This window comes from Spirosoma knui (assembly GCF_054780635.1).
Genome location: NZ_BAAGVY010000014.1, coordinates 1 through 115343 on the forward strand (window position 1 = coordinate 1; position 115343 = coordinate 115343).

105 protein-coding genes and 1 tRNA gene (1 of these 106 running past the window's edge) are annotated in these 115343 nt (G+C 51.4%); 67 read left to right on the plus strand and 39 right to left on the minus strand.

The annotated features are described in order from the left end of the window. The 10 genes from ACYVIY_RS23830 to ACYVIY_RS23875 form a co-directional block, all read left to right on the plus strand. On the plus strand, positions 1–513 hold a 513-nt coding region (locus ACYVIY_RS23830), incomplete at its 5' end, for a hypothetical protein (protein WP_460978979.1). A 93-nt stretch (positions 514–606) separates the two neighbouring features. Next, positions 607–909 carry a helix-turn-helix domain-containing protein gene (locus ACYVIY_RS23835; RefSeq protein WP_460978980.1) on the plus strand — a complete coding sequence of 101 codons (303 nt, stop codon included), beginning with the start codon at positions 607–609 and terminating at the stop codon, positions 907–909. Between the two features lie 78 nt (positions 910–987). Next, on the plus strand, positions 988–2490 hold the full coding sequence (locus ACYVIY_RS23840; RefSeq protein ID WP_460978981.1) for a DUF3987 domain-containing protein: 1503 nt from the start codon (positions 988–990) through the stop codon (positions 2488–2490). Between the two features lie 57 nt (positions 2491–2547). Beyond that, a complete protein-coding gene (locus ACYVIY_RS23845; RefSeq protein ID WP_460978983.1) occupies positions 2548–3786 on the plus strand; it encodes a DUF6371 domain-containing protein in 1239 nt (412 codons plus the stop codon). Between the two features lie 44 nt (positions 3787–3830). Beyond that, on the plus strand, positions 3831–4112 hold the full coding sequence (locus ACYVIY_RS23850) for a DUF5681 domain-containing protein (protein ID WP_460978984.1): 282 nt from the start codon (positions 3831–3833) through the stop codon (positions 4110–4112). After that, the gene (locus ACYVIY_RS23855; protein WP_460978985.1) at positions 4109–4651 is read left to right on the plus strand and encodes a terminase small subunit; all 543 of its coding nucleotides are present in this window, start codon (positions 4109–4111) and stop codon (positions 4649–4651) included. The genes ACYVIY_RS23850 and ACYVIY_RS23855 overlap by 4 nt, the downstream gene beginning before the upstream one ends. Before the next feature lie 138 nt (positions 4652–4789). Beyond that, the gene (locus ACYVIY_RS23860) at positions 4790–6694 is read left to right on the plus strand and encodes a site-specific DNA-methyltransferase (protein ID WP_460978986.1); all 1905 of its coding nucleotides are present in this window, start codon (positions 4790–4792) and stop codon (positions 6692–6694) included. 6 nt (positions 6695–6700) lie between these two features. Further along, complete coding sequence (locus tag ACYVIY_RS23865; RefSeq protein ID WP_460978987.1) at positions 6701–7804, plus strand: Fic family protein; 1104 nt, start codon at positions 6701–6703, stop codon at positions 7802–7804. A gap of 114 nt (positions 7805–7918) precedes the next feature. Next, positions 7919–10585 carry a restriction endonuclease gene (locus ACYVIY_RS23870; RefSeq protein WP_460978989.1) on the plus strand — a complete coding sequence of 889 codons (2667 nt, stop codon included), beginning with the start codon at positions 7919–7921 and terminating at the stop codon, positions 10583–10585. Positions 10586–10650: 65 nt separating this feature from the next. Further along, positions 10651–11247, plus strand: coding sequence for a hypothetical protein (locus ACYVIY_RS23875; RefSeq protein WP_460978990.1), 597 nt, complete (start codon positions 10651–10653; stop codon positions 11245–11247). A 91-nt stretch (positions 11248–11338) separates the two neighbouring features. On the opposite strand, the gene ACYVIY_RS23880 is transcribed toward ACYVIY_RS23875, so the two are convergent. Further along, positions 11339–11412: transfer RNA gene (locus ACYVIY_RS23880), tRNA-Ile, on the minus strand. A gap of 141 nt (positions 11413–11553) precedes the next feature. Here ACYVIY_RS23880 and ACYVIY_RS23885 point away from each other — a divergent pair. From ACYVIY_RS23885 to ACYVIY_RS23905, 5 genes are all read left to right on the plus strand, one after another. Next, positions 11554–12834 (plus strand): HD domain-containing protein, encoded by a 1281-nt coding sequence (locus ACYVIY_RS23885; RefSeq protein WP_460978991.1) that lies wholly within the window; start codon positions 11554–11556, stop codon positions 12832–12834. Between the two features lie 155 nt (positions 12835–12989). Next, on the plus strand, positions 12990–14021 hold the full coding sequence (gene lpxD / locus ACYVIY_RS23890; protein WP_460978993.1) for a UDP-3-O-(3-hydroxymyristoyl)glucosamine N-acyltransferase: 1032 nt from the start codon (positions 12990–12992) through the stop codon (positions 14019–14021). Between the two features lie 61 nt (positions 14022–14082). Then, complete coding sequence (locus ACYVIY_RS23895; RefSeq protein ID WP_460978995.1) at positions 14083–15477, plus strand: bifunctional UDP-3-O-[3-hydroxymyristoyl] N-acetylglucosamine deacetylase/3-hydroxyacyl-ACP dehydratase; 1395 nt, start codon at positions 14083–14085, stop codon at positions 15475–15477. A gap of 92 nt (positions 15478–15569) precedes the next feature. Further along, on the plus strand, positions 15570–16364 hold the full coding sequence (lpxA, locus tag ACYVIY_RS23900) for an acyl-ACP--UDP-N-acetylglucosamine O-acyltransferase (protein WP_460978996.1): 795 nt from the start codon (positions 15570–15572) through the stop codon (positions 16362–16364). 96 nt (positions 16365–16460) lie between these two features. After that, complete coding sequence (locus ACYVIY_RS23905) at positions 16461–17078, plus strand: ABC transporter ATP-binding protein (protein WP_460978997.1); 618 nt, start codon at positions 16461–16463, stop codon at positions 17076–17078. Positions 17079–17169: 91 nt separating this feature from the next. Here ACYVIY_RS23905 and ACYVIY_RS23910 read toward each other — a convergent pair whose 3' ends face one another. The 5 genes from ACYVIY_RS23910 to ACYVIY_RS23930 all read right to left on the minus strand — a co-directional run bounded on the left by ACYVIY_RS23910 (position 17170) and on the right by ACYVIY_RS23930 (position 23964). Continuing rightward, a complete protein-coding gene (locus tag ACYVIY_RS23910; protein WP_460978998.1) occupies positions 17170–17856 on the minus strand; it encodes a class I SAM-dependent methyltransferase in 687 nt (228 codons plus the stop codon). A 132-nt stretch (positions 17857–17988) separates the two neighbouring features. Continuing rightward, on the minus strand, positions 17989–19698 hold the full coding sequence (locus tag ACYVIY_RS23915; RefSeq protein WP_460979000.1) for a CehA/McbA family metallohydrolase: 1710 nt from the start codon (positions 19696–19698) through the stop codon (positions 17989–17991). Positions 19699–19719: 21 nt separating this feature from the next. Then, entirely contained in the window at positions 19720–20502 is a 783-nt protein-coding gene (locus ACYVIY_RS23920) for an alpha/beta hydrolase family protein (protein WP_460979002.1), read from the minus strand. A gap of 181 nt (positions 20503–20683) precedes the next feature. Then, a complete protein-coding gene (locus tag ACYVIY_RS23925) occupies positions 20684–23185 on the minus strand; it encodes an ABC transporter permease (protein WP_460979147.1) in 2502 nt (833 codons plus the stop codon). A gap of 74 nt (positions 23186–23259) precedes the next feature. Beyond that, positions 23260–23964, minus strand: a complete 705-nt coding sequence (locus tag ACYVIY_RS23930; RefSeq protein ID WP_460979003.1) for an ABC transporter ATP-binding protein — start codon at positions 23962–23964, stop codon at positions 23260–23262. Positions 23965–24129: 165 nt separating this feature from the next. On the opposite strand from ACYVIY_RS23930, the gene ACYVIY_RS23935 reads away from it, so the two are divergent. Next, positions 24130–24864, plus strand: a complete 735-nt coding sequence (locus ACYVIY_RS23935; protein ID WP_460979005.1) for an arylesterase — start codon at positions 24130–24132, stop codon at positions 24862–24864. 96 nt (positions 24865–24960) lie between these two features. Here ACYVIY_RS23935 and tamL read toward each other — a convergent pair whose 3' ends face one another. Further along, entirely contained in the window at positions 24961–27378 is a 2418-nt protein-coding gene (tamL, locus tag ACYVIY_RS23940; protein WP_460979006.1) for a translocation and assembly module lipoprotein TamL, read from the minus strand. Between the two features lie 4 nt (positions 27379–27382). Next, positions 27383–32449 (minus strand): translocation/assembly module TamB domain-containing protein, encoded by a 5067-nt coding sequence (locus ACYVIY_RS23945; RefSeq protein WP_460979007.1) that lies wholly within the window; start codon positions 32447–32449, stop codon positions 27383–27385. 540 nt (positions 32450–32989) lie between these two features. On the opposite strand from ACYVIY_RS23945, the gene ACYVIY_RS23950 reads away from it, so the two are divergent. From ACYVIY_RS23950 to ACYVIY_RS24090, 29 genes are all read left to right on the plus strand, one after another. Further along, on the plus strand, positions 32990–34468 hold the full coding sequence (locus tag ACYVIY_RS23950) for a Kelch repeat-containing protein (protein ID WP_460979009.1): 1479 nt from the start codon (positions 32990–32992) through the stop codon (positions 34466–34468). A gap of 28 nt (positions 34469–34496) precedes the next feature. Then, the gene (locus ACYVIY_RS23955; RefSeq protein ID WP_460979010.1) at positions 34497–35273 is read left to right on the plus strand and encodes a hypothetical protein; all 777 of its coding nucleotides are present in this window, start codon (positions 34497–34499) and stop codon (positions 35271–35273) included. Between the two features lie 25 nt (positions 35274–35298). Continuing rightward, positions 35299–36444, plus strand: coding sequence for a caspase family protein (locus ACYVIY_RS23960; RefSeq protein ID WP_460979011.1), 1146 nt, complete (start codon positions 35299–35301; stop codon positions 36442–36444). A 45-nt stretch (positions 36445–36489) separates the two neighbouring features. Beyond that, a complete protein-coding gene (locus ACYVIY_RS23965) occupies positions 36490–36963 on the plus strand; it encodes a hypothetical protein (protein ID WP_460979012.1) in 474 nt (157 codons plus the stop codon). Positions 36964–37127: 164 nt separating this feature from the next. Then, the gene (locus ACYVIY_RS23970) at positions 37128–39638 is read left to right on the plus strand and encodes an ATP-dependent Clp protease ATP-binding subunit (protein ID WP_460979013.1); all 2511 of its coding nucleotides are present in this window, start codon (positions 37128–37130) and stop codon (positions 39636–39638) included. A gap of 131 nt (positions 39639–39769) precedes the next feature. Then, positions 39770–40267 carry a hypothetical protein gene (locus tag ACYVIY_RS23975; RefSeq protein WP_460979014.1) on the plus strand — a complete coding sequence of 166 codons (498 nt, stop codon included), beginning with the start codon at positions 39770–39772 and terminating at the stop codon, positions 40265–40267. Between the two features lie 106 nt (positions 40268–40373). Next, positions 40374–40826, plus strand: coding sequence for a hypothetical protein (locus tag ACYVIY_RS23980; protein ID WP_460979015.1), 453 nt, complete (start codon positions 40374–40376; stop codon positions 40824–40826). Positions 40827–40844: 18 nt separating this feature from the next. Then, a complete protein-coding gene (locus ACYVIY_RS23985) occupies positions 40845–42215 on the plus strand; it encodes a type VI secretion system contractile sheath protein TssC (RefSeq protein WP_460979016.1) in 1371 nt (456 codons plus the stop codon). Between the two features lie 81 nt (positions 42216–42296). Next, positions 42297–42692 carry a type VI secretion system tube protein TssD gene (gene tssD / locus ACYVIY_RS23990; RefSeq protein WP_460979017.1) on the plus strand — a complete coding sequence of 132 codons (396 nt, stop codon included), beginning with the start codon at positions 42297–42299 and terminating at the stop codon, positions 42690–42692. Between the two features lie 113 nt (positions 42693–42805). Further along, positions 42806–43468 (plus strand): hypothetical protein, encoded by a 663-nt coding sequence (locus ACYVIY_RS23995; protein ID WP_460979018.1) that lies wholly within the window; start codon positions 42806–42808, stop codon positions 43466–43468. Between the two features lie 44 nt (positions 43469–43512). Beyond that, positions 43513–45351 carry a type VI secretion system Vgr family protein gene (locus tag ACYVIY_RS24000; protein WP_460979020.1) on the plus strand — a complete coding sequence of 613 codons (1839 nt, stop codon included), beginning with the start codon at positions 43513–43515 and terminating at the stop codon, positions 45349–45351. A 13-nt stretch (positions 45352–45364) separates the two neighbouring features. Further along, positions 45365–46318, plus strand: coding sequence for a PAAR domain-containing protein (locus ACYVIY_RS24005; RefSeq protein ID WP_460979021.1), 954 nt, complete (start codon positions 45365–45367; stop codon positions 46316–46318). 83 nt (positions 46319–46401) lie between these two features. After that, entirely contained in the window at positions 46402–46947 is a 546-nt protein-coding gene (locus ACYVIY_RS24010; RefSeq protein WP_460979022.1) for a hypothetical protein, read from the plus strand. A 65-nt stretch (positions 46948–47012) separates the two neighbouring features. Next, on the plus strand, positions 47013–47144 hold the full coding sequence (locus ACYVIY_RS24015; protein ID WP_460979023.1) for a hypothetical protein: 132 nt from the start codon (positions 47013–47015) through the stop codon (positions 47142–47144). 3 nt (positions 47145–47147) lie between these two features. Then, positions 47148–47582 carry a GPW/gp25 family protein gene (locus ACYVIY_RS24020; RefSeq protein ID WP_460979024.1) on the plus strand — a complete coding sequence of 145 codons (435 nt, stop codon included), beginning with the start codon at positions 47148–47150 and terminating at the stop codon, positions 47580–47582. Positions 47583–47641: 59 nt separating this feature from the next. Further along, positions 47642–48106 (plus strand): hypothetical protein, encoded by a 465-nt coding sequence (locus ACYVIY_RS24025; protein ID WP_460979025.1) that lies wholly within the window; start codon positions 47642–47644, stop codon positions 48104–48106. 65 nt (positions 48107–48171) lie between these two features. Further along, positions 48172–49989, plus strand: a complete 1818-nt coding sequence (locus ACYVIY_RS24030; protein ID WP_460979026.1) for a hypothetical protein — start codon at positions 48172–48174, stop codon at positions 49987–49989. Further along, positions 49986–50930, plus strand: coding sequence for a type VI secretion system baseplate subunit TssG (locus ACYVIY_RS24035; RefSeq protein ID WP_460979027.1), 945 nt, complete (start codon positions 49986–49988; stop codon positions 50928–50930). Before ACYVIY_RS24030 ends, ACYVIY_RS24035 begins: the two co-directional genes overlap by 4 nt. A gap of 85 nt (positions 50931–51015) precedes the next feature. Beyond that, positions 51016–51864 carry a TssN family type VI secretion system protein gene (locus ACYVIY_RS24040; RefSeq protein ID WP_460979028.1) on the plus strand — a complete coding sequence of 283 codons (849 nt, stop codon included), beginning with the start codon at positions 51016–51018 and terminating at the stop codon, positions 51862–51864. A gap of 100 nt (positions 51865–51964) precedes the next feature. Beyond that, complete coding sequence (locus ACYVIY_RS24045) at positions 51965–53107, plus strand: hypothetical protein (RefSeq protein WP_460979030.1); 1143 nt, start codon at positions 51965–51967, stop codon at positions 53105–53107. Positions 53108–53146: 39 nt separating this feature from the next. Then, the gene (locus ACYVIY_RS24050; RefSeq protein WP_460979031.1) at positions 53147–53647 is read left to right on the plus strand and encodes a hypothetical protein; all 501 of its coding nucleotides are present in this window, start codon (positions 53147–53149) and stop codon (positions 53645–53647) included. Positions 53648–53666: 19 nt separating this feature from the next. Continuing rightward, a complete protein-coding gene (locus ACYVIY_RS24055) occupies positions 53667–54644 on the plus strand; it encodes a hypothetical protein (RefSeq protein ID WP_460979032.1) in 978 nt (325 codons plus the stop codon). 137 nt (positions 54645–54781) lie between these two features. Continuing rightward, positions 54782–56311 (plus strand): C1 family peptidase, encoded by a 1530-nt coding sequence (locus ACYVIY_RS24060; protein WP_460979034.1) that lies wholly within the window; start codon positions 54782–54784, stop codon positions 56309–56311. A gap of 266 nt (positions 56312–56577) precedes the next feature. Beyond that, complete coding sequence (locus ACYVIY_RS24065) at positions 56578–57390, plus strand: TerC family protein (RefSeq protein WP_460979035.1); 813 nt, start codon at positions 56578–56580, stop codon at positions 57388–57390. 90 nt (positions 57391–57480) lie between these two features. Then, positions 57481–58992: an NADH-quinone oxidoreductase subunit N gene (locus ACYVIY_RS24070; protein ID WP_460979037.1), complete on the plus strand. Its 1512-nt coding sequence runs from the start codon at positions 57481–57483 to the stop codon at positions 58990–58992. Positions 58993–59143: 151 nt separating this feature from the next. Further along, positions 59144–60139 (plus strand): bifunctional heptose 7-phosphate kinase/heptose 1-phosphate adenyltransferase, encoded by a 996-nt coding sequence (locus ACYVIY_RS24075; RefSeq protein ID WP_460979039.1) that lies wholly within the window; start codon positions 59144–59146, stop codon positions 60137–60139. Positions 60140–60499: 360 nt separating this feature from the next. Next, positions 60500–61108: a hypothetical protein gene (locus tag ACYVIY_RS24080; RefSeq protein ID WP_460979040.1), complete on the plus strand. Its 609-nt coding sequence runs from the start codon at positions 60500–60502 to the stop codon at positions 61106–61108. Between the two features lie 37 nt (positions 61109–61145). Beyond that, positions 61146–61409 (plus strand): hypothetical protein, encoded by a 264-nt coding sequence (locus ACYVIY_RS24085; RefSeq protein WP_460979041.1) that lies wholly within the window; start codon positions 61146–61148, stop codon positions 61407–61409. A gap of 144 nt (positions 61410–61553) precedes the next feature. After that, positions 61554–62120: an outer membrane beta-barrel protein gene (locus ACYVIY_RS24090; RefSeq protein ID WP_460979042.1), complete on the plus strand. Its 567-nt coding sequence runs from the start codon at positions 61554–61556 to the stop codon at positions 62118–62120. A gap of 64 nt (positions 62121–62184) precedes the next feature. Here ACYVIY_RS24090 and hemE read toward each other — a convergent pair whose 3' ends face one another. Further along, positions 62185–63267 (minus strand): uroporphyrinogen decarboxylase, encoded by a 1083-nt coding sequence (gene hemE, locus ACYVIY_RS24095; protein ID WP_460979043.1) that lies wholly within the window; start codon positions 63265–63267, stop codon positions 62185–62187. 133 nt (positions 63268–63400) lie between these two features. Here hemE and ACYVIY_RS24100 point away from each other — a divergent pair, with 133 nt between their 5' ends. Continuing rightward, a complete protein-coding gene (locus ACYVIY_RS24100) occupies positions 63401–64480 on the plus strand; it encodes a glycosyltransferase family 4 protein (RefSeq protein WP_460979044.1) in 1080 nt (359 codons plus the stop codon). A 69-nt stretch (positions 64481–64549) separates the two neighbouring features. Here ACYVIY_RS24100 and ACYVIY_RS24105 read toward each other — a convergent pair whose 3' ends face one another. Beyond that, entirely contained in the window at positions 64550–65218 is a 669-nt protein-coding gene (locus tag ACYVIY_RS24105) for a hypothetical protein (protein ID WP_460979046.1), read from the minus strand. A gap of 2 nt (positions 65219–65220) precedes the next feature. Beyond that, positions 65221–65565: a PadR family transcriptional regulator gene (locus tag ACYVIY_RS24110; protein WP_460979048.1), complete on the minus strand. Its 345-nt coding sequence runs from the start codon at positions 65563–65565 to the stop codon at positions 65221–65223. Positions 65566–65714: 149 nt separating this feature from the next. On the opposite strand from ACYVIY_RS24110, the gene ACYVIY_RS24115 reads away from it, so the two are divergent. From ACYVIY_RS24115 to ACYVIY_RS24125, 3 genes are all read left to right on the plus strand, one after another. Further along, positions 65715–67547 carry an ABC transporter ATP-binding protein gene (locus tag ACYVIY_RS24115; RefSeq protein ID WP_460979050.1) on the plus strand — a complete coding sequence of 611 codons (1833 nt, stop codon included), beginning with the start codon at positions 65715–65717 and terminating at the stop codon, positions 67545–67547. A 273-nt stretch (positions 67548–67820) separates the two neighbouring features. Then, positions 67821–68582: a ferritin-like domain-containing protein gene (locus tag ACYVIY_RS24120; RefSeq protein WP_460979051.1), complete on the plus strand. Its 762-nt coding sequence runs from the start codon at positions 67821–67823 to the stop codon at positions 68580–68582. Positions 68583–68596: 14 nt separating this feature from the next. Further along, positions 68597–69373 (plus strand): ferritin-like domain-containing protein, encoded by a 777-nt coding sequence (locus ACYVIY_RS24125; protein WP_460979052.1) that lies wholly within the window; start codon positions 68597–68599, stop codon positions 69371–69373. 68 nt (positions 69374–69441) lie between these two features. On the opposite strand, the gene ACYVIY_RS24130 is transcribed toward ACYVIY_RS24125, so the two are convergent. From ACYVIY_RS24130 to ACYVIY_RS24140, 3 genes are all read right to left on the minus strand, one after another. After that, positions 69442–70089, minus strand: a complete 648-nt coding sequence (locus ACYVIY_RS24130; protein ID WP_460979054.1) for a DUF305 domain-containing protein — start codon at positions 70087–70089, stop codon at positions 69442–69444. A gap of 262 nt (positions 70090–70351) precedes the next feature. After that, the gene (gene murA, locus ACYVIY_RS24135) at positions 70352–71659 is read right to left on the minus strand and encodes a UDP-N-acetylglucosamine 1-carboxyvinyltransferase (protein WP_460979056.1); all 1308 of its coding nucleotides are present in this window, start codon (positions 71657–71659) and stop codon (positions 70352–70354) included. A gap of 110 nt (positions 71660–71769) precedes the next feature. Beyond that, positions 71770–72570: a DUF4290 domain-containing protein gene (locus ACYVIY_RS24140; protein WP_460979057.1), complete on the minus strand. Its 801-nt coding sequence runs from the start codon at positions 72568–72570 to the stop codon at positions 71770–71772. 229 nt (positions 72571–72799) lie between these two features. Here ACYVIY_RS24140 and ACYVIY_RS24145 point away from each other — a divergent pair, with 229 nt between their 5' ends. Beyond that, positions 72800–74206 (plus strand): MATE family efflux transporter, encoded by a 1407-nt coding sequence (locus ACYVIY_RS24145; RefSeq protein WP_460979059.1) that lies wholly within the window; start codon positions 72800–72802, stop codon positions 74204–74206. A 4-nt stretch (positions 74207–74210) separates the two neighbouring features. Here the strand turns inward: ACYVIY_RS24145 and ACYVIY_RS24150 are convergent, their stop codons facing one another. From ACYVIY_RS24150 to ACYVIY_RS24160, 3 genes are all read right to left on the minus strand, one after another. Beyond that, the gene (locus ACYVIY_RS24150) at positions 74211–74450 is read right to left on the minus strand and encodes a hypothetical protein (RefSeq protein WP_460979060.1); all 240 of its coding nucleotides are present in this window, start codon (positions 74448–74450) and stop codon (positions 74211–74213) included. A 118-nt stretch (positions 74451–74568) separates the two neighbouring features. Then, positions 74569–76659 carry a carboxy terminal-processing peptidase gene (locus tag ACYVIY_RS24155; protein ID WP_460979061.1) on the minus strand — a complete coding sequence of 697 codons (2091 nt, stop codon included), beginning with the start codon at positions 76657–76659 and terminating at the stop codon, positions 74569–74571. 99 nt (positions 76660–76758) lie between these two features. Beyond that, positions 76759–77526 (minus strand): FKBP-type peptidyl-prolyl cis-trans isomerase, encoded by a 768-nt coding sequence (locus ACYVIY_RS24160; RefSeq protein WP_460979063.1) that lies wholly within the window; start codon positions 77524–77526, stop codon positions 76759–76761. Positions 77527–77876: 350 nt separating this feature from the next. Between ACYVIY_RS24160 and atpA the strand changes: the two genes are divergently transcribed. The 7 genes from atpA (at position 77877) to ACYVIY_RS24195 (ending at position 85036) form a co-directional block, all read left to right on the plus strand. Continuing rightward, on the plus strand, positions 77877–79451 hold the full coding sequence (atpA, locus tag ACYVIY_RS24165) for a F0F1 ATP synthase subunit alpha (protein ID WP_460979064.1): 1575 nt from the start codon (positions 77877–77879) through the stop codon (positions 79449–79451). 99 nt (positions 79452–79550) lie between these two features. Beyond that, positions 79551–80438 carry an ATP synthase F1 subunit gamma gene (gene atpG / locus ACYVIY_RS24170; protein ID WP_460979065.1) on the plus strand — a complete coding sequence of 296 codons (888 nt, stop codon included), beginning with the start codon at positions 79551–79553 and terminating at the stop codon, positions 80436–80438. Positions 80439–80675: 237 nt separating this feature from the next. Next, on the plus strand, positions 80676–81539 hold the full coding sequence (locus ACYVIY_RS24175) for an STAS domain-containing protein (protein ID WP_460979066.1): 864 nt from the start codon (positions 80676–80678) through the stop codon (positions 81537–81539). An 11-nt stretch (positions 81540–81550) separates the two neighbouring features. Then, positions 81551–81949: an STAS domain-containing protein gene (locus ACYVIY_RS24180; protein ID WP_460979068.1), complete on the plus strand. Its 399-nt coding sequence runs from the start codon at positions 81551–81553 to the stop codon at positions 81947–81949. Further along, the gene (locus ACYVIY_RS24185; RefSeq protein WP_460979070.1) at positions 81927–82355 is read left to right on the plus strand and encodes an anti-sigma regulatory factor; all 429 of its coding nucleotides are present in this window, start codon (positions 81927–81929) and stop codon (positions 82353–82355) included. Before ACYVIY_RS24180 ends, ACYVIY_RS24185 begins: the two co-directional genes overlap by 23 nt. Next, positions 82348–83361: an ATP-binding protein gene (locus tag ACYVIY_RS24190; RefSeq protein ID WP_460979071.1), complete on the plus strand. Its 1014-nt coding sequence runs from the start codon at positions 82348–82350 to the stop codon at positions 83359–83361. The genes ACYVIY_RS24185 and ACYVIY_RS24190 overlap by 8 nt, the downstream gene beginning before the upstream one ends. 4 nt (positions 83362–83365) lie before the next feature. Continuing rightward, on the plus strand, positions 83366–85036 hold the full coding sequence (locus ACYVIY_RS24195) for a sensor histidine kinase (protein ID WP_460979072.1): 1671 nt from the start codon (positions 83366–83368) through the stop codon (positions 85034–85036). A gap of 66 nt (positions 85037–85102) precedes the next feature. On the opposite strand, the gene ACYVIY_RS24200 is transcribed toward ACYVIY_RS24195, so the two are convergent. Further along, entirely contained in the window at positions 85103–86323 is a 1221-nt protein-coding gene (locus ACYVIY_RS24200) for a DUF4249 domain-containing protein (RefSeq protein WP_460979073.1), read from the minus strand. A 338-nt stretch (positions 86324–86661) separates the two neighbouring features. Between ACYVIY_RS24200 and ACYVIY_RS24205 the strand changes: the two genes are divergently transcribed. Together ACYVIY_RS24205 and ACYVIY_RS24210 are read left to right on the plus strand one after the other, a co-directional pair. Next, a complete protein-coding gene (locus ACYVIY_RS24205; protein ID WP_460979074.1) occupies positions 86662–87231 on the plus strand; it encodes a DUF4136 domain-containing protein in 570 nt (189 codons plus the stop codon). A 99-nt stretch (positions 87232–87330) separates the two neighbouring features. Then, complete coding sequence (locus ACYVIY_RS24210) at positions 87331–87627, plus strand: hypothetical protein (protein WP_460979075.1); 297 nt, start codon at positions 87331–87333, stop codon at positions 87625–87627. Between the two features lie 18 nt (positions 87628–87645). Here ACYVIY_RS24210 and ACYVIY_RS24215 read toward each other — a convergent pair whose 3' ends face one another. The 4 genes from ACYVIY_RS24215 to ACYVIY_RS24230 all read right to left on the minus strand — a co-directional run bounded on the left by ACYVIY_RS24215 (position 87646) and on the right by ACYVIY_RS24230 (position 91186). Further along, positions 87646–88560: a DUF6607 family protein gene (locus tag ACYVIY_RS24215; protein WP_460979077.1), complete on the minus strand. Its 915-nt coding sequence runs from the start codon at positions 88558–88560 to the stop codon at positions 87646–87648. 205 nt (positions 88561–88765) lie between these two features. Continuing rightward, positions 88766–89296 carry a ferritin gene (locus ACYVIY_RS24220; protein WP_460979078.1) on the minus strand — a complete coding sequence of 177 codons (531 nt, stop codon included), beginning with the start codon at positions 89294–89296 and terminating at the stop codon, positions 88766–88768. A 110-nt stretch (positions 89297–89406) separates the two neighbouring features. Beyond that, a complete protein-coding gene (locus tag ACYVIY_RS24225; RefSeq protein WP_460979080.1) occupies positions 89407–89760 on the minus strand; it encodes a hypothetical protein in 354 nt (117 codons plus the stop codon). A 79-nt stretch (positions 89761–89839) separates the two neighbouring features. Then, positions 89840–91186, minus strand: a complete 1347-nt coding sequence (locus ACYVIY_RS24230; protein ID WP_460979081.1) for a peptidoglycan DD-metalloendopeptidase family protein — start codon at positions 91184–91186, stop codon at positions 89840–89842. A gap of 194 nt (positions 91187–91380) precedes the next feature. On the opposite strand from ACYVIY_RS24230, the gene ACYVIY_RS24235 reads away from it, so the two are divergent. Next, positions 91381–92139 carry a ZIP family metal transporter gene (locus ACYVIY_RS24235; protein ID WP_460979082.1) on the plus strand — a complete coding sequence of 253 codons (759 nt, stop codon included), beginning with the start codon at positions 91381–91383 and terminating at the stop codon, positions 92137–92139. Positions 92140–92213: 74 nt separating this feature from the next. After that, entirely contained in the window at positions 92214–92756 is a 543-nt protein-coding gene (locus tag ACYVIY_RS24240; RefSeq protein WP_460979084.1) for a DUF2231 domain-containing protein, read from the plus strand. A gap of 78 nt (positions 92757–92834) precedes the next feature. Here ACYVIY_RS24240 and ACYVIY_RS24245 read toward each other — a convergent pair whose 3' ends face one another. Continuing rightward, on the minus strand, positions 92835–94298 hold the full coding sequence (locus ACYVIY_RS24245; RefSeq protein ID WP_460979085.1) for an APC family permease: 1464 nt from the start codon (positions 94296–94298) through the stop codon (positions 92835–92837). Between the two features lie 110 nt (positions 94299–94408). Beyond that, a complete protein-coding gene (locus ACYVIY_RS24250; protein WP_460979086.1) occupies positions 94409–96832 on the minus strand; it encodes a glycoside hydrolase family 20 protein in 2424 nt (807 codons plus the stop codon). A gap of 229 nt (positions 96833–97061) precedes the next feature. Between ACYVIY_RS24250 and ACYVIY_RS24255 the strand changes: the two genes are divergently transcribed. The 3 genes from ACYVIY_RS24255 to ACYVIY_RS24265 all read left to right on the plus strand — a co-directional run bounded on the left by ACYVIY_RS24255 (position 97062) and on the right by ACYVIY_RS24265 (position 99641). Further along, positions 97062–97679: a DUF6134 family protein gene (locus ACYVIY_RS24255; protein ID WP_460979087.1), complete on the plus strand. Its 618-nt coding sequence runs from the start codon at positions 97062–97064 to the stop codon at positions 97677–97679. 92 nt (positions 97680–97771) lie between these two features. Then, entirely contained in the window at positions 97772–99097 is a 1326-nt protein-coding gene (locus ACYVIY_RS24260; protein WP_460979088.1) for a lytic transglycosylase domain-containing protein, read from the plus strand. A 118-nt stretch (positions 99098–99215) separates the two neighbouring features. Then, positions 99216–99641 (plus strand): endonuclease domain-containing protein, encoded by a 426-nt coding sequence (locus ACYVIY_RS24265; protein WP_460979148.1) that lies wholly within the window; start codon positions 99216–99218, stop codon positions 99639–99641. Between the two features lie 108 nt (positions 99642–99749). Here ACYVIY_RS24265 and ACYVIY_RS24270 read toward each other — a convergent pair whose 3' ends face one another. From ACYVIY_RS24270 to ACYVIY_RS24285, 4 genes are all read right to left on the minus strand, one after another. Further along, the gene (locus ACYVIY_RS24270; protein WP_460979089.1) at positions 99750–100697 is read right to left on the minus strand and encodes a homoserine kinase; all 948 of its coding nucleotides are present in this window, start codon (positions 100695–100697) and stop codon (positions 99750–99752) included. Positions 100698–100839: 142 nt separating this feature from the next. After that, complete coding sequence (locus ACYVIY_RS24275; RefSeq protein ID WP_460979090.1) at positions 100840–104547, minus strand: type IIG restriction enzyme/methyltransferase; 3708 nt, start codon at positions 104545–104547, stop codon at positions 100840–100842. A 96-nt stretch (positions 104548–104643) separates the two neighbouring features. Beyond that, positions 104644–105123, minus strand: coding sequence for a hypothetical protein (locus ACYVIY_RS24280; RefSeq protein WP_460979091.1), 480 nt, complete (start codon positions 105121–105123; stop codon positions 104644–104646). Between the two features lie 204 nt (positions 105124–105327). Further along, the gene (locus tag ACYVIY_RS24285; RefSeq protein WP_460979092.1) at positions 105328–105894 is read right to left on the minus strand and encodes a hypothetical protein; all 567 of its coding nucleotides are present in this window, start codon (positions 105892–105894) and stop codon (positions 105328–105330) included. 97 nt (positions 105895–105991) lie between these two features. Between ACYVIY_RS24285 and ACYVIY_RS24290 the strand changes: the two genes are divergently transcribed. Continuing rightward, positions 105992–106852, plus strand: a complete 861-nt coding sequence (locus tag ACYVIY_RS24290) for an SDR family NAD(P)-dependent oxidoreductase (RefSeq protein WP_460979094.1) — start codon at positions 105992–105994, stop codon at positions 106850–106852. Positions 106853–106856: 4 nt separating this feature from the next. On the opposite strand, the gene ACYVIY_RS24295 is transcribed toward ACYVIY_RS24290, so the two are convergent. The 4 genes from ACYVIY_RS24295 to ACYVIY_RS24310 are packed head-to-tail and all read right to left on the minus strand — an operon-like array spanning position 106857 to position 109644. Continuing rightward, positions 106857–107675, minus strand: coding sequence for a sulfate/molybdate ABC transporter ATP-binding protein (locus tag ACYVIY_RS24295; RefSeq protein ID WP_460979095.1), 819 nt, complete (start codon positions 107673–107675; stop codon positions 106857–106859). Next, a complete protein-coding gene (modB, locus tag ACYVIY_RS24300) occupies positions 107672–108337 on the minus strand; it encodes a molybdate ABC transporter permease subunit (protein ID WP_460979149.1) in 666 nt (221 codons plus the stop codon). The genes ACYVIY_RS24295 and modB overlap by 4 nt, the downstream gene beginning before the upstream one ends. Positions 108338–108353: 16 nt before the next feature. Then, positions 108354–109097, minus strand: a complete 744-nt coding sequence (gene modA, locus ACYVIY_RS24305; protein WP_460979096.1) for a molybdate ABC transporter substrate-binding protein — start codon at positions 109095–109097, stop codon at positions 108354–108356. Positions 109098–109152: 55 nt separating this feature from the next. Continuing rightward, positions 109153–109644, minus strand: a complete 492-nt coding sequence (locus ACYVIY_RS24310; protein ID WP_460979097.1) for a molybdopterin-dependent oxidoreductase — start codon at positions 109642–109644, stop codon at positions 109153–109155. A gap of 263 nt (positions 109645–109907) precedes the next feature. Here ACYVIY_RS24310 and ACYVIY_RS24315 point away from each other — a divergent pair, with 263 nt between their 5' ends. After that, a complete protein-coding gene (locus ACYVIY_RS24315) occupies positions 109908–110759 on the plus strand; it encodes an MBL fold metallo-hydrolase (protein WP_460979098.1) in 852 nt (283 codons plus the stop codon). Positions 110760–110800: 41 nt separating this feature from the next. Continuing rightward, on the plus strand, positions 110801–112009 hold the full coding sequence (locus tag ACYVIY_RS24320; protein ID WP_460979099.1) for an FG-GAP repeat domain-containing protein: 1209 nt from the start codon (positions 110801–110803) through the stop codon (positions 112007–112009). 101 nt (positions 112010–112110) lie between these two features. On the opposite strand, the gene ACYVIY_RS24325 is transcribed toward ACYVIY_RS24320, so the two are convergent. From ACYVIY_RS24325 to ACYVIY_RS24355, 7 genes are all read right to left on the minus strand, one after another. Then, a complete protein-coding gene (locus ACYVIY_RS24325) occupies positions 112111–112461 on the minus strand; it encodes a hypothetical protein (protein ID WP_460979101.1) in 351 nt (116 codons plus the stop codon). A 1-nt stretch (position 112462) separates the two neighbouring features. Beyond that, positions 112463–112807: a hypothetical protein gene (locus ACYVIY_RS24330; protein ID WP_460979102.1), complete on the minus strand. Its 345-nt coding sequence runs from the start codon at positions 112805–112807 to the stop codon at positions 112463–112465. Positions 112808–112879: 72 nt separating this feature from the next. Continuing rightward, entirely contained in the window at positions 112880–113224 is a 345-nt protein-coding gene (locus tag ACYVIY_RS24335) for a hypothetical protein (protein WP_460979103.1), read from the minus strand. A gap of 46 nt (positions 113225–113270) precedes the next feature. Beyond that, positions 113271–113615 (minus strand): hypothetical protein, encoded by a 345-nt coding sequence (locus ACYVIY_RS24340; protein WP_460979105.1) that lies wholly within the window; start codon positions 113613–113615, stop codon positions 113271–113273. Between the two features lie 100 nt (positions 113616–113715). Next, positions 113716–114078, minus strand: a complete 363-nt coding sequence (locus tag ACYVIY_RS24345) for a hypothetical protein (RefSeq protein ID WP_460979106.1) — start codon at positions 114076–114078, stop codon at positions 113716–113718. 152 nt (positions 114079–114230) lie between these two features. Then, complete coding sequence (locus ACYVIY_RS24350; protein ID WP_460979107.1) at positions 114231–115001, minus strand: hypothetical protein; 771 nt, start codon at positions 114999–115001, stop codon at positions 114231–114233. Positions 115002–115046: 45 nt separating this feature from the next. Then, positions 115047–115343 carry the 3' portion of a hypothetical protein gene (locus ACYVIY_RS24355; protein ID WP_460979108.1) on the minus strand. The gene runs 75 nt beyond the window's last position, so 297 of the gene's 372 nt are visible here — the last part of the coding sequence; the start codon falls outside the window, past its right edge; the stop codon is at positions 115047–115049.

Consider the following 115343-nt stretch of genomic DNA (forward strand, 5'->3'; position numbering starts at 1 on the left):
TCAGTAAAGACTATGAATGTGGCGTTAGTTCCCACGAATCGTTTGTGTATTTATCTAATATCAACCGGATGCTCAAGCATTTTTAAACAGGTTCTAAATTATGTAGAAGAAGCTATTAATTCTATACAGATAAGAATGATTGACTTTACCCCTGTTGAATCTGAAACGAATGGAACTGACGGAAGCGGTATGCTCAGCAGGTTAAGTAACGCTCAGACGGTCTTACTCATTTACTATACTCTAAAAATCTTCGGACTTGAACCAAGAAGAGGCATGGACGTTACGCAAGCAGCTAAAGTAGCTCATTTGCTGACGGGCAAGGAATTTAACAAGATTAACAATTCTGACCTTTATCAGAAGTTTAAGCAGGTACCAAACTTTAAACATGACAAAAGTTTGATAGAGGACTTAGAAATAATCAAACCGTACTTCGTTCGAGCGCAACTTAACGAAGCGGTCAAAATGATTGATAATGAGATAGAAATAGCTAAATCAGAAAGGAATAAAAGGTAATAAGCAAAATATAGAGTACTCCATAACTCCCCCCCACGAGCCAAAACGAAGCAAACCTTTGTCTCAACGAAAACCCAATAAATCGTTGAGCAAATGGAGAACGTTGTTTTCACCCAACTATCAATTCCCGAAGTTCGGCAACTGTTCCGGCAAGAACTGGAGCACTTCTTTACGGACCGCCCGTCCGCCCCGCCAACCTCAGCCGTTAACGCGGAGAACTTATCTACCCGCCAGAAAACGGCCAAACAATTAAATATTAGTCTGCCTACGTTGGACGATTACACCCGACGCGGAATTATTCGCGGGTATCGGGTTGGTCGTCGTGTGCTATACCGCCCTGAAGATGTTGAAGCCGCTTTGACTGAGATTAACTCTATTAAGTACCAACGGGTCTGAACCCGACCGTACCTAAAACAAAACCGGGCTTGTCCCCACAAACCCGGCTTCTAAAAGAACCTCAAACAGAGCAACGCTATGACAAACGATGCTTCACAGCGCAAATATACGACGTTGAAACGTACGCCCAATGTTGGCCCCGTTTTCAACTTTGACGCGTGGACAGCCAGCCAGCCCGAAACGGTTATTCCCATTGAGGAATTACAACAGGAAGCCGACCCCACCCCGCCCGACAATTCGGACGGTTTGCAAAACGGTAGTTTCCAAACAGAAACCGAAACACCGGAAACCGAATTTTTCACCCAGGCTATTTTTAATAACCTACCTGACATCTTAAAAAATGGTTGTTCAATCCTTACTGACCGCATCGAGAAAGAAGTTTTCTTGGTGGGTGCATTGGGCGTTGTTAGTGGGCTGTTGCCCAACGTCCGAGGTTTCTATGATACCCGGTTTTATAGTACTAACTTATATTGCTATGTTTTAGCCCGGTACGGTTCCGGCAAAGGAGCCTTAAGCCTTTCTTACCTGTTGGGGGCTGTTGTACATCGACGAAAAAAAGAGCAATATGAGCAAGCATTAATTGAGTACAAAGCCGACCTTGCCCGGTATAAAAAAGACCTAAAAGCATTTCAGGCCGATAAGAAAGGTTTGATTGAAGAGCCAACCGAACCCGACCAACCGCCTTTAACACTGCTGTTTATTCCGGCTAACAATAGCCGAACCGGAGCCTTTGAATTGCTGAATAACAATGAGGGCCGGGGTATCATTTTTGAGACTGAGGGAGATACGTTGGCCGATTCCGTAAAGCAGGATTACGGCAATTACAGCGACGGTTTACGGAAGGCGTTTCACCATGAATCAATAGCCTATTACCGACGGACGGGCAAAGAACACTGTGAGATTGAAAACCCGGAAATGTCGGTTATCCTCAGCAGTACGTTCGACCAGCTACTAAACCTGATGCCAACTGCTGAGAACGGTTTGTTTAGTCGGTTCCTGTTCTACAACCTGACACCGAACCCGAATTTCAAAAACGTATTTGATTCGCGTAAGAGTGTTTACCCGGTTCACTTCGGGAAGATTGGCGAACAACTTGCCGAAACATACGACCATCTAATAAGTCTTGCTGAGCCGCTAACTATTCAACTAACGCCCGAACAGGAAGGCCGGTTTATTCAACTCTTTCAGCAATGGAAAGACGAAATACGTGAGTTTGTCAGTGAAGATTTAGACGGTTCCGTAAATCGGTTAGGTCTGATTGCTTTTCGGATTGCTATGCTGTTTACGACGCTCAGAGCCTTTGATACAGGGGGAGTTGCCGACGTGCTGACCTGTTCAGATTTGGATTTTGATAACGCCCTGCTCATTGTAAAAATGCTGAAACGCCATGTTTTACGGCTTTATGACCAGCTTCCCAAACCAAAGCAAAGCCAGGCTACTAATAAGTTTTTGGCAAAAGCAGAACAACTACAAAAGGCCCGGAAACTATTCAATGAGGGTAAAAACTATCCTGAAATAGCGGCTGAGGTTTTAGGCGATGCTAAGAAGAAAGGAACTATTTGGAAATGGCTAAACGCATAAGGTTAAGTTTCCCCGTTTCCGGTTTCCACTTGGAAACGGGGTCTTTTTAAGCAGATAATGAACCAGCACCGCTATACCCTGCAACCCTACAAAGGAATGAGCACCCGGTACACTTGCCCGGCTTGCGAGAAGCAAAAGCAACTGAGCCGGTATATGGATACTGAAACAGGCGAACTATTACCGGACCATGTAGGCCGCTGTAATCGGGAATCTGATTGCGGATACCACTACACACCCCGCCAATACTTTGAGGATAACAAAATTTGGCTGAATGATAAAACAGGTACGGGGGACCGAACGGTTTATCAGCCACCTAAACCCGCCCGCCCTGTTCTGCAACCGTCTTACATCCCGTTTGAGTTATTTCGGCAAAGTCTGAACCAGTACCACCAAAACGAATTTGTCAGCGGCTTATATAGCCTGTTCAATACCGAAATCACAAACGATTTGATTAGCCGGTTTTATATCGGTACGTCTAAACACTGGCCAGGGGCAGCTGTATTTTGGCAAGTTGATAAGAGCGGCCACATTCGGACGGGTAAGGTTATGCTGTATAACTCGCTAACGTTGAAACGGGTTAAACAGCCTTTCAATCATATTCATTGGGTGCATAGCATTCTGACCAAACAAGGCCAGTTGGCCGAATTTGAGTTAAGCCAATGTTTGTTTGGGTTGCACCAGTTGAGGAACCAGCCCAATAACCGTCCGATAGCCATTGTAGAAAGCGAAAAAACGGCTATTCTAGCAACGGCCTATTTACCAAACTATATTTGGTTGGCTTGCGGTAGTTTGAGCAACCTATCAACCGACAAGCTGCTACCCATAGCCGGACGATCTATCACGCTGTTTCCCGATCTGAACGGTTTTGAGAAATGGAGCCAAAAGGCCGAAGAACTACGGACCGTTATTGGTGAAAAAATTAAGGTGTCGGACATATTGGAAAAACGGGCTACTGAATATGACCGGCGAAAAGGCTATGATCTGGCCGATTACCTGATACGCAACCGTGACCCGATTGCGGGTTGGGCGTTGACTGATGCTGGCTACCCACTCTTCTGGGATTATCAACCCTTTACCATTGCAGTTGAGCCAACAGAAGATACCTCTTCAACGAAGATAGAAAGCATTGTGCAAGAGCCACCCTCTGCTAGGACACCCGTAACCCCTTTGCCTTTAAGCATGACCGAGCGGACTTTGCACCGAATGAATGAACGTAACCCGGTCTTGCAATACCTAATTAAACAGCTTGATTTAGTCAACCCTAAAACCGGCGAACCGTTCAGGCTGGCAGTTTAAATGCAGGTGAATAACAGGTGAAAAACAGGTTATTTCTCAAAATAATGCGAAACGATATTTATAAAGACGGCATAAAAACCCGTTTTCAGACAGGACAGAGCGGCAACCCCAAAGGAAGGCCCAAAGGAAGCCGGGGAAAGGCCAAACAAATACGGCAAATTTTAGGCGTGACAACCAAAACGGATAATCAACTAAATAAGGAGACAGCCACTTTGAGCCTTGAAGAACTCATAACGATTGCTCTGGTAGCTAAAGCACTGAAAGGAGATACAGCCGCTTATTGTGCCATTATGGATTCTGCTTACGGAAAAATACCACGCAAATGACACCCGCCAACCAAACCTTAACCGCCCGCCAACGCAAATTTGTTGAGGTGTTTTGTGATTGCCTGAACGCAACAAAAGCAGCCAGGGTAGCGGGTTACGCCCACACCAACGCCCGTATTATTGGCCGTCAGAACTTAACAAAACTTAACATTGCAGCTGCTATTGAAGAGCGATTAGCCCAAACGGTAATGACACCCCAAGAAGCCGCTTACCGGCTTAGTATTTTGGCAAGGGGTACGTTTGCCGATTTTTTGGTAGTTGACCCGCTAACTAAATCAGTTCGTATAGACCTCAGTACGCCCGACGCTCAGGAAAATTTACACGTGTTGAAAAAGGTAAAACAACGTCGAACCGTCCGGCACACCAAAGAAGGGTTGGTTGAAACATTTCATACGGAGATAGAACTTTACGACGTGTTAGACGCGCTTTGGAAAATTCTGCAACTGCATACCAAATACCAGCCCGCCATACATAACCAACCCCAACCGGCTACCGTTGTAGTTTATCAGTTGCCAGACGGTCAGAACATTACGTTTTAAGTAAGATTTACTAAGTTCATGCAAACCGGGTTGCTCATTCTATAAATAGGTAGAAGCGGCCCGGTTTCTGCCTTTCTTCTCTAAAGATTTAGGTCGTAACAGTGTAACTTGCGGCCCATTTTTGCCCAAAACCCATCTATGGACGGCCTTTCGCTCAACATTGCCCAGGACCGACTCAGCCAGCTACGGCAACTTTTACCTGAAGTGTTTCGAGAAGATCAGATTGACTTTGAAGCCCTAAAAACCATTTTGGGCGAACAGATTGCCCCCCCTACTCAGGAACGCTACGGCCTGACGTGGGCCGGTAAGTATGACGCTTACCGCGAAATTCAGAAACAGACAACCGCAACTCTTACACCCGACCGGGCCAACAGTATCAATTTCGATACGTCGGATAATATCTTTATTGAGGGCGAAAACCTGGAAGTCCTGCGCGTTCTGCAAAAGAGCTATTACGGTAAGGTGAAAATGATTTATATCGACCCGCCGTATAATACGGGTAATGATAGTTTTGTTTATCCTGACGATTATATTGAACGGCAGGATGCCTACCGGAAACGTTCTGGCATTACGAACGAAGCGGGCTTTTTGAACAAGCAGGACTTATGGAAAAAGAACACGAAGGAAAGCGGCCAGTTCCATAGCGTTTGGTTGTCAATGATATTTCCCAGACTATTTCTTGCCCGAAACTTGTTAAAAGATAACGGCGTAATATTTGTGTCGATTGATGACAATGAGAAAGATAATCTCAAAATCCTGTTGGATGAAGTCTTTGGACTTGAAAACTTTATCGCCTGTATTTGTTGGCAAAAACGCTATGCACCGTCGAACGATACCATCGACTTTTCCCCTACGCATGATTTTGTTTTAGTGTATGCCAAAAACCGAAAGACTAACGACTTAGGTAAGATATTACCAACCGTTAACCGACTCGAACGAAGCGACGAACAAAATAAAGCGTATAAGAATCCTGATGACGACGAACGAGGAGCTTGGAAGACGGGCGATTATACTTGCAATAAGACGGCCGAACAAAGGCCTAACCTTTATTATCCAGTAACTCAGCCATACACCAATGAAGAAATTTGGCCGAGCAAAACAGCTGTATGGCGATATAGCCGGGAAAAGCATGAACGGAACGTCAATGAAAACAGGGTTTGGTGGGGAGTCAATAAAGATAACAAGGTACCAGCCTACAAACGCTTTTTGAGTGAGGTGCCAAACATCATTGCTCAAACGTGGTGGACTTATCAGGAAGCCGGACACAATGACGAAGCAAAGAAAGAGTTTCAGAAGTTATTCCCCGAAGCCGAATCAGCTTTTGATACGCCTAAACCGACCAAACTAATTAAAAAGATTATTCAGCTTGGTTCGGAAGCTGAGGAAAACGATATTATTCTAGACTTTTTCGCCGGTTCGGCCAGCACTGCACAGGCCGTTATTGATCTAAATAAAGAAGACGGGGGCAATCGTACCTTTCTATGTATTCAACTGCCTGAACTGTTAGACTCGGGTAATGATGCCTATAAAATTGGGTACAAAACAATTGCTGACATAAGCCGGGCAAGAATCCGTAAAGTCATTGAGAAGCAAACCCAAAAACAGAACGGCCAATTACAATTTCAGGAATCTGAGCCGTTAGGGTTCCAGGCTTATAAACTAACCCAAACTCATTTTAAAGTATGGCGTTCAGACCTATCCAGCCCGGCTGATATTTTGGAACAGTTAGACATTTTCCAGTACCCCCTAACGGACGATTATCAGACCGAGGCCCTGTTTACTGAACTACTCTTAAAGGCCGGGTATTCGCTTACTGTTCCTGTTAAACGGGAAGATTTGGCCGGTGTTCCGGTGTACCGGGTTAACAACGGTACTACATACATGGCGTTAGACGGTGTTAGCCGTGAACTTATTGAAGCCTTAACCGCCCGGCAACCTCAGCGGCTCATTACGTTAGATAAACTATTCAACCAGGATAATGAACTACTGAGTAATACCCGCTTACAATTACGGGAAGCCGGTATTGAATTTGCTATAATCTGAAAACGTATGCCAACCGCTACTGTTCCTGACGAATTGCCCTTACCAGAATTGAACTGGGGCCGCTTTGTTACGCTCATCGGTAAGGCAAACGCTGCATTAGCCCGTTACGACGGGATTTTACAGAGCATACCCAATACCGATATTCTTCTTTCGCCCTTAACCACACAGGAAGCGGTTTTGTCGTCTCAGATTGAAGGGACACAGGCGACTTTAGAGGAGGTGCTACGCTATGATGCCGACCCTCATATAAAGGTTGACAACGTAGAAGATATTCGGGAAGTCGTCAATTATAGACGAACGCTTCAACACGCTAACAAACGGTTGACCGAGGACGATTTTCCGCTATCGTTACGGCTAATCCGTGAAATGCACAAGCTACTGTTGAGTAGCGTTCGGGGCCAACATCGAGACCCCGGCGAATTTCGACGTATTCAGAACTGGATTGGTAAGCCGGGGTCAACAATTAATACGGCCCGTTATGTGCCACCCGCGCCGGACGAGATGCAAAAAGCACTCAATAATTTTGAGTTGTATCTACATTTTAACGATTTGGACGCGCTTGTTCAGTTAGCTATTGTCCATGCTCAATTTGAGATAATACACCCTTTCTTAGATGGTAATGGGCGAATTGGTCGGCTACTGATTCCACTCTTTTTGTTTTACAAGGAAGTGCTATCAAGCCCGATGTTTTATATCAGTGCGTATTTTGAGAGTGATCGAAAAACATACTATGACCAGCTTTTAGCTATTACTGAACACAACGATTGGGGCGGATGGATTGAGTTCTTCTTGAACGCTTTGATTGTACAGTCTGAGAAGAACCGCGACAAGGCTAAAGCTATTTTGCAACTCTATGACACAATGAAGATCAAAGTTGTTGAGGTGACGCGCTCACAGTTTGCTATTCAAATTCTTGACTTTTTATTTAACCGGCCAATCTTTTCGAGTACGGATTTTTTAGAGCAAACAAATATACCAGAGACCAGCATCAGAAGGCTTCTGAAAGCGTTGACTGAAGCCGATGTTTTACGGATTCTGGAAGTAGGGTCTGGTCGTAGGTCAACGATATATTACTATGAAGATCTGTTAGCCATAACACGAATTAAATAGTCTACGTTGACCACCACCAAAAACGGACTACGTGTCTTGTCCGCCATTTTATTGAATATGTGGTGGACAAGATGTGTAGACAACCATCAACGGTTCCCTAAATTCAACGGCCAGATGAAATTACAGTTTGACAGCAATCAGCATTACCAGCAAACGGCTATTAACTCCGTTGTCAGTCTGTTTCAGGGCCAACCCTTGCACCAAAGCGACTTTGAAGTAACATTTTCCGACTTTGGGAGTGGCTTAGTCCTTACTCAGAACGGAGTAGCCAACAACCTGATTTTAACAGACGATCAATTACGAATCAACCTGAAAACGGTTCAGGACAGCAACCAACTGGCCAACGGAACCGACTGGCACGGGCGGAACTTCACGGTTGAAATGGAAACCGGAACCGGCAAAACCTACACCTACTTACGCACCATCTACGAACTTAATCAACGGTACGGATTCAAAAAGTTTGTTATTGTCGTTCCGAGTGTAGCCATACGAGAGGGAACGCTAAAAAACCTAACTATCACCCAACAGCATTTTCAAAACCTGTATAATAATCCGGCTTTGGATTACTCCGTATATGATAGCAAGAAACTCTCAGCACTACGGAGTTTTGCAACGGCCAACAGTCTGCAAATTCTGGTACTGAATATTGACAGCTTTACCCGTGACGATAACGTTATCAATCAGTTGAGGGAAACGGGCGTTCGGCCAATCGAATACGTTACCAGTACAAACCCAATTGTCATTATTGATGAACCGCAAAACATGGAAACAGCGGTTCGGGCAAAAGCGATAACCGATCTAAACCCGCTGAAAACCTTACGGTACTCAGCCACACACAAGAATTATTACAATCTGGTTTACCGGCTTTCGCCGGTAAAGGCTTATGAGTTGGGCTTAGTTAAACAGATTGAAATAGACGGCATACAGGCTGAGCGTGATTATAATGCGGCCTTTATTCAGTTGGAAAGCATACAGGCGGCAAAGCGTAACATTCGCGCCAAACTGACAATCTACGTTAACGAGGCTACGGGCGTTAAAACTAAAACCCTAACGGCTGAGGTAGGATCTGATTTGTTCGCCCTGTCCAATGGCCGGGCTATGTATCAAGACGGCTTTATTATTAACAGTATCAATGCCGCTGAGGACTGCTTAGAGTTTTCTAACGGGCTTGTTCTGAACGTTGGCCAGTCGCAGGGGGGGCTGAATGACGATGTACTGAAGTTCATGGTAAAGCGAACCATCGAACGACATTTCGAGAAGGAACGCCGGTTATCAAAGAAAGGAATCAAAGTACTCTCTCTGTTCTTCATTGACCGGGTAGCTAACTACCGGGGGTATGATGCCGGGGGCAATGTGCTACCCGGTAAGTTTGCCCAATGGTTTGAGGAACTCTATACGGAGATAGCCGCCCGCCCAATTAACCAGGGCATTATTCCGTTTAACGTAGCCGACATACATAACGGCTACTTTTCGACCGACAAAGGCCGGGCAAAGGATACCAACGGAGCCACCAAAGCCGACGATGAAACGTACAACCTGATAATGAAGGATAAGGAGCGGCTGTTAAGCAATGAGGAGCCGTTACGCTTTATCTTTTCGCATAGTGCCTTACGGGAAGGTTGGGATAATCCAAACGTATTTCAGATTTGCACCTTGAACGAAAGCCGGTCTGAACTCAAAAAGCGGCAGGAAATAGGCCGGGGTTTGCGGCTGTGCGTAGACAGTGAAGGCGTAAGGATTCAGGATAAGACGATTAACGTTTTAACCGTCATAGCAAACGAAACGTACCAGGACTTTGCTAATACTCTGCAAAAAGAAATTGAAGAGGATACGGGCGAATCGTTTAAAGGCAAGATCAGGGATGCCAACGAAAAAGCCCAAATCAAGTTCAGCAAACAATTGATACCGGACAACTACCCGGAATTTTTTGAGTTGTGGGATAAGATTAAAAACCGGACTCGTTACCGGGTATCTTACGACACCGCCGAACTAACCAAACGGGCAATTGAAGAGGTCCGCAAAATGCCGCCAACGGTAAAGCCGCAAATAGTTTCTGAAACGGCCTTGCTGGATATGGAAGAGGGTAGGGGGGTAACGGCTCAGTTAGTAGGCCGTCGGCAGAATAAGACCCGCCCAACGGCTCAGCCAATACCCGACGTTTACGCTTATATTCAAAGCAAAGTTGATTTAACTCGGCAAACCATTTTTGAGATACTAAAAGGCTCAGAGCGATTAGCAGAGATCACGAACAATCCTCAGCAATTCTTGGATAACGTGGTATCCTGTATTCAGCGAACGTTAAACCGACTAATGGTCAACGGCATTAAATATGAACGGATACAGGGGCAGGAATACGCTATGCAACTGTTTCAGGATGAAGAGATAGAAACGTACCTCAGCAACCTATTCAAAGTCAGCAAAGAGCAGAAAACACTATTCAACTATGTACCCATTGATAGCGACGTTGAAAGCAAATTTGCCCGTGAATGTGAAGCCGACGACAACGTAAAATTCTATTTCAAACTACCCAGGGGTTTTAAGATTCCAACACCCATAGGTAACTATGTTCCTGATTGGGCCGTGCTGTTTGAAGGTAGCCAGCGTATCTACTTCGTTGCCGAAACCAAATCAACATTGGACACCCAACTACTACGGGAAATTGAGAAACTCAAAATAGATTGCGGTAAGGCTCACTTTGCCGAATTTGAAAGCAACAGCGTTCGATTTTGGCACGTTGACAGTTTGAAAGGATTACTTGCAAAAGCCGACAATGAAGATTAAAACCCTGTCTTCTCTAAGAATTTAGGTTTATATTGTACAATAACTATCTGTGTACAATGGGGAGAATGCCGACCTTTCGAGACAATTACAACGACTTGTTAAAATTCAGCTTAGCAGATCTGAAACGACATGGTTATATGATCGGTTGGTGTTCAGCTGCTTTAACATGGTCCCGTAACGGTAACAAACGGGCAGCAATTAATATTGCTGTTAACCTCAGCAGCTTATGGCCAGGTAACTACGTTCAATTAGACTATAAGGTTGATAAACACCCAATGAGTTACCGGATTGGATTAGTACAAGTTCCGAGCAACTTAGGCAAGGGTCAAGTATGGTACTTTGTTTGCCCACTAACGGGCGAACGTTGCCGAACGCTTTACAAGGCTGGTAGGTATTTCGCTTCACGTAAAGCCCTCAAAGGAACGCTGTATGAAAGCCAGACCTACTCTAAGTATTACCGTTGGTTAGATAAGACGTTTGGTCCTGAACTCAAATTAGATGGTGTTTACGAAGAAGTTTATAAGCGATACGCCAAAAAACATTATCGCGGTAAGCCAACCCCGAAAATGAAGAAGGCGTTGAAGTTAGAACGGGCCTATGATGTGGTTAAAGGAAGGTCACCCAAAAGTTTTGAGGAGTACTTTCAGGACAACTTTAGATGAAGTTCTGATAGCCCGTCAACAAACCCGTCAACAGAAAAATTAAAAACCCTTGCAAGTTCCTAATTTGCAAGGGTTTATTTTGTTTTGTATGTGGGCCAGCCAGGACTCGAACCTGGGACTTACTGATTATGAGTCAGGCACTCTAACCAACTGAGTTACAAGCCCATCGCCGATTGATTGCTCAGTTTCAGCAACGCAAATTTACGAAAATATTTAGACCAAAATAGAGACGGAACAGGATTTTCGCTCCGAATTCTGGTTATTTCGTATGACGGCCAGTTGCAAACCTGTCTGGCAGCGCTTTACATGCCAACGCCCAACAAGAAAAAAATTCTGAATGATCCGGTCTACGGCTTCATTACGATTCCGTCGGATCTTTTATTTGATCTGGTCGAACATCCGTATTTCCAGCGGCTACGGCGCATTAAACAACTTGGCTTGTCGGAATACGTCTACCCGGGCGCTTTGCATACGCGGTTTCATCACGCACTGGGCGCTATGCACCTGATGGGCGAGGCTACCCACACGCTCCGGGGGAAAGGCCACTTTATTTCCGACGAGGAATGCGAAGCCGCTCAGGTGGCTATTCTGCTACATGACGTTGGACATGGTCCGTTTTCGCACGTATTAGAATGTTGCCTACTCGATAACGTCCCGCACGAAGCCATATCGTTGCTGCTGATGCACGAGTTAAATCAGCAGTTCGGCGGACGCCTAACGATGGCCATCCAGATGTTTGAAGGAACCTACGAACGGCCGTTTTTTCACCAGCTTATTTCGAGCCAGTTGGATATGGATCGCATGGATTACCTGAATCGGGACGGATACTATACCGGGGTGGCCGAGGGGGCGATTGGAGCTGAACGGATTATTAAAATGCTGGATCTGGTCGACGATCAACTGGTGGTGGAAGCCAAAGGGATCTTGAGCGTTGAAAATTTTCTGAACGCTCGTCGGCTGATGTACTGGCAAGTGTATCTGCACAAAACGTCGATCTGCTGTGAGTCGATGCTGGTCCAGATGTTACGTCGGGCGCGATTTCTGGTTCGTCAGGGCGACTCCCTGTTCAGCGAGTCGGCTTACTCGGCTCCTATTTACGCGCCGGATGCATTCATGCTGTTTCTGCGGGAAAGTGTTACGTTGGCCGATTTTCGGACGAACCGAACGTACCTGAACGCATTTACCCAACTGGACGATTACGACATCTGGTCGTGCATAAAGCAATGGGCCTTACACCCGGATGTGATCCTGTCCACGCTTTGCCGGATGCTTCTCGATCGCAACCTGTTCAAGATTATCTTATCGACCGAGCCGTTTGCGGCTGAACTGGTGGATGAACTGGAAGATCAGCTCCGCCGAATGGGCGTTTCAGACGAGAGTTTATCCTACTTTTTGGTGGAAGGCCAGGCTACGAACGCAGCGTATCTGCCGTCGCAGGAGCGAATAAATATCAAGCTAAAATCCGGTAAGGTCATTGACATTGCCGATGCGTCTGATTTGTCGAATATTCAGGTGCTAACCAATATTGTACGTCGCTATTACGTCTGTTGGGCAAAAGGGTTGGAATTTAACGCAGTGGTGCAGTAAGCAACGTATGAATAGCTCATTTCGAGCACACAGACCTCTTACCCTGCAGTTCGCTGAGTTCCGGGGCGAATTGCGGAAAAGTGCAATTTGTTAGCTACCTTAGCGGCCCAATCGCTCGCCATTATCGGGTGTTTTGCGACGGCCGTCATACGTATATGGAGTTTACAGTCAAGCAGATTGCCACACTGCTGGGGGGCGAGGTAGCCGGAAATGATACACTGGCAATCACTAAATTAGCCAAAATAGAGGAAGGGCAACCAGGCGATATTTCGTTTTTGTCGAACCTCAAATATGAACCGCATTTGTATACTACACAAGCGTCTGCGGTGATTGTCGACCGGTCGTTTCAGCCTAAAAAGCCGGTATCTTCTGCGTTAATCTTTGTTGAAAATTCCTACTCAGCCTTCACGCGTCTGCTCGAAGAGTACCATAAACAGCTGAACTTTTCGCGGGTAGGGGTTGAGCAGCCAGCTTACCTCGGCGATGGTAGCGAATGTGGCGAACAGGTGTATCGGGGTGCTTTTTCGTACGTTGGCCGGAATTGTAAGATCGGGCGTAACGTCAAAATCTACCCTCATGCCTATGTCGGTAATAACGTGCAGATCGGCGACAATACCATTATCCACGCGGGGGCCCGCCTTCTGGACAACTGCCTGATTGGTCAATATTGCGTCATTCATCCGAATGCAGTGATTGGCAGCGAAGGCTTTGGGTTTGCTCCGCAACCGGATGGGAGTTACAAGACCATTCCGCAGTTGGGCAACGTGATTCTGGAAGACTTCGTCAATGTTGGAGCCGGTACGACGATTGACTGCGCGACGATGGGGTCGACCATTATTCGGGAGGGCGCGAAACTAGATAACCTGATCCAGATCGCTCACAATGTTGAGATCGGAAAGAATACAGTAATTGCCGCACAGACGGGTATTTCGGGGTCCACAAAAATTGGTGAGAACTGCGTTATTGCCGGTCAGGTAGGTTTCGCCGGTCACCTGACCATTGCCAACGGAACTAAAGTTGGTGCCCAGTCGGGCGTCGGAAAAAATGTTACTGAAGAAGGCACAGCCATCAACAGTTCTCCGGCATTTGGCCTGAAAGAAAGTATGCGCTCATTAGCCGTGTTTCGGCGCTTGCCGGAGCTGGAACGGCGTGTTTTTGACCTTGAAAAGAAAAACGAGAAGAGTTAGGAACGGATAAGTTTGTATCGCTGTACGTAATGCATGCTTACCACTCGCTAACTTGTTTATTATGACTACGAAACAACAGACGATTCAGAAGGCTGTCTCCGTGTCGGGAGTGGGGTTGCACACGGGCGTCTCGGCAACCATGACGTTTCTGCCCGCACCAACGAATCACGGGTACAAGTTCCAACGTGTTGATTTGCCCGGTCAGCCGATTGTAGATGCTGATGTAGACAATGTCGTAGACCTGTCGCGGGGTACTACCATCGAGCAGAGCGGAGCACGTATTCACACCGTCGAGCATACGCTGGCGGCCCTGGTCGGCCTGCAGTTAGACAATGTTCTGATCCAGCTGGATGGTCCTGAGCCGCCCATTATGGATGGGTCGTCGATTCAGTTTATTGAGGCCCTACGCGACGCCGGTGTTGAAGAGCAGAACGCTACCCGCAACTATTTCGAGGTGAGTGAGTACGTTCATTATCGGAATCCTGAGAAAGACATCGAGCTGGCCGCTTTGCCGCTGAACGATTATCGGCTGACGGTGATGGTCGATTACAACTCGCGGGTGATTAGCAGCCAGCACGCTTACCTGAACGACATCACGCAGTTTCCGGAGCAGATCGCCAATTGCCGGACGTTCGTGTTTTTACACGAGCTGGAAGCGCTTTACAAGCAGAATCTGATCAAAGGGGGCGATCTGACCAACGCCATCGTGATTGTTGACCGGGAGGTTAACGACGGCGAACTGGATTATCTGGCGGATTTGCTGAATAAGCCGAAAGTAAGCGTAAACAAGCAGGAAGGCATCCTGAACAACATTCAGCTGCACTATCCTAACGAGATGGCTCGGCATAAACTGCTGGACATGGTTGGCGACCTAGCCCTGATCGGGCGACCCATCAAAGCCCAGATCCTGGCGGCCCGGCCGGGGCATGCGGCTAACGTAGCGTTTGCCAAAAAAATCAAGAAGCTCATTCAGAAGAACGCAGCTAATCAGGTTCCGCAGTACGATCCCAAGCAGCCGCCCGTACTCGACATCAACCAGATTGCCAATCTGCTGCCACACCGCTACCCGTTCCAGATGATCGACAAAATCATCGCCCTGGACGAGAACAGCGTAGTGGGCATCAAGAACGTAACGATGAACGAGCCATTCTTCCCGGGGCACTTTCCGGGGAACCCGGTTATGCCGGGGGTTATGCAGCTCGAAGCAATGGCGCAAACGGGTGGAATTCTGGTGCTGAGTACCGTTCCTGATCCGGAAAATTACTGGCCTTACCTGATCGGCATTGAGAACTGTCGGTTCCGACGCAACGTTTTGCCCGGAGATACCGTAATATTCCGGTGTGAGTTCACGTCGCCAATGAAGCGTGGCATCGTTAAGATGCAGGGCCGGGGATACGTCGGGAATCAGCTAGTGTGCGAAGCCGACATGATTGCCAGTCTGGTAAAAAAGAAATAGGCATTCCTTGACCTTCTGGTCATTTGGTTGGTCGGTGGTACCGCAATCGATGACGATCAGGACGACGAATGACCATCAATGACAAGAACGTAATGATTCAACCATTAGCCTATATTCACCCCGAAGCGAAAATTGCGCAGAACGTGGTGATTGAGCCATTTGCCATCATCCACAAAGACGTTGAGATTGCTGAAGGAACGTGGATTGGCTCACACGCAGTCATCAACGAGGGGGCTCGGATCGGGCGGAATGTTAAGATTTATCCAGGTGCCGTTATTTCATCAACTCCCCAGGATTTAAAATTTAAGGATGAATATACGCGGACGTTTATCGGTGATAACACCACCATCCGCGAGTATGCCACCATCAGCCGGGGTACCGAAGAGCACTGGAAAACGGAAATTGGCACCGACTGCCTCATCATGGCCTATGCCCACATTGCCCACGACTGCCGCATTGGTAATCACTGCATTATTACCAACAATGTGCAGATGGCGGGGCACGTTCACATGGGCGACTGGGCGATCATCGGTGGGTCAAGCTCGGTGCTTCAGTTTACCCGCATCGGTGCGCACGCCATGATTTCGGGTGGGTCGCTGGTTCGCAAGGACGTTCCACCTTATACGAAAGCCGCCCGTGAACCGCTTTCCTACACCGGTATCAACTCTATTGGTTTGCGTCGACGGGGATACGACAGCGATCGAATCAACCACATTCAGGAGATTTACCGCTATATCTATATGCGCGGGCTGAATAATGCCGATGCCCTCACGCAGATTGAACTGGAGCTACCGCCATCCGACGAACGCGATGAAATCGTGAATTTCATCCGGGCTTCCGAGCGGGGCATTATGCGGGGACCTTCCTCAAATGGAGAGCGCGATTAAACGTTACGTACCATACGCCCTGGTGGCCTGCATGAATAATGGATAATGGCGCCCGACCGAGGCCATTATCCATTATTCATTTTGTATGATTCAGTTATGAAACTAGTTGCCGAGCAATTGGGTAAGAAATACCGCAAAGAGTGGATTTTTCGGCGCGTGAACGTAACACTCACCGCCGGAACGAGCTACACCTTTGTCGGACCGAACGGGAGCGGTAAATCGACCTTACTACAATTGCTGGCCGGAAACCTGCCCGTTACCGAAGGAAGCCTTACGTATACACTGAATGGGCAACCCCTTGAGCCGGACGATTGGTTTCGGCAGATCAGTATGGCCGCTCCCTATCTCGAACTGGTCGAAGAGCTAACGCTGGATGAACTGCTGACGTTTCACCAGACATTCAAGCCGTTTAAAGCAGGGCTAACCTCACAGGCAGTTGCCGATCGATTATTACTAAGCCACGCCCGCCATAAGGAGATCAAGTATTTTTCGTCGGGTATGAAGCAGCGCGTTAAGCTTGGCCTGGCGTTCTTTTCCGATGTGCCGGTTGTTATCCTCGATGAGCCCACCTCCAACCTCGATCGGCAGGGAGCAGCCTGGTACCACGAGCAGGTTCGCCAGCTTACGCCCAATCAACTGCTGCTCATCGGCTCGAACGTACCGGACGAGTACGACTTCTGCCCCAATGTGATCGACGTTACGCAGTGGAAGTAATAAAATGGATGATGCCTGGCTTCAGCACCAGGCATCGGTAAATGTTCATTAATTGCTGTTGTTGGCTGTTTGCAGGAGGTGGTGCGCTCGGTTACGCGACTTCGGCCAGTTCGTTTTTGCCGATACGTACGGGTGAATCATACAGCTTCCGCATGATGAAACCGTGTTCGATCAGATACGACAGCTTGAACTTACGTACCATTCCATGATTCGGCAGGGTTGGGCTCTCGATATGATCAATGACATAGTTCGGAAAGTAACTGCTTACTTCTTCAGGCGTTATGCTGAACGGAGGAGAGTCCAGCGTTGGCGCGTATTCGAGTGTGTTCAAAAAGGTTAACGTACCGACCGGCGTTAAGCGTTCGAGCGTTTGCAGATACCGTAGACGCATCGGATAGGGTAAGGCTACTAGCGACGCCCGGTCATAAACAATATCGATGTGCCCAATATCTTCGGGCGTAAGCGCAAATAAATCGCAGCATAGAATGGTGATATTACCTGATACAAACCGGCGGCCCCGTTGGGTATAAGCTAACCCATTTTCTTCAAAAAATTGAATGACTGCTTTCTCAACAAATTCGACGCCAATAACCCGTTGCGCAAAATGGCTGAAATAAAGCATATCAATGGTTTTTCCACAGAGCGGAACCAGTACAGACTTACCTTCCAGCTCGAAAGGTGGTAAATGCTTGAGCACGTACGGGTGGATATCTTTGCGATGAAAACTGGTGTGATGGCCTTCTAACTCCCAGGAGTTAAACCAGAATGCTTTTTCCATGATAAAAAAGAGGATCGATTAAGAGTGTTTTGGTGGCGCAAAGTTCTCCTCTGTTTCAGCAAGGTTTTAACGCGGATTCACGGCTTTTTGAAAATGCGTAGTTCTGCGTACACAGTGCCGGAAAATCACGGGTTAACGTAACTTGGTTCGCAGCTCGTTAATAACCCGGCGGGTCTCCGCAATGCGGCTTTTGAGTCCTTCTTTGTAGCGCCAGGCCTGCTGTTCAACGTTGGTACCAGGTTGTTCGATAACCTGCTCAATCTCCCGAAGGTATTGTTCGCTGAGGTCTAGATAGTGGCTGGCGGTTTTGGGATTATAAAAACTGCCTCCGTCTACAGTAACATAAACAGGCGTAGTGTGAGCCGCTTGCGTAGGGCCTGCCGAACAGCGGGCGGCAATCCACCGACCCTGCTCAACCGACGGAAGCGTTAAACGTAGCGATAGATGATCAGCTGACTGATTAGCTTCTTTAGCCGTCACTCGGCCAATAACCTGCCCGTGACTCACCAGTTCAAGGGTATCGAGCGGCACCTGTTGAGCATTACCGTATGCATGCACGGTAATGTTGACCGCACTGCCCCGTTTCAGGTCGACTATATCGCCAGGTATGGCCTTGTTTACTTGTAAATCGAGTGCTGGACCGCTGGAAACAAACGTATGACCCGCCTGAATAGCCGAACGCCAGGCCGAGTAGCTAAATGCCTTATCAGTACCGATATAAGCGTAAAACCTGGCGTTGCCGATCTGCGCGGTCCGTTCGGGCGGACCGTGACCATGATCCTGCCCGCACCACGGAAAATCAGAGCCGGCTGTAGCGGTAAGCGGAAAACCCAGATCCAGGAAGTGATAATAATGTTCGGTGTGTAACGGATTGCCGTCGACGCAGAATTGAAGCAGCTCGAACGCATTAACTTTGCCCCGAAGCCCGTCGAGTGTCAGACCCCGGTAGCCATGAAACGTCTCGGCCTGGTGCGCGTAGCCAGTTAAACCACCCAACTGATGCACTTTGTCGAAGATCTCATCAAAGAAGTAATACCGATCCCGCTTGCGAACGCGCTCGGCCGCTCCCAGCGCAAAAACGTGTCCCAATTCCGATGTTCTGGGATCTTCCTGTCCGCTGGTGAGCAGGTAATCGTCCTCCTGGTAGGTACCCTTCTGGCCGTATGCGTACTGCGGGTAATACGTTTCCCAGAAGTCGCCCATACGTAATAAAGCACCAACGTGAACGTCTTCGGCCTTTAACCACGTCATGATGTACGGATTCTCGCGCGGTGATCGCCGGAGATGGATATGTCCATCGGTTGAATACCAGCCTTTGGCGGCCATGTCGATCCAGCGTTTCATTCGGTACGTTCTCTGGAGCGCTTTGCCAGCTGTAACAACCAGTGTATGTTGCTGCTTTAAATATTCGTTCCCCTTCGATAAGGCCAGTTGATACGTACCGGGCGGAAGCGAAAGCCGGAACTGTCCGGCAACGTAGAATGAGCTGTCGGGCTGAAATGCATATCCATCTTCGTGATCCCACAAGCCGTACATGACGGCCACAGCCTCAGCGGGTATGTGCTTAACCGGACGTCTATTTTGCGTGAGCCGAACCCGAACGGGCGTTGATTTAGCGTTTGCTTCGTCCAGTACCTTGATAGTCAGTTGCCCAGCTTTTTGTCCCAAGGCCGTTCGCGAACCGACCGCCGACAGGGTCAGACTAAAAAACACGACAATTATCAGACGATAAGCAGTGGTTAAAGGCGTTATCGGCTGTTGGGTTTTTACAGTAACCACCGTTCCGTATGTTGGAGCATCCCGCTCCACAAACTTACTAGTGTTAGCAGAAGGTGCAGTCATGTTAGCTAAGCAACTTGATCGCTACTTTTCCAGAAAGGCCAGTACATAGTCGTTAATCTCTTTCCGTTGCGCAGCGCTCGCGTGGTTGTCCATGTCGTTGTGGATCGTATCAGGAAGCTTAATGATGGTTATGCCATACTGCTTCTGTTCGTTGGTGGTTGGCAATACACCTTCATCGGCGGGCTGATCGCTGGAACGGAGAGAGAGTACTTTAGGGACTTTCGTTCTGGGTAACGCCATGCGCCGGTTGTCCAATGTAATGATTTTGTCGACCACATTGGGATACTTTTGCGGAAACAGAGCGGTCATATCTCCTCCGTTCGAGTGGCCTATCAACGTAATGTGCCTGAAATCTAAGTTGGGTTTCGACTTTTTCAATTCGTTGATCACAAACAGAATGTTGTCAGTTCCTCGGTCCCAAAACGGTCGTCTGACAACCTGTGGAATACCCGTAGAAGGCATTAAGCTATCGGTGGGTAGTTCATGCTGAACACTTGCCACAAAATACCCTTTCGACGCCAAATATTTGGTTAGATACGAATACGCTACGTAGTCACCACCTTTGTTTTGTCCGTACCCGTGGCTGAAAATGACGACGCGCTGATTTGCTAGTTTCTTGTCTGTTTTTGGCGAATAAAACGCGACCGGGATCTGCCGATTTCTCGCTTTATCAAACAGGGTCAGTGTATCGAACGCAATGTCGTAAGTTTCACTATTTACCAGATTAAACGTATTCTTTTTGCCTGATAAATAGCCTATCAAGAGGGCGATATAAAGTGCTGGAAGGTAAGTAATCTTGTTCATTAGATAGGAGGTACCTAGTATCCAATCTGATTAAAAGCCTCTTCGATATTGCTTGTCTTGACTAGTTTGGGCGTTCGTCAGAGGGTAATTTATGGCTTTATAAATCTACAAAAAAGCTGACGCACAGTACGCCGTGGCAGGCCGTGCGTCAGCAAATGCTAGTGTAACGAAAAACAAGTGCCTACCCCTCGCTACGTAATACATCGAGCGGTGGACGTACTAACACTTCGCGGCTGTTAAATACGCCGATTAGGATCGTAAGCGCTGTTACAACCGCCGAAATAACGACCAGCGGAACCAGATCAGGCCGGTAAGGTACTTCAAAGACGAACCTCGCTAATCCCCAGGTCCCGGCGATCGAGAGCAGAATGCCCGACAAGGCCGCGAGCAGACCGAGCAGACCGTACTCCAGTGCGGTGATCCGTAAAATCTGATTTCGACTGGCCCCCAGAGTACGTAACAGAACGCTTTCGCGCAGCCGCTGGTATTTGCTGATGATCACCGAGCTAGCGAGTACAAGCAAACCCGTCAGAATGCTGAATAAAGCCATAAACCGGATCACAAACGAGATCTGATCAAGAATCTCGTCGACCGTTTTCAAAATCAGGCCGAGGTCAATGGCTGATACGTTCGGGAAACGGCTGACTAACCCCCGTTGCAATACCGCCGAAGCCTGGTTGCTGGAGACTTTAGTCATCAATACGTGAAACTGCGGAGCCTGCTCCAGCACACCCGACGGAAAAACGACCAGGAAGTTGGTCTGCACGCGGTTCCAGTCAACTTCCCGAGTACCACCCACAATGACGGGTATGGGCGCACCCTGCACGTTGAAGTTCAATGTATCGCCCAGTTTCAAGTGCATTCGGTCGAGGAAGCCTTTCTCAATGGAGACGTAAATGTTGCCGTCGGCCTGATAAGGCGCTTTGCCCGAGGCTAGCTTCTCGGAAGAGATCAGCGAATCGCGGTACGTAATGCGGTACTCTCGCGTAAAGACCCAGTTCGGCACCTTCTGCGAGGTGTCTTTCCGGATTGTTTCGGAGGTGCGCCCATTGATGTCCGACAGTCGCATCGTCACAACCGGTACTTCCTGCAAAATCGGCAGCTTCTGTTGCTTTACCAATGAACGTACCCCGCCAAGCTGTTCATTCTGAATATCGAACAAGACCATGTTGGGCTGATTACCACTCGCCGACAGTTCGACCCGGCCGAGCAGTAATCCTTGCGTGAGGTATAACGTAGCAATCAGGAAAGCGCCGAGGCCAATGGACGTGACCAGAATGAGCGTCTGGTTGTTTGGCCGGTACAGGTTGGCCAGACTTTGCCGCCAGACGTAACTCCACGAAGCCGGGAAGAACCGACGGACCAGCCAGATAAGTCCCAGGCCCAGAGCGGTTAGAATACCGAACGCAAGCGCTAGCCCCCCTGTGAAGCCAAGCGCTAACTGCCAGCTTTGCGTTTGTATGTAGGAGAAGCCAACGATAAAGCCGATGACGAGCAGATAGACCAGCCACCGGTACGGGTCGCGGCCACTTAGGTCCGCTTCATACGAACTGCGAAGAGTACGTAGCGGTGATACGTTCCGTATGGCCAGTAAGGGCAGCAACGCGAACAGCACCGAAATTAGTAAGCCCGTACCAATACCACTTAAAATCGCCTGGCCTGACAAGTTTGTTTCGACCGCAACGGGTAAGAAATTGCCGAATATCTTAGGCAGCACCAGTTGCACCGCCGACCCGATCAGGGCACCGATCACCGCGCCAATCAACCCCATCAGGGCGGTCTGGATTAAGTAAATCAAAAGTGCCTGACGGCCGCTTGCGCCCAGCGTTCGCAGAATGGCTACCGAAGCCACTTTCTCTTTGACGTACAACTGCACGGCGCTGGCCACACCCACACAGCCGAGCAACAGGGCTACAAAAGCGACCAGACTCAAATATTTGGTCAGATCACCGAAGGAGCGGCCGGTCTGGCGCTTACGTTCGGCTACCGTGTCGTAGCTGACGCCGTCTTTGTCTAACCGACCGCTGATTGTTTTAACATACTTCTCTACGTCGGTACCGGGTGCGAACTGGTAATAATATTTATAGGCAACCCGGCTACCTCGTTGCAGAAGGCCCGTGCTCGATAAGTACTGGTTCGGAATAAATACCGTAGGGGCAACCGTTGCTGCAATGGCTGCCTGGCCGGGTGTTTTGGTCACGCGTCCCGCAATCAGGAAAGACAGATTCCCCACTCGAACCGAATCGCCGGGCTGGGCATTCAGTTGAACGAGCAAGGCATCGTCAACCAAAGCGACGCGACTGTTGGCTTGTCTGAAGGTATTGATTGCCGAGACAGGCTGTACTTCCCACGTACCGTAGTATGGAAACCGGCCTTCCAGCCCTTTCACCTGCGCCAGCCGGACACCCCCGTTCTTAGGAATGGAAACCAGCGACGCAAACGATACTTCATAGGCTTGGTCGCGGCCGATGGTTTTGAGCAACTGCTGTGTTTTTCGCGAGGGTAGACGATTCCAAGACAGGGTTAAATCAGCGCCGAGCAACTCACGGGCCTGATCGTCGATGCTTCGGGCGAGGTTGTCGCCAAAAGAGTTGATCGCAACCAGAGCCGCTATGCCCAGCACAATGGCGGACATAAACAACAGTAGTCGCTGGCGGCTCCGGCGACTGTCGCGCCAGGCCATTTTAAAAAGCCAACCGAAACCGGGGCGGTGCTGTAGTATAGATTGAAACTGTGGAGCGTCCATACAAGAAACGATTAAATTCTGGATGGAATTTCTACAGCGTCTGGCTTAGAATCGGAGATAACGGTGCCGCCTTTGATACGTATCACACGCTGTGTGCGAGAGGCTAACTCTAAATCGTGAGTAACCAGAACGAGCGTTGTGCCAGCTTCCCGGTTAAGCTCAAAGAGTAAGTCTACAACGGTTGCGCTGGTGTCAGCATCCAGGTTACCGGTGGGTTCATCGGCAAACAAAAGTTTAGGCCGATTCGCAAAGGCCCGGGCGAGCGAAACACGCTGCTGCTCTCCACCTGATAATTGGGTAGGGTAGTGGTGCCCGCGCTGACCTAAGCCAACCCGTTCCAGTAATCCCTGCGCTGTTTTCTGAGCCCCTTTTTCGCCACGTAATTCCAGCGGCACCATTACGTTTTCGAGAGCAGTCAGCGTGGGCAGCAACTGAAAATTCTGGAAGATAAAGCCGACAAACTGATTTCGGATGGCGGCCCGCTGGTCTTCATTGAGCGTATCTAACCGAATATCGTTCAGATATACGCTGCCAGAAGAGGCCCGGTCCAGACCAGCACATAAACCGAGCAGAGTGGTTTTACCACTGCCGGATGGGCCAACTATGGAAAACGTATCGCCGGGTTCGAGGGTGAAGTTAACACTATGTAAGACCGTCAGATCGCGGCCCCCACTTGAGTAGGTCTTGGTTAAATTTTCGACGCGCAAAATGCTCATGTTTCAAGGATGGTATGCGGTTTTCGGAGTACGGTCTGTTAATTCGCAGCCGCGTACTAAACAAATAAGCCGGTTTAAACTGTTAGGGTGAGACGTAACGAGATAAACCAGCCTAACTCGGCCTGTTAACACTCAGGTACTCTTAGCGTAACCGACACAAAAACAATGAAGTTCTCAACACTAACGCAAACGTCGTATTCCGTGATAAGCGGCCTCATGCTGCTCTTAACGGTCTGGGGCTGCGGCTCATCTGACTCAAAAACCGAATCGAAATCAACCACGACGGATAGCAAGGCATCGACAACCGAGTCTCGCTCGGCTGCAACGGGCAAGAAGCAGCTTGTTTTGTTTTATGGCAATAGTCTCACGGCGGGTTACGGCGTAGAACCGGCGCAGGCGTTTCCGGCATTAGTTGGCCAGAAAATTGATTCCGCCGGACTCCATTATCAGGTTGTGAATGCTGGGCTCAGTGGCGAAACAACGGCTGGAGGAAAGAGCCGTATTAGCTGGGTGATGCGGCAGCCGGTGGCTGTGTTTGTGCTTGAGCTGGGGGGTAACGATGGCTTACGGGGCCTACCCCTCAAGGCGACTCGCGAAAATCTGCAAGCCATTATGGACACAGTTCGTCGGAAAAGTCCGGAGGCTACGATTGTGCTAGCGGGTATGCAAATCCCGCCGAACCTCGGTACTACGTATACAAAGGAGTTTCGGGAGCTGTTCAAAGAGTTAGCTGACAAAAACAAAGCCGTATTTATTCCCTTTCTCCTGGAAGGAGTTGGCGGAATCCCGAAGCTGAACCAACCCGACGGGATTCACCCCACGCCAGCGGGTCATAAAATCGTGGCCAATACGGTCTGGAACGTGTTAAAGCCTGTATTAGAACAGCGACAGAGTCAGTAGAGGTTATTCTTAACGGTCATCTGTTGTCATCAGATAGTCATTAGTTATTGTAGTGATAAACCATTGACTGATGTAAAATGACTATTAATGACTAAGCTAGAACGGATAGCCGACGCCGATGTTGAAGACCAGGTTTTGTTTCCGCCATGCACTATCGCGGAGATTAATTTGATTGATCACCCATTCGCTGCCTTCCGTTTTATACGGTTTGCGCAAGGGCGTAGCTAAGTCGAGACGTATCAGGAAATAAGACAGGTCAATCCGAATACCGACACCGGTACCTATCGCGATTTGTTTGTAAAAATCAGGGGTAAATCGAGACGCACCGGCATCTGCCGAAAACTGAGCCGCGTCGTAATACGTCCATACGTTGCCCGCGTCTACGAACAGGGCTCCTTCGAGATACTTATTAAACTTCAGCCGTAGTTCGGTGTTCGCTTCGAGTCGGATGTCGCCCCCGCCTTCCTGGAACGGAGCAATATTACGTAGCGTATCCCGCGTGAACAGGCCAGGGCCGATCGCCCGGGGCCGGAAGGCACGGATGCTGTTACTTCCCCCGACGAAGTACTGCTTTGTGAACGGGATTTGAAATCCTCTGGAATTGCCATAGGGGATTCCTATTCCTCCAAACAAGCGATTAGCCCAGGTTAAATTTGAGGCTAAACGGCGATACAAACGACCATCTACATCAAAGCGGAGGTATTGTGCATACGGTACACCAAATATTCCCTTTCTCTCATCATTTATGAGAGGCTTTCTGAAGAGGAGACTGGCTACATTACCCGCAGCTTCAGCATTGAACGCTACCCGATAGGTTGTTGCCAGGTTAGCTCGGGGTGGCGAGTTAAAAACAAATGTGTATAACGTGCTTAGAATTAGTTGGTCGGATCTTAATATACTCTGATATTGCTGCTTAATTATATCTGGTACGGTGTCGTTTTCCAGAATTTCATAGAGACGGTCCCCTGCCGGTAACGGTACGTACACATAGTTCGCGTTGAAGGGCTGAAACGTATGCTCGATCTGCTGATTCTGCCGCCAGGAATACCCAAACGTCGTGTAAAACGAGTTGATGCGATAGAGTCCGCCACGTATGATGGTCTGGTAGCCAGCCGTTACGTTCGTTTTAGGCAAAGCCTGGCGTCGGTCGTATTTAAAGCTTACCGGACTAACCAGTCGGGGGAAGCTTAAGGTCGCATCAAGGCCAAATCGGTAGTTCGTGGCCCGCTCCTCACGCCCTCCACCAACCTGAAATTCAATACCCGCATTAGCGTTCAGTGTCAGCAGTTCAGCCCTATGTAACGCGTTTCGGTTCCGCCAGCTCAATATGGCCTGCGTACCACTGAAGTTGTTGGACCGGGACGTACCATCAAGCTCCAGACGCATCGACTTTTCTGGGTAAGGCGTCAGGTAGTAGTGAACGTCCAGTACCGCAGAATCACCTTCCGCGTCGGGGTCAAATCGGTTGCGAACAAATTTGAAGGCTCCCACATTAGTCAGTCGCGACAAGGTTAAATCCTGCTGGCGGCTGCTGTACCGGGCACCTGGTCTTAACGTCACTACGTCCCGGAACAGTTTTGGGTCAAACTGTCGGGTCGAATCCACGATTCGGAATCGTTCGCTGGATTGATACGCCCGACGACGGTTGGTGTCGGCCTGCGCCGTTGACAGGTTGTAATTCGGATAAATAAATACGTTCCGGATTGAATAGGGCACGCCAGCCGCATTCGGCATATCAGGTTTAATGGCAAAGTAAAGCCTCGTGCGGTGCGCGGCCGAATCATTATCGGCTAACGCAATCAGGTAATCGGGAATAAAATAGTAAAAGCCCCGCTGTTTTATGAATTGGCCAATCCGTTCGCGCTCCAGCTTGATGTTATCCAGGCTATACGGTTGATCCTTTTTAATCACGGTTCGCCGGGCCGATGCCGAAAGCGCTTTCAGGAGCGCACTTAGTTCAGGTATGGTGTCTTTCTGAAAAGCGACCGAGTCAATGTAAAAGCGTGGCCTCAGGTCTACCTCATAGACGCCCCGCGCTTTGTAGCCTTCTTCCTTGATCGATCCCGTCACCTGCGAACCGAAATACCCCTGATTTTGTAAGGTAGCTTCCCAAATCGGTATATTGGAGGAAATGGCTTTGGCGCTTGCCAGCACGGGTTCCTGACCAAATTTCCGCCGGAACCAGGCCCGAAAGCCTTTCGGTTTTTTGGGTTCTCCAAACAAGTAATAGAGGCCGACCTTTATGGGGTAGCCAAATAGCTGCGAGTTGGGTTTAGGACGGGCCAATTCCAACAGTTGCGTCTGTACCGCTGACTTGTCACCTGAGGAGATCGTGGAATCGGCCTGAACAATAACGTCGGTACCCATATACAGCCGTTCGTTGGCGGGCAGGTGCTTGGCAATGTTACAGGCGTTTAATGATAGTAAGGCACCGAAACAAAGCCAGCGAAAGCCAGACTTCACCAACCGATCAACCGGGTACGCAGCAATAACTTTATAAAGACGAACAAGCATACAATTAATTAGATGTGGGACCGGGCGATCGGCGGAATATATCCGCCAGGGTATCGTAGTCGACAGTGATCACGAACCCAATACCCGTTTCAATAATGTAACCGTCGAGAATAGCCTGGTAGTCGTTACGTCGGTACGCCCGCAATACGTATCGGCCATCCCGGGTAACGTTGTAGTTGGCGGACAGGTTATCGAATACCTGATTGTTGGCCGTAGCAGCCCCGGCCGCATTTTCCAGCACAAAGTTTTTGCCGACCGAAACCGTGACCCGCCCCGCCAGGAAGCTGCGCGATAGCCCAACGTTCAGGTCGGTTCTGGCCCCGTTGGTAGCTCCGCCCGTGTTCGCGCTTCCCGCCTGCGAAAGCAGGTTGAAATCGACGTCGAAGCCTTTGAGCACGCCCGAGGCCAGCCGCCCCAACTGATCGGAAATCAACTTGCTGACACTGCTTCGGGCGATGTTTTCAGCCTGCGTGTTCAATCCGCCACTGTTGTTATTACCCGAGAAGAAATCCGAGGTGTTCTCGGGCAGGAACCGGTTCAGAATCAACAGCGCAAATACCTGCTTATTGATCTGCGATTCGTCCTGCCGCAGGTTTTTTAGCTTATTCTCGATGGTTGTCGCGAAGGAATTGGAGGAACTGATGCCGTTTTCCTCGGATTCCGGAAGCCGAATGTCAAAGTTTAATTTCGGCGCGGCCAGGTTATTGCCAATCGATAAGGCGACCTCAAACGGTAATTTACGTTGCGCCTGTGCCGCGTCAACGGTGGTCGACTCGCTGCCAATCAGATCAGCTGGCGGAACCGATACTTTGTAGACGGCCGTAATGTCGATGTTCGCTTTGAGCGGATCACCCGTAAACTGGATATAGCCACCTTTCTGAATCTCAAACTGGCGTTTTAACACCTGATACGTCAGCGAGTATTCCCCTTCCGTTACGTCGTAGCGGCCCAGAATGGTTACCTGACCGGCGGCATTAACCCCCACCGTCAACTGCGCATTTCCCCGGGCGCGTAGATAGTCGCCGTTGAGTTCATCGACCACAATGGTTAACTCCGACTGCTCATCGGCTTCAAGATCGAGCGAGATCGTGGAGTTGGTAAGTTGTTCGAAGGCCAGTCGCGGGGCCAGACTGTCGCGCTTGGGCCGGTATAGATACTTGGCCAGCGCGAGCGAATCGCCGTGTTTAACGAACGTGACCACGCCATCGCCCGTGTCAGCGGCCAGCGACTCATCGGGCAACACAATGGAGATCTTGCTGTCGTCTTCGAGCTTGACTTTTCCGTTTATCGACGCGTTGGAACCCGTGCCTTTGATCCGCAGATCGGCACTGACCGCGGCCTGACCGTAGGCATAGTCGTTGTCTTTACGAGCCGCGTTGAGGACCTGAAAATTATCGGCCTTGACACGCAGGTTATACGTTGCATCCGGCAGATTCTTCAGCACCACCGTACCATCCGTAGTGAGTGTGCGGCCGAGGGTATCCCGAACATTGAAGTCGTTTAACGTAATGGTTTGACCACCGAACGCCAGTTTCTCGTTATCGATTCGGTACGTAGCGTTCAGCTGTTTAATATTGAATGCTACAGAGTCAAACGCGACGCTGCCGTCGAGTTGAGGGTTATCGAGCGCTCCGGCTACACTGAACTCGCCAGTGAGTTTGCCTTTCGCCTGCCGTAGTTCACCAAAGCTGAATGCCTCAATCGTTCGGGCATCAAGGCGTTTGAGGTTAATCGCGAGGTCGAGGGCCTGTTTAACGTTCTCGGGATTGTAATAACCCGTAACCGTGGCATCGTTATAAGTTCCGGCCAGGGCCGTGTTGACTTCAATACGACCGTCGGAATTATTGCGGAACCGGGCCGTAAGGTTGCCAATGGGTTTTTGCATGACCTGTAGACTGTCGACATAGATCGAGCCCGTGAAGGCCAGTTGACTGTCTTCTGTGATGTAGTCACGCACAATGATTGTTCCGTTGAGTTCGCCACTGGCCAGTGTAGTATCCTGGTTAGCGAGCCGGGCCAGGTTCGCCAGTTCAATCGCGCGCGTTGTCACCCGGATGGGGGCATTGCCATACGGTTCTGTACTGCTCACTTCCAACGTCTGGTCGCCCTGCTCAATACGGATATTGCTCACCAGAACGCCGTCTTTACCGTATTGCGCAAACCCGCTGGTATCGGTATCCCAGCGCTGGTAATTGGTCAGTAAACCATTTCGGGCGAACTTGAATCGGTAATTGTCCTGGTCGACGATAAGCGTACCGGCAAGCCCATGAAGGTCCCGGTTGATGGAGTCTTTATTGGTAATGGCAAATCGAAACTGATTATTGGCGGCTGTGCCCACTAGATCGGTCTGGCGGATGGTAATGCCATCGTACAGGACGCCGTCGATACGTCCATTTACGAGCAGTTCATTGCCAATGCCACGCAGGGTCATGCGAGTACCCTGGATGGTCGTCGTATCGTAGACAATAACCCCAGTACGTAACGTGGCCGAAAGGGTAGTATCGCGGGTATTATCTAAGTAAGCGTTCAGCCGAACGGTATCCAAACGGGTCAGCTCGGGGACAAAGGCCTGGAATAACGGATTCTGATACGCCTTCATACCGATGGTGAAGGCATACGGGGGCGGAATCTTTTTATACGTTAAAGCAGGTAAGGCAATGTATTTGCTGATTTCTCCCGCCAGAATGTCGTACAACTGCGTGTATTCAAACTGCCCGTCCAGGTTTAACCGGGCACCGGGCAATTGGGCAACCACGGTTTTGCTGGTCCCGTTGGCGCCGAGTCGGGCGTAAAGCGAATCGACCGGATAGCTTTTACCCTGCAACGTAACGACTGCATCACCCGCGGAGATCGTGCCGACCGGTTTAGTTGGGTCCGTAGAGGCCATGTTGAGCACAATACGTCCTTTAAGCGACAGCGGGTCGTTGTACAGCTTCAGGGGTTGTAAGTTCAGTTCGTTGATGACGGTCTCGCCTTCCACGGTCGGAAACTCACCTTTAAGCCCCGCTCGTATGTCCAGTGCCACGTTCGCGTTCGGATCGCGCAAAGCTCCTTTTAAATTTAAATTGCCATTTGACAGTGTGCCCTCGGCATCAAGGTTCTGGTACCGATAGCCACTTAATTCGGCCGACTGCACAGCCAGATCGAAGCGGGTGGTTAACGTATTGACGTCTATTCCACGGCCATCTACCGTAGCTCGGCCCGTAACCTTACCAACCGTACCGGTTTGTTTAAGCCACTTACCCGCGTCAAAATTGTTCAGGTTCAGCGTACCCTTATAAGTCTGATTTTTTCCACTCACGAACCCGGCCAGGCGACCGTCGAAACCGGCCGTACCCCATTCGGTATTAAGATTGGCGTCAAGCGTCAGGTTATCCAGGGCACCCCGTAGCTGGCCCGAGAGCCGGAGCGAAGGAGGTAAGGCAATCGAGGATGGAATTGACCCTTTGGGCGCTAACTGGTTAATATCGGCTAGTCGGGTAGTGGCTTCCTGGATATCGATGTTCACACCGAGCCGGTTGGGATCAGTAACGTTTGTCAGTCGGCCCTTCGCCCGAATACGCGTTCCCGATAGCATGTCTAACTCCAGCCGGGGCAGGTTCAACGCAGCCAACGTACCGGTTGCCTGCGCGTTAGCCCGGAATACGACCCGCCGGTTTCCGGCAAACGGAGGTGTGTCGGCCAGGAACGGCGCTAGTTGCAGTACGTCTTCGGCCGACAAACTACTCTGGCGTAGATTCACCTGGACACTTACCCGATTCGCAAAGCGCGGATTGCTTAACTGACCCAGTGAATCGTAACGTAACACAAGCTGATCGCGAATCAGCGAGGTTGGCGTTTGAATGTACAGTCGTTTCAGGCTGGTTGTTTTGTCGGTGTATACTAAGTCGCCGTTCAGACTTTGCAGCACGAACCCGCTGGTGGCCCGGAATCGACCATCTCGCAACTGACCACTAACCTGCTGGCCACGTTTGCCCAAGTCGGCATAACTTAAGAATCGGCCGTTAATGCCTAGATTCTGTAGATCCAGGTGACTGTAGTCAAGTCCTTTCTTTTGCCGGGGCGCTGTTTCATCGTCGAAGCGGATGCGGTTATTGGCGAACCGAACGTTGGTAAGTTTGGCCTGCCAGCCCGGTGCGCTGGCGTCGGCCGTTGATGGGGTAGCTGCCGACTGGCTCGTCGCTTTTTTGGTTGGCTTAGTCAGAATGGCCGCAATGTCGGCATTGGTCAGATTCAGAGAGCGTAAGCCGATTTTGGCCCCGTCGAGATAGAAATAATCAGACTCCATCGTCAGTTGCCCAATGGAGCCCTGAGTCCTGAAGTCGGCCGTTTCGACCTGTACATTCCATTTGGCCCGGTTGATCTGCCATTTTCCTAACCCGATATCGAGCGAGTCGCCGGGCTTGCTGGGGGGGCTGGGCGGTGTGGGCAATCCTTCGTACAGCCGCGTGTTTACGTTCAGACCATCAACGCTCACATCCGACAAATGATAGATTGATTTATAAACGTCGGTCTGATTAAAGTTGGTCCGCAGGCTATCGACATACGCATTTACGTCGGCTCCCACTACGTCATCGCGGTACTTAATGCGAACATCTTTCAGCGTAATGCCCGTTAGGTTGATGGCCATTGGCGTGGATACCGTATCGGCTGGTTCAGGAGCCGTACCGGTGTCGAACGCATTCAAAATGTACTGAAAGTTGAAGGCGGTGTCGGGAAGCGTGCGGCTCACGTTCACCCGAACCCGCTCTAATTCGATCTGATTGATGGCGACTTTATTATTGAGCAGCCCCCACATATCCAGGTCAACGCGCATCCGGCCCCCCTCAAGCAGCGTATCGCCTTTGGGGGTTTTAAAGAAAACATCATCCAGTTCAATCCAGTCGGGAATCGAATACCGGATGCGGCCAATCCGAAACGGCGACTGAAGTTTCTGGGCCAGATAGCTATTCACCTGCTTCGTCACAAACTGCTGTCCCCAGGGCGTCGTGACAACAAGTACCACGAACCCCACCAGCAGAAGCACGAGGGCAAGCAAACCAAGTAAAACACGAACAATAGACTTCGACACAGTAGTTGAATGGGTTTGCCAGCCTGACTAGGGCTGGTTTACTATTGCTGGTCAGCAACGATACCTCTCTCCATAACGAGTACCGGGGGAAATATGTTACTAGCTGGCTCTAAAGCTCTTTACTGCACCCTCCGTGCCCGACCTGTTCCGGAAGGCTGTCAGCATACTCATATGGGCATATTGTGCTGCCAGAAGCCAGCCATCGTCGTAAAAACGCTCGCCGTCTGTTTCCCGCATTACCAAAGCTGCGACTAATCCGTCGAAACCAATTAGGCACCGGAGCCAGCGCAATCTGTTCCTACTGGCCTTCGAACCTGCAAAACACCAACTAGAATGACGTTTACCAGACCGAATCGCCCCGCTGTTTCAGTAACCTGCGCCATTTGCTCATATCTATTGACCGAACGCTCAAAGCATTCGCGAACGAAGTCGTTTTCTCCGTTCATTTAGGTTCTTACTTTTTGAAACGTAAAAAGCTAAATATGAACGATTTAGAATTTATGCTGAATTGTTTCTCTCTGTCTTAGCATGTAAGTTGTTATGCGTACCACACTCTATACGTTCATCAGCATCATTCTGTTGCTTACCGCCTGTTCTAAATGGAACGTAACGGAAAAAGAGATCAAACCGAGCGATCCTAACCCGGTTGATCCCAAGCCCGTTACCAGCGTTGGCGCAGTCACCTTGCTTAACCTGAAACCAACGGCGCTAGGGCATCTGACCGCTACCATCAGTTTTAAAGTGGAAACGCCACCGGCTGTCAGCGAATACGGGGTTATCCTAACGCCCGATCCAGGCCAGATCGGCGCCATTCAGGCCGGAACAGCCGCTCCCCTCCGGCGGGCAGTGACGGCTGCGCTGACGGGCGATGGTACGGTTAACTTTGAAGCGAAAGACCTCATTGAAAACTCACCTTACTACGCCGTTGCCTACGCAAAAGACGCAGCGGGAAAAACCGCATTCAGCAAGGATTTTGTCAGCTTCCGCACAAAATTTGGTCCGAAAAACAACAACTGGCGGCAACTCGCCAACCTGCCGACCCAGCGGGCCTACGCCTTTAACCCCTTATTCGCCATCAACGGTAAGGTATACGTCGGCGGGGCGGCCCAACCCGCCAGCGCTGAAGGGTACTACTATTTTAAGCAGTTGTATGAATATGACCCGGAAACCAACCTCTGGGCGCAGAAGAAAGATTTCCCCGGTACGGGACGCTCGGAACCAACCGTTGCGGTGCTGAACGGCAAAGCCTATATCCTGTTCGGCGCGGCCGTTGGACGGGGCAGCTATACGGCCGATGCCTGGGAATACGATCCGGCGAATGATGCGTGGCGGCAATTGGCTAACCCACCGGTAACCCGCGCTGGTGGACAGGGGGAATACAACAAACAGGCCGGTGCCTTATCGTTCGTATACGACAACCGGGTGTTCACGATGTTTGGCCGGGGAACGTATAATAACGACGTTAACCAGACCAACATTTACAACGCGGTGTATGCGCTCAACCCCGCCAGCAATACCTGGGAGGTTTCCTTTCCGCTCAACGACAAAGGGTACGACAACAGCGTTATCTACGGAGCTGCGCGATCGGGTCCTTTTTCGTTCCAGTACGACAAATGGGTGTATTTCGGGGGGGGCTTAGCCGCCAAATATTACAATGCCGTGGGGTCGAATCTGCCCTACAGTCGCTATTTCAACAGCCGCCAGATCTGGGGATATAACGTAGAGACACGCGAACTGAAACAGATTGCATTGCTGCCCACCAATTTCGGCGATTGCTCGGGCGATAACGACACCGGTGGTCGCATGCAGGGCTTCGCGTTTGTGGTCGGCTCCAAAGCGTATATCACCGACTGCAGCAGTCAGGTATGGGTCATGGACCTCGCCAGTGGCAATTTCACCCCGCAACTCTCTTCCGCGCTACGTCACCCATCCCCGACAACCGGTATTGGAATCGGCGTTGGCAGCAAAGCCTTCTTCGGACTCCGAAACGCCGACTGGTGGGAGTTCACCCCAAACTGATTTTTTCAACGCTTACCCTTACGTAGTCATGTCTCTCAAACGCTGTCTCTTAGCCTTATTAGTTCTCGCGGGTTCACTGCTTAGCCAGTTGAGCTGGGCACAAACGTCGGCCAGCAATGTCCGGCTGCGTACCGACCCGACGGTTCGGAAAGTGATCATTGAATACGAGTTGCCCCAGGTGCTGCCCGACGACTCTCTCTACATTGAACTCGAAACCGCATCGGGACGTATCATTCGGCCCGTGAGCGTAAACGGCGACGTAGGTGCGGGCATCAAAGCCGGTAAGAATAAACTGGTTGCCTGGGACGTAGTGCGCGATAACGTTCGGTTAAACGAAGACGTAAAAGTGCTGCTACGGGTAGCCCGGATGGTATCGGTTGCCGATCCTGCCAAGGTCGCCAAAAAGCCGGTGACGGAACCCGTTACCCGGCCTGTGGCTGATCGGGTGGCTGAACCTGGTACCGTTGTTCGCCAAAAATCGATAGTGCCCATTATTGGCTGGGTAGCGACCGGTGGACTGGCTGGCTACGCGACGGTAATCGCATTAGGGCTGAACAAAGACGCTGACGAGTACAACAGCAAGCCGTTTGCCGATAATGCCGCCGAGAAGGCACGCTTCGACGAGCTGAAAGCGAAGATCGACAAGAACAAGACCACGTTCACCATTGTCGCCGGAGCAGCCGCCGTGGTGGCTATTGCCAACGTCGTGTACATGGTCGTTGGTAAGCCAAAGCCAGCCCGAACGTCTTTATTAATTCAGTCGGGTGGTCAGGTTACCAGCATCGGTCTCAGCCATAAATTTTAATAGCATCACAGTTCTCGTTTTACTTATGAAAACGCTACTACTTTTCACCGGTTGTTGTCTGCTAACGAGCGTAGCACTGGCACAACCGAAACCGATCGCCACGTTTCAGAGCCCATCCACGCGCCTGAACACCATGCCCTTGTTTACCACGTCCACGCCAGTAGGCTCCTCCGTCGCGTCGCGGATCGACTGGACCAGTAACCTGGGTGCCGACCAGACCGTATCGGCGGCTACGTTTATGGCGAAAGCCTGCGTTACGTCGGCTAAGCCCGTGGCGCGGTATACTTTATTTCTGAACGATAAACTACAGCCCAGCGCCCGCGACCTGAAGGTCGAGCGCGATACCGATTGCCAGCAGCCATTCAGCCAGTCGGTTCAGTTGACCGAAGGCGAGAATAAAATTAAACTGGTTGCGTACCTGACGGGTGGGGGCGAGGTGACATCTTCGCTGGAGGTTACGTATCGGAAACCCGCCGTAGCCGAGATGGAAAAACGGCTCGCGCTCGTTATCGGAAACTCCTCGTATCCCGCCAACAGCCGGTTAACCAACCCCGTCAACGACGCCCAGGATATGGCAGCTACCCTGCGTGAACTCGGCTTCGAGGTGATGCTCTATACGGACCTCGACAAAAAGAAACTGCGTAAGGCCGTCGATGACTTTGGCTATAAACTGAAAGACTATCAGGTTGGGCTCTTCTTTTACGCCGGGCATGGTGTGGCCGTGGGCGATCATAACTACCTCGTTCCAATTGATGCGAAGCCCGAAACGGCCGGCGACATTGAATTTGATTGCGAACCCGCTGATCGCGTGCTGGCCAAGATGGACGATGCCCGTACCCGCACCAATATTATTGTGCTGGATGCCTGCCGCAACAATCCGTTCGAACGCAGTCTGGTACGCGGAGGCAACGACGGGGGACTAACCAGCATGAACGCGCCCAACGGCTCATACATTGCCTACGCGACCTCGCCTAGTAAAACCGCGGCCGACGGAAATGGGCGTAATGGTCTGTACACATCCGCCTTATTAAAGCATTTGAAGGTTCCCAACATCCCGATTGAGGACGTATTCAAACGGGTGGGCCGGGAAGTAACGGAGCAAACGGGTGGCCGTCAACGCCCCTGGGTCTCCTCGTCGCTGACGAATGACTTTTACTTCCGGAAAAAGTAAACAGGTCGTACGATCAATACGTGTCTTAACCCTAATCGACTTGAGATGAAAGCTATTGTATGTATTCTGCTGCTGCTAAGTGGCGCACTGGCCGGGTGTTCGAAATGGAATGTCGAACCTAAAAGCTTTAAAAACCCTGGCCCCGACGTGTTTTCGTCGGGGCAGATTACCATCGCCGAAAATGGATTCTGGGATTTTGATGCGGGAAAGACCATCGCGTCGGCGGGGGATGTGAAGTGGAACGTAACGGAATCCAACAACCTGCTGTTCATCCCCAGCTCGGGCACCAAATACGCTTTAACCACTGTGCTCGATCCATCCGCCATTTCGTTTCAGGAGCTAACCGTACTTACCTATTCGACCCGGCAATTCGAGATTGGATTGCCAGCGCGCAACCCGAACGCCAATGGCAGCATTGCCTACGTAACGAACGAAGGTCGAAACGGCGTTTTTCACGTCGACAGCTACAGCTTTACGGGTCGTTCGATCACGGTAACCTGGATTACCTACAGCAGATAAAGCATGAAGGTACTCAGGTTGATATATGTAAATTAATTCATTAATCAGCAATGGGTTGAGTCCGTTTGCTCGGCGAATTTGCCATTCGCTCAAAGAGACTTTGCCTACGGTGAATAAACTGCTACGTTCGATTTGCGATCGGTGCGAATAAACCCCTTCACACCATGTTAACCCTTACCTATACCGAAGAACTCCGCCGGGCCGTCAGCATTGCCCAGGCTATTGCCCGCGAGCATCAGCACCTGACGTTCTCGCCCGGTCATCTGCTCACTGGATTACTACACAATGACGTAGGACTGGCCTCGCAGTTAGCCGTATGGGATATTGACGTGCCCTACCTGCGCGATTGGGCCGACATCCGAGTCGAAATGTACCCGAAATCGGCCCGGCCGGTGGAAGAGCCGACGGGAGATAAACAGGTTCGAGCCTTAATGGAAGTGTCGGACGTAGTACGTATGAAGCTGGGTGAAAATGAATTAACGCCTATCGCTGTATTGACCGCGATGTGCAAACCCGATGTCGCCTTCACGCGTGACCAGCTTAAATCGTTTCCCCTGACCGAGAATCAACTGCTGGAAAAAGCCCTGCTGGATGTTGGGTTTCAACAGGCCATCAGTGGACAAACTGGAGGTAGCAGTGCCAACAGCGGGCAACCGGCCGCCGGATCAAACGGGGCAGCAGCGGCCGCTGGCAAAACGCTCTTTAAATTCTGTACGGACCGAACCGCGTCTGCCCGTGAGGGAAAGCTTGATCCAATTGTCGGTCGGGACCGGGAAACGCGGCAGATGATCGAAATCCTGGGTCGGCGGCTTAAGCCAAACGTCATCATTACCGGTGAACCGGGAGTCGGAAAAACCGCTCTGGTGGAAGGACTGGCTCAGCAGATTGTTGCCGGAAACGTACCACCTCATCTGAAAAATGCGCAGTTGTTCCAACTCGACATGGGGTCGCTTATTGCTGGCGCTTCGTATAAAGGCGAAATCGAAGACCGGCTGAAGGGGATTCTGGCCGATCTGAAACAATTCGATAAAGCCTTACTCTTCATCGATGAGATTCACGTTTTGATGGACCCGAACGGGGGCGCAGTCGGAACCGTTAACCTGCTCAAACCCGAACTAGCTCGTGGCGAACTGACGCTGATTGGAGCCACAACCAACGATGAGTACCGCAAATACCTCGAAAAAGACGAAGCCTTTGCCCGGCGCTTTGAGGTCCTCGCCGTCGAAGAACCCGATGAGCCAACGGCTACCCGGATGGTGGAGACGATTCTGCCTCTATTTGAGAAACACCACCAGATCGGCGTAGCGGATACAACGGTTTCTGAAACCGTTCGGCTGGCAAAACGCTATCTGAAAGACCGTCGGTTGCCCGATGCCGCCATTGATCTGATCGACCGCACGATGGCGGCTATGAAAATGGCAGCCGAAACAACCCGGCCCGAACTAGATCGACTACGTACCGAACTCTCGGGTGTACGCGAAAAAAATCAGAACGCTGATCCATTGACCTTTATGGGTAACGTTCGCTGGTTTGAACGGCAACTCAAAAACAGACTGAGCCCGGTATTGCTGGGGCAACTGGAAGAGGACCTGCAAACGGATTCCTTCGAGTTACCCGATGCCCTCGCCGATCATTTGGCTGTTGTGCTCGACAAATTGCAGGCACTGGGCGAACAGGTTCGCGATAAGGTTGAGCCCGCTGAAGTGGCCGCTGTGGTGGCGAATCGTACGGGGATCCCGCTCGGGAAAATACAGTCGAAAGAGCGGGATAAACTCTTAACGTTAGATGGGCACCTCAAGCAGCGCGTGGTGGGTCAGGACCATGCGGTAAAGATCATTGCGGATGCCATTCTGGAGAATCGTTCGGGACTGAGCCGTCCGGGACAGCCCATTGGCTCGTTCTTTTTTTCGGGTCCTACGGGTACTGGTAAAACCGAGCTGGCCAAAGCTATGGCCGACTTTCTGTTCAATGATGAGCGCGCGCTCATTCGCTTCGATATGTCGGAGTTTAAGGAGGAACATTCCGCAGCCTTGCTTTACGGTGCCCCTCCGGGCTACGTCGGCTACGAAGAAGGCGGTCTGCTGGTTACCAAAATCCGGCAGCAGCCCTTTGCCGTCGTGCTGTTCGATGAAATTGAAAAAGCGCACCCGTCGGTGTTCGATATTTTCCTGCAAATTCTGGATGAAGGGCATCTGCACGATCGATTGGGCCGCGAAGGCGATTTCTCGAACGCCATTATCCTGTTTACGTCAAATATTGGCAGTGACTACGTAGTGGAGAAAGCGGCCAAGGGCGAAATAGCCGCGTCGAATGATCTGCTGGAGATTACGGGCCGTTTCTTCAGACCCGAGTTTTTGGGGCGGCTCACCGAGATTATTCCATTCCAGCCGATTTCGGAAGAAGCGATCGTGAGCATCTTCGATATCCAACTCAAGTCGTTGCTGAAAGCGCTCGATAAGCAGGGTATTACGGTTGACATCGACGCAACCGCCCGGCGGCAACTGGCCTTAGAGGGCTACACGCCCAAATATGGAGCGCGGCCGTTACGTGGGGTTATCCGCAACCGCCTTCGCCGACCGTTGTCGCGCATGATTGTCGCGGGTGAGTTGAGCAAAGGAAGTCATCTGGCCGTTACCACGAGCGAATCCGGGGAGCTGACGTTCAATCCTGTCTGATACGTTACCCGACTACGTATTATGGACGTAGTACCCGTATCGGGATTAAAAATTTAAAAAGCTGGTCCATACTGTTTCCATAGTACCGTAAACGCCGACTAATCAGTCAACTAATCAAACGCTTTACAACAATGGGATGGCTTACACGAACAACAGATTGGCAGGTATGCTGCGTAGGGCAGGCTGCTGCGGGCGTAGGTGTCGCTACCGGCTCGTTCTTATTCATCTTTTATAGTCGCACGGCTGGGGTAAGTGGTATTTATGGTTTCGGGGGCCTTGGCATCGGTCTTGGCGGTAATGCCTCGGGTGTTGTGAATCCGGCTAACCTCGGAGCCGTATCGTCGCCCTGGACCCAGCTCTACCGGACAACGCCTTACATCTGTGGCCTGCGGGAGTTCAACTCGTATGATCTCAACGGAGCTGCTGGACGGATTACGTATACAGGGGCTGGTGCCTTTGGCGTGACCTACGGCGGCATGTATATCAGTGCCTCGCCCTGGGGAATTACTACGAATGCGTATTTCTATTCGCAGCCGATTTACGGGGCGGGATTTGGCGCGCCGGGCGTAGGGGCTGGTAGCCTGTCAGGAAACTGGAGCTTCGTGGCCGAAACCCGCATTCATCCGTAACAGGAAAAATATTCTCTTAAAAATTTAACGACCGTTTGTTTCCCTGCGAAGGGAAGATCCCGACAAAGTAATTAACCAAGCAATACATTCTAAACAGGTAAACTCTATGATGGACTACGGTATTGGCGGCCAGGAGAAGAAAGGCAACGACGCCAACGAAGCAATCTCCGACATTCAGAAGAACCGCACCATGCTGGTGCAGAAACTGACGGCCGACGCGCCGTTTAAGCCAAAAGTAGAAGAGAAGCTGGAAACGGTTGACGCCGTGTTCGCCCGCTTCAAACCCCAGGTCGACATTGAGTTTGAAGACGCTGAAGGAGCGGGTGTCGATGAAACCTTACGATTCAATAATCTAGGGGATTTCGGCAAGAAAGGCATCACCGTACAAAGCCCGTTTTTGCAGGGGTTGAACGCCCAGCAGGACGATTACCAGAAGTTCATCAAGCAGTTGAAGTCGAACAAGGTATTGCAGAAGATCCTGGCCGATCCGGCTGCGAAAGAAACATATCTGACGGCATTGCGGGCCATGATTCAGGAACTCGAAGACGCTAACGCTTAACCCCACTCGCTACGTAAGATGGAATCACCAGATCAATTAGAAAACGGTAAGGCCGTTAAGGAACGCGTTAAAGTGGCGAATCCCGCCCAGACTCTAGCCGACAGTAGTCAGCAGCTCGCGCGGTTCGGCGGATTCGAGTTTGTGGAAACGACCGTTGAGGGGGCGCAAAACATGAACCCCGGCAAGAAGGCCCGGAAAAACATTTTCCTGACTGAAAAAGGAAGCGAGAAAGATCGCAAAGCGCTGGCTAAACGGCTTAAAACCTGGACGGAACTGCTGGATGGACATCAGAACGTAGCCGACATGATCGGTGAGGCTGAAGAGAAAGCCGAAGTAGCCGCCGAAACGTTACGTCGGAACCTGAAAAAAGCCATTGACGAAACCAAAGACCTCGAAACAGCCTACCGGTCCGTGGCCTTGTTCTATAAAAATGCGGACACCGAAAAGGTTAAAAATCTGTCCATTGTTAATGCTGACGCCGAGCAGATTCAGGATTTAGACAATACGTTATTCTTCGACGAGATCGCCAACGAGCTGCGCCAGAATTACGACAAGCTCGACCTGCGTAACAACTACTCCATGCTGGTGATGCCGGGGTATCTGGGGGCCAAGAAAGTAGTGGATAAATGGGCCCGGCTGGCGCATGAGAACAAGGTGATGATGATTACCGATTACCGCCATCTCGACACGCCTGACGACGTCATGGAGCTCTTCGCCGATGAGGACATGACCAGCGCCGATGCGTACAAGGCAAACGTAATGATGACCTGCAACTACCTGGTTGGTCGCGAAGCTTACGAGGATTTGGGCGAAGAAGAGCCGCTCTACGTACCGCCCTCCAGTGCATTGGCCGGTAAGATTTACAAAACCCAGTTGCAGCAACCGGTAGCCGGTAGCAAAAACGGTACCCTCAATGAAGTGGATGGCGTTCGCTTCGAACTCAAGAAGAGTGAGATCGCTAACCTCGAAAAGATGGGACTGGTGCCGATGGTGAACGAGTATAACAAAGTGATGGCCTACTCGGCCAAGACACTTTTCAACGGCGATAACCAGGGTTTACAGACGTATTCGGTCGTGCGGGTATTCGATTGGATCATGAAAGTGCTGATCGATTTCCTGAACCGGCGGGCGTTTGAAAACTGGACCTACGACAACGAGAAAGACTTGCGGGCGCAGATCGTGAAGTTTCTGAACGGCATTACGGGGGCCGACAAGATCATTGAGGATTTCAAGATTCTCAGGTTCGAGCGCGACAAAGACGTGAAAGATCGCATTCACCTAGACATTCATATCAAACCGTATTTCCCGGCCAAGAACTTCCTGGTTCGGCTGGACGGTACCAAAGGCGATGACGCCAACGACTGGAAGGGTGGCGTCGAGCAGCAGTAAACCAATCCGTAATTGACTGCTAACGCACCATCTTAATATGCTTACTTATAAATAAACTAAAACCAATAACCAATTACAACCATGGCTTTCAAAGCGACTATTGACCTCGACGGCACCGAGTACCGTTTGTTACACTGCAATTATTCACTGGGTCAGAACACCGATTACACCACCGGCAAACCAACCTCCGACGTAATGGGTGGCCAGATAAACGCCGAGTTCGAGTCAACCAAAGACACGAACGCCTTTAAACTGATGATCAACCCGAACGCTAAGTTCAGTGGCACCATCAAGTTCTTTAAGCAGGATGAAGATTCACCCATGAAAGAAGTGAAGTTTGAAGATGCCTTCCTGACCGGCTATTCGGAAAGCATGGACGCGCGCAACAATGCGCCCATGTCGACCAGCGTCGTGATTTCTGCCCGTAAGCTGTCAATTGACGGTGCCTCGCACGAAAACAAGTGGGCAGCCTATTAAGCCACAGGCCATTGAATACGCTTCAATGGCCTGTTTTCATCATTACCTGCTGGAAAGAACCGGAGGTACGTGCTTACTAATAAATTTTATCAACACCCTTATCCCATAAAACCATGCGTACTTCCGTTCGAACTGTGCTGTTTATGTCTGCCATCTGCGCGCTGGGACTCAATAGCTGTAAAAAAGATGACGATCCCGCGAAGGGCTTTTCGGCCAAAGTCCGGGCGATTATTTCGCAGGATGAAATCGACGGCCTTCGGGCCCGGGGAATGATTGTAAACGAAGGCACGCAGCCTCCGAATATCGAAGGCATCTTTGTTTCGTCGCCCCATGAACTGGTTAGCCCCTACGGCCCAGACGACGATTCGCAGATTGGGGAATCGTTTAATGACCTGATCATCCGCTTCTCCAATCAGAACAGCAGCGATCAGAGCGCTAAGGTCGATACCAAAAGTGGTAGCACGGTTGGAGCCGGCGTGGGAGGTTTCCTGGCCGGAAACGGAAACAAGTTTACCTTCTTCGCCGAGATTAATTCGCAGACTGGAAGCGCAACGTCGAAACAAGTCCGGCTTTTCTCCGGTGAGATTACCGACACGGGTATCAAAGATTTTTACACGACCCTGTTGATGAAAAGCAAAACCGATCCCGATGATGAACTCATTCCGGTAGGTAGCTCCCGCATCATAAAAGATGGTGACGCTATGGCCAGCCGACGTAATACGTTCCGCATTGGGGCCGACAAGGTCCGTCCGACCAAAGAAGAATCCGCCAACTAATCCCTTGCCGACATTCCTGTCAATTGGCTTTTAACGCTTACATCATGAATCAGCTCTCGGACGTTCGCATCGAAATTGGCGGTCAACGACTTTCCCTGTTTTCCCGGTTGAAAATCAATCAGTGGATCGACCGTCACCATACATTCGAACTAACAGTGCCAGCTGAGCAGGTCGAAGGACAGGACGGCATGAAGATCAATAAGTCAAAAGACTTTATCGGGAAAGAGATTTTGATTTCGATTAAGTACCGGCCTGACACGGGCAAAGCTTTTACGTTCAGAGGATTCATTACGCAGCTGTATCTGTCCAAACAGGCAGCGCGGGGCAGTTCGGTCATTATTAGGGGGTACAGCGCTTCAATTCTACTGGAGCAAGGTTCGCGTTACGGTGCGTTTTACAAGAAGAATCACGGAGCTATTGTCAAGAAGGTGCTCGACGAATATGACCAGAGCCTGCTCCGACCCGATGTAAGTCCACGTAACGACAAAGAAGAGGAGTACATCGTTAAGTTCGACGAGAGCAGCTATAACTTTCTGCATCGCTTTGCCGCAGCCACGGGCAACTGGTTCTTTTTCGACGGGGCCAAAGTGGTGTTCGGCGATGTGCCCAGTGAAGCTCCTATTGAACTACGATACGGTGACGACATCAGCTCGTTCGACATGAAAATGGACCTGCCGGGGGGCGAGTTCTTTATGGACGACTGGAACCCCCGGAAGAGCGAACAGGAGCGTAGCCACTCCGCCGACGTACGGGTATCTGGCCTGGGCGAATACGGACAGTTTCTAATAGATACGGCTGAGCGGCTCTATCCGGAACGCTTGTTTACGTATCCGCCCGTGCCGGTGTATTCGGACTCGGACGTTAAAAAGCAGGTCGAGTACGAAAAGAAAGCATCGGTGGCGAATGCGGTAATTTTTACCGGTTCGTGTAACGTAATCGGCTTAAAAGTCGGCGCGGTCATCGACATTAAGGAACGTAGTAGCCTGCCGGGGCAACGTACTGAAAGCTTTGGTCAGTACCGCATCATCAGCATCAGCCACGAAGCCGATCTGGGCGGGGGCTACTCTAACAAGTTTGAGGCTATTCCGGCGGGCGTTGAATTTCGAACCAATCCCAGCTTTACGAAACCGCGGGCTACCCCGCAGCTCGCCCGGGTAAGCCATGTCGATGATCCGGAACACATGGGCCGGGTTCGGCTACAGTTCTTCTGGCAATCGGCGCAGGACGATTCGGAAAGCTCTGCCTGGGCACCGGTCCTGAGCGCATACATCGGTGGCGAAAACAAAAGCCACTACTTCGTTCCTGAGAAAAATACGCTGGTCATGGTCATGTTCGAGAACGACGACCCCGCGCGGCCAGTCGTGGCCGGTGTTACGTACCATAGTGAACTGAAGCAAAACGCGTGGTATACCGACCAGAACTACAAGAAAGTCATTGCTACGGCAGGGGGTAACCATATTGTTATCAACGACGAGCCGGGAAAAGAAGACATCAGCATTTATAACAAGGACAAAAAGAACATGATTGTGCTTTCGCTCGACGGAACACACATCAGCATCAAGAGTCAGGGCTCGATTAACCTGAGCGCCGGCAGCATCAGCATGGATGCGGAGACGATCAGCATGAAGGCCCGAAAAGAATGGAAAGTCGACGCCAAGAAAGGCGAAATCAAGACTGAAACCGACATGACCGTCGACGCTACGACAGACGTAAAACTGGTTGGTAAAACCAGCGTAAAAGCGACCTCCGACGCTAACATCGATCTGAACGGCACCATCATTAAAGTGGACGCCAAGGGTCAGGCAACTGTAAAAGGGATGCAGCTTAGCCTGGAAGGCAGCGTACTGGCGGCTCTCAAAGCGGCTATTGTTCAAATAAACTAACGATTCGAACCCAATGGGATTACCCGCTGCCCGCATAAACGACCCGCACGTCTGCCCTATGTCCGACGGGCCCAAGCCCCATGTGGGCGGGACGGTTCTGCCGCCGGGCGTACCGACCGTGCTGATCGGAAGTATGCCCGCTGCTACGTTAGCGACCCCATGCCTTTGCGCTTCACCCGCTCCGAATCTGATTGCGAAAGGCTCGGCGGGTGTGTTCATCGGCAAAAAACCAGCGGCTCGTCAACTCGATACAACCGCCCACGGCGGAACGATCGTGATGGGTTTGCCAACCGTCCTGATCGGCGATTCGTCGATGGGGCCAACCCGAGCCGTTACGTTATTGCCAAACGGGAATATAATGTTTGGGCCAGGTATTGAGATTGTACCTGATCCGAGTAATCCGGATTTTCAGATGCAGGCCTTACAAGCGCTGATCCGGTTGAACACAACGCCAACTATGCAACGGGCTTTTTCGGCCGTTGAGGCAAGCGGTAACAAGGTGGTACTCCAGAACTACAATGATCCGAACGATCCGAATAATGCGACAACGGAGTATGACAATCCCAGTCCTGGTTCGTCAACGATCGCCTGGAGTCCAGCTATGCACGGAGTGCCCTCATCACCGGGTCAACCAGCACCTGTTGCTTTTCAGCCGGGTTCAGACATTGTTCTAGGGCATGAATTTATCCACGCTACGCACAACGCCACTGGTACAGTACCCAATGAGACTCCAGATTCAAATGGCTCTGCTGTTTCTGAAGAAAGAAATACAACGGGATTACCGGCTCAGACATATAACGAACCTGGCAATCCACGAAATGGTGAAGCACTACCCGATACGACGGGACAACCTTACACTGAAAATAAACTGAGACAGGATTATGCTAACAATGGATGGCCTTCGCCAGCTACCGGGCAACCACCTGTACAACGGCCTGCCTACAGCACATCCGGTCAGCCTTTTTGACGGACATACGTATGAATTGGCTGGTAATGAGTAGTCTAGTGCTGATCGCTATAAACGGGCATGTATATCAACCTATAGAAATAATGTGGACTGAAAAGAGGGTGAGTACAACCATTCGGGTTACCGTTGATGGGCAACGAATGATACTCGATTTGTCGGTTGATAATCTACAGGCGGTTGATATGTACGTAACGGATGTTGGCTTCCGGTATGTTAATAACAAGCCCGAAGTAGACCGAGACTATTTGCCACTATTTCTCAACGCCAACAATGAAATTGAGGCAAATCTGTTTATTAAACCCCTTAATCCAAAGAAGCGATGGACATTTCCTCCTTCGTTTTATACGCACATCATCAAAGGGCGTTCACGCTATCAGCGTCAATGGGTTTTGCCATATCCAGTCCGGATTAGCCGACAAAACAATCATGGAATAGGGAGTATCGTCTCAGTTAGCAGAGATCTTATTAGTACTATCGGCGTAATTATTCCACCCGCTAGTTACCCAGTCGAAGAGGTTGACATCAACGGAGAGCTGTTATACCAGTTTAAATACAACGCACTGCCCTACCAGGTCAAGCAGACTGCCGTTAGCAGAGATAAAGGGTTGCAGCTACAGGTTGTTGATTGATAGTGGTTAATGCTGGGTAAGAGAAGTGTTCTTGAAACGATACGAATGGCTAACTAATACAAAGTATGGCGTATACCATGAAGCTTGGTTTTGCAGACCTGCCCACCATCTACAACATTACCAATGCGGTAGGTAGAGGGCAGGTCAATCCGTATGACGTAAGCCTCCCAAACTCAGAAAGCCGTTTTAACCACTGAACTATGCCTTCGTATTCCCTACAAACTCCTGTTTCGGCCTTAATGCGTCGACAGCCGATCCCAAAGGTGGCGACCCTTGATGCGATTCGCCAGCACATCAATCTGCTGCTGACGACCAAGCTAAGGGAGTGTCGCTACGATCCGGAGATGGGGTGCGCCGTCTGGGACCAGGATTACGCCAATATTACAAATCCGACCCTGTGGAAGAGCGAGGCCGAAACCGCTTTCGTGCGGCTGATCAGTCAGTACGAAAAGCGGATTCGCTACACGCGCGTTTCGCTCGAAGTCGACGAACCCGTAGAACAGGACCGCGACGGTCGCGTGCTTCGTCTGCGGAAACGGCTCACCATCCGGGTGTCAGGAACGCTGATCGAAACCGGTGAGAGCATGCCGGATATGGAATTTGTGATCTACTTCAGCCCGGTATCTAGCGATTAGCCAATCGCCTAAAACTCAGTTGAAACCTGTTTTAATGACCTAAAACCTTTACGACAACCATGCCAGGACTAGCGCAAAGTATTCTCAATTTCGCCCGTGGCCGCCGGGGAAACCAGGTTGGGGATGGCGAGTGCTGGACACTCGCGGAAACGGCCTTACGAAACGCAGGTGCCCAAACGTCCAGAGACATTATGGGCAGTGATAACATCGTCGACGATGCCGACTACATATGGGGCGACGAGGTGCTGGCTACCAATGTACGGCCGGGCGATATTATTCAGTTCCGAAATTACCGCTACGACCTGAGCAGTGATACGAGTTCATCCTGGCAGGAACGGCCGCACCATACCGCCATTGTCGATTCGGTTGGCACGGGGGGCGTCGTTACGGTGCTGGAGTCGAACGTTAACGGTAGTCGACGGGTACAGCGGAATCAATTGTATTTGCGGGATGGCAACGTGGGTGGCCAGTCGGTAACCGTGACCGGGCGATTTTGGGTATATAGACCCCGACCCCGTAGTTAACGTAACGCATCCTGACAAACCGCTTATACTCGTTACTCTACGTATCTGAACCAACGCTGAACGTTATGCTCGATACCCGCGATCAGATTAAGAACCGGATGCTCCGCGAGGCCGCCCGCCAGTGGGGCTACACGGACGCGCAGATGGAAACCACGGCCTTTGATCCGCTGGTTGATTTACTGATGGGGGCTCTGGCCACCGAGTCGGAACGGGTATATCAGGCCGTTCATGAATCCCGCAGCCGCATTCTGGAACGATTGGTCCAATTGCTGTTGCCGGAAGTCGTTACAGGGCCGCGCCCGGCCCACGCCGTCATGACCGCGGCCTCGCTCGAACTCGTGGGTGAGGTTCGTCGCGATGACGTAATGACGGCCCGACATCCGCAAACAGGCGAAGAGATCGGGTTGTCGGCCGCGGGGCGTTTCCCCTTGGTAAACGGTCGAGTTGCCTGCCTGGCGGCTGGTTCGCAGCTGTGGCGCATCGACGATTTTCAGAATCGATTACCCATTGGTCAGGCTCCACCCCACCGGCGGCTGCCGGATTATACGCTTTGGATTGGCCTTGAAGTGCTTAGTCCGTTGCCAGCGTCGGCCAGTCTGCGGTTTTATTTCGATTGGAAAAACATCCTCAATCCGCAGCAATACGCGCAGGCGCTGGCGCAGAGCCGCTGGTTTCTGGGCGATACGTCTATTCCGGTTACGAATGGATATGGCCCCCTGGCTGATGATGCGCCTACCGAGCCCATCCGGGCGGCTGAGTCCCACGCCCAGCGGTATTACCGTCCTCAATTCATTACATTGAGCGGGCAATCTCTGGGCGGATATACCCTTGGCACACCTGCCCCGGCTCCCTTAATTGAGGGATTCGAGCCCGTTTTGCCAAGTTTACCCCCGGTTGTCTGGTTACGTGTCGAACTGTCGCCTTTGTTTACCACCGACGTATTGAGCCGGACGGATTGCATGTTGAACGCCTTTCCGGTCTTAAATCGTCAACTGACCCGGTCTACGTTTCGACTAACGGATTTTTTCAACGTCTTTCCGCTCAACATTGACCGGCCCCTGCTCGAAATCGCCGACATCACTGACAGCGACGGGAATGCTTACATCCCCTTTACCGAAGCGGGGGCCAGCTCGCGCGAGGCTGTTGCGGCCGACCGCCGGACGTATGCACTTCGGCAGCAGGGCGTAGGCCGGTTTGATGCTCGTGATGCCTACGCGCTGGTCAGTCAGGTGCTCGATCAACTGCGCGACGAAAGTGCCGCTTTTGTCGCGATGGGGTACGATTCGATGCGGAGCTATATCGAAGATATTTACAGGAATCTGCAACGTATCCGGCAGGGGATGCCTACCTCCCCCAATGGTGACCGGATTACGCCGGACCCAACTCCGTTCCTGATTGTTAACAATGCCCCTGCCAATGGGGTGCTTTTCGTTGATTATTGGGCTACGTCGGCCGAAAAAGCGAACCGTCTGCCGGGTGGTACCCGCGTCGACACCACGGCCATTCAGTTTCGGCGGGAAGGAATGATCTTACTGAGCCCCCTGCTAGGTGGAACACCCCGGCTTGAACCGGCGGCTAGTTTACCCGTATTTCGGCAGGCTTTGCTGACGCGTGGCCGGGCGCTGACGGCCGAAGATATTCGAGCTATCTGCCTGGGTACAGCCCCGGAAGCTGTAGAGGGCGTAACGGTTCAGAAAGGCTTTGCGGTCAATGCTGATCCGCGCCAGGGTCTGACACGTACGCTGGATGTTCGGCTGACATTCAAAGCAAATGCCCGTTTGCTGCCCGAAGATCAGGCGCAGGTTTGCCGCGAAATCACGGTGCTATTAGAAGAACAGTGGTCGGGCGTGCTGCCAATCCGTGTCATTCCCGCTGAACGATGAAACGACCGCTGCACTACGATATTCGGGCTGAAGTTTGGGCAGCCCAGCAACAAAAACGGGGTCTTGATCTGATCGTGCGTACACAGGGGACGTTCAGCCGCCCCTATAGTTTCGACGTCCTGAATGTGACCACCCTCGACGCCGACCGCGAAACAGGTTCGTCGCATGGTCCATCGGTTGCTTATGTAGACATCAGCCGCGAAGGGGTATACGATATGCTGCCCGAAGCGCTCTCGCACCCGCCCCGGCCGGTGAAAGACGGCGAAGGAAGCCAGGCGCTGGTCAACGAGTCCCGTCGGTTACGTCAGGAGGAACGCGACAATCGAATTTTCTGGCTGCCGTTCGAGCAGGAAACGTATCGGCAACGGATTCAGATTGAAGAGCAGGAAAACCAAACGCTGACCCAAACAACCGGCCCCGTCTGGACGGAACTCTACGCCTATCTACTGGGGGAGGCCGGTGAAGGACTTAACGATTCGCAGCGGGCGTGCTTACTGTCGGTCTGGACCAATGCGCATCAGACGGTGGGCAATTGGGAGCGGACGGCTTACTATTTCAGCCGCTTCCTGGAGGTACCGGTACGTATCAAACACGGTCCGCTGGTACCGATCGGAGAACATAAAGACTCCACTTCCGACTGGCAACCCGCTCGACTGGGCGAAAGTTGGCTCGGATTAGACTATGTACTGCCCCAAACGACAACGACAATGGACGACGGTGGCCTGATTCGCCTGGCGTTTGGGCCGCTGACGGCTGATCAGTTGCAGGGCTTTTTGCCAGGGGGAGCTGCCTTACGGCATGTCAGTATGTTAGCTGGTTACCTGTTGCCCGCCGATGCGGACTGGCAAATAGAGGTTTTGCCCGACGAGGTGAACGGCGGTTTTGTGCTGTCGGACGCGGGTTCAGCGGGGCGGCTTGGCCTCACCACTACGTTAAACTAACCGCTTACTCATAACCCGTTCGCGTCTAATGAATTTATGACGACTATAGCGTAACGAATCTGCGAATGACGCTACAGACTACTCTATGAAAACCGATGTTATTCTAACCGTTTCGATCTATGTTATCATGGCTGTCTTCTGCCTGGCCGGCCTAATCGTGCGGCACTCGGCGAAAGACGTATTGACCAAAAAAATGCTGATGTATGGCGTCGGTGCTCTAGCGCTGGCGGCTGGGTTAGGAGCCGCTTTTGCCAAAGCAGAGTCGCTGATAACGGTATTTTATTGGATCGAAGGACTGGCGCTGGTACTGGGCATGTTGCACGTACTGGCTTCGCGTCGGATGTTTCCATACGTAGCAGAAGGCGGTTTCTGGTCGGAGTTGCTGCTTGCGGGGGCCATGCTCCTGCTGATCGCCGGGGCGTTCACAGGGCTGTTCCAGACGATGCAGCGGTCTGACCGATTCTTACCTGCACTGGCTTCGGGACTGATTCCGTTTGTGCTGCCCTTATTGTTTTTGTATGCCTACGGAGCCTGGCTGGCGATTCCGCCGAAAATATACCGGAAGTGGTTCTATCCCGTCGATCGGGCGGTGCCACTGATTGAATTAAACGATACAGTACGATTGAACTTTCGGGTCGCGAAGGAACCGGATGCTACCGATCTGGCCACGTATACGGTAAAAGCACCCATCGACCGGACGCTGCACGATCTGTTCCACTACATGATTTACTCGCACAACGCCGAAGAAAATCCGGAGCAGCCCATTCTTTACCATGAGCATAACCACGAAGGCAGCCTGCTGGGGTGGATATTTTACAAACAATCTATGGGGGGCTTGTCGAAGCAATTTCTGGACCCCTCCTTAACGCTCATGCGCAATGGCATCAAAGCAAACGACACCATAATAGCCCGAAGCTTTGTGAGTAGTGACTAAAAAACGAAGTGCTTGATTGATAACATATAGTAAATCAGTTAGTTGTGGTTGCTTATGTTTCGTTAAAAATTTCACCCACTCCTTTAAACAACCGGACCCCATGTTACCTGAGCTCACGTACTGGCCAATAAACTGGGCCGATGGTATGAAAATTACCCGGTCTCATCTGCTGGGCAATGATAATGCCTTTCGCGACGCTGTCCGCGATACCAGTGGCATGTTGCTTACCCCCTTAACGTATGGTTTGCTGCCGCCCGCACCGGGTAAAGACAGCCCGCTGGCGCTAACCTGCGACGGTCACGAACTGGTTCTGACGGCCTGCCGGGCCGTTACGCCCGGTGGTGCCCGAATCGAAATCGATGCGTCGCAGCCTGCGTTACGACTGGCTTTAAGTGCTGCCCGCGATGAGTGGATGCGACTGGGCCAGTCGACAGGCTATGCCGTCATTGACGTAAATCCGTTTGAGCCCCAGCCCTGGGGGCAGCCCGACCCCGATGAAGAGCCGCTTCGCTACCCCTTCGTGACCTCTAGTTACCGGCTGGGGGCCGTACCACAGTCGGCACTGGCGAGTCCGTTGTCGGCCGCGTTTCATCTGCCCGTTGGGCGGCTGACGCTGGCCAATGGAGTTTTTAATTTGTCGGCCGACTATCTGCCGCCCTGCCGCATGGTTGGTGTCTTTCCGGCTATGCAGCAGCACTACCTGACCATTGGCAGTAAGATGGGCGAAATTGCCGGTTACGCTACGGCCATTATCGTTCGGGTACGGACCAACGCCCGTTCGGGACAGCCTAACCTCCTGGCCACCACAATCGGGTACCTCGCCGATGCTACCGTACGTACCATTGCCGATAATCTGGATGCATTTCAGTTGCGTGGTACGTATGAGTCGCCGGTGTTCATTGCCGAATTCGGGATGCGGTTTGCCCGAGCAATAACGCTGATGATTCGTAGTACGCCCGACCGGGAGAAAGAGGCCATGTTCAACTACTTCAAGAACTGGTGTGGCGTTAGTCCCGTGCAGTTTGAGTCGGCCATGCAGGAGGTTCTCGATGCCGACTATGCCCATGCCGACTGCCAGCCTACACTCGCGGCCATTACGCGCATGTGCGACGTAGTGATTGCCCTCTACAGTAAACTGAGCCAACTGAATTACGTCGAGAAAGACAAAGATGAGTTTTTCGTGGATCGGCAGGATACCCCCGCGGCAAAGAACGGAACCAAAAGCAGTTTCTGGGGACGATAAGCACCGGTTATGCACACGAATTAATCAATAGAAAACGCTATGAATGAATCGTTAATCAAATTCCTGCTTGTTACGTTGCTGCTTGGCGGAGGAATCGGTGGCCTGGTGTACGTACTGGGCGGCCGGGGCGAATCGGCAAAAACGGGTACATCGGTTGAACAGGAAGAGCAGTTTTTGAGTGATGTTCGCCAGGCCGATAGCCTGCACATAAAGCTGAAGAAAACCGACCCTACCGAACAGGCCAGTGAGTTCTCGGCGCTACGGTTCAAGCAGGAGGAAGCCATCGCCCGGATGGAGTCGGGCTACAAAGCCGATACAGTGTTTAAATCGCTGTCGCAGGTGACCGGCCGGAACTATAACAAAATGCTGGGAACGGTGGCCCTGCAAGCCAGCGACCGGCAAACCAAAGCTGACACCAAACTCCAGCTCACGGATCAGATTTCCAATTTGAAAGTCGATGTCCAAAGCCTGGAGACCCAACTGATGCTTAAACAGTCGAGCCTGGAAAGCATGCGGGCGCTAAAAGCGGCCCAACCGTAATGATGATTTTTTCGACTCTATGAAACCACTTAACCAGGTTGAACGAACGCAGCGGTGGGGCCAGTTTCTGGGCTTCTACGTTACGTTGTTGCTGGTGGTAGCCCTTTGCTGGTGGCTATCGCTGGCGCTGATTCCCCAACTTACCAACGTACAGCAGAACCAGACCGTGCAGGAGCTCATGGCGTATCGGAAGCAGCTGGCCGGCACCGACAAGATGCTGGTGAACCTGGAACAGGGAGCGCCCTTAACCGACAACTGGCTGCGAAATTTCTATGCCAACACCAGCGCGCTGGATCAGCAGTTTCCGAAGCCGCTGTTTATGGCTACGACCAACAGTTACCGCCAATTAGCGGCTGAATACGAAAATGCACGCAAAGAAGGCGACGAAGGGTTGCAGCTTCTGAATTCGCAGAAGATTCAGCTGGAATCGAAGAAAGCGGCTTTATTGGCGGCTCTGGCCTCGGCAAGTGCCGAGTTGAAGAATATTGCCGCAGCGCCTAAACCCGACGGAGGGGGTGGGGCGAAGCCTAAGCCGCCTACGCCACCACCCGCCGAAGCGGGTCCCGTAATTAATGCGGGTATGTACGGCCCCTTTAAGCCCCTGCTCATTAAAGGAAGTGGCGAATTTGGGAAGAACAATCCCGAGATTAACATATCGGCGCAGTTCATGATCGTGCGTGACCATCAGGTTGTGCTGGGCGTGTACTTCGAGACGGAAGACCCCGGTGGTACGCTGGCGAAAGTAACGGATCGCAAAGAAGTGTATACCGCCCCGCCGGGTTATCGGATTGTTGGGCTGTCAGTACCCGAACGAACCCCCTGGCGCCACACGTACGTCGACAAAAGTCTGGACATAGATAAGATTCCGGTGGCACCAGGGCTAATGACGTTTCTGGTGCAGGGCAATACGCCGGGCCTTGATATTGGCGCATCCGGTGGCAGTGCCCTGACGATTCAGTTGCTAAAGTCGGTTAAAGTGGAACTGGAGAAGGAGTGAGTGGGCGGGCCACATCTGGCGTAGTGGCGACAACATGACGCGCCTAAGGACGAGCGGATGAAAGTTTTCGGTAAATGATACCATTCTGTAGCTATTACGCGACTAACGAGTATTGATCATTTCAACGTATTGTTCCCATGAAACTAAAGGGATTTTTTCGCCATACGCGCCTAATCGTTCTGTTGCTGATAAGCTTCGTCAGCCTCTCGGGTCAAGGGCAGAACAAGCCCGCTTCGGTACGCAAATACGCCGGTGGTTTAAAATTCAATCGTACCCGCTCGCTGACGGTCATGAATAAAGCGCCCCTGGCCAATCAAAGCTTTATCAATCTACCCACACAGGTATCTTACGAGCAGTACTGCCCCAGCGTTGGTGATCAGGGACGCCAGGAAACATCAGTTGCGTTTGCGACCGCCTACTACCTGCGAACCATTATGGAAAGTAAGGATAAGAACCTGGTTCAGAAACCAAAGATTGATGAATCGCGCTTTTCGCCCACCTTTGTGTATGACAAGATTCGCGACCCTAAAGATATAAATTGTCAGGGGGGCGGTACCATTGAAGAAGCTCTGGATGTGCTGAAGAAAGACGGTGTACCACGCTTGAAAAATCTAGGGTACCCCCTTTGTAACCAGGCTATTCCGGCCGTGGCCGTAAAGGAAGCGTCGCAGTTTCGCATTGGGGATTATCAGCTGCTGTTTATCCCCGAAACGGGCCCCGATCAGAAAGTACAGGCGGTCAAAAAAGCGCTCGCTGAAGGCAACCCCGTAGTTGTGGGTATTGGCGCACCGCTATCGTTCGAAGAGGCCAGAACCGTTTGGGAGCCTGCCCCCAACGAAAAAGCGGATGATATTCTGTATAACCAGGCACTTTGCGTAGTGGGCTATAACGATAAGTTACACGGTGGCGCGTTTCGGATCGTCAACAGCTGGAATACAGGTTGGGGCGAGAAAGGGTTCTGCTGGATTCCCTATGCTTATTTTGGCCAGTTCTGTATCAATGGCTTTCAGGTATACGGAGCCGAAGTCGAACCGGGTAACCGGACGGGAGCGGTTGTTTTGAATGGGGCCAGCGGTAGCGGTAAACCTGCTGCCGAAGAACGTCGGCGGGGATCGGCTGAACTCAAACTCAACAATGGCGCGCCTATGGAAGTAACCCGGGAGGTGACCCGCGACCTGAAAGTGGTGTCGGATGAGGCAGCACCCAGCGACATCCGGCCATATCGGACCACGCAGCCGTATGAATCCGGCACCCGGTTCAAGTTTTACTTAAGTAACTCTGAGAACGCCTACGTGTACGCCCTGACGACCAATAAACAGGGTGACTTTGATAAGTTATTTCCGTTCGACGAACTGACCAGCCCTCTGCTTGGCCCGAACACGACAATCGCTTACCCGAGTGAAAACAGCTCGATTGTGATGGAAAAGCATAAAGGCAAAGATTACCTGCTGATCTTATTTGCCAAGCGCCCCCTGAATCTGGAGGGGCTGGTTAAATCACTCGACCGCAAAAAAGGCTCGATCGATAAACGCATCAGCGAAGTCCTGGGCGATCAGCTCATCAAGCAGGATCAGATCCGGTACCGCGATGATCAGATTGCGTTCGACGTAAAGCCGGGTGCTGCGGGCAACGTAGTGCCGTTACTCATCGAGTTTAATTACAAATAGGATGTTAAGGGATAAGGACGCTGGGTTTGGAGCTTAGGGCTAGGGGCGTGGGGATGGGGTACGTTTTGAAAACAAACTACGGCCGCAATGCACTGTTCGCAACTTAATTAACTCGATAATGCTCCTACTACCCTCTGTCCTAAGCCCCCAGCCCTCCACCGTTCAGGCCACGGACTAACCTTTCGTCCATCAGGGCGTTCTTTCTTGAACAAGATGTTGCAGACCCGGCCGGGAGCCGGTAGTTTTGTGCAACTTTTGTCCAAATCATGAGCGACCTGTTTACGGCTGAATCCATTATCAGTTTACTTACCCTGACGTTTTTAGAGATCGTCTTAGGGATCGACAACATTATTTTTATTTCGATTGCCGCCAACAAGCTGGCCCGGCAAGATCAGGCTAAAGCCCGGAACATTGGATTGGTCCTGGCCATGGCATTTCGGTTGCTTCTCCTGTTGGGTATATCCTTTGTTATTTCGCTCAGTAAGCCCTTCACACACCTGGATGCGGGCTGGTTCAGAGCAGCCTTTACGGGGCAAAGTCTGATTTTATTTGCTGGTGGGCTGTTCCTGCTTTACAAAGCCACCTCTGAAATTCACCATAAGCTCGAAGGGGGCGGAGAGGAACACGAAGAAGGAAGCACAAAAGGGCAAACAACCATCACGAGTGTTGTGACCCAGATTGCCATCACCAATATCGTCTTTTCCATCGACTCGATCCTGACGGCCATTGGCTTAACCCAGAATGTCACCATCATGATGATCTCGGTTGTGCTGTCTATCCTGATCATGATGTTCTTCGCCGGGCCGGTAGGCCGGTTTGTCAACGAACACCCCACAATTCAGATGCTGGGCCTGGCCTTCCTGATTATGATCGGCTTTATGCTGGTCGCGGAGGGCGCGCACTTATCGGAAGTGGTTATCTTCAACCAGGAAGTGGGTTCCGTACCCAAAGGCTATCTTTATTTTGCTATTGCCTTTTCGCTGTTGGTTGAGTTTCTTAATATTCGGCTGCGTAAGAACCAGCAGCCGATTCAACTGCGTGGCTACGAAGGTCAGCCCAACCGCGATGGGATGCTGTAACGGCCAGTGGGCGAACTGGCTGGCCACATAGGCCGCACTGACCGTATGGCCACTGTAGCCTAACGACCTGATTAACACTCTACCACTACCTTGTCACTCACCGACCAATTAAACGATATTATCAGTAGTCTGGGCGGCTTCGGTCCTGAAGCTTGGCTGGCAGTCGCTTTTTGCGGGCTACTGGTGTCCGAACTGCTGTTGCTGCGAACCAATCGGGCACAGGCACGCCGGGTTCTGGCGGTTCTAAGTGGGGTGACGGTTATCGTAGCGGGTATCTGGGCCGTTTTGCTGCCAACGCGTGGTTTTTTGTTCCTGCACCTTCTGTTTATTGATAATCAGGCTATCTACTTTCAGGTTCTAGTTGCGTTGGCCGCTCTGCTGGTGGTGCTGTACGAGTTTATGTCGTCTCCGCCTGCCCAAACGTCAACGCTTCCCCTCGAATGGTATGCCCTGCTGATTGCGATGACATTGGGGCTATTCCTGATGACGATATCGGTCAACCTGCTTAGCATCTACCTGAGTATTGAACTGGTTTCGATCTGCTCGTATCTGCTCACGGCTCTGGCCACGGACCGGAAAGCTTCGGAGGGCGGAATCAAATACCTGTTGTTCGGGGCCGTTAGTTCCGCCGTGATGCTGTACGGAATGTCGCTGCTGTACGGTATAACCGGTACGCTTGACATAACCGCTACTGTATTCGGCGCTGAACTCGCCCGGCAGGACGAGGCTGTGGCAGCCGTAGCGCTGTTGTTGACGCTGGCCGGTTTATTGTTCAAGTTGGCTGGGGTACCCTTTCATGTCTGGACCCCTGATGCGTACGAGGCTGCACCGGTGCCCATAGCGGCTTTCTTTTCGGTAGCACCCAAGGCAGCTGCCGTTCTTATTCTGATGCGCCTTGTCACCGCCCTGCCCGTGGAGTCGCTGGGTGAAGGAGGTGCTACGACGATGGCATTACAAACGCCGTTGGCAGTGCTGGCACTGGCGGGTATCTTGATTGGTAACCTATCAGCGTTACGTCAGACGGATGCCAAACGTTTGTTAGCGTATTCAACCATTGCGCAGGCCGGTTTTCTGCTGGTCGGTGTGGTTGCCCTCAGTCAGGCTGGATTCGAAGCCGTTTTATTCTACGCCGGTACGTATCTGTTTATGTCACTGGCCGCTTTTTTCCTGGTCGATCTGCTGGCCAAAGCCAGTGGCCACGATGGCGATCTGACCATGAGCCACATTGCCGGGATGGGGGCGAAGCACCCGTTGCTATCTATCGCCCTGACTGTTGTCATGCTGGCCTTAACCGGCTTACCGCCAACGGTTGGCTTTACAGCGAAGCTGTTATCGTTTTCGGCCCTGTACGAGAGCTACCAACGTACCGGCAATGGCTGGCTGCTCGCCTTGTTTGTGATCGGCTTATTAAACGCCCTGATCTCGCTGGTGTATTACCTGAAAATACCATTCCTGCTGTTCTTCCGACCGGCATCCGATGAGACTCAAACTGTCCGCTACGTACCGCGTTCCGCTACGTGGTTAGCGGTTGCTCTGGTTGTGCCAATCCTTGTTTTGTTCATTAAACCCGAGTGGCTGCAACGGGTCATCACCGGCTGGTAACCGCAGACCGTTCCGTCGAACCAGGTGCCTGCCTTCGGAAATAGGTTCCTGTTTTCGTTTCTTTGCACGAAACATTAACGAGTGAACGAGTGAATGAGCGATTGTAAAATCGTATTTGTTCGCTCATTCACTTATTCACTCATTGCATTCTATGAGCCCGGTCCTTGACATGACCCTCGACGAATTGTTTGCCCAATTCGATACGTTGCGTGTTCTGATTATTGGCGACGTAATGCTCGACTCCTACGTATGGGGGCGGGTGGAGCGCATTTCTCCAGAGGCTCCGGTTCCGGTGGTAACTGTCGATCGGCGCGAACTACGGCTGGGGGGCGCTGGTAACGTACTGCTCAATGTGCAGGCGTTAGGGGCTGAAGCCATTATCTGTTCGGTAATCGGCACCGACAACGCGGGTGACCAATTAGAGCAGCAGCTTTGTGATCGTGGCCTGAACTGCGACGGTCTTATTCGCAGCGCTACACGTATTACGACCATTAAAGAGCGAATCATTGCCAGTTCCCAACAGGTAGTGCGCGTCGATACGGAAACCGACCGATTCATTACCGAAACCGAACGCACGCAGCTCATTGCGAAAGCGAAAGAACTTATTCCGACCTGTCACGTCGTGATTTTCGAAGATTACGATAAAGGTGTCTTAAGCAAGGAAGCGATCACCGAAATAACGGATTTCGCGAATGAACAGGGTGTGCCAACGGTGGTTGACCCGAAGAAGCGTAATTTTCTCTGTTACCAGAATACGACCTTGTTTAAGCCAAACCTGAAAGAACTGCGTGAAGGTTTAAAGCTTGATTTTGACGTGGATGACGCCGATGAGTTTCAGGCCGCCGTCGATCAATTGATTCAGACGTTAAACGTGAAAGGAGCGTTGATCACCCTGTCAGAGCGGGGGGTATTTATTGACTTCAACGGGGAAAAGCAGCGACTCCCGGCTCATTTCCGCAAGATTGCCGACGTATCAGGCGCGGGCGATACGGTTATCAGCATTGCCGCCTGCTGCGTTGCCCTAAAGCAACCGCCCGGTATCATCGCCGGTTTATCGAACCTGGGTGGGGGGTTAGTCTGCGAGTCAGTCGGTGTTGTTCCGATTGATAAAAGACAGTTAAAAGAAGAAGCGAAAGAGAAGCTGTAAATTAATATGGGTTTGATAAACGGCTGGCGCGGACTCCCGCGCCAGCCGTTTTATGTAATCAGGATGCAGGAAGTTGTTGTAAAGCGGACTGGCTGGCAGCCACACCTTAGCTTGTTAGCCATTTCTCCATCGAACAGAATATGCTGTGCCTCGCTTCCTCAGAACAATTCAGCCAGCCTAGACCACGGCTGATAGGCTCAATCAAGCGGCTCATTACCAAATAGTTGTTGCTAGATTGTCTCTAATCCAACTTTACAGCAGGTAGAAAGCAAGTTGTTACGTTGCGCGAAAGGAATGGCAATTCCAACGGTATCCTTTTGCAACGTAACGATCACCTTCTGGTCATCATTAAACGACACTATGCAACGTAATTTAGTAGCTATCAATCTGATTAGCTTATTTCTGCTATCGGGGGCGGGGTATGGACAGGAAAAGAAAAATTTTGTCAATTACCTCGGCATCAAAGGCCCGATTACCATCCAGAAAATAGCCTATCAACTGGCCTGGTCAGCCCACCCGGATGCGTCGCTTTATAAACAGGAGTATCTGGCCGCGGGCGATGGATTTCCGACGTATAAGTCGATGGTAACCGTCGATTTTGTGGTGACTGAAGCCACGGTCGATCAGGCGGTGAACGCTAAGCTTCGGGAGTTGGAGACTCTGAAACGAACGTACCCAATTGTTCAGGCGGAGGTGTTCAACAATGCCGCTACCGGCGAAAAGATGATTGATTGCCTGATTGGAAACACTGGCTCAAATCAGCAGACTAACTTAATTGAGCGGGATGTCTATCGCTATAAACTGGTCGAAGCGAAGTCAGGCCAGCGTGGAATTCTGCTGCTGGCGGTTAGCATCCGCAAATACGGCAACGACATTACTCCATTTCTGACCAGGCTAAAGTCAGACAAACCTCTTTTGGTCAACGAAGTGGCTAAGCTCCCAATGCCTGAAATCAGTGTAAATAAGTAAATTATAGGTCAACTAGTCAACGCAGTATCTTTTAACAATGGCAGTTACCACAATTTCGCAACGCGCCGAACAGGAATTTTACGATGAGCTGGATGACATCCTGAAAAAGCAGTCAGCGGACTGGCAGGCTATGGACGCCGATCAGAAAGTACTGACGGTGCCCGCGGACGATTTTGCCTATTACGTCAAGATAAGGCAGCAATCCATTGATCAATCAGGAAGTTCCCCACTAGAGGAGGATGCCGACGGTTTACCGATTGTGTTTTACCGCGACATTCGCCTGAAACCCACTGATGGGTGAATAAGGGGTTAAGGATAATAACGTGCATTCAGGTTTTTGATTTGGAAGACGGGTAAATAGTAACAATCGTTAAAAGAAGTTAACCGATTTGAGCTGATCTAGCCGCAAACGTATCTTTATAGCGAACTATAAACCTTCGTTGTTATGAAGAACTGTTTGCTGATTTTAGCGCTTTTTTTACCGCTGTTGGGCTGGGCTCAATCATCTTTCGATGATAAACAACAAGATCTATTAGGCCAGGGAAGGCTTAACATTGGAGTGGGCCTAAGTGGAGGCTACGGCGGGTTCGCAGGTAACTCCGGACACGTAGTACCCCGGCTGCAATATTTCCTTACAGATGGGTGGTCGGTATCTCTGGAAGGTCGGTACGATATAAACAGCGGCTCTCAAACCAAATTTATGGGTGGTGGCTTGTCCACGAGATATTACGTCCTCAGAGCCCGTCGGTTTGCTATATTCGGCCAGCTTGGCGCTACGTACGGACAAAGTCGGTACTATGCTGACGCCAACGGACCCAATAAATACGGAAATGGTTCTCCTCAATATACCGCTACGTTCCAGACTAATGCTGGTCTGGGCGTACACTATCGGCTTGGGAATCGGTGGTCGCTGGAAGCCAGTTCCGAGCGTGTCCTAACGAACAGCACCCGATCAACCATCGATGCCAGCCCCTGGCGAGCGAACATCGGCCTTAACTTCCGGATTAAGTAGACGCTTGTAAAATAGCATCCGGCCCTATACAACCTTGCGTAGGGCCGGATGAGGAAAAGCGCTGTTATAAAAGATTGGTGCTGCCTTGGCTAAGGCCTATTTCTTTCACCGCATCAATGAAACAACGGGCCTTATCGGGGTCCGTATCCGGATAAATGCCGTGGCCCAGGTTGGCGATGTAGTGCTGGTGGCCGAACGCATCCAGCATCTGTTTTACCTCCGACCGGATCTGCGCAAAGTCAGCGTAGAGAACACAAGGGTCCAGATTACCCTGTAACACCTTATTTGGAATCAGATCCCGCGATTCGGCCGGGTCCATATTCCAGTCCAGCCCGACAACTGAGCAGCTCAGCTCACCAATTTCCTGGCGGGCGAAAAAGGCTCCTTTTGCAAAAACCGTTACCGGAACTGGCGCGTGGTTAACAATGCCGTCGTGGACTTCGCTGCCGAGGGCGTCGCAGATTTGCTTGATGTATGGCAGCGAAAACGTTCGATACTGTTCAGGTGATAATATACCCGCCCACGAATCGAAGAGCTGAACCAGATCGGCCCCGGCCCGTACCTGTGCTTTCAGGTACGCAATGGTGCTGTCGGTAATTTGCCGCAGCAACGTATGGGCGAAGTGCGGGTCAGTATATAATAGTTTTTTAGCAACCGAGAACGTCTTCGAGCCTTTGCCCTCGGTCATGTAACAAAAGATGGTGAACGGAGCACCGGCGAACCCGATCAGGGGCACGCGGCCATTCAGTTCTTTCTTGGTGAGCTTGATGGCATCCAGAACGTAGCCCAGGTCGGTTTCGGGATCGGCCACGCGCAAGCTGGTGAGATCGGCCGAGGAGCGAACCGTTTTTGGAAATACGGGTCCCCGGCTTTCAATCATCTCGTAAGGCAGCCCCATCGCTTCCGGCACCACCAGAATGTCGGAAAAGATAATGGCGGCATCGACACCAAAGGCATCGACCGGCTGAATAGTCACTTCGGCGGCTAACTCTGGTGTCTTCGCCAACGTAATAAAACTACCAGCCCGCTCCCGTACGGCCCGGTATTGTGCCAGCACGCGTCCGGCCTGGCGCATCATCCAAACCGGCACGCGCTCGGTCAATTCGCCCCGTGCGGTGCGGAGCAGCAAGTCATTTTGTAAAGTCATGGCGCAAAAGTACGTCTGAACCGGGATTTATTGGATTTTAAGGATGAATAGGATTTTGCGGACGATTGACCTATAAAGCAGGTGCGCTGATTTGTTCTGATATTTTCTAATTTTGGACGTATTAGAAAATCCAATGCCTTCTCTCTTTATCGACGCCGAACGCCTGCGGGATCTGAATAGTGGTCTGGGGCAGGTGTGTCTGCATCTCGGCTATGAACTCGTCAGCCAGTGCCCGCCTAACTGGAATCTGACGTTTCTGGTGCCCAAAGGGCAAGTCGGCATCTTCGGTGACTCTGTTACGTATCGTGAAGCATCCTGGCAACAGAAACTCTGGATTCCGGGCCAGTTTGACGTCTGGCATTGCCTACACCAGGATTCTTCGTATCTACCCCGGAGTTCGGCGAAGCTGGTTATGACAATTCACGACCTGAACTTTCTATCGCGCGCCGACTACTCAGCCGCAAAGAAGAGCCGCAAGTTGGCGAGTCTGCAAAGCCGAACCGCCCGAGCAACTGCCCTGGTCGCCATTTCTGATTATACCGCTTCGGAAGTCAGAAATCATCTGCGCATCCGTCCGGGTCAGTCGTTGCAGGTCATTTCGAACGGGGTGGCTATCGATACAAAACGGGCGATGGATCAGATCGAACCGCCCGCATTTCTGAGTGGTAACGACAAGCCTTATTTTCTGTTTCTGGGCGTTATTCATCCCAAGAAGAACGTTCATACGCTGGTCCCGATGCTCGAAGCGTTTCCTGATTACCAGCTCGTGCTGGCCGGTCCCGACAATCATCCTTATGCGGAGCATATTCGCGAACAGGCTCAGAAATTAGGTACTTCGGATCGGCTGATCATGCCCGGTGCGGTAGATGAACAGACGAAAAGCTGGCTTTATGCCCATTGTGAGGCTTTCCTGTTTCCGTCACTGTCGGAGGGGTTTGGCCTGCCAGTGGTAGAAGCCATGAGCTTTGGCAAGCCGGTCTTTATCTCTGACCTGACCAGTTTGCCGGAAGTAGGGGGTAAGGAAGCGTATTACTTCGAGAGCTTTGACCCCGAGAGTATGGCGCAAACCGTACACGATGGCCTGAATGATTTCGGACAAAATCCATTACGTGAGCAGCGATTGCGAAAGCGAGCCGCCAGCTTTAGCTGGCCAAATGTAGCTGGCGAATACTGGAAGCTGTATCAAACGTTAGTAGCATCTAATCAGCCTTGAGTTATTGATGTGTTTGTTATCAGACTAACGAGAACAGCGGCTTGCGTTTGGTCCACGACTCACGTTTGGTTAATTTACAATGCGTCTACGTAACGTATAGGTCTTCTCCAGCTTAGTTAGACTAAGCGAAAAGAGTATTGATATCGTATACAGAAACGTAGCTACGTAAGGCGATGACGTTCCGGTGAGTAAAGGGCTAGAAAATAGCTCAATAGCGAAAACAAGCGTTCCCCAGTTGAAAGCCTTTCTGAAAGGAGCGGTTAGTCGTTGGGCGGCAGCCTGAAATTTCCCTAAATGTGCCAGACGATTTTTAAATAGCCAGGCGAGTAGCCCCATACCATTCGTAATCAATAGCAAAGGATAGCCATAGTCGAGGAACGATGGAACAATCGTTTTTACCTGAAAAAGCAAAGTAATCAAAGGGAGCGAGATAAATAGTCGGGGAAATCCAAAATAGCTAACCATCAGCCGCATCATAGCTCTTCGATCCTCTTTCGCTCGTAACATTCGGTAATTAAGCTCCAGTCGCTCCAATCCGGCACGTTTGCCAAAACCAGCAAATACGTCCTGCAAGGCAGCCTCAAACGGCATCCCACGCTCCATGCGTTCGGAAATACCAGTTATGTAATGGTCGGTGAGTTCAGCCACAAATTCGTCTTGGTGCCACCATTGTACTTTTGTGAGGTTACTCCGCAAATGACTGTCAATCTGTCGAGCCTGCTCGTGGGTTAGGTGCATGATTAAAGGCTGGGTTTCAGGTTCAATACTAGGTTTAGATTTTCCAGGAATGCGTTTAGTTCCGCGATACGTCCGACGGCTTTGGTTTGGCCGGTTTTGGTGAGCGAGTAATATTTGCGGGCACGGCCATCAACCACCTGCGTTTCGGTGGTTAACAAACCTTCGGCTTCGAGTTTGTGAAGAGCTGGATACAGCGCTCCCTCGGTAATTGTCATCTTACCCGCCGTTAGCTCCTTTACCTTTTGGGTAATTTCATAACCGTACATCTTCTCTCGGTCTTCCAAAAGCCGCAGAAGCATGACCGACAGACTTCCTTTGAGCAGTTGAGAATTAGTAGTACTGTTCATAAGCCAAACATATCTAAATATTACGTATACCTATAACTCTTAGGTATACAATTTTACAACGTAACATGGTCCGGCATGCATTATCCAAAATTGGGCAAATCTATCTAATCTCCTAAATCCCGGTTCAAGGCGGTATCTTTGCAGGACTAATGAAAACATACCTTCGCTTACTCTCTTATGCCAAGCCACTAGGCCCCTTCCTAACGCCGTTCGTCCTGACGTCGTTACTGGCTAGTTTGTTTGGCGTACTCAATTTTACGCTGCTTATTCCACTACTCACAATTCTGTTCGATAAGGTGGACCCCGAGCAGATGCGCCAGTTTCTGAGTCAGCCTGCTCCTTCGTTTACGACGTCACCGACCCAGGCGTTCCGATATTATTTCGCGCAGGTTTTTCAGGAATACGGAAAGGTGGGTGCACTTCAGTTCGTTTGTATCGTCATTGTCATCTCCGTACTATTCAATAATCTGTTTAAATATTTATCGATCCGGCAGTTGGAGTCGTTCAAAGCCCGGATGGTTGCGCGTTTGCGCGAAGCCGTGTTTAGTCGTACACTGAATCTGCACCTGGGCTTTTTCTCGAACGAACGTAAAGGAAATCTGATGTCGCGCATCACAACGGATGTGCAGGAAGTAGAGAACTCTATTGCGAATACGCTCTCCGCTGCGTCGAAAGAAGTCTTTCTATTAATTGGGTACATCATTGCGTTACTGGGCATTTCCGTTCAATTGACGCTGTTTGCTATTATTGTTATTCCGATCTCGGGCGGATTCATAGCTACACTGGTCCGGCGCATGAAGCGCGATGCACAGGAGGGGCAGCAGCGGCTAAGCAGTCTGGTGAGTTTGTTAGATGAAACCTTCGGCGGCATGCGGGTCATTAAAGGCTTCGTGGCCGAAGGGTTTATTCTGGATAAATTTCGGACCGAAAACGAAGGATACCGACAGGCAGTACGTTCGCTGGCGAACCGTCGCGAACTGGCCTCGCCGTTTTCTGAGGTTATGGGGGTAGCGGTAGTAGCCGGCATTTTGCTCTACGGCGGTTCGCTGGTTTTAAGCGGGCAGTCGAATCTGTCAGCGGCTGAGTTCATCTCGTACATCGCCATTTTCTCGCAGGTTACCCGCCCCGCCAAAGATATATCCAATGCGTTTAGCGGATCGCAGCGTGGACTGGCTTCCGGAGAGCGGGTGCTGGAGTTGATGGATACGCAGCCTGCCATTGGCGACAAGCCGCAGGCCGTGCCTATAACAGAATTCCGCGACCGTATCTCGGTGCAGAATGTTTCGTTTGCCTACAACGCCGACGTACCGGTGTTACGTAGCATCAGCTTTGAGTTGCTCAAAGGGAAAACCATCGCCCTGGTGGGATCGTCGGGTGGCGGCAAATCAACGATTGCTGACTTGATACCGCGTTTTTATGATCCGACTGCCGGTCAGATTTTAATCGATGGCCTGGATCTGCGCGACTGCTCGGTGGCTTCGTTACGTTCGCTCATGGGCATCGTTACCCAGGAAAGTATTCTGTTTAACGATACAATCTTTAACAACATTGCTTTTGGCAGTGCTGCTACCGAAGCGCAGGTAATGGAAGCGGCCCGAATCGCGAACGCACACGAATTTATCATGGCCCAGTCAGCGGGTTACCAGACGGTTATCGGTGATCGGGGCGGCAAATTGTCGGGTGGTCAGCGGCAGCGGATTAGTATTGCGCGGGCTATTTTGAAAAATCCGCCGATTCTGATTCTGGACGAAGCAACGTCGGCGCTGGATACAGAGTCCGAGAAGCTAGTGCAGGAAGCCCTGACCCGTCTGATGACCAACCGCACTACCCTGGTAATTGCCCACCGGCTGAGCACCATTCAGCATGCCGACGAAATTCTGGTGGTCAATCAGGGACGTATCGTCGAGCGCGGCCGGCACGATGAACTGCTGTCGCTGGACGAAGGCTTCTACCGGAAGTTAAGTACTATGCAAAGCGTTTAAGGCTAATCGTCCAGCTAAATTTTCCGTTCTAGAGAATGGCGTTCGGCCGGATTTCTTCGGTTCCGTAGCTCAAATTTTTGTGCAATCAAAAAGGGTGAAAAGTTATATTTTTTTATTCTATTGATTAAGTGGTCTTATACTGGGCCATTCCCTAACTATGTATCTGATCGGGTAGTTCTTTCATGCATAAGTTAAAACGTTTTTGGGAACAAATAGTACTTACTCTGCTAACCGAATGATCGGCGCAATACTCAACCAAACGTTTTCAATATTATGCAAAAACTACCTCAAGGCCAAGCTCCGGCAAAGCAGCCGTTGTCGGTGTTACCTATCTCTCCGGTGTTTGCGGGACGTCGGATGTTCATGCGTTATGTAGGCGTGGCCACGACAACAGGCCTAATCATGAGTGCCTGTACCGATAAAATGCCCGAGCCACTAGCAGGACCTGGGGGCGGCTCGTCGGCAGGTGCGCGTGAAGGAGATATCATCGATTTAGGTTCGGGTGACATCGGCGTATTAAACTACGCTTATGCACTGGAGCAGGCCGAGCTACGTTTCCTCGAATTGGTAACCGATCGCTTCTATGACGGGGCTACCGAGAAAGAAAAACAAGTATTTATTGACCTTCGCAACCAGGAACTTACGCACCGCGAATTTTTCAAAACGGTGTTGGGCAGCTATGCTATTCCTCCGCTGACGCTGGATTACAGCAGTGTTAATTTCAACAGCCGCGACAGCGTTCTGATGACGGCTAAAAACTTTGCTGATCTGGCTACGGCCGCTTATAACGGAGCAGGTCAACTGTTAACAAACGCAACGAATTTAGGTATTTCGGGAATTATCGTATCCGTTGAAGCTCGTCACGCTGCCGTTATTCGGGAGCTGATTAGTCCGGGCAGTGCTGATTTTGCAGGTGATGACGTGATTGATCCAAGCACCGGCTTAGAGCGGGCGCTTCTACCCAATCAGGTATTGCCACAAGCAAAAAAATTCATTAAAGAAGACCTCCGGATTAACAATCTTCCAACCGTTTAAACGATCTCAACGCGATGAACTTACAGAATATAATTTCCGAATTAGAAAAAGTAGATGGCGAGGTATACGACCGCCTGAAGCACGTATCGCGCCGTCACATGTTCAATATGATTGGTCGGAAAGCTGCCGCGGTGGCGGCTCCAACCGTGTTGGCATCGGCGTTGAATAAAGCCTACGGACAGGCTCTAGACCCCGTTGTTGTCGATGTGCTCAATTTCGCTCTAACGCTGGAGTACCTGGAAGCCGAGTTCTACAACGTGGGTATGGATACCCCAAATCTGTTAACCGGTACAGCCCGGGTTGTGTACGGACAAATCCAAAAGCACGAAAATGCGCACGTTAAACTGCTAAAATCCGTGTTGGGTGGTCAAGCAGTGCAGAAGCCTATGTTCGATTTCACAGCTAAAGGCATGTTCCCGCTGCCGTTCAATAACTACCAGGTTTTCTTAACGCTGTCGCAGGCGTTTGAAGATACGGGTGTGCGTGCCTACAAAGGTCAGGCACCTAAGCTGATCAACAATGATCCGATCCTGACGGCGGCTTTGCAAATTCACTCAGTGGAAGCACGTCATGCTGCCCGCGTCCGTGAACTGCGCGGCCAGAAAGGCTGGATTACAGGTAACATGAGCCCCGGCGTTCCTTCGGCGGTGTATGCCGGTGATGAAGCGGTAAAGCATCTCGAAGTTTCGGCCCTTATCCCGGGTGTGCCTTACGAAAACGCGACCGAGGCTTGGGATGAGCCGCTCTCAAAAGAAGACGTCCTGAAAATCGTTGCTCCGTTCCTGATGTAAGGAACCAATAATCACACAAAAAAGCGTCGCTACGTTGTTCACGTAGCGACGCTTTTTGTGTGTAAGTTTTATGGCTTAGGCAACGCCTTGATGCTATCCATTTCTTGCTTGGCTTTGGCTACCATTTCCTGCGCGTAAGTACGTAGGCTGTTGTTTTTACCGTACTGTAAGTACGTATTGGCCATGTCGATGGCATCCTGACGCTGGTCGAGCAGTAGAGCCGTGAAATTTTTATCAATGTCGGCCGTCAGTTTATCGCTGGAGCCCGTCTGTTGAAGCTTGAGGTTCATCGCTTCGATGTTGCGGCTCTGTTGCTGCGCAAACGCTTGGTTCGGCCGCGATGGCTTCACCTGCTTCAGGGTTTCTTCGAGCAACCCCTGGTTTTTCTGAGCGTCGGCCAGCAGGGTTTGAGCCATTTGTTTCAGGGAAGCGTCTTTGCCACTTTGGATTTCCTGTTTGAATAGGTCCTGCACGCCCTGATTGTGGATTTTTGCCTGAAACGCATAATCAAAGTCAGGATCGCCCGTCGCCTGTAGTTTCTTCAGCTTCGTAACCATCTGCTGCATGGGCTGTAGCAACGCCGTTTTAGCCGGATCGGTGGGCGTACTGGCCGCTGTTCCTGCGCCCGAAGTCGCCTGCGCGCAGGCGGCTAATGACCCGCCCGATATCAGGGCGGCTATTAACCAGATTGATAAGTTTGACTGAATACGGTTCATCGTGTGTATTGATTATTGTCTGTAATAAGACGACTATGGTAAGGAATTTATTTCAAAGACAAGAAAAGCAGAAGATGGTTTAACTCTATTCTGATGATTCTGTTGTCTTCGCGCATCCGGGCCCGAATACGAACGTGTTTTCGTAATCTGTTACGTTCGGTTCAACGAACAGCGATGGCAAATAAAGCAAAGCCGCCCAATATACCAAAAGGCCGCTGTGGTGTTCACAGCGGCCTTTTATGTAATGATACGTATCAATTTCTTAAAACCGAATGATCTCGGCCCCGATGGCATTCAGACGGCTGTCGATATTCTGGTAACCCCGATCAATCTGCTCAATATTGTCAATAATACTTGTGCCGTTTGCCGACATAGCCGCGATCAGTAGCGCTACGCCCGCCCGTATGTCGGGTGAAGACATACGAATACCTTTCAGAGGCATCTGCCGGTTTAAGCCCACCACGGTAGCCCGGTGCGGATCGCAGAGGATAATCTGCGCGCCCATGTCGATTAGTTTATCCACAAAAAACAGGCGGCTCTCAAACATTTTCTGATGGATCAGCAAGGTTCCCTGCGCCTGCACGGCCGTAACGAGAACGATGCTCATCAGGTCAGGGGTAAAGCCGGGCCAGGGGGAATCCGAAACGGTCATCATACCGCCATCCAGAAACGAGTCGATCTGGTAACGCTCCTGCGCCGGGATAAAAATATCGTCCCCGCGAAATTCCATCTGGATGCCCAGGCGCTTGAACTGATCGGGAATAATACCCAACTGCGGAATCTGACAGTTCTTTATTGTAATCTCGGACTGGGTCATGGCTGCCATACCGATGAACGACCCAATCTCAATCATATCGGGCAGCATGGTGTGCTCAGTACCGTGCAGTTCGGTTACGCCTTCTATGGTCAGCAAGTTTGAACCAACGCCGGATATTTTAGCACCCATCGCATTGAGCATTTTACTCAGTTGCTGTAGGTAAGGCTCGCAGGCTGCGTTGTAGATAGTAGTTGTGCCTTCTGCCATAACCGCGGCCATCAGGACGTTGGCCGTACCCGTAACCGAGGCTTCGTCGAGCAGCATATACGTACCCCGCAGGTTACGGGCGTCGACCTGATAATAGCCTCCGTCGTTGGCATCGTAGTTGAACTGAGCTCCCAGCTTTTCGAAGCCCAGAAAGTGCGTATCTAACCGTCGGCGACCAATTTTGTCGCCACCGGGCCGCGGAATCCGGCCTTTCTTAAACCGGGCAAGCATCGGACCGAGCAGCATAACGGAACCCCGCAAAGCCGCGGCTTTCCGCTTGTACGTATCGGTCTCAAGATAATCCAGATTGACATCGCTGGCTTCAAACCGATAGGCACTTTCGCCAATTTTCGTCACCCACACGCCGAGATCGCCGAGGAGGTCAATCAGCTGATTGACGTCGCGGATACTTGGAATATTATAGATCGTGACGGGTTCTTTGGTTAGCAAAACGGCGCAGAGAATTTGTAAAGCCTCATTTTTTGCGCCTTGTGGAATCAGTTCGCCTTTGAGCTTACGCCCACCTGTTATTTTGAAAGATGCCATTTCGGGTGTTAATGAAATAATACAGACTATTAAATGAACAATGGTTGATAAATAAGGCTGAGAGAAAGCCGCACAGCCCGTATTCATCAACCATCATCACGACCAAAAGACTACCGCCGTCTTCGGTCGTTGTTGCGGTTATTGTTGCCGTTTCGCTGACCAGGGTTGGGGTTATTGTTATTCCGGTTGCCGAAGTTCCGGTTCGGGCCTGATCCGCCATCCCGGTCGTTGCGATTCCGGTTGTTGGGGTTGTTACGTTGCCCCTGGTTGGCGTTGTTGCGGTTGCTGAAATTGCGGTTCGCCCCACCAGATCCGTCATTCCGGTCACGGTAGTTTCCTCCGCCAATTCGCTGGGGCTGCGTCTGGTCGCCGGTACGTTCGCGCGGGGTCGCTTCTACCAATCCCTGTTCGCGAATAAGTTGGATATCGTCGGCAAGCTTACCGTTTGAGATTTCCAGCAAACTTTGGAAGATCGTATCGTCTTCAACGGACTCTTTGTTCCAGGCCTGATAGAACGTACGCATGAGCCGGGTCAGGTACGACACAAACGCCCGCCGTTCGTCGGGGTCTTCCATGGCAGCGGCTTTGGCTACTAGCAGGTCGACGTTACGTCCGAAGTGTTTAAATTTCAGGTGATGGGTGTTGTAAGGGACCCGCTGAGGCTGTTTGCCCAGAGCCTCTTCCGATGGGGGAGGGTAAGGACTATCAACATCCAGCGTAAACCCCGACATAATGTACAGATCGTCCCACAACTTATTGTAGTAGTCCTGCCCATCTTTCATGTTGGGGTGAATCTGCCGCATCAATTCAACCAGGATGTGAGCGTAACGGGTACGCTTTTCCCGGTCCTCAATGTTGACCATGTTGTCAACTAATTTCTGGATGCTACTGCCGTATTCTTTCAAGGGCATTGCTGGTCGGTGATAAAGAAACAAAAGTACGAAGGAATGGGCGAAGGGCAAAGCAGAGGACGAATCGGCCAGCACTTGCAGTTCTGCTGCGAAATATAGTCCAGCCTGCTTTTCTACAATTGCGACTGAAGGCGCTCTTAACGCGGGTAAAGATGGGCAGTTTTTGGTGATTCCAGGCAACGGCCATACAGCAGACACCGGGTTGGAACAGATTCTGTTAATTTTGACTATGGTTTCTGCTCTTCGCGTTATATACCGGACGTACCGGCCTGAATTTACCGATACCCTTCGTTTAAGTATCCCAATTATTATTGCTCAGTTGGGTGTGGTGCTAATGGGCGTGACCGACAATCTATTTGTTGGGCAGTTGTTGGGCGCTGTGCCGCTGGGCGCTGCTGGGTTAGCAACTTCGATCTCATTTTTGATGTCGAGCATTGGCGTTGGCGGACTGGCGGTTGGGGCTGCCTTAATTTCGAAAGCCGATAGCCAGCACAATGCTGCTGGTGTAAACCGATTGTTTCGGGCCGCGTTACGGGTGGCGTTGCTGTTAAGTTTTGTGCTGGGTGGGTTATCGGTGCTGCTGGCGTTCAACTTCGGTTTGTTAGGCCAAACCGCCGACGTATCGAGACTGGCTCAGCCGTTTATGCTGATTCTAAGCGCGTCGCTAATCCCATTGTTAGTGTTCGTTGCCGCCCGTCAACTTTGCGATGGATTGCGATATCCACGCGTAGCAATGGCCATAACGCTTTCGGCTTTAGCGGTAAATGCTTTGTTCAATTACCTGCTGATTAAAGGGATTGGTCCATTTCCCGAGATGGGTCTGATGGGGTCGGCAACTGCTACGTTATTGTCGCGCTTGTTCATGGCCGGAGCCATGCTGCTCTACATTTACCGGGCTGCGCGGTTTAAGCCTTATCTGACGGGTGTATTGAATCAACTGCCCTGCGCAGACGATATATGGACGATTCTCCGGCTGGGTATACCAGGTGGGTTGACTTTTTTCTTTGAGATCGCTCTGTTTTCACTGGCCGTAGTCATTGTTGGCCAATTAGGTGAGGACCGGCTGGCCGCCCATCAGATTGCCATAAATATGGCTTCGGTTACGTACATGATGGCAACGGGGATTTCGTCGGCCGCGGCCATTCGGGTCGGCGCTGCACTGGGGAGAAAGCAGCGCGACGGGATATGGCGGGCGGGGATGGCTGCGTTTATGTTGTCAGTCAGCTTCATGAGCCTAACCGCTATCTTGTTCCTGACGGCGAACGACTGGCTCGTTACGTTGTATATTCGGGACAATCCGGACGTAATGCGCATTGCCGCTTCGCTGGTTATCATGGCGGGCTTCTTTCAGCTTTCCGATGGCGTCCAGGTTGTAGCCTTGGGCGGCTTGCGTGGTCTGGCCGACGTGAACGTTCCAACCCTGATTACGCTATTCTCCTACTGGGTGGTTGCTTTGCCGCTGAGTTACGCCCTAGCCTTCTGGTTTGGCATGGATGCCATCGGCGTCTGGGTCGGCTTGCTGGCTGGTTTGTCCATTGCCGCCGTGCTACTGACGTGGCGATTCTTCCGCCGGGTACGACGGATTGACCTAAACCAGGTCCCGGTGGTAAACGGCGCTACGTCCTTATTGCACTAAGCGGTTATTGCATACTGGCCAGTAATTCGTCGCGGGTTGGCCGACTCGTCGCCAGGTCGTAGCCGATGCCGGCGCGGTCAAGGAAATCCATGAAATCCGGATAATTTTCTTTTTCAATCGTGAATACGTACCAGTTTTCGTAGGGTTCGTTGAACAGTTCAACTTCCGTTAACAAAGCCCGTTTTTGCAGCGATTGATATTGGCTGGTGTCAAGCGTATGCTGCTTGATGAGGAAATACCACATAAACTGATTGCTAAAATGAGCCGTTTGTCCGGGCGGCTCTGCTCATAATTTCTCTATAAACACAAACCCCGCACAACAGTTTGCTGCGCGGGGTTTGCTGAGACGCTGTTATGTCAGCTTATTTATTAACTGCTAGAATATAGTCGGCGAGAACCAGACCAGCTTCGTTTAGATACAGATCCTTTTTCTTCTTAGGCGCGTTCGGAGACGGAGTTCCGGTTTCATCAATCGGAGCTGTTATCTGCGATACTTTGCTGGAAGCAGCCCGTTTCCGTTCGGCTTCTTCGCGCTCTTTCCGACGCTTCGACTCCTGCAAAGAAACGACTTTGTTTTCTTTCGCTTTCTTGAACTCGGCCAAATCCTGAGCCAACTGTTTCAGTTCTGGATCGGATTTCAGGCGTTGGTCAAACCGATCGCGCAGGCGGCTCAGCAGTTTGTCGTCAATACCGCGCGACTGTTCGTACCGCGTGGAATTGATCTGATCCCAGGGCAACGCGCTTGGCTGTGAGCTTTCTCCGTATTCTTCTGCCGAGAAAGCTTCTGGCAACTGAACATCGGGCGTTACGCCTTTGTGCTGTGTGCTGCTGCCGTTGATGCGGTAAAACTTCTGGATCGTCATTTTAACCTGACCAACCTTCTCGGGCTCTTTGGGCAACCACTGGTTCAGGTCGATCAACGTTTGCACCGTGCCCTTTCCAAAGGTTTGACCACCGACGATGATACCGCGCTTGTAGTCCTGAATCGCGGCAGCAAAAATCTCAGAAGCTGACGCACTGAATCGGTTTACCAGCACCGCCATCGGACCGTCGTACGTAACAGACGGATCGGGATCAGTATATACTTCCGTTTCTCCGGTCGATTCACGTACCTGAACTACAGGGCCTTTCGGAATGAACAGGCCCGTCAGATTGATCGCTTCGGTGAGTGAGCCACCCCCGTTGTCGCGCAGGTCAATCACAATACCCGCTACTTTCTCCATTTTCAGCGAGTCAATGAGCCGCTTCACATCGGTAGTGGTACTGCTGAAGCCCTGTTCCCGCTTACGGGCACCTTCAAAATCGCGGTAGAACATGGGGATGTTGATCACACCAATTTTGAACGATTTGCCGTTGTCGGTTACTTCAATGATTTCTTTCTTAGCCGTTTGCTCTTCGAGCTTGATCTTTTCCCGGACCAGACGAATTTCTTTCGGGGGCGCGCCAGCTATGGCATCAGGAGAGACGACCTGCAGACGTACAACGGTTCCTTTAGGGCCTTTGATGAGTTTGACCACTTCATCGACCTGCCAGTTCATCGTATTCACCATTGGGCCATTATCGCCCTGCGCTACGCCCGCAATTTTATCATTTACCTTTAACTGATTGCCTTTGAAGGCTGGTCCGCCCGGTAGAACGCTGGTGATTTTGATGTAATCACCATCTTCCTGTAACATGGCTCCAATACCTTCCAGCGATTGGCTCATCTCCTGGTTAAAGCGGTCGGCGCTGGTTGGAGACAGGTAATTCGTGTGCGGATCAAGCGCTTCGGCAAACGAGTTCATATACATCTGGAAGACGTCAGCACTCTTAACCCGCCGAATGGCTTTATCCAGGTTATTATACCGCTGGGTCATGGTGGCCACAACAGCGCTGTCTTTCCGGTTACCCAGCTTGAGTTCCAGCGCCTGATTTTTCAGAATCTTTTGCCAAAGTTCGTTCTGCTCTTCTACCGTTTTCGGCCACGGCGCTTTTTCCCGGTCCGTGTTAAAGGTCTCGTCGGCTGTGAACGTGAACGGCTTTTTGAGCTGCTCTTTTACAAACTGGCTGCGTTGTTCATACCGCTTGCGATATACATTAAAGAGCGCATAAGCCGCCGTGAGGTCACCATTGATCAGAGCATCATCGATCTGGTAGCGATACTTCTCAAAAGCCGCTACGTCAGACGCTAGCAAATAGGTTTTGTTGCCATCTACTTCTTTCAGGTAATTATCCCAAACCACCGATGAGAGCGAGTCATCAAGTCGGACCTTGCGATAATGATACGTCGTCAGGAGTTTCGCCACCAACGACTCTACCTTTTCCTGCGATACCGATGGTTTGAGTTCATCGGCAAGCGATGAGCCTGGTTCATCACGTAGGAACGTACTGCCCGGAGTATGCGCCCCCGAGGGTGAATCTGGCTGAAAACTTAGCATCAGCACAGGCAAAAGGGTCACCAGATACTTTTTCATTCGATCCAGATTAATGGCGAAAGAATGAAGGAGCGAAAGAGCGATGGCTATCTGGCTACCAAATTCGCTCTTTCAGTCTTTCTTTCTTTCACTCTTTGGTTATTGTTTAACAATATCAAGCAACTCTACGTCAAACACCAGGGTTGAACCGGGTTTGATATCTGGACCAGCGCCCCGGTCGCCATAAGCGAGGTCAGCCGGTATATATAATTTCCACTTTGAGCCGACGGGCATCAACTGTAATGCCTCCGTCCAGCCTTTAATAACTTCATTCACGCCAAACTCAGCGGGCTGACCGCGTTCAACGGAACTGTCGAACACCTTGCCGTCTAACAACTTGCCCGTGTAATGTACCTTAACTCGATCGGTAGCGGTTGGTTTAGCGCCTGTTCCTTCTTTTTCAACCGAATATTGTAAGCCACTGGCAGTAGTCGTTACGCCAGTCTTGGTCTTGTTTTCGGCGAGGAACGCATCGCCCACTTTTTTGTTAGCAGCTGAAGCTTTCAAGTTCTCGGCATTGCGGGCGGCATATTGCTTTTGCCCGTAAGCATTCAGGACCTGACCGGCCTGTTCCTGAGTGAGTTGTGATTTCTGACCTTTCAGAGCGTCTTCCAGCCCACGTAACACCAATCCGTTATTGAGGTCGGTCATACCCTGCTGTTTCAAACTTTGGGCCATGTAAAGACCAATGCTATAGCTAATAGAGTCTTGCGAAGAGGTCAGCGTTGCACCGCTGGCGGGTTTTGCTACGGCTGGCTTGCCTGCGGCAGGTTTTGAAGCAGCTGGTTTTTTAACTTGAGCGGTGGCTGTATTAGCGATAAAAGCGGCTGATACCATACCGGCCAGCATCCATGGGTTGAACTTCATGCGAACGAAACAGGTGATAAACTGAATAGGTAATTTACTAGTAAAACGTAAATGAATGACAGAAAAGTTTGGTAAATGTTGTTTTAACTAAAATTTCATTGGCTGGCGGACGAGTACCAGAAACACCAAATGTAGGCCTTTTCGGACCTATTCTACCGGCCGGATTTATTCGCCGAGCTCACTTTTATACGAACGGTTTTTTGCGGGCTGTCAACGGTTCCGTCCGCTGAAGATCAATTATTGGAAAAGTCTAAGATTCAGCATCTGAAAGTGAGCGAAAGCAAGTTTTTATCAAATTTTAATTGTACCTTTGCGGCCTAAAATCAATCGTTCATTATCATCATATACATATGGAATCCGTAAGACCCGACGAGATATCAGCCATCCTGCGCCAGCAATTGGCCGGAACCCAAACCGAGGCTGAACTCGAAGAAGTCGGTACGGTGCTGCAAATCGGTGACGGCGTAGCGCGTATCTACGGCCTCTCGAAAGTGCAGGCCGGCGAATTGCTGTCGTTCGACAATGGGCTTCAGGCCATGGCTCTGAACCTCGAAGAAGATAACGTTGGAGCGGTATTGCTCGGCGATTATTCGGACGTCAAAGAAGGAGACACGGTGAAGCGTACCGATCAGATTGCCTACGTAAACGTTGGCGATGGTATTCTTGGCCGCGTTGTAAACACCCTTGGCCTGCCGATCGACGGCATGGGACCCATTCAGGGTGAGTTATTCCAGATGCCGCTGGAACGTAAAGCCCCTGGCGTTATTTTCCGCCAGCCGGTGAACGAGCCGCTGCAAACCGGTATCAAAGCTATCGACGCGATGATTCCGATCGGTCGTGGCCAGCGGGAGTTGATCATTGGTGACCGTCAGACGGGTAAAACCGCTGTTGCCATTGACACCATCATCAACCAGAAGGAATTTTACGACAAAGGTCAGCCTGTATTCTGTATCTACGTAGCCTGCGGCCAAAAAGCCTCTACCGTGAAGCAGGTGGAAGCTACGTTACGTAAGGCTGGTGCGATGGACTACACGGTCATCGTATCCGCAAACGCATCTGATCCGTCGCCGATGCAGTTCTTTGCGCCGTTTACAGGTGCCGCTATCGGTGAGTACTTCCGGGATACGGGCCGTCCGGCGCTGGTCGTTTATGACGATCTGTCGAAACAGGCTGTAGCGTACCGCGAAGTATCGCTGCTGCTACGTCGCCCACCAGGACGCGAAGCCTATCCCGGTGACGTATTCTACCTGCACAGCCGTCTGCTGGAGCGGGCCGCCAAGATCAACTCGAACGACGAGATCGCCAAGAACATGAACGACCTGCCGCCTTCGTTGAAAGACAAGGTGAAAGGTGGTGGTTCGCTGACGGCCCTGCCAATTATCGAAACCCAGGCTGGTGACGTATCGGCGTATATCCCAACGAATGTAATTTCGATTACGGACGGTCAGATCTTCCTGGAGTCGAACCTGTTTAACTCAGGTATCCGTCCGGCCATTAACGTAGGTATTTCGGTATCACGCGTGGGGGGTAACGCACAGATCAAGTCGATGAAGAAAGTAGCCGGTACGCTGAAGCTGGACCAGGCTCAGTTCCGTGAGCTGGAAGCCTTCGCCAAGTTCGGTTCGGATCTTGATGCTTCGACGAAGCTGACGATCGAACGCGGACGCCGGAATCAGGAGATGCTGAAGCAGCCCCAATATTCGCCGGTGCCGGTAGAACAGCAAGTTGCGATCATCTACGCATCGACCAACGGTTTGCTGGATAAAGTGCCTGTCAACAAAGTTAAGGCCTTCGAAAGCGAGTTTGCTATGGTCCTGAGCGCGCAGCACCCGAACGTCCTGAACGATCTGCGGGCAGGCAAGCTGAGCGACGAAGCTACGGCAACGCTTAAGAAGGTAGCGGCTGACTTATCGGCGAATTATTAATTCATAAGCAGTTAGAAGCAAGAAGTGAGGGGTGAGAATAGCTGACGCACGGAAGGATTCTTGCCCCTGACTCTTAACGACTAACTCCGACAACAAAAAATGGCATCTTTAAAAGAAGTACGCGCTCGTATTGCATCGATTAACTCGACCCAGCAGATTACTAAAGCCATGAAAATGGTGGCGGCTGCTAAGCTGCGTCGGGCACAGGACAGCATCACGCAGTTGCGGCCCTATGCGCAGAAGCTTAGTCAGATGCTGGGTACGGTATCGGCCGGTGCTGAAACAGCCTCTGAAAGTCCATACAAGCAGGCACGGCCTGTTGGTCGGGTGCTGATCATTGTGATCACCTCCGACCGCGGTTTGTGCGGAGCCTTCAATACCAACGCCGTGAAGGGTGCTCTGGCTCTTATGGAGGAAAAGTATGCAGCGCAGGCTCGTTCGGGTAACGTCGAAATTATGGCTATCGGCAAGAAAGGCGCGGAAGCGTTTCAGCGCCGTGGTTTTAAAGTAAACACAACGCATGTCGACGCGTTTGGCTCGTTGAGTTTTGCCACCGTACGGGCTGCCGCCGAAGAAGCCATGGACGGTTTCGCAGCCGGTCGTTACGATGCCGTTGAGGTTGTTTACAATGAGTTCCGGAACGCGGCCGTGCAGATTGTACGTACCGAGCAGATGCTGCCGATCGTTGCCGCTGAAGCGCCGACGGGTGCTGTGGCTTCCGCCATCAATTACACCTTTGAGCCGTCGGAAGAAGAAATCATCACTGAGCTAATTCCGAAGACGCTGAAAATTCAGCTCTATAAGGCTGTTCTGGACTCCAATGCCTCAGAGCACGGTGCTCGTATGACGGCGATGGATAAAGCGACCGAAAACGCGGGTGAATTATTGAAAGAATTACGTCTGGTATACAACCGGACCCGTCAGGCTGCTATTACCACCGAAATTCTCGAGATTGTCGGCGGGGCTGAAGCATTGGCAAGTGCCTAATTTTCTTTTTGATTCAAGTAGTTCAAAAACCACCACTGAGTTAAGTGGTGGTTTTTATTTTAGGCTCAGTCACGAACGGGTCAACATTTGGCGGTGAATTGGGTTGATAAGTAAGGGCAGTCTGCTGGCTGCCTGAAGTATCTAGCAAATCTAGTAACCGCTTGAACGCATATTCGTTTGCAGGTTACTCCCGGGCCGTCTTTTTTAGTACATTTGGTAGATATTCATAGCTAATTTATGAGCGACTCACTTGTCGGTATTCTTCGCCAGAAGAAGAAACAAATCCTAACCTTATGGATGAAGAACCAGTTAGCCGATAGTGGGCTACGGGATGATCTGATGAGTAATGATGACTTGCGGACGCAGTCGGAAGAATTATTAGATACGCTCCTAGAAGTGCTAACCGACGAGAGTTTAGCCATGCTTAACAACCAGGCATTTGGCCCGTTATTCGATCTTCTGTCCGGTATTTCGTTTTCCCGCGCTCGTCAGGGGTTTACACCCCGCGAAACCGGCACTTACATCTTCAGCCTGAAAGATGCTTTGCTGGATGTGGTGCAGCAGGAGCGTAAAGATTCCCGGCAACTGCTGACCGATATCCTTCAAATCAGCAAACTTGTCGACAACCTGGGCATTTTCACGTTTGAGACGTTCATTCAGGGACGCGAAGAAGTGATCACGCGGCAGACCGACGAGATGACCGAAATCTCTACGCCCGTCGTGCAGGTGTGGGATGGTATTCTGACGATGCCGCTCATTGGTACGCTGGACAGCTCCCGGGCGCTGGTCGTCATGGAAAATCTGCTACAGGAAATTGTACGAAGCGGCAGTGGCATCGCCATACTCGACATTTCCGGCGTACCAACGGTCGACTCGATGGTAGCGCAGCACCTAATCAAAACTGTCAATGCAACCCGTCTGATGGGAGCCGAATGCATTATCTGTGGAATTCGTCCCGAAATTGCCCAGACCATTGTTCACCTGGGCATCGATCTATCGCATGTAGTTACGAAGGCAACGCTGGCCAGCGCGCTCAAACATGCGTTTAAAACCATGCAGCTAGAGGTTCGGAAGGCTCCTTCCAGCACCTCGCTTTCCTAAACTTCGCCCGCATGGACCGCATTCCCATATTACGTATTGGCCAGTATTTGCTGGTCACTATACAAGTTGACCTGTATGATCGATTAGCCCTTGATCTGGAAGCAGACCTGATCAGTCAGGTTGCTAAAACCGGGGCGCAGGGCGTAATGATCGATATATCGGCCGTTACCATCGTCGATTCATTCATGGGGCGCATCCTGAGCAACATTGCCAGCATGGCCCGTGTACTCGATGCCGAAACCGTTGTAGTTGGTATGCAGCCAGCGGTAGCCATTACGTTAGTTGAATTAGGGCTGGCTCTCAACGGGATACATACAGCCCTCAATATAGAGAAAGGCATGGAATTACTTCGCCTAAAGACCGACCTGATTAACGGGTCTAGCGACAATGCTCAATACGACGCCGATTGAGGTGTTAGCAGCCAATACGTTCAGTATTCGACAGGAGTCCGACGTAATTCCGTTCATCAGCCACATTCGGGACCAGGCCGGTCGACTGGGTATGAACAGCGTGAATCAGACTAAGCTGACCACGGCTGCCAGTGAACTAGCCAGGAATATGATTAACTACGCCAGTGGCGGAGACGCACGGCTGGAGCAGGTGCGGCAGGCCGACAAAGATGGCTTCAGAATCATATTTACCGACAAAGGCCCCGGCATTATTGACATAGAGAAAGCCATGGAAATGGGCTATTCTACGGGAGCAGGGATGGGATTGGGTTTACCAGGCGCGAAACGACTGGTCAATGAGTTTACGTTAGCCAGCGAAGTAGGTAAAGGAACGACGGTGACCATACTAAAATGGACCAATGGATAACACGCCCCATCGTACATATCCGGTTACTGATCGAAGTTATTTGAGTCTAATCAAGCGTGAGGTACGTGCCTTAGCGAATCAACTCCAGTTTTCGGCTAAAAAGATCAGCGAGGTTGATATTATTATAGCCGAACTGACCTCCAATTTAGTTAAGTATGCTAAAGAAGGCGAATTGCTGGTGCGGCCTCTGCACGACGGTGCAAATACAGGTATTGAGTTAATCAGTCTGGATAAAGGCCCAGGCATGGTTGACCCCAGCCGGATGATGCTCGACGGCGTCTCAACGGGAGGATCGCTGGGGCAAGGATTGGGGGCTATCAAACGGCTGGCCGATCTGTTTCAACTGTATTCGTTACCTGATCGGGGTACCATCGGTTTAGTGCACGTGTATCAGGAGCCGTCAAAATTATCGGATAAAATACTCTTAGCCGATGTTCAATGCGTGATTGTGCCTAAAGCCGGCGAAACGGCCTGCGGAGATGGTGCCTACGCCCGGGTAACAACTGCCGGACTAGCGGTTTTTCTGGGGGATGGATTGGGCCACGGTGACTTGGCAGAACAAGCCATTCAGCTAGCGCTTCGAACGCTGGATCAACAACGTAACCTAAGCCCGGCTACGTGGTTGGCAGCTATCCATCGGGCTGCGATAGGAACGCGCGGGCTGGTTGGTACGGGCGCGATTTTTGAGCTTAGCAGCCGAAAATGGAAGATTTGCGGAGTCGGAAACATTAAAACGCAGCTGACGGGGGTTAATCAGCTTAAAAACTATATACCTCAAAACGGGATTCTGGGGTATAATCTGCCAAGGACCCTGCTGGAACACGAATTACCCTACGAACCTGGTCATTGTTTGGTTATGGCGTCGGATGGTATACAGACTCGCTGGAATCCGGCGCGGTACCCAAACATTAGCCGGTATCAACCTATTGTACTAGCGGCTGCTATTTATAAAGAATTCGCTCGTCGAACTGACGATATGTCGGTAGTGGTTGCCCGCATTTATTAAGTGTATGCATGAATTAACAAGGCTTAACCTGGACAACGAAATGGACCTGATCCTGGTCCATAAGCGGAGCATGAAGCTAGCCGAATTAGGAGGATTTTCACTGGCTGCCCAAACGACCTTCGCTACGGCCGTTTCGGAAGTAGCCCGGTTGGCGCTGGCCGGGGGAGGACACAGCTCGTTGAAGTTAGGCATGCACGCCGACGATGAGAAAGGGTGGCGAATTGCCGTTCGATTGCAGGATCGGCGACGGTATCAGTTGGAGGTCGCGGAGGAAGCGCTGAATAATGCCCGTAGGCTGGTCGATGAATTACTCGTAGACGTAACGGACCAAGGCACGGATATTCAGCTCATGTGTAACGTTTCGGATTTACAGTCGGTGAGTGTGGCGCGCCTGGAAGGGTGGAAGCGGTTATTCACCCACGAGCCACCGGCATCGCCTTACGATGATATTAAACGGAAAAATAGCCAGTTGCAGGAACTCGCGGACCGCCTTCAGATCAGTGAGCAGCAGTACCGGCAAATGACCAATTCGCTGCCGCTGTTAATTTTCTCGCTAACGTCGGACAACAGGCTGGTATATGCGAATCAGGGCTTTACCAACTTCCTGGACGATACGTTGCCCGAGTTAAACCAGAAAGGGTGGTTAACCATCTTTCACGAGGATGATCGGGCTTCTGTGCGTACGGCCTGGGCCGATTCGGTAGCGAGTAGTACGCCGTTTCAGGGGGAATGGCGGCTTCGGCACCGGCAAACGGATGAGTACGTCTGGCACATGGTTTCGGCTTCTCCTCTGCGCGATGCGAACCAACGGATCGTTCACTGGAACGGCTTTATGGCCGACATTCACGCGCAGCGGGTCGTAGAGCAAACGTTACGTGACAACGAAGAGTTACGCCAGAGCCGAAGCCAGCTTCGAACCAGCCAGCAGCAACTGGAAGGTAACATTAATGAACTGAACCGGAGCAATACCGAACTAGCGCAGTTTGCCTACGTTGCCAGCCATGATTTGCAGGAGCCCTTGCGCAAAATACAAGCGTTCAGTACCATGCTGACGGAGCAGTATGCGCCTGCCCTCGATCCTACCGCACAGGACATAATCCGGCGAATGCAGGGAGCTACGGGCCGTATGCAGGAGTTGATTCGGGGCTTGCTGGCCTACTCCCGGTTAAATACCGAAAAACCTTCGTTCCGTGCCGTGTCCCTAAACCAACTGATCAACGAGGTGATAGGCGATCTGGAAACAGCTATTGAGGACCGTGCCGCCGTTATCGAAGTCGAAGCCTTGCCTACGATCCGGGGTAATGGCTTGCAGCTCCGGCAGTTGTTTCAAAACCTGCTCAGCAATGCCCTGAAATTTACCTCACCCGACCGGATTCCCTCTGTGCACATCAGCGCCCAATTGCTTAGTGACGCTGAAATACAGACTCTGTACCCTAATGCCTCGGGTGACTACGTAGCGGTAAGTATTCAGGACAATGGAATTGGTTTTGAGGAGAAACACACGAACCGGATTTTTAATCTTTTCCAACGACTGCATGGCCGTAATGAATACACGGGTACGGGGATAGGACTGGCGGTTTGCAAAAAAGTAGTGGATAACCACAGCGGCTACTTAAGCGCCCACAGCAAGCCCAACGTAGGTTCTACGTTCGTGGTCTATTTGCCCGTACAATGAACTTGACAAACCCGGCCAGCGGGTAGTTTTGAGTTGGCTGAGTGCCAGCGAGATTGTCAGATTCGATCAGTTTGGCCAGCCCTGGGGCTTGTTTGGCGTTCGGTTGTCACTATCTACACACACGGCCGTTGGTGGCCGACCCACCGAGTTTCGGGGCAGGTAATAAGGAATTAAGCCGGGTGGTTCGGGCGTAGGATCACGATTGGCGTTCAGGGCTCTGAACAAACCGGGTGCATTGCCCGTGTTCTCCCGGCGGTCAAGCAGGTAGCGCTCTGCCGATACGGCCGATGCCGCAAAATAACCCACTACAGCTTCTCCGGAATTAGAGCCATTATGAACATTTCCAGTAGGGGCTGCGGGGGGCGTATTTGCCAGTCCACCCGCGTTTTGCGTTTGATCCAGAACTCGTTTGAAATAGCTGTATGCTTCTGCTGTTAGCGCACTCTGCCGGATTTCGACCAGGCAGGGCTGGTATTGATAATAAGGAATTTGGGCAACCAGCTTTCCCGTTACAGTTCTGCCATTCGTGTACGTATCGGCAAAAATGGTGAGGTTATAGTTGAAGAGTTTTTCCCAGCATTCAGTTCGGCACTCATAATCAATATAGGGCGGCTCGTAGTTTGGATCGGGGTAATAGCAGTCCTCCAGTAAGCGGTTTGTGTACTGCTTTGTAACCGGGTCAATTGCATAGACCAGGTAAGAGCCCCGGCAAGACCGGCACCACAGCTGCTTTTCCCACAACACCCAATCCCAGCGGTAATAATTAGCCTGATCGGCTGGATCTTGCCAATCAATGTAGATGTCGTTAGCGGCTCGGTACGCGGGGTTGTTTAGCAAACCTTGGTTGAGACTGGTTGGGTTAAATCGTTCGTACAGACGACGAATGGGCGGGGCTGCGGGCATTCGCTCCGTGGCTGACACGTAGTGAGTGCCATCTTTGAGCGTGAACTGCAACTGGTACCGGTGCCCAATTTGACCGACAAAAGAAGCTGGAGCCTGGTAACGGCCTGAGTCCGTTTCGGTAAAGCGCACCCGCTGAACGGAATCAATTAGTACGTCAACGGTAGCTCCGGTTAGCGGGCGCGTGCCGAAGCGGCCCGTGAACGGATCTGCTTTTGAGCGGTTCAGCCGTACCAGCTGGGGTTCGTCGAGATTGGTGATGCTGGATTCAACGACCACTACGTTGACCGTTCCTTCTGTAGCCAGATCTTCCGGATACACGCAACTGCTTATCGACAAGGCAACAACGTACCAGACAAAAAAGTGTAAACCCGTTAGACGTACCATCAGAGCAGACAAACTTTTTGGGTAAAATTATAGATATCGAATATTCTACCGGTTTGCCGCTGACAATCCGCGTATTAGTAAGTCAATCCCGTTTTCGCCTTTACGTAAAGAAGGGATTTTGTGCAGGTTATACAGTGCGTAAGTAAACGCAGGAATATGAATTAAATTGTTAAATAATATAGTTATAATCAATGCATTATCTCTTTAATTGCATTCAAGCATATCCTGGAAAACCGGAACCAAGCGTCCCCATTTTTAGTTATTAATGTGTCATATACGAATGGCTGTTTCTTCAGCGTTTAGTAGTAGGTTTGATACCATTTAATGATCCAAAACAAATGAAGATTAAAGGCATAATTAGCAGCTTGTTCATCGTCGGTACGCTGGCGTCCTGCGCCCCGGCCATTACGGTCAAGTACGATTACGATTCGAAAGTAAATGTGCGGCAGTTCACTACGTATCGGATCGAAGCTGACCGGCAACGTAACGCTGATCCAATCGTGGGTAGCAACCTGAACCAGCGTCGTATTGCCGATGCGCTGGATCAATCGCTGAAGGCTCGTGGCTATAAGCCCGTAACGCAGGGCGAAGCTGATCTGATTGTTCGCTTCTTTACCGACTCGCGCGATCGTCAGCAAATCCAGTCGAACAACATGTACTCGCCTTACTCGTGGTGGTACGGTGGCATGGGTAACAATGTGTACTCACGGCAGTACGAAGAAAACCGGGTAGTGGTTAACGTATCGGATGCCCGTACCAATGACATCATCTGGCAGGGCTGGGCTACGGGTCAGCTCAACAACCGGAATAAAGAGCGTGACCGTGATCAGACGTTCCGCGAAACGGTGGTTAGTATCATGAAAAACTTCCCCGAAAGCGCCGGTCAGGACTACGGTGCAGCCCGGTAATCGAGCTTAACATTCCCCTTTCAAAACCTACTGCTCCAACGAGTGGTAGGTTTTTTTATAGCCATAGCTTTTTGTTTATTTGTGGCTTTCTGTCCTACTATGTCTATTGGAAGTCGAGGAGCCATTTATTCCCTGCTGACCGTAGTGGTTGTGCTCCTGCTGGGCATTACAGCCTTACTGTGGGTCGCCTACAACCGGCACCAGAGGCTCGAAGACGCTACCATCGACTTGCAACGTAATCTGAGTCAGCAGGAAAGCCAGATCAAGGACCTGCAGGAACGGCTCGAAGACTGTGATACCCTGGAAACTGCTGCTCCTCTCGATACGTCGTGGAATACCGGCCGCCCAACAAATACAACACAGGTTGTCAGCCAAGTTATGTTACCCCGCCACTGACTAGCCATTTCGGAATCGTTATTTAAGATACTTCTCGATTGTCTGGCGAATAAGCTGGCGACTGCTGGCTGAATTGTAGGAGACTTTTTGAGCTGATGCGGCCAGTTCATCCAGCTCCCGGCCCAATACGTTGCCTTTCACCTGCCCCCGCAGGGCAACACGCTCGCGGTTGGCTAACAGCTCATCCCAAACTGCCCGTACGTCAGCCCAGTAGGCGCGGTTCTCGGCCCACCAGGTTTTTGCGGTCTCACACTTGCGCTCGTCTGTGCGCCGGTACGTGTTCACCCCTTTTTCGGATACCAGCAACTGATCGCCCGCTTCGGTGCGGATAATCTTGTCGTTGTCCTGCTCGTGAACGTATCCATCCGGTCGGATTTCATGATGGTTTGTTCGGCGCATTACGTTGTAATCGCTACGTTTGGTGTATTCGCGCCGGGGCAGGGGCGCCTCGACGGTGCTTTCCCAATAATGCCGCCCATCGGCATGAATCCAGGTCGCTGACCCTTCGTAACGTGGGCTATCGTCCACTTCAAACACCTTCTGAGTCCACTGCCCTTTTACTTGAGTAGGTGTAAGGGTCACACGCTTCCAGGAAGCGTTTTGCTCGAATTTCAGCAGGCTGGTATACTCGTACAGCCAGTCTTCGCGCCAGTGCTTGACAATGATCGTATCGCCTACAATTAAAAGGTGCTGGATCACGAGTTTTCCTGGCAGTTCCTCGTCTACAAATACCCATTCCAGACCTTTGGCAGAATATCTGTCTTTATACGTATAGCTTTTTTCGGGCGCAAACGTCTCGGCGTACAGAAAGGCGACTTCGTGGCAGCCGCACTGACTCTTGATCGCTTTAACATCATCAGCCTTTGGAGTAGTCTGGGCGAAACTTCTTAGACAGAGCAACAAAGCAACACTAAGCAGAACGAATGGACGCATGATTGACAAGCTGGTACGCAGGCAAGATACGTCAAAAATAGATTTATTTAGAATGTGTATAAATAAAGTGGCTGATTATTTGGAATGGCTTTAGATAAGTTCTACGTTTGTGAATCAGCTAGATCATTAAATCGACACGAACCATAGCAAACAAAAAACGGCACTCAGATTGAAGTGCCGTTTTTTTGTATCATAAGGTTGGTACTTACTCAAAGGGGTTGCCATCGAACGTAACGCTGGCCAGCTTTTTATCCAGATAGTACACCTGGTCGGCTGGAATCTGATCGATCAGTTCAAGGCACCGACGGGCGATGTACTCTTCTTCAACCTGTTCTTTCACAAACCACTTCATTAGTTCCTCGGTGGCGTAGTCATTTTCCCGGCGGCAGACGCTGATAACCCGGTTAATGGAATCGGTAACGGCCACTTCCTGATCTAGGACCGTTTCGAATACGGAGCGTAATGAATCAAACTCCTGACCAACTGCTGGAATCTCGGGCGAATAAGCCGTACCGCCCTGATCGCATAGGTAATGGAAAATGCGCATGCCGTGGTTGCGCTCTTCTTCCGATTGTTTATAGAAAAAGCCCGCGCAATGATCAAATCCATTCCGATCGCACCAACCTGCCATTGCTAAATATTTCGATGACGAAACCATCTCAATCTGAATCTGCTGATTCAGAACCATTTCAACGGGTTCTTTTATCGACGTACGAAGTCTTACTAAATCTTTCATAATAGATACTGCGTTCGGTGCAACATGTTGATACCAAAGTAACAACAAAAAACCGGCTCGTGTTATGCAGCCGGTTGATTCCCCTCAAATTTAGAAACAGAATAATTTAACTAAGCCAGCGTAGAACAGCCGCTCTCGCGAAGAATGCTATTGAGTTCCAGCATCAGATTGGCCCCATTCAGCAATTCCCGCAGGTGAATGATTTCGCAGAGCGTTAAAACGTAGCACCGTTCGGAGCGGGGAGGAGTCAGAATTTCAACGTCGTGGGCGTTATCAGTGCTCAGCGCCATCTGACGAACATCGACGGTTTGTACCATCCGCCGGAAATGAGAAAAGTCGCGGGCTGACATAGGCGTATGCGTATCCCAAAACTCGATGATCAGCCGGTTCGTCGTATCGCATTGATAAACTGCTCCTTTGTCCGTTCTAAATACTTCCTGATACGAAACTGGTCTGTTAGTCATTACGCTTGTTATTGCAATACCACAAAGATAATAGCCAGTGGTTAATTTAGATGTAGTCTAAACAAGTTTAATTAACGAATTATTGAGCGGAGGCTCTGACCAACCAGCCTGTTTTCTGATCGGCATTGCGCACGAGTTGAAACCGGTCTGAAACAGCCAGAACATCGACGACGGAACCACTGGCCAGGGTGTCGATGGTAGCCGCCAGGGGATCGGCCGCATCCAGTAAATTGCCGGGCGCAGAAAGCGTCAGCCGTTGCAACGGACGTTTCACGGGTTCGGTAGTCGCACTCGCTACGTAACCCGTCAGGCCGTCGGGGAGGGTAACCCGCAGCCAGGTTTCAGTACCACCCAGTACCGTCAGAGCCGCCGACTTCGGTAACTGTCGTAAAACAGGCGCATCGCTGCCCGGTGCCAGCCGCACGGCCGAACGAGCCGCTGCAACACGTATCGAATCGCCCAATCGGGATTCGGATAGCAGTGTTTGTCGGGCAGGGCCACGGCCAAGTCGAATAAAAGGTAAGGGATCTACCGCCCCTTCTGAATAACCATAGATGCCAAAGTGCAGGTGCGGGCCTGTAGTGCGGGCGTTACCCGTGTTCCCCACAAACCCTACTGTATCACCAACCGATACGCGCTGGCCATTGCTGACATTCCATCGGTCGAGGTGAGCGTAATACAGCCGAATGTTTCGGTCGTTGTCGGACACAAAAACGACGTTGCCGCCCAGGCTATTTGTGCCGACGCCGGAGACAATACCGTCGATTGAGGCCACAGCGGGTGTTCCTCTCGGGGCGAAGATATCGACGCCCTCGTGCCGACGGCGACCCGCATCGCGCGAGGCACCAAAAAAACTGCTGATCTGTCGACTGTCTTTTCCCTTTACCGGAAAGCTAAGGGCGGGCTCCCGCGTAATCGAAATCGTATACCGGCCGCTACGTAGCAGTTCGGGCTGGATACGGATCAGATACGTTTGGGTTCGGCGGGGTTCCCAGGCCAAGACGTTGGTATCGGCTTTCGATGACGCAATCAAATCGGCGCTTCGTCGGTCATTCAACGCAAATACGTCGATAAACACCTGCACATCCTTCTGCCCCTGAGTCTCGACTTTCACCAGAAATTTATCACCCCGCTGCGCGTCGAGCCGGTAACCAACCGAAAATGCCTTCGTAGCCGCAAAATAGCCACTCTCCCGATAGGGAATCGTAATTTTGAGTGAGTCGCGTAACGCTCGGTCGCTGGCCGACAGCCAATCGGTACCTAAGGCAGTCTGGTCAAGTTTAGCGGTTTTGAGCGATTGCCCGTATTGTTCGTGGGGCGACGAGGACCGGAACAACGTAGTGGCCGGACCAACGCCTGTACAGCCAACCATATAGCCAGCTAACAATCCTGCCCAGAAGAAACGGAATAAGTGATTATATACCATAGTGTTACTATACTACTAAACGACCAGGATGCGCTGACAGTTCAGTCAGAAGGGTTTATCTGCTAGAAGCTTCTGAAAGCCATAACCTATAGAGGGGCGTTTTATTGCTACCTATCTACAATCCATTTGGTTTTGGTTGCAACAAAAGCCAACGGCCCCGGTTCAGGTAGTCAGTTACTGCATGATTCAAGCATATGATTCCTGAATGGCTGCAAGCCGGACTGTGGGGGTTGTTATCTGGTGGTGCCTTGCTGATCGGCGCTGCCATGGGCTATTTTGTAAACGTTCCGCAGCGGTTGATTGCCAGCGTAATGGCCTTTGGCAGCGGGGTCTTGTTTTCGGCTTTATCGTTCGATTTGATGGACGAAGCCTACCGCACCGGCGGTTTCGATGCTACCGCAGTTGGTTTTATCGGCGGAGCGGCCGTGTATACAGCCGCTAATTACTACTTGTCAAAACAAGGTGCGAAGCACCGCAAGCGCTCTGGAGATCAACAGGCATCTGAACAGGATCAGCAGGGGAGTGGATTAGCCATCGCCGTTGGGGCCTTGCTGGATGGAATTCCTGAATCAATTGTAATCGGACTAAGTCTGCTGGGTGGCAAAGGGGTAAGCGTCGTTGCGGTCGTTGCTGTATTTCTGTCGAATATACCGGAAGGACTTTCTAGTGCGGCCGGAATGAAAAAAGCGGGTCGGTCGGTAGCGTACGTAATGGGGATATGGGCTGCTATTGCGCTGGTTTCGGGCGTGGCTGCTCTGCTGGGTTATACCCTCTTTCAGGACTATTCAAACGATGTTACTGCCGCCACAACCGCCGTGGCAGCCGGGGCAATTCTAGCCATGCTCGTCGACACAATGATCCCCGAAGCATTCGAGGAAACGCACGAATTTGCCGGGTTGATTACGGTAGTCGGCTTTCTACTTGCGTTCGTTCTATCAAAGATGGGTGGGTAGGTTTCCACTGCCTCACGCCGGTGAACATTGCTCTGAATCAGGCGTTATAGACGAAGTTAACTTACTCAACGACTATGGAAAGCAGAGCGAAACTGGCGGGCCACGCAGCCCACCCTATTATGATCGTATTTCCGCTGGGATTACTTTCTACGGCGGTTATCTTCGATATTGTTTACTTGGTTAGCGATAACTCAACGTTTGCGCTGGTATCCTACTGGATGCTGGTTGCGGGTCTGATTGGTGGATTAGCTGCGGCCGTACCGGGTTGGATCGACTGGTTTGCGATTCCGTCCGGAACGCGGGCCAAACGTGTAGGTTTAGTGCATGGCGTAGGTAATGTATTTGTCTTGATTTTATTCGCGGTTAGCTGGCTGTTCCGGCGCGACGAACCGGGCTATTTACCAACGAGTATTGCCATGACGCTGTCGTTTGTGGCGTTTCTGATTGCCGGCGTTACGGGTTGGTTGGGCAGTGAGTTAGTGGAGCGGCTGAGCGTAGGCGTATACAATGGAGCGCATTTGAACTCTCCCAATACGTTATCCAAACGACCAGCTACGGATATTGATGGTGAGGGCGGCCGACTTGTCGATACAAGGGGCCGGGAACGGTTCGCCTAGCACCCAATAAGGGGTGACATAAACAGATAAGGCGGCCATAACTAAGCCGCCTTATCTGTTTGTAAATAATGATTACCGCTATTCAGTGGCTGATTTACCCCGGCTTGTCAGCAAGTATACCGGTATACCCAGACCCGCGATCAGCAGACCCATGCCGGTATTAAACGTTTTTGTGTATAGCAGAATGCCGCAAATGGTTAAGCCTGCGAGAATATACAGAATCGGTACCACTGGATAACCGAAGGCACGATACGGCCGCTCAGCGTCGGGTTCTTTCCGGCGCAGCAGAAATATGCCGCCGATTGTAACAATATAAAAGCATAGCGACGTAAAGGTGCAGTAGTCGAGCAGGTCGCCGTAGGTGCCCGATAAACACAGCAGCGATGCCCAGATGCACTGCAGCCACAAGGCCCGACCGGGTACGGCATTTCGATTCAGGTGGGAAGCTTGCTTAAGAAAAAGGCCATCTTTAGCCATCGCGTAATACAGGCGCGCACCAGCCAGAATCAGGCCGTTGTTACAGCCAAAGGTCGAAATCATGATCAGCACCGCCATAAACGCCACGGCAATGTCACCGAAGATCGTCGAAACGGCGGCTGTCGCTACCCGATCGGCTTCGGCAAACTGAATGCCTCGCCCTAGAATATCCGTGGCCGTTGGCGAGCCTTTCAGGGGCAGAAGCGAGAGATACGATACGTTCGCCAGAAAGTAGATGGTTGTCACGATCAGCGTACCGAAAAACAAAGCCAGGGGAATATTGCGACGCGGATTTTTGATCTCGCCCGCAATGAACGTTACGTTGTTCCAGGCATCGGCCGAGAAGAGCGAGCCAACCATGGACGTACCGAAGGCGAGCAGAAGCGCAATACCCGCCAGAGGAATAATCTCGCCCGTAGCGCTGGTCGTGCTGGCGTCCCAGGCATTGGCGAAGTTAGTCGACAACTGGCCGCTTTTAAGCCCCAGCGTAATGCCAATGACGATGAGGCCGAGCAGCGCAATCAGCTTCGCCGACGTGAAAACGTTCTGAATGAGCTTACCACTCTGCACCCCCCGGCTATTCAGCCAGGTCAGCAGCACCAGGCTTGCAATGGCGAACAACGAGCCCGCTGAAATCTTCACGGGACCGAGCGCCATCAACACGTTGTCGGGGCCTAAAGCAGGAATAAATACGGCCGTGTATTTCGTAAAAGCCACGGCTACGGCGGCAATGGTGCCGGTTTGAATAACGGTAAAGACCGTCCACCCGTACACAAAACCGGTGAGGTGGCCATAGGCGCGCTGGATGTAAATGTATTGTCCGCCGGCCTTAGGCATCATCCCTGCCAACTCGCCATAGCTCAGGGCTGCAGCTACGGTCAATACGCCCGTCAGGACCCAGAGCATGAGCAGCCAGCCTGATGAACCTAGATTGCGGGCCATGTCGGCCGTAACAATAAAAACGCCCGAACCAATCATTGATCCCGACACAATTAAGGTGGAATCGAGTAAGCTCAGGGAGCGTTTGAATTCAGTTTTTTCTTCGGTTAGGAGTTGTTCGGCCATACAAGTTAAAATATGAGGTACAATAAGCGTCGGAATAGGTGAAAAACCAACTAATCGTTGGCTGTTTTTCCTATTTACAGCTGCTAGCGTAACATATTAGCCGAATGGGCTTACCGAATCTCAATCTCATCGACGGCTAGTTGGGCTGGCTTACCCGGATTGCGCAACCCGGCCGGAACCCGCCCGACATTGTGCGCCAGAATCCGGACGTACCGGGCGGTGGTAGGCGTAAAGTCGAAGGGTAGCCGGGTAATGGCTCGTTTCCCTCCTTCGGCTGCGTTGGTTTTCACGCTTGCCACCGGCCGGAAGGTCTGTCCGTCGTCGGACACGGCGATGTCAACCCGGTCGGGCAGGCAGAGGTTTCGGGCGGTATATTTCACGAAGCCGACGCGAACACTTTCAACCGGCTGCGATTGCCCTAAATCAATAACGGCGTTAAAATCGTTAGCGAACGACACCACATTGGTTAGCTCATACCCGCCCATGCCGCCGGTAGTGCCATCGGTAAGGCTAAAATTGCGGTCAGGTCGGCCGGTAGTTGCGGCACTGAGCAGCTTGTAGGTCTTACCCGTTGCTTTGGAGACAAGGTATTCTTTCTGAATTTTAGCGACCTGACTGAGTGGCTTGCCATTCGAAAAGGTGGCCATACGAATCGTGGATGACTGGTCGAGCCGCAAAGGGACTGTATAGCGGGGCGATTCGCCCGACGGAACGCTGCCATCGATTGTATAGCGTATCTCCGGTACGAGCGGATTCGCTGAAAGCGTTACGTCTACCTTACCCTCCGGAAGTGGTTTTGCGGACGGCGTTACGTCGTAGAACGTCCGCGCGTAATTCACATTCAGATTCGCCAATCGTTCGACGTGCATGAGCAGCCGACGCGAAAAATCGTCGTAGTTTTTCTGGGCCAGCGGTGTCCAGACAACCTCGGCCAGCGCAGCCGCTCGTGGCCAGACCATGTACTCGACCTGATCGGCTGTTTCCAGATACTCCGTCCAGAGATTGCCCTGGGCACCCAAAATGTGTTTAGCTTCTGCGGCCGATAGATTGGCTGGTGTCGGATTATATGAATAGACCAGCGAGAGCGGTAATGACCCGCCGAAGGCCATAGGCTCCTGCGCTGGATCGCCCTGGTAGTGATCGAAGTAGCAATACTGACCAGGTGTCATGATCACATCGTGACGCTGACGGGCAGCCTCAATGCCACCTTTTGTGCCGCGCCAGCTCATAACGGTAGCATTGGGCGAGAGACCACCTTCCAGAATTTCGTCCCAGCCAATAATCCGACGGCCTTTGGACGTAACGAATTTGTCGATGCGCGTAATGAAATAGCTTTGCAGGCCGTGCTCATTTTTCAGTTTCTCGCGCTTGATGAGCTGCTGGCTGAAGGCACTTCTTCGCCAGCTTTCTTTAGGACATTCGTCGCCCCCGATATGAATGTATTTACCTGGAAACAACGCCATTATTTCGGTCAGGACGTCTTGCAGAAAGGTGAACGTTTTCTCGTACGGGCAGAAAACGTCGGGAAAAACGCCCCACTTGGTCGCCACCTGATACGGCCCACCCGAGCAGCCCAGTTCCGGGTAAGCGGCCAACGCGGCCAGCGCATGACCGGGCAGCTCAATTTCGGGCACCACGGTAATGTATTTGGCGGCTGCGTACCGCACGACCTCGCGAACTTCGTCCTGGGTATAAAAACCGCCGTAGGGTTTTCCGTCAAAAACCTGCGGGTCGTACTCGTCATAGTGGCCGACAATGGTTTCGCGCCGTTGAGCGCCTACCTGCGTAAGCTTCGGGTACTTTTTGATCTCGATCCGCCAGCCTTGGTCGTCGGTGAGGTGCCAATGGAACGTATTGAACTTATGGAACGCCATCAGATCAATGTACTTCTTGATGAACGCAACCGGAAAAAAGTGCCGACAAACATCCAGATGCAGGCCCCGGTAGACGTAGCGGGGCTGATCCTGAATGCGGCAGGCTGGAATAGTAAAGGTTTGGAGTGAAGGATTTGAAGCGGGCGGAGCCGTATTTGTGGCTGTTGGTAGTTGATTTTCCGTGCCGGACTCTTTCTTTAAGACAACCGGCGGCAAGAGTTGATACAGCGTTTGTACAGCATAAAAGAAACCTTTTGGTTTGTTCGCGTCAACTGTAATGAGCTGATCGGTGGCATCAATCCGGTAGCCTTCATCGCCCAGTGTTGTATCAAGAGATGTAATAAACTGAATGGAATTGCCGGGTAACGCCTGTCTGGTGATGTTCTGAACCGTAATGCCAAGACCCGTGGTTCGATTAAGGTGGCGGGCAAGCGAATCGGCAATTGCTTTTAGCTCAGGCAGGCCTTCAGGAATCCGGATGGTAGTTGTGCGGCTCAGCACAAATTCCCCCGTGCGTGGCTCCAGTTGCGCGGGCCGGGGAATGATCGCGTACCGAGCCGATGCCTGCCCGGCCGTAACTTGACTACTAACTGACTGGCTGTAGCTGAAACACGATGTAAGAACGAAACCAAGGAAGAACGTAATGAAACGAGTATGCATAGGTTATTGACGCAAATCGGCCAGCATCTGGCAAAAAGTTCGGTCTGATTTAGTCGTTAAATAGACGAAAAATTTAACGGCGTACTGGAAACACTCAACCCCGTGGACCAAATTTTGTTAAACCGTCTATGCGTGTACTACTTTTGCCGGAGTAGTGCCACTAAGGCCGACAATATGTTTAATCGTTGCTGCTAGGTCGGGTTGGCGAAGCTCGTCCTTATCAATTAAAATGAAACGGGTCACCTTATTCCTTCTGCTGTTGCTGAACAGCGGATGGTCAACCTTTGCCCAGTCGCCCGTAGCCCCGGCCGAAACGCATCACTATGCGATTGAGATTGCGGGCATTCGGGTCGGAACCATGACGGCGGTGCGCCAGCCCCAGGCTGATAACCGCACAACTTACACGCTGATCAGTGATGTAAAAGTGCATTTGCTGGTGTATACCGTGACGATTTACTACAAAGTGATCAACCAGTTTGTCGGGCAAAAACTGATGCTCTCGACGGTTGAAGCGCATACCAACCGGGGCGATTACGCGTCGCGAACCGAGTGGAAAACCGATCATTACGACATCGTTGCCAACCAGTATAAGTACAAACATCAGGCAATCGAACGAAATAATATTGATTTTCCAACTTCATCTTTGTACTTTTACGAGCCTACCGGCCGAAATAAGATATACGCCGAGTATTTTGGTGATTATTTTACCTTCAGCCGAACCTCGACAGGAACGTATCGCGCCCTGCTCGACGACCGGGAAGATGAGTACATCTATCAGAACGGAAGGCTGGTTAAGGTCATCAAACATAATGCGATAAAAAATTTCGTTTTGCGGCTGCTAGATTAGTGCAGCGGGACAGATAGGGGAGAGGAAGCCGCCAGTATTGAGTCGTTCGAGTGAGCGGCTAGTAGCGTACTTACCGTAACCTTTTATCGTCCATGACGAAACGCCTACTACTGTTTGTAGCCGGAATCGGCTGCACTTTCCCGAAATTTTCCGCCGTTGCCCAGTCAGCCACCAACTTCATCGCGCTGCATTCGGAAACCTCCACCACAGACTTTTATAGTTCAGGTTCAGCAAAGGCAGTAGCCGTGCGCGCCGACAATGTCATTGATTTTTGCGGAGAAAATATCCCAACGAATCATCCGGACATCGTTGAGCGGTGGACACGGACGCTGAACCGGCAGGCGTCTCTAGCGGGCAGTTTAACCATGCTTAAGCGCCGGGCGTCGGTGGTCTTTCCGTTCATTGAACCCATTCTGAAGCAATACCACATCCCGTCGGATTTCAAATTTCTGCCGCTCCTCGAAAGCGCCGTTACCAACCGGGCGGTTTCACGTAAAGGAGCCGCCGGGTTCTGGCAGCTGATGCCACAAACTGCGCAGTCACTCGGGCTGAACGTATCGCATCGGCGCGATGAGCGGTTTAATCTCAAAAAAGCTACGCACGCGGCCTGCCGCTATCTGAGTGAATTATACGACCAGTTGGGCTCGTGGATGTTGGTAGCCACAGCTTACAACGCCGGTCCCAATTATATCCAGCAATTAACCCGGCAGTACCCCAATCGGCACCCGATGGCGTTACCGTATCGGGCTTCGGAGACAAAAGCATATCTCTTCCAGGCCGTAGCCGTAAAGGAGTTGCTAACGCGCCCGCACGTGTACCGGGACCGGCTGAGCAGTCGCCACCTGGCCGCGCTCAGCGAAAATACGGGTTCTATGGACGCCCCCGAGCGGGCGTCTATCCTGGCTTCCTTCGACATGGACGAAACGGCGATTGCAGCGGGACTTAGTTCGGACGAAAACGCCTTACCTAGCTTTGTGGCTGACTCAACTACCAACGTAGTGCTGCTGACGGATGAGGAAGTAATGGCCGAATCTGAACCTGTGCTGGTTGCCGCAGATTCGGTTGAAGCGAAGCCGGAGCCGAAAATGGTGGCCTCTGTGTCTCCACCAACAACCCGCCTAATCACACGCAGTTTAAGCGAAGGTCCAATTACGGAAGGCCAATTGTGTGTATTTCAAGTCGTGCAGCCCGTAACCCTCAACGAGCGAACCTTTGCCGTCGGCGACGTGATTCACGCCCATATTGAGATTATTGATGCTACGTCCAGGCGGGTTTTTCTGCGTACCGACCGGCTAACGACCGCTCAGACGCAGGAGACGACCTCACTTAAACTGGTGGCTACTGAACAGCCTCGTCAGCCCGGCGTTACGTTGCCAACCCAACTCGAGAACTGGCGGCTGGAGTGGGAGCAGTTGTAAGTCGAGGGATTACCCCTCTGCCTTCGGCACCTCCCCTAAAAGGGGAGGAAACTTTTTTAATTTCCCTTTTAGGGAAATTGGAGGGGAGAATATTGCTACGCATTCATTTCAAAATTCTATTCCTCAATACCTCACTAATTCGCCGGAGTTCAAGCAAACTCGTCAAATTTTACGCACGGATGGTACATCGGCCGAAGCAACCTTGTGGATGCGACTTAGAAATCGTCAGTTAGATGGACGTAAGTTTAGGCGGCAGTTTAGGCGGCAGTTTAGTGTTGGCAATTATGTGCTCGATTTCTATTGTGTTAGCGAAAAGCTCTGTGTTGAATTAGACGGCGCTCCCCATTTCACAAAAGAAGGAATTTTATACGACGAGGAACGAACTGCTTTCCTAACAAACCTTGGTATTCGAGTGCTTCGGTTCGAAAACAAATCAGTGTTTAAGTCGATCGAAGGCGTACTCAATACCATCGAACGTTATTTCTCTGCTGACGGTGTTCACGAAAGGGGCCAGTCACGGCGGAAGCATAATTTGGGGGAGTAATACGGCCATACCCCCTCCAACTCCCCCTAGAAGGGGGAGAGTTAAATAGGAAGTCCTCCCCTACGAGGGGAGGTGCCGAAGGCGGAGGGGTAAAAGATCGTACGCGCCTTAAACAAGCACCGTACTGGTCAGGACCTTCGGCCCTTGTCGGTTGATCTCGGAAACGTAAGTTTCACTGGTGATCCCCACTGATAAAAACGCCTGCTGCATAGCCTGGCCGATACGTTCGGCCGTTTGTGCGTCGCGGCTCAGGGCGAACATAGACGGACCTGAACCTGACAGGCTGCATCCTAGCGCACCGTTGTCCAGCGCGGCCTGTTTCACTTCATGAAATTCCGGAATCAGAATGGCCCGGACTGGCTCGATGATCACATCCACCAGCGAGCGGCTGATCAAATCGTAGTCGGGTGTCATTAAACCAGCAATTAAACCGGCTACGTTGCCCATCTGCGTGATCGTATTCTTCAGCGAAACTTCATTCTTAAGAATAAACCGGGCGTCTTTCGTATTCACCTCAATGTCAGGGTGGACAAGGGTGCAGAATAAAGACGCTGGCGTTTCAATGCGAATTACATCGAGTGGATGATAGCTGCGGATCACCACAAACCCGCCCAGCAACGAAGGCGCTACGTTGTCGGCGTGGGCCGAGCCGCAGGCCAGTCGTTCACCTTCCATCGCAAACGGCAGCAGTTTAATCGTCGGCAATGGCCGGCCGAGCAGTTCATTGATCGCATAGACCCCGGCTACTGCGCTGGCTGCGCTGGACCCTAAGCCACTGCCCAAGGGCATTTGCTTTTCCAGTACCACGTCAACACCTACGTCTGTACGGCCTATATGCTCCAAATACGTCTGAATGGCGATGCCTGCCGTGTTCCGTTCGGTTTCGCGGGGTAATCGGCCCTCATCGCCAATGATGTTGGTAATGGTAACGCCCGGCTCTTCGCGAGTGGTTAGCGTAACCTGGTCGCCGGGACTGGCGACGGCAAACCCAAAAATGTCAAATCCGCAGGCGACATTGGCAACGGTGGCGGGGGCAAAGACTTGAATAGAATTCACGATGGAGGAAAGCGGTGCAATACAAAGACAAGTTTAGCGCTTTGGGCGGGGAATCGCAACTTAAGATCGGAGTTGCGCCTACATCGACTATCGGTACGTACCCTCGTCGAACGACGAATGAGTCGCCCTCCTGGTAAATGAGTTACTGGTTTGATGTCTCTCCGGCTTCCGGGTCTACCGTTTTGTCGGAGCCTACTGGGCTAACGATAAGTCGCTCCTCGGGAGTCAGTCCATACAGATCAAATACTAACTCATCTAACCGGGCTTCTTCGACTGGTGTGTCAGCTTTGGGATCGGTACGTTTCGCTGACAACATTTCATCGACTAAAGCAATCAGCGGTGCCTGGGCCTCGGACGTAACAGCGGGAATGGGGATCGACCGAATGTCGTTTAGCGTTAACTGCAACTGTGATTGCTTGCCCGTAGCTAACATACCAGCTGTTTTAAGATACGTAGCCAGCGACGAGTTTATAAGTGCCAGCACATACTTGGCCGAAAAGGCGGAGTCCGTAATAGCAATCGTATATACATCGGCTTTTGTGGCGAACCTGTTTGCTGTCCAGCTGGCTACCAAACGAACCGGTTGTCCTAACTTTTGCTTAACCAGAATGCGTTCGCTGTTCATGAACGCGTACGACGCAGACAAACTTTCTCCGTAGTGGACAAATGAATCCGGAACGGGTGACGCGTACCGAGTTAACATTCCGGAAAAAAACGGTACGTATGTTTCGTCGATCTGGTGATCAGAAATGTCTTTCCTGGTAATGGCTATGCCGCGGGCTGCCGTTGAGATGTCACCAATCGTTTTGGTAAATGCCCTTAATCGTTGTTTTATGGCGATGATCTGTCGATCAAAAATTAGCTCTAAACCGGGCGTAGCGGTCCAGGCCGAAGAGGGTATTGACGTGAACGGTATAGCTGACGCAAGCTGTCCGGTAAGTTTTGCGTCGGGCTCAAATAGAAACACCGCCGATGTAAAGGTTTCCTGATAGCCCTTTCGTATCAGATAAATACCGAGATCGACAGCCACGTCGTCAACGGCAGAGCGGGGAAGCACGATGCCAACTTCCAGCGTTGCGTTTTCCAGCAAGAGCTTTCGGGTTGGATATTGATCGTTATCAGTTTGCCAGGAGGCCGGCAAAATATAGGCTAGCCCACCCTGCGGCTTGGCAAGCTGTAAACCCCGTTCCATGAACAGCGAATACAGGTCAGCAACGGCTTGATACGTATTGGTGAGATACTTTTTTTCGGAGTCGCTAACTCGTGTGCCCTGGGGCGGATGGCTGAACACTAGATCAAAACCAACATAGTTTCCTGCTTCATCCAGCACTTCGGGAAAGGCATACCGCCACTCGAATGCCTGCTCAAACGCACGTTGTTTATGGGCAAAGGCTTGCTTTTTCTTGTCTAGCTGTTCCGTAAGACGTTGAAATTGATCACCCTGATTAACAAAATCGAAGGTTAGGGCCGACTGCGCTAATTTCGTTTCGAGCCGACGAATATCCGCATAGTCTTTTTGCTCCACTAACGCCATTTGGCTGATCGACTCCTGAAACTGCTGGATGCTGTTGCGCAGTCGCTCTTTCTCGGCTTTGTCATTCGTGTGCTTATAGGCGTGCGCATCGGCTCTGTATTGCTGGAACGCAACCAGGTATTTGTCGCGCAGACCCGGATTGCGCAGGGTATCCATCTGAAAATTCAGATCGAAACGACTAACCAGCGAGTTGCCCAGCCTGACCGTTCGATCAAGATCGGGCAACGATGCCAGCGTCAGTGTATCCTGTTCACCAACGTAATAATATACGCTCTTTAGCAGCTCGATCGAAAGCCGCAGCCGACAGAGCGTAACCGCGGTTGGGCTGCTGTCGACGCCGAACAGGCAATTGCTAAGGATTGCCTGCTTTTCGTGGAATATCGTTTCCTGAACGCGTTGGGTTTCGCTTGACGCAGCCCAGGCCTGACCGTCGGGCTGTTGGAAGCTGCTCACCCGGATGTGACCGGTTGAACTGCGCACGTTCGGGGCAACGTATTGAAAAATCTCCCCATCGTCATTCGTAATGATCAGCTCATCTTCCGCCACCGCAACCCGATGATGTAAACGTCGGCCGTCGCGGTCGACCAGAATCCCTAGTTCAGCTTTCAGCGCAATGAGTTCGTTCAGCGCAGCCACCAGAAAGTGTCCGCTGCCGACGGCCGGGTCGACGATACGTACCGAATTGACGACGGCGTTCGCTTCCTGAACAGAAACCTCGTCCAGACGCTTGTAAAGAGCAGTCATGTCGGCACAAGCCCAGCCAAACTGCTCGTTGAACCGTGTGACAACGGCCTTGCGAACGCTGTCGCGCACCATGTACGTAGCGATGAAGCCGGGCGTAAAAAACGAGCCGTCGCGGTAACCGTTGAGCGTTTCGAAGACGAGTCCGAGCGCGGCTGCGCTGATTGACGCTTTGTTATCGGACTGCACCTCAGCGGGTCCGTCGGACGAAAAATCGTAGGCATCCAGAAACGCTAGCAAATACTGAAGCGTTGGCAGGCGGGTCGTCTGGGGGTTGCCGGGCCAATCGTTCAGCGCGGTCTGTCCAAATACGGGTAGCTCAAGCCCATCTTCAAGGGCATTGATGGATAAAGTGGTCTGTTCAAGCGCAGTCCGTTCGAACAGCGAACTGTTCAGATACGGTACTGGGCCGTATCGATTGGCTGCTTCAACCGGCCGCTGGTGTACGGGAATCGCTACTACGTCAACAAATAGCTCATTCAACTCGCTGAACCTCTGGATCGAGCGCGATGTCAGGAACTGGATCGGTTGGTCACCTTGATGGACACGCCGTAACTGACCTTCGAGCCATTTAAGAAGCAGCAGTCGACTAATCCAGGTGATGCACAGCTCCAGCCCGACGTTGACGAGCTGATCGTTCTCGTCGGTGCCATCGTGGGCCTGGTTGCTGAGGCTAGTCAACACGTTCCCGGCCCGCAGTTGAGTGAGGGTGTTTTCCAGTAGCGACCCCGCGACCCGTTCGCTTTCAGGAAGCCGCTGAATTCGTTTCAGACCCCCTTCGAGCGTTTCGTGTACGCCCACGATGTGAAGCAGTTCATTGTAAAAACGCCGGTTAAGGGTGTTGGCGTCACTGGCGAACGGAAGCTTTAAAAGATGCGCAGGGGAAAACAGCTTAAACACCGGCATTACGGCCTGATTGCCTTTCTCGGCAGGCCAATCGAGTGCTACGGCGGTTTCGCGCAGGTTCAGGCACGTAACGGGGACTTCCTCATCCAGTTCGCGCAGTATTCGGGCTGTTTCGCTGTAGAAAAATGAGGTATCTTTTTTCTGCTGCTGTTTAATCTGGTACAGCTTCCGGAGCTTAGGGTTGCCATAGAAGAAGTGCCGGAAATCGACTTCGTCGAAGATAAACCAGTTGTAAACGTCGGTGATGATCAGGTGGCGGAGGCTACCATCTGATCCGCGTTCCTGCTCGTCAAAGTAGTACAGAATCAGCTCATGCAGCGCCCTGACATTGTTTTTGAGTGTTGTCATCATCTCCCCCGCAAAGACTTTCTTAGTCTTGATGACGACACCCGGTATGGGGCTGCCGGACGAATCCTGGCTATTCATACTAGCGTGAATCAGCAGGTCGGTTCGGTCGCGGGTGCTGATCCCGAACGTAGCGTCGGAAAAGGCTTCGCTGAAAAAACCGGCTACAATCGTTTTCTGGTAATCTTCCGATTCGGCTTCGTCGAGTCGTGAAAACAACCGGGCCAAGGCCCGCCGGAACGTATCCATGTGGTCTTGAGAAATGGATTGTTTTGCGTATGCTTTGTTTAACGACTGAGTCGGTTTACGGAGCGAAAGCCTCATGGAACAAATTTACGGGTAAACAGAGAGGTTGCCCAGAGAACCCCGATAAAGGTTTGGTTCTCCGCGCAACCTCTGCGTCTACTTCGTTAAAATGAATTATTCGCCGAACAACTGGTTCCAGATGCCTTTGGCTCGTTCTTTGGCAGCCTCGATCTGAAGTGCGGCTTCGGCTTTTAATTCATCAAGTTTCACCTGGGCGGCTTCGAGTTGTACGGCCGCTTCGGCTTTCATATCGTCAAACTTATCTTCGGCAACGTCCGACAATTCGTCGGCTTTGGCAGAAGCTGCGGCAAAGGTCGTTTCGGCCTGGGCCTGTAAGTTCGTCAACGTTTCGGCGGTGGCGGTTTTAGCAGCTTCGAAATGCTGCGTTGCCTGCGCTTTCAGCCCTTCGATGTCGATGTCTTTACCCAATTCCTGTGCTTTGGCAACCAATTGATCTTTCAATTCATCGAGGTGGGCAGCCGCTGAGTTAAGGTGCTGACCGGCTTCGGTTTTGAACGATTCGAGTTTTTCGGCGACCGTTGCTTTCGCAGCCTGCACCTGTTCGGTATTTTTCGCTTTTTCGCTGTTTTCCATTGATTATGTAGTTGTGTAGTGATTTGGGTAAAGATAGGAAAAAGGAGGAAGAGAGGGAGGAGGGGAAGTAAAGGGATGAGGGAGGAGCGGGAGGAAGGGGACGAGAGGGGTTAGTAAAAACGCTGTTGACAACCTTTTCTAGTATTTACTTCCTCTCTTCCCCTTGCTCCTATTCCTCCCCCTCTTCCCTCTCCTTCCTCCCAACTATCCCAACCGACGGATAATGAGCCCGTTGACCAGCTCGAAAAGGCCGGCCGGTTTAAGGGTTCGCCAGTTGGCGATGTCGAGCGTACCGCCGAAGTTGATGTAATAATCAAGGTGGTATTTCTTCCATTCGCGTTCAACAAATTCGGGGGAGTGAACGGCCGCAATCCAGCCATCTTCAACGTCTTCAAACCACTCTTCGTAATAGGCATCGTCGGAGCCGTGGAAGTTCAGGATGTTCTCGCTGATGAGAATGAAATACTTGATGCCTTCATTGACTAACGGGTCAATGACCTGCCGTTTGAGGTACATGATGTCGTTATGCAACGTATCGTTCCACTCGCCGAACAGTTCAATGACCACGAATTGCCGGTCGTAATTGGCGAACAAAATCTTGCAATAAAGCGTCTCGGAGCCTATCTCATCCCAAAGCGGATGAATGTAGTAGCCATATATGTTGTTTTCATACTGCTGCAGATTGTACTCGCGCTCGTGAAATGGCGACCGCTCGTCTTCCGACGCTACGTAGTACTTCTCCCAGCCGTAGAACGGTTCAATGTCTTGCATGGTCGAGTCGATTGGCCCGGTGGTTTATTAGGCCAGCCTCACGAATAACGTCTTTTTTCAAACGTTTGTTGAGTAAGATTATCGGTAAGTTTACAGCATGAAACCGACCAGCAAAACCATGCTCATCACCGGCGTGTCGACCGGTATTGGGTACGGAGCCGCCCGACAATTCTGCCAACGGGGCTACACCGTTTTTGGTAGTGTACGCAACCCATCCGATGCCGACCGATTGCAGACCGAATTAGGGAATCGGTTTGTGCCACTCGTGTTCGACGTAACGGATGCCGACGCGGTGAAACAAGCGGCTGCTACGTTGACCAATCGGCTTGTGGGTGATGGTCTGGGCGGATTAATTAATAACGCGGGGATTGCCATTGGCGGGCCGTTACAACATCAGCCTATTGATGTTATTCGGCAGCATTTCGAGGTAAATGTGCTGGGACTGATCCAGGTAACGCAGGCCTTTCTACCGTTGCTGGGCGCTCGCGACAACCATCCTGTTCAGTCGGGGCGTATCCAGAATATCAGTTCGGTCAATGGCCAGATCGCCATTCCGTTTATGGGCGCTTATGTTGGCTCCAAACACGCCGTTGAGGGTATGTCGCACAGCCTGCGTCGGGAACTGGCCCTGTACGGTATTAAAGTCGTTATTGTGGGACCGGGCGCTGTTCGAACACCCATCTGGGGCAAGGGAACCGATATCAGTCCTTATGAGCATACGGTGTATTATCCCGCTATGCAGTGGTTCCTGAAACAGGTCGGGGCGGCTGAGCGCCGTGGTTTTACAATTGACTACCTGGGCGAGCGGATCGTCCAGATTCACGAAACGCCGAACCCTGGCACGCGGTATGCGCTGGTGCCGAACCGGCTAACAAGTTGGGCGCTGCCCCGACTACTGCCCGACAAGCTCTTCGACTGGGTAGTTGGCCGGGTCAGTGGGCTCAAGGCGAAGGAGTAAACGTTTATTTCCAGGACAGCCCGATGGGATCACCTGTCGAGAGTTTACCCCATTCAGGATTTGAAGAACGAAGCTGTACCGTATCGGTTTCGAGAACCCATTGCTGCTGCGCTTCGTCAAACCAAACCTGTCGAATACGTTCGTTCAGCTGAGGTAGTGCGGATCGGTTTACGTTGGCTTCGTCGGACTGAATATGGCCTTGTTTTAGTCGAATGATACGGTCCGCGAGTGCCTGCACATCGGCGTTGTCGTGCGTAACCAGTACGGTTGTCGTTCCCCACCTGCGGTGCAGATCGAGCAGGAGCTGACGTAATGGTTGGGCTGCATCGGTATCTAAGCCCGAAAAGGGCTCGTCGAGCAGCAGTAACGTTGGCTGTCGAACCAGCGCGCGGGCCAGAGCAACCCGTTGTTGCTGGCCACCCGATAAAACCGTTGGCTTTTGGTTGATGAACGGGCCGAGTCCAGTCGCGTCGATGAGTTGGTCGGCCAGCGCCTGCTGACCGCGAGGGGTTACAAACAGGATATTTTCACGTACCGTCAGATTCGGAAACAGGGCGGCATCCTGAAAAATGTATCCTACCGAACGCTGCTGTGGCCGCTGGTTGACGCCCTGGTTTGTATCCAGCCAGGCGACATCATTCACGGCGATTCGGCCCTGCTGGGGCGTTTCCAACCCGGCTAGCAAACGTAACAACGTTGTCTTTCCCGAACCAGACGGACCCAGTAAGGCCGTAAGGCTCCCGGTCGCCAGTTCCAGCCTGATGCGCAGTTCGCCCGCTCCTTCGGCAAACAGGCGGGCGAGGGTTAGGTCGGCATTGATCATACCGTAACGCGCTTGTTGATGCTGTAAACGAGTACGAGAATGACGAACGATAATCCAAGCAGTAGGGCCGCGTAGGCATGAGCCGTGTCGAAATGCAGCAGTTCAACTTCGTCGTAAATGGCAATCGACGCTACCCGCGTTTGACCCGGCAGGTTACCGCCGATCATCAGGACCAGGCCGAACTCGCCGATGGTATGCGCAAACGATAAGACAATGCCTGTCAATAAAGCCGGTTTGCAGTTGGGCAGCAGCACTCGCCATAACGTTCGGATGGGCGATTGGCCCAGTGTGTAAGCCGCTTCCCGCCACGATGTGGGTAGATTTTCAAGCCCGGCCTGTATTGGATGAACCATAAACGGAAGGCTATACAGCAGTGAGGCTACCACTAATCCCTCAAATGAAAAGACGAGTTGTACATCAAACGTTTGCAGCAGCCACGTTCCCAGGGTGCTGGTTGGGCTGAAAGCCAGCAGCAGGTAAAAGCCAACTACCGACGGCGGCAGGACCAGCGGCAGACTAACGAGTGCTTCCAGGATGGGTTTTAGCCGAAATTGGCTGAGAGCCAGCCAACCGGCTAGCGGTATGCCGATGATCAGGAGCAAAAACGTAGTAACGCTGGCCAGTCGCAGGGTGAGCCAGATGGGTTCCCAGTCGATAGGCATGAGGAAAATCATAGACTTATGAGTTGGGTGAATTGTACCCATATTGCTGCAAAATACGCCGGGCGGCTGGACTGCGCAAAAACCGGATAAACTGCTCAGCGGCTTTGGCCTGGCTGGTTCGCTTCAGTACAACCACGCCTTGGGCAATGGGCGAATAACCAGGTGGGGGCAGGTCAATCCAGTGGCCGCGCTGTTTCAGGCTGGGGTCGAGTACAATGGATTTTGCGGTGATTCCTACTTCAGCGGCCCCCGACAGGACGTAGCGGTTAACCTGCGAGATACTTTCGCCAAAAACAAGACGCGATTGCACATGGTCATACAGCTTTCGATATTTCAGGAGCGAAACAGCCGCTTCGCCATAAGGAGCGGTGGCTGGATTCGCAATGGCAATATGCCGGACAGACGGGTCTTGCAGCACTTTTAAATCCGCTGAAATCGGTAGATCGCCCAGCGTCCACAAAACCAGCGAACCATACGCATAGACAACGGGAGCGGCTGTCGTCAGCTTTTGTTTATGGAGCGCATTGGGGTAGTCCATATCGGCGGACAAAAACACGTCGTAGGGTGCACCCTGCTGAATCTGAGTCGTCAGCTTACCAGACGAGCTAACGATGGACTCAATCTTGATGCCGGTCTGTTTCGTAAACGTCTGGCTCAGCGATTCCATCACAAACTGAGCATTGGCCGCAACGGCTACCCGAAGTGACTGTGCCCGCAAACCGGTTGATACAAGTAAGAGCAGGAGAAGCGTTCTCAGCATAAATCAGGAGTAAACAGCCCGCGTTTGGGTGAACGTATTGAGACGTAGTGAGGACTTATTTAGCAAATTTTACCTCAATGGTGTTGACCTGCCGAACCCAACGGGCGAGCTTTTTTTCGTTAGGAACGATAATTCGGAATGGGCCTGTACCAGCCGGGAGGCTATTGTCATCGATACGATCAGCCAGCAGAATCGTACGGGTAGCAAATGCCGGGTCGAGTTCTGGCAAGGCAAAAACAGCCTCATAGCCATCAGCCGCTTTGATAAGAACATATTTGGTTAGATTAGCGCCCCGCAACTCATTGCCGACGCTAGCCCCCGCCTGTTTCAGCAGATCGAAGAGCGGCACGCCAGCGTACCGGTGTTCGCTGCTATCGTGGTCTTTACCGATTACTTCTGTGTGAGGCATCGCTTTTATGTCAGCCACCTGTAACGTCAGCGGCTTCGTCACTTCGCCGGAAATAGTTAGGGTCTGCGCCTGGCTTTTGTTTCCCAGTATGAGCAACGGAAGCAGGAACAAGCGTAGAAGTAGGGTTAGCGGGTTCATCACGAATTGACTGTTTTCTCAGTGATTAAAGGCGTTATATTCATTCAAAGATAACGACCCTTCCTGAATAACAACGTACATAAGCCGGTTACGTATCAACCGGGAAATTTGGCTGGTCAACAAGCTGGAGTATGTGTAGACGTTTCGGCTTACGTTGAGCTGAGTCACATTTGGCGAAGCCTTACTACGCAGCTGCTAAAAGTCAATGATGAAAACCTGCACAAATTTTTCAAATTTGAGCAGGTTTCATTACGTTGATAGCTATGCTTAAACCCGCTTTTCAAAAAGACGATGCGCTTATTGCCGACATTGCGGCTGCTCAAAGCCAATCCGATTCTCTGCATATCTGGTGGTTAGGTCAGAGCGGTTTTTTGCTGCAATACAAGGGTAACCAGTTGCTTTTCGACCCGTATTTGTCGGATTCGCTCAGTCGCAAATACGCGAATACCGATAAACCGCATGTTCGTATCTCCGAGATGGTCGTTGATCCGGCTCGGTTAGATATGATTAATGTGGTAACGTCCAGCCATAACCACACCGATCATCTAGACGCTGATACGTTAAAGCCCTTGTTGGCGAGTAACCCCACTAGTCAGTTTGTCATCCCCGAAGCGAATCGGGCGTTTGTTGGCGAGCGGCTGGGCGATACGCTGGCGAATCGGGTACCAATAGGGCTGACCGCCGGAGCATCGGCGGTTGTGGCTGGCTGGCGCATTCATGGCGTACCGGCTGCGCATAATGAACTGGAGGTGGACGAGCAGGGACAGCATAAGTTCATGGGCTTTGTGGTTGAGATTGGTCCGTACAAACTTTATCACTCCGGCGATACGCTTTGGTACGAGGGTATGGTTGAGGTATTACGTCCGTTTGCGGTAGACGTAGCGTTTCTGCCAATTAACGGAAACAAACCTGAACGACGCGTAGCTGGTAATCTGAATCCCGATGAGGCAGCGCGCCTTGGCCGCGGAATTGGGGCCAAACTCGTGATTCCGCATCATTATGACTTGTTCGAATTCAACACGGCTGATCCGGCCGAATTTGTGCAGGCCTGTGAATTGTATGGAACGCCCTACCGCGTTATGCAACTAGGTGAACGCGTAAGCATTCAGCGGTAGAACAGCCCGTCTTACCGCTTTGCCAATAGAACAAACGACTCATGAAAAACGCCTTATTTCTTTGTCTGCTGGCAGTTCAACCGCTATTAGGCCAGACGCCAACGCCTAAATTTACCATTCAGGTTGTCGATAATCAGATTGACATTGGCTACGGATTGGCAATTGGCGATGTTGACGGTGACCAGAAGCCCGATATTCTGATGGCTGATCAGAAAGAGTTTGTCTGGTATCAAAATCCGGGCGATAAAACCTCGCCCTGGAAACGGTTTGTTATGGCCGCCAACCTGACTCCGCAGGATAACGTCTGCATTGCAGCCCGCGATCTGGATGGTGACGGTCGGGTAGAGGTAGCGGTTGGCGCTGGGTGGAACCCCGCCGAAACCAAAGACTCCACGAAGTCGGGAGCGGTGTTTTACCTGATTCGGCCGCAGGACCCGACGCAACGCTGGGAGCCGGTTCGATTGCCGCACGAAGTGACTACCCACCGGATGCGCTGGGCTAAAGTTGATAAAAATAGCTATCAGTTGATTGTGGTCCCGCTGCATGGGCTAGGCAATAAAAATGGCGAAGGGCGTGGCGTACGGATATGGGGGTACGAATGGCCCAGAAATCCGCGGGAGACCTGGAAACGCTATCTGGTCGATTCAACCATGCACCTGACGCATAACTTTGAAATTTGGGAAGACGGCCCAACTACCAACGTAATACTGGCCGGTAAAGAAGGCGGTAAGATCATGGAGTGGCGCAGAAAGCGGTGGCGTTACGTCGATCGGGAGTCGGCCAGTAACGCTTTGCCGCTGCTTAACAAGGGTGTCGACGGAATCGGAGAAATCCGGCGATTAGACAACGGTACAGCCATTGCCACCATCCAGCCGATGCACGGAAATCTGCTTCAGGTAGAAAGCGGTGGTTACTCGGCCCGTAAATCGAAAGCAGACGAAAAACAGATCAGCATTCTGACGGACATCTTTAGCCAGGGGCATGCGCTGGTGTGCGGAGATTTTCTGGGTACGGGCCGCGATCAGATTGTAGCGGGCTGGCGTAACCCGAATGCCGAGCAGAAGGTGGGCGTGCGGTTATTTGTTCCGCAGGAGCAAAGCAACATTCAAGGCTATCCGCTGGATGACAGCGTTCGGATGGCCTGTGAAGACATCCAGGCCGCCGACCTCGACGGCGATGGCGACCTGGACTTGATTGCCTCCGGCCGGGCCACGTTAAACGTACTGATTTACTGGAATCAGCTTAAATGAAAAGTTATACATAGTTGTAGAGTCGTAGAGTTATACAGTGCCTCCAGTGAGCGTGTTAACTATACAACCTTATAACTCTATGACTCTACAACTGTATAACTCTATGTATTGCCAAGTTGACCAGCCAGTGAACGTAACGACGAAGCCAGGCCTTCGAGCCGGTAAGGGATGTCGCCCTCCGAGCCCATGAGCGTACTAAACTCCGTAGTTTGTGTTGCTAACGTTTCGAGGAGGCCGCTCAGCTCTTTGGCATTGATCTGGTCGCTTTTCAATTGCGTCTTCACCCGTTCGAGCGAATCAATAATCTCGGTTGTGTTGTCGCTCCGGCGAAGCTGCTCGAGCCATTGATCAATGATGCCAGTGCCAGTCTGTGGTGTTTCGGTGCTGATGTCGCTTTCCAGAACACGCATCGTAGAGTCGAGCAGGTCGGTTGATTTTGCGTGGTCGAGCATATCAGAATTGGCTGCTAAAGTTTCGTAACGAATCGGCTAACTGCTTAAGCTGCTGAGTCGTGTTCATGTCAACCATGGGCTCGTTCGAAATGGCGAGTGTATGACTGGCCATGTTGATCAGCAGCTGCCGGATTACGTCGGTATCAAGATTGCCGGAGGTCAGATGATCGCGCAGCTGACCCACTTCCGATAAAATTCGTTCGGCACCCACATCGCCCCGAAGTGCGTTTAACCAGCCTTCGAGCAGTAAGATCCCCCGTTCCGGCGATATGGTCGTTGTGCTGCCCTCCCCGAATGCACCTAACGTATCGGTCAGCATCCGGTGTTCGAGTGTTGTTCCTTCCATAGTGGTAGTGAATTAAAACCGCTGTCCTTACCAACTGCTACGGTTCGTAACGTCGGTAAGGACAGCGGTTGATTATAAAGTATTTGCAAAATTCCTGAGAATCTTCGACAGGCTTTCGAGTCCGCCCGTCCAGGTGCCTTCGGCGTTTTGCCCTTCGGCGGCTTGCTGCGCCTGATCAGCCAGGGCCATCATGACCTGACGAATGTGCTGGCTGTCGGGTTGAGAGGCCTGTAGCTCCGTTCGAAGTTCGTTAAGATTCGCTTCGAGCTGGTCCAGATTTGGGTCGCCCTGTAACGCCTGAAGCCAGCCGTCGATCAGCATAACACCCTGTGCAGGCGAGACTCCCGCCTGGCTGCTGTCGCGGAACAAGCCGAGCGTATCTTCCAGCATCCGCTCTTCTAAAATAGTTGATCCCATTGCTTTGATGGTTTATGTCCGAAGGCAGTGTGTTCTGAAACAGTAATTATAAGCGGCTGCCAAATGTGCGCAGGGCCGTAGCTAGCTGCTCCAGTTTACCAACGGTTTGCTCCTGTACGTTTGAGCCCTGAGCAATCTGCGTTACGTTATCGGCCAGACTTGCCAGCAAATTCTTAATCCGGTCGGGGTCAGGATTGGCAAACTGGAGCTGACCACGGAGCTCTTTGAGTTGACCTTCTATAGCGGCTGTGCGCTGGGTGCCCTGAACGACTTCCAGCCAGCCATTAATGAGCTGAACTCCATCGGTCGGCGTAACGCTGCTGGCATCACCCTGACCAATGGACGAGAACATTTGCTCGAATAAGCGTTGATCTAATGCGTGTGAAGGCATAATCTGAAAAGTTATAGAGTCTGAAAGTTGTATAGTTCTCGAGTTGGGAGTGGTCAGCTTGACTTCTTCGCCTTATAACTCTACGACTATACAACTTAGATTAAACGGCTGTTGAAAATTGACCGGCGAAATTGCGGAGCGCCGTCGATAGGGAAGTCAGCCGCGAAGGCACGTCTCCCTCTCCCTTGCCAGCCAGTCGTTCGGTCTGATCAGCCAATCGAATCAACAACTGCTGGAGCCGTTGCGCATCCGGAGCACCACCTTCCAGCTCGCTACGTAGCTGAGTGAGGGGTTCCATAACTTCACTGGCAATATGATTATTTTTTATCGAGGAGAACCAGTCCGTGATGAGCGACATGCCTTCTTGTGGAGAGGCCGCCTGACCCTGGTCAAAAGCCCGGATGGTATCGTCAATTAATGTCGTAGCAGACGATCCAGATGTCTGCGAATGTTGGTTAGCCATAAAAATACGTTGAGTCTGAACTGGGTTTTGTTAACAAATAAACCCGTGGAGTAGGGGTTTGTTTTGTATGTATATTGAGTGATTGTACGAATGAGTGATTGAGTGTACAAAGTCGCTAAAGCGAAGAAAACACTCAATCACTCATTCACTAATTAATATTGCGACCGGCCGCCGGAGGTTCCGGTGTCGGTATCGCTCGAACCGCTGCTGGTTGAGCCGCCCGATACGCCTGATCGCTGGGTACCTGAGTTGGCGCTGTAATCGTCGCCGTTGGAGCCGGTACCGTAGCCTGAGCCATAGGAGCCGCCATCCTGTGGCCGATCGCTATCGCCTGAAGAATCTTCCGTATCCTGCTCAGAGTCTGAAGACTCGTCAGATGGTGAACTCATGCCACCTTCGCTGCCGGTCTGGTCGTCCATACCCATGGCAGAGCCATTGCTGTCGACGGTGCCACCATTGCGGGTTGAGTAGTCAATCTCACCCGTATCGTTGCCCGAACTGCCAACTCCGCTATTGGTCGACTCACCACCAACCGTGCTTGTCATCGGTGCCTGACCACCCGTATTAGCTCGGCCCGACGATCCGCTCATTTGTTCGCTAAAGCCCTGCAGGGCCTCGGTTAGCGGAGTTAGCTTCGTTTTAACGTCTGTATCCGCCGAATTAGCCAGTTGACGTACCTGATCCGTCAAGTCCTCAAGGATACTCTGGATCTGATCACCATCAGGATTACCGCTCTGCAACTCAGCTTTAAGGTCGCTTAAGCCAGTCGTTATCGGGTTGTTGTCCTGATCGTTGTTACGTAATGTGTTGATCCAGCTGTCGATGAGCGAGATGCCGTCCATGGGCGATATGCTCGTTACGTCGCCATTAAACGCGTTGACAGTCGTGTCAACCAGATTTGCTGCCTGTTGATTCAGTGCCATAGTGAACTATTCGATTTTCGAAGTATATGTAACAATTTGAACCGCTTACTGTGCGTTGGCAACCTGCCGGTGTAAATTTTCCAACGTAGCAACCAGTTGCGAAAGCTCCTGTTGTTCGGCGCTGGCTTCGGCCGTAGCGGCCACCTTTTGCGTTTGATCGATGAGATCCTGCAACAGTGACGCAATGCGGGGCGCATCAGTCCGGTTGTAGCGCTGCGACGTATCAAGTTCAGCCCGTAGGCTGGCCAGAGTATCGGCAATGTCGTCCGTCATGTCATCGCCTGCATCTTCCAGCCGGTTCAGCCACTGATCTATTAAGGATAAGCCATCCGTAGCCGTTGT

Excerpts from the sequence above, each read along its gene's own strand:
- ACYVIY_RS23970 (WP_460979013.1), top strand. The coding sequence starts at position 37,128 with ATGTTAACCCTTACCTATACCGAAGAACTCCGCCGGGCCGTCAGCATT.
- ACYVIY_RS24030 (WP_460979026.1), top strand. The coding sequence starts at position 48,172 with ATGCTCGATACCCGCGATCAGATTAAGAACCGGATGCTCCGCGAGGCC.
- ACYVIY_RS24295 (WP_460979095.1), bottom strand. The coding sequence starts at position 107,675 with ATGATCAATGCCGACCTAACCCTCGCCCGCCTGTTTGCCGAAGGAGCG.
- ACYVIY_RS24240 (WP_460979084.1), top strand. The coding sequence starts at position 92,214 with ATGGAAAGCAGAGCGAAACTGGCGGGCCACGCAGCCCACCCTATTATG.
- ACYVIY_RS24120 (WP_460979051.1), top strand. The coding sequence starts at position 67,821 with ATGCAAAAACTACCTCAAGGCCAAGCTCCGGCAAAGCAGCCGTTGTCG.
- ACYVIY_RS23955 (WP_460979010.1), top strand. The coding sequence starts at position 34,497 with ATGTCTCTCAAACGCTGTCTCTTAGCCTTATTAGTTCTCGCGGGTTCA.
- ACYVIY_RS24160 (WP_460979063.1), bottom strand. The coding sequence starts at position 77,526 with ATGAAGTTCAACCCATGGATGCTGGCCGGTATGGTATCAGCCGCTTTT.
- ACYVIY_RS24315 (WP_460979098.1), top strand. The coding sequence starts at position 109,908 with ATGCTTAAACCCGCTTTTCAAAAAGACGATGCGCTTATTGCCGACATT.
- ACYVIY_RS24040 (WP_460979028.1), top strand. The coding sequence starts at position 51,016 with ATGAAAACCGATGTTATTCTAACCGTTTCGATCTATGTTATCATGGCT.
- ACYVIY_RS23905 (WP_460978997.1), top strand. The coding sequence starts at position 16,461 with ATGAAACTAGTTGCCGAGCAATTGGGTAAGAAATACCGCAAAGAGTGG.
- atpA (WP_460979064.1), top strand. The coding sequence starts at position 77,877 with ATGGAATCCGTAAGACCCGACGAGATATCAGCCATCCTGCGCCAGCAA.
- ACYVIY_RS24175 (WP_460979066.1), top strand. The coding sequence starts at position 80,676 with ATGAGCGACTCACTTGTCGGTATTCTTCGCCAGAAGAAGAAACAAATC.
- ACYVIY_RS23925 (WP_460979147.1), bottom strand. The coding sequence starts at position 23,185 with ATGGCCTGGCGCGACAGTCGCCGGAGCCGCCAGCGACTACTGTTGTTT.
- ACYVIY_RS23855 (WP_460978985.1), top strand. The coding sequence starts at position 4,109 with ATGACACCCGCCAACCAAACCTTAACCGCCCGCCAACGCAAATTTGTT.
- ACYVIY_RS24150 (WP_460979060.1), bottom strand. The coding sequence starts at position 74,450 with ATGTGGTATTTCCTCATCAAGCAGCATACGCTTGACACCAGCCAATAT.
- ACYVIY_RS24320 (WP_460979099.1), top strand. The coding sequence starts at position 110,801 with ATGAAAAACGCCTTATTTCTTTGTCTGCTGGCAGTTCAACCGCTATTA.
- ACYVIY_RS24145 (WP_460979059.1), top strand. The coding sequence starts at position 72,800 with ATGGTTTCTGCTCTTCGCGTTATATACCGGACGTACCGGCCTGAATTT.
- ACYVIY_RS24125 (WP_460979052.1), top strand. The coding sequence starts at position 68,597 with ATGAACTTACAGAATATAATTTCCGAATTAGAAAAAGTAGATGGCGAG.
- modB (WP_460979149.1), bottom strand. The coding sequence starts at position 108,337 with ATGCCTATCGACTGGGAACCCATCTGGCTCACCCTGCGACTGGCCAGC.
- atpG (WP_460979065.1), top strand. The coding sequence starts at position 79,551 with ATGGCATCTTTAAAAGAAGTACGCGCTCGTATTGCATCGATTAACTCG.
- ACYVIY_RS24065 (WP_460979035.1), top strand. The coding sequence starts at position 56,578 with ATGAGCGACCTGTTTACGGCTGAATCCATTATCAGTTTACTTACCCTG.
- ACYVIY_RS24080 (WP_460979040.1), top strand. The coding sequence starts at position 60,500 with ATGCAACGTAATTTAGTAGCTATCAATCTGATTAGCTTATTTCTGCTA.
- ACYVIY_RS24005 (WP_460979021.1), top strand. The coding sequence starts at position 45,365 with ATGGGATTACCCGCTGCCCGCATAAACGACCCGCACGTCTGCCCTATG.
- ACYVIY_RS23835 (WP_460978980.1), top strand. The coding sequence starts at position 607 with ATGGAGAACGTTGTTTTCACCCAACTATCAATTCCCGAAGTTCGGCAA.
- ACYVIY_RS24225 (WP_460979080.1), bottom strand. The coding sequence starts at position 89,760 with ATGACTAACAGACCAGTTTCGTATCAGGAAGTATTTAGAACGGACAAA.
- ACYVIY_RS24100 (WP_460979044.1), top strand. The coding sequence starts at position 63,401 with ATGCCTTCTCTCTTTATCGACGCCGAACGCCTGCGGGATCTGAATAGT.
- ACYVIY_RS24015 (WP_460979023.1), top strand. The coding sequence starts at position 47,013 with ATGGCGTATACCATGAAGCTTGGTTTTGCAGACCTGCCCACCATCTAC.
- ACYVIY_RS23980 (WP_460979015.1), top strand. The coding sequence starts at position 40,374 with ATGATGGACTACGGTATTGGCGGCCAGGAGAAGAAAGGCAACGACGCC.
- ACYVIY_RS24285 (WP_460979092.1), bottom strand. The coding sequence starts at position 105,894 with ATGCAAGACATTGAACCGTTCTACGGCTGGGAGAAGTACTACGTAGCG.
- ACYVIY_RS24025 (WP_460979025.1), top strand. The coding sequence starts at position 47,642 with ATGCCAGGACTAGCGCAAAGTATTCTCAATTTCGCCCGTGGCCGCCGG.
- ACYVIY_RS24220 (WP_460979078.1), bottom strand. The coding sequence starts at position 89,296 with ATGAAAGATTTAGTAAGACTTCGTACGTCGATAAAAGAACCCGTTGAA.
- ACYVIY_RS23995 (WP_460979018.1), top strand. The coding sequence starts at position 42,806 with ATGCGTACTTCCGTTCGAACTGTGCTGTTTATGTCTGCCATCTGCGCG.
- ACYVIY_RS24345 (WP_460979106.1), bottom strand. The coding sequence starts at position 114,078 with ATGGCTAACCAACATTCGCAGACATCTGGATCGTCTGCTACGACATTA.
- ACYVIY_RS24260 (WP_460979088.1), top strand. The coding sequence starts at position 97,772 with ATGACGAAACGCCTACTACTGTTTGTAGCCGGAATCGGCTGCACTTTC.
- ACYVIY_RS24185 (WP_460979070.1), top strand. The coding sequence starts at position 81,927 with ATGCTCAATACGACGCCGATTGAGGTGTTAGCAGCCAATACGTTCAGT.
- ACYVIY_RS24055 (WP_460979032.1), top strand. The coding sequence starts at position 53,667 with ATGAAACCACTTAACCAGGTTGAACGAACGCAGCGGTGGGGCCAGTTT.
- ACYVIY_RS24085 (WP_460979041.1), top strand. The coding sequence starts at position 61,146 with ATGGCAGTTACCACAATTTCGCAACGCGCCGAACAGGAATTTTACGAT.
- ACYVIY_RS23975 (WP_460979014.1), top strand. The coding sequence starts at position 39,770 with ATGGGATGGCTTACACGAACAACAGATTGGCAGGTATGCTGCGTAGGG.
- tamL (WP_460979006.1), bottom strand. The coding sequence starts at position 27,378 with ATGCTTGTTCGTCTTTATAAAGTTATTGCTGCGTACCCGGTTGATCGG.
- ACYVIY_RS23930 (WP_460979003.1), bottom strand. The coding sequence starts at position 23,964 with ATGAGCATTTTGCGCGTCGAAAATTTAACCAAGACCTACTCAAGTGGG.
- ACYVIY_RS23840 (WP_460978981.1), top strand. The coding sequence starts at position 988 with ATGACAAACGATGCTTCACAGCGCAAATATACGACGTTGAAACGTACG.
- ACYVIY_RS24000 (WP_460979020.1), top strand. The coding sequence starts at position 43,513 with ATGAATCAGCTCTCGGACGTTCGCATCGAAATTGGCGGTCAACGACTT.
- modA (WP_460979096.1), bottom strand. The coding sequence starts at position 109,097 with ATGCTGAGAACGCTTCTCCTGCTCTTACTTGTATCAACCGGTTTGCGG.
- ACYVIY_RS24045 (WP_460979030.1), top strand. The coding sequence starts at position 51,965 with ATGTTACCTGAGCTCACGTACTGGCCAATAAACTGGGCCGATGGTATG.
- ACYVIY_RS24215 (WP_460979077.1), bottom strand. The coding sequence starts at position 88,560 with ATGCGTCCATTCGTTCTGCTTAGTGTTGCTTTGTTGCTCTGTCTAAGA.
- ACYVIY_RS24115 (WP_460979050.1), top strand. The coding sequence starts at position 65,715 with ATGAAAACATACCTTCGCTTACTCTCTTATGCCAAGCCACTAGGCCCC.
- ACYVIY_RS24020 (WP_460979024.1), top strand. The coding sequence starts at position 47,148 with ATGCCTTCGTATTCCCTACAAACTCCTGTTTCGGCCTTAATGCGTCGA.
- ACYVIY_RS24340 (WP_460979105.1), bottom strand. The coding sequence starts at position 113,615 with ATGCCTTCACACGCATTAGATCAACGCTTATTCGAGCAAATGTTCTCG.
- ACYVIY_RS24350 (WP_460979107.1), bottom strand. The coding sequence starts at position 115,001 with ATGGCACTGAATCAACAGGCAGCAAATCTGGTTGACACGACTGTCAAC.
- ACYVIY_RS24275 (WP_460979090.1), bottom strand. The coding sequence starts at position 104,547 with ATGAGGCTTTCGCTCCGTAAACCGACTCAGTCGTTAAACAAAGCATAC.
- ACYVIY_RS23950 (WP_460979009.1), top strand. The coding sequence starts at position 32,990 with ATGCGTACCACACTCTATACGTTCATCAGCATCATTCTGTTGCTTACC.
- ACYVIY_RS24090 (WP_460979042.1), top strand. The coding sequence starts at position 61,554 with ATGAAGAACTGTTTGCTGATTTTAGCGCTTTTTTTACCGCTGTTGGGC.
- ACYVIY_RS24205 (WP_460979074.1), top strand. The coding sequence starts at position 86,662 with ATGAAGATTAAAGGCATAATTAGCAGCTTGTTCATCGTCGGTACGCTG.
- ACYVIY_RS23845 (WP_460978983.1), top strand. The coding sequence starts at position 2,548 with ATGAACCAGCACCGCTATACCCTGCAACCCTACAAAGGAATGAGCACC.
- ACYVIY_RS24330 (WP_460979102.1), bottom strand. The coding sequence starts at position 112,807 with ATGGAAGGAACAACACTCGAACACCGGATGCTGACCGATACGTTAGGT.
- ACYVIY_RS24010 (WP_460979022.1), top strand. The coding sequence starts at position 46,402 with ATGTGGACTGAAAAGAGGGTGAGTACAACCATTCGGGTTACCGTTGAT.
- ACYVIY_RS24075 (WP_460979039.1), top strand. The coding sequence starts at position 59,144 with ATGAGCCCGGTCCTTGACATGACCCTCGACGAATTGTTTGCCCAATTC.
- ACYVIY_RS24105 (WP_460979046.1), bottom strand. The coding sequence starts at position 65,218 with ATGCACCTAACCCACGAGCAGGCTCGACAGATTGACAGTCATTTGCGG.
- ACYVIY_RS24310 (WP_460979097.1), bottom strand. The coding sequence starts at position 109,644 with ATGAACCCGCTAACCCTACTTCTACGCTTGTTCCTGCTTCCGTTGCTC.
- ACYVIY_RS24210 (WP_460979075.1), top strand. The coding sequence starts at position 87,331 with ATGTCTATTGGAAGTCGAGGAGCCATTTATTCCCTGCTGACCGTAGTG.
- ACYVIY_RS23965 (WP_460979012.1), top strand. The coding sequence starts at position 36,490 with ATGAAAGCTATTGTATGTATTCTGCTGCTGCTAAGTGGCGCACTGGCC.
- ACYVIY_RS24250 (WP_460979086.1), bottom strand. The coding sequence starts at position 96,832 with ATGCATACTCGTTTCATTACGTTCTTCCTTGGTTTCGTTCTTACATCG.
- ACYVIY_RS23910 (WP_460978998.1), bottom strand. The coding sequence starts at position 17,856 with ATGGAAAAAGCATTCTGGTTTAACTCCTGGGAGTTAGAAGGCCATCAC.
- tssD (WP_460979017.1), top strand. The coding sequence starts at position 42,297 with ATGGCTTTCAAAGCGACTATTGACCTCGACGGCACCGAGTACCGTTTG.
- ACYVIY_RS24180 (WP_460979068.1), top strand. The coding sequence starts at position 81,551 with ATGGACCGCATTCCCATATTACGTATTGGCCAGTATTTGCTGGTCACT.
- ACYVIY_RS23920 (WP_460979002.1), bottom strand. The coding sequence starts at position 20,502 with ATGAACAAGATTACTTACCTTCCAGCACTTTATATCGCCCTCTTGATA.
- ACYVIY_RS24235 (WP_460979082.1), top strand. The coding sequence starts at position 91,381 with ATGATTCCTGAATGGCTGCAAGCCGGACTGTGGGGGTTGTTATCTGGT.
- ACYVIY_RS24200 (WP_460979073.1), bottom strand. The coding sequence starts at position 86,323 with ATGGTACGTCTAACGGGTTTACACTTTTTTGTCTGGTACGTTGTTGCC.
- ACYVIY_RS23960 (WP_460979011.1), top strand. The coding sequence starts at position 35,299 with ATGAAAACGCTACTACTTTTCACCGGTTGTTGTCTGCTAACGAGCGTA.
- ACYVIY_RS23870 (WP_460978989.1), top strand. The coding sequence starts at position 7,919 with ATGAAATTACAGTTTGACAGCAATCAGCATTACCAGCAAACGGCTATT.
- murA (WP_460979056.1), bottom strand. The coding sequence starts at position 71,659 with ATGGCATCTTTCAAAATAACAGGTGGGCGTAAGCTCAAAGGCGAACTG.
- ACYVIY_RS24195 (WP_460979072.1), top strand. The coding sequence starts at position 83,366 with ATGCATGAATTAACAAGGCTTAACCTGGACAACGAAATGGACCTGATC.
- ACYVIY_RS24050 (WP_460979031.1), top strand. The coding sequence starts at position 53,147 with ATGAATGAATCGTTAATCAAATTCCTGCTTGTTACGTTGCTGCTTGGC.
- ACYVIY_RS24325 (WP_460979101.1), bottom strand. The coding sequence starts at position 112,461 with ATGCTCGACCACGCAAAATCAACCGACCTGCTCGACTCTACGATGCGT.
- lpxD (WP_460978993.1), top strand. The coding sequence starts at position 12,990 with ATGGAGTTTACAGTCAAGCAGATTGCCACACTGCTGGGGGGCGAGGTA.
- ACYVIY_RS24110 (WP_460979048.1), bottom strand. The coding sequence starts at position 65,565 with ATGAACAGTACTACTAATTCTCAACTGCTCAAAGGAAGTCTGTCGGTC.
- ACYVIY_RS23985 (WP_460979016.1), top strand. The coding sequence starts at position 40,845 with ATGGAATCACCAGATCAATTAGAAAACGGTAAGGCCGTTAAGGAACGC.
- ACYVIY_RS23885 (WP_460978991.1), top strand. The coding sequence starts at position 11,554 with ATGCCAACGCCCAACAAGAAAAAAATTCTGAATGATCCGGTCTACGGC.
- lpxA (WP_460978996.1), top strand. The coding sequence starts at position 15,570 with ATGATTCAACCATTAGCCTATATTCACCCCGAAGCGAAAATTGCGCAG.
- ACYVIY_RS24230 (WP_460979081.1), bottom strand. The coding sequence starts at position 91,186 with ATGGTATATAATCACTTATTCCGTTTCTTCTGGGCAGGATTGTTAGCT.
- ACYVIY_RS24140 (WP_460979057.1), bottom strand. The coding sequence starts at position 72,570 with ATGCCCTTGAAAGAATACGGCAGTAGCATCCAGAAATTAGTTGACAAC.
- ACYVIY_RS24255 (WP_460979087.1), top strand. The coding sequence starts at position 97,062 with ATGAAACGGGTCACCTTATTCCTTCTGCTGTTGCTGAACAGCGGATGG.
- ACYVIY_RS24155 (WP_460979061.1), bottom strand. The coding sequence starts at position 76,659 with ATGAAAAAGTATCTGGTGACCCTTTTGCCTGTGCTGATGCTAAGTTTT.
- ACYVIY_RS24280 (WP_460979091.1), bottom strand. The coding sequence starts at position 105,123 with ATGGAAAACAGCGAAAAAGCGAAAAATACCGAACAGGTGCAGGCTGCG.
- ACYVIY_RS23875 (WP_460978990.1), top strand. The coding sequence starts at position 10,651 with ATGCCGACCTTTCGAGACAATTACAACGACTTGTTAAAATTCAGCTTA.
- ACYVIY_RS24035 (WP_460979027.1), top strand. The coding sequence starts at position 49,986 with ATGAAACGACCGCTGCACTACGATATTCGGGCTGAAGTTTGGGCAGCC.
- ACYVIY_RS23895 (WP_460978995.1), top strand. The coding sequence starts at position 14,083 with ATGACTACGAAACAACAGACGATTCAGAAGGCTGTCTCCGTGTCGGGA.
- ACYVIY_RS24290 (WP_460979094.1), top strand. The coding sequence starts at position 105,992 with ATGAAACCGACCAGCAAAACCATGCTCATCACCGGCGTGTCGACCGGT.
- ACYVIY_RS23915 (WP_460979000.1), bottom strand. The coding sequence starts at position 19,698 with ATGACTGCACCTTCTGCTAACACTAGTAAGTTTGTGGAGCGGGATGCT.
- ACYVIY_RS24245 (WP_460979085.1), bottom strand. The coding sequence starts at position 94,298 with ATGGCCGAACAACTCCTAACCGAAGAAAAAACTGAATTCAAACGCTCC.
- ACYVIY_RS24190 (WP_460979071.1), top strand. The coding sequence starts at position 82,348 with ATGGATAACACGCCCCATCGTACATATCCGGTTACTGATCGAAGTTAT.
- ACYVIY_RS24335 (WP_460979103.1), bottom strand. The coding sequence starts at position 113,224 with ATGGGATCAACTATTTTAGAAGAGCGGATGCTGGAAGATACGCTCGGC.
- ACYVIY_RS23850 (WP_460978984.1), top strand. The coding sequence starts at position 3,831 with ATGCGAAACGATATTTATAAAGACGGCATAAAAACCCGTTTTCAGACA.
- ACYVIY_RS23860 (WP_460978986.1), top strand. The coding sequence starts at position 4,790 with ATGGACGGCCTTTCGCTCAACATTGCCCAGGACCGACTCAGCCAGCTA.
- ACYVIY_RS23865 (WP_460978987.1), top strand. The coding sequence starts at position 6,701 with ATGCCAACCGCTACTGTTCCTGACGAATTGCCCTTACCAGAATTGAAC.
- hemE (WP_460979043.1), bottom strand. The coding sequence starts at position 63,267 with ATGACTTTACAAAATGACTTGCTGCTCCGCACCGCACGGGGCGAATTG.
- ACYVIY_RS24130 (WP_460979054.1), bottom strand. The coding sequence starts at position 70,089 with ATGAACCGTATTCAGTCAAACTTATCAATCTGGTTAATAGCCGCCCTG.
- ACYVIY_RS23935 (WP_460979005.1), top strand. The coding sequence starts at position 24,130 with ATGAAGTTCTCAACACTAACGCAAACGTCGTATTCCGTGATAAGCGGC.
- ACYVIY_RS24060 (WP_460979034.1), top strand. The coding sequence starts at position 54,782 with ATGAAACTAAAGGGATTTTTTCGCCATACGCGCCTAATCGTTCTGTTG.